A 115,343-nucleotide genomic window follows, 5' to 3' on the forward strand; every position below is an offset into this window, starting at 1 on the left:
TAGCAGCAGACGTTTCATTTTCCAGGCTCCTTCCTCGCAAGGATCATTTTCTATATTTTACCATGCGGGCGAGTTGGGTCGATACTCTGCTCCCCGAACAAAAAAGCGTGCAAGCCTTCGAAGGGCTCTTGCACGCTTTTTTGAAGCTTGTTTTACACCGTCTGATTACGCCCGGCACCGATTCCGCTCAGGATTACGAACAGGCTGACGAAGCAGAGGATGCTGAGGGGCAGTGTCCACGATTGCTGCCAGTCGTAGACGAGTCCGACGACAATCGGTCCTACCGCGGCCAACAAGTAGCCGATGGACTGGGCCATGCCGGACAAGCGGGCTGCCTGGCGTACGTCTTGTGCACGAATGACGATAAACGTGAGGGCGAGACTGATTGCTGCGCCTTGCGAGACGCCGAGCAAGAGCAGGCAGGCATACAGCAAGACCGTGCTGTTTCCGATCAAAAGCCCGGCGAATCCGAAGAGAGAGCAAAGCCCGATGACGGCAGCCAGCAGACGCTGATTGGACAATCGGGAAGCGATCACCGGGGTGAAAAAGCTCGCGGGCAAGCTGATGGCCTGAACAAGCGAGAGCATCCACCCGGAGCTGGCTTGGCTAATGCCGTGCTGCTGCAAAATAGCGGGCAGCCAGGCGATCGTGCAATAAAACAAAAAGGATTGCAGCCCCATGAACAGCGTAATTTGCCAAGCGAGCAGGGAACGCCACAGCCCTGGCTGCTTTTTTTGCCCGGCGTGTTTGACAGAAGCACTTCCGGCAGAGCGCAGCTGCGGAAGCCAGACAGCGATGGCGAACAGGACGGGAAGCGCCCAGGAAAAGAGCGAGCCTTGCCAGCCCCAATTCCCTGTACTGGCGAGCGGAATGCTGATGCCGGAAGCAAGCGCGGCGCACATGGACATCGTAGTCGTGTACACACTGGTCATCAAGCCGGCTTTTTGCGGGAAACGCTGTTTGACTAGCCCCGGCAGCAGCACGTTGCAAATCGCGATGCCAGCTCCCACCAGCGCGGTTCCGGCAAACAAGGTGAAGACGAAGCCGGACGAGCGCAAAATCAGACCGATGAGAACGACAAGCAGTCCAGCAAAAAGTGTTCGCTCTGCGCCGAGCCGATGCCCGATCCCCGGAGCCAGAGGGGAGAGCAGCGCAAAGGCGAGCAAAGGAACCGTCGTCAACAACCCGGACATGCTGTTGGACAGTCCGAGATCGCCTTGAATGGAGCCGACCAACGGCCCGACGGCAGTCAACGGTGAGCGCATGGCGAACGTAATCAGAATGATTCCGGCGATGATCAGAAACGGTTTGGGGGTGGCTGGCTGCGCGTTGCTTTTCGCAGTTGCCAATGCTGTCGGACTCATAGGTCAAGACTTCCTTTCTGTATCTGTTCCAAAAGAGCGGTTTTGCTTGCTTGAATCAGGCTCCTTGCCGCTTCCTCGGCTGCGTCTGCATTTTGCTCCGCAATCGCTTGAACCAGCGCTCCATGTGTCTGCGCCTGTTCGTCCATCAACTCTTTTACATCGACCGTACCGCCTACGGACATGTGCAGCGACTCGGTCATTTGCTCGTACAGATCGATCATCACGCTGTTGTGGGTCGCGCGGGCAACCGCGATGTGGAACGCGACATCCGCCGAGATATAGCCCTGGGGGTCGTGTCTGAGCGAGAGGGACGTGTCCAGCTTTTGCCGGATCGTCTGCAAATCGGCTTCTGTCCTGCGGCTTGCCGCCAGTCTGGCGATCTCGCGCTCCAGTCCGTAGCGCACCTCCAAAATTTCCAGTAAAGTCGAGCGCTTGAGCCGACGCTGCATCGCCGCGCCAAACTCGCTCGCTGCGCGGACGTACGTGCCGTCCCCTTGCCGCGCTTCGAGCATGCCAGTGTGAATCAGCGCCTGTACCGCTTCGCGAAGCGTATTGCGGCTGATGCCTAGCTGTTCGACCAATTCAGGCTCAGGCGGGATGCGTTCCCCGACCTTCCAGCTGCCAGACTCGATTCGTTCGACGAGCTGCTCCGCGATTTGCTTGACGAGCGAGGAACGAACGGGTTTTTGCAATGTCATGAACGAAACCTCCAAACATCCGATGATTGGGAATGTCGTCATTGTAGCACGGAGAAAGCAGGTGCACAAGATTCATAAGCTAGGAAACTGTTTAAAGCGAAAAAAAGACAGGCGCTTCTCCCGGAGCGGAAGAGGCAGCCTGTCGCTGCTGTTGCGAAAGTCATGTTTTTGGATCATCAAGCTTTTTGCTTTTGTTTTTGCCAGACGAGCAAGACGGCAGCGATCACGAGCGGGTACAGCGCAGACCAGCCGAGAAACGGGTACAGGCCGACGGTGAAAACAAGCGACGTCCAGGCAGCCAGCCGCCCGAAGCGATGATCGCGCAAAAGCCGCACACCAGCGAGACAGCCGCCGATGTAAGTGGCGAAAAAAGTCGCGTTGGGCAGTTCGATCAGTCGTGCCAAATCAATCAGTCCGAGGTACAAAACCGTCAGCACGACAACAAAGCAGAGGGAGAGAAACAAAAGCCCGCCGAGCGGTGTCCGGTATTTGGCGTGCAGCAGCCCGAACCAGCGCGGAGCGATCTTTTCCTGCGCCAGAGAATAGGCGATGCGCGACGCTGCGCCGATGTAGGCGTTGGTCGTGGCAATACAGATGAACAAAGCCGTCACCGCAACAATCCAACCGCCTAAAGGGCCGAGTGTGAGCTGAACCATGACAGAGAGCGCAGCAGCCGAGATGCCTGCCCCGTAACTGTGGGTGGCTACGGTCATGAACGCTACGGAAAAGTACAGCAAGGCGACGATTCCGGCGCTCCACAGCACACCGCGAATGGCATTTTTCGCCGGATCGACAAATTCCTCCGACAAATGCGTAACCGCCTCCCAGCCGATAAAGCACCAGAATAACAGACCTGCCGCCTGGATGACGCTCAGCCAGCCGTTGGGAACGAAAGGGGTGAAGTTACTGACGGAAGCGTGGGGCAGGGCAGCGACTACGGCCAAAATCAGGATGGCGATAATCAGGGAGACGACGATGGTCTGGACGCGTGCCGCTACGTGCATTCCGAGAATATTCATGATCACGACCGCGGTCAAAATCAGTGCCGCAGCGGTGTAAATTTGCGTGTCGCCCCAGCCGAGTAACAGGGCAAGGTAGTTCGCTCCGGTCACGCCGAGGATCGGGGCGCCGATAGGCACAGATAATAGAAAGAACCAGCCGACGATATTGCCGAAGCGATCGCCGTAAGCCGTGCGGACAAAAGTGGAGACGCCGCCGGAGCTTGGATAGCGGGCAGATAGCAGTCCCATCGTAATCGCCATCGGCAAAACGAGAATCGACATGACCAGCCAGGCGAGAATCGAGGCTGGGCCTGCTTTTTCCGCTGCCAATCCGGGAATCAGCAAGACCCCGGACCCGATGACAGCGCCGATGTACAGGGCGACGATTTGCGGCAGCCGCAACGTTTTGGCCAAGCCCGCAGTTTGCACAGTTGCTTTTTCCATGAATGTTCCCTCTCTTTATGTTCGGTTGTTTGTAGAGGTAGTGTAGCATAGACATTATCATCGGAGTTATCTATAATATTAGATAATTGAAATCGGATTTTTCGATGAAAAAGGAGGGAGCCGTTCATGGATACGCGCTACTTGCTGACGTTCCGCGAGGTGGCAAAATGCCAAAGTTTTACCCGTGCCGCAGAGGTGCTGGGCTACGCGCAATCAAGCGTCACGACGCAGATTCAGAACCTGGAGGCGGATTTTGGAGTGACGCTGTTTGAGCGGTGGGGGCGGAAAATCAGGCTGACCCACGCCGGAGAAGCGCTGCTTGCGTACAGTGAACAGCTGTTGGCCGTTCTCGATGAAGCGAGGGCCAACTTGTCCGAGCAGGCTCAGTTGGCTGGCACGCTGCGCATCGGAACGGTTGAATCGCTTGCGGCGTTTTTCCTGCCTCCTTTCCTGCAAAAATTTCGCCAAGAACACCCGCGCATGCGGATTTTGCTGAAGCCGGGAATTTGTCACGACTTGCGGCAAGGCGTCAAGGAAGGGCATCACGACTTTGCCTTTGTGCTGGATTGGCTGCAAGACCATCCCGAACTGGTCAACGTGAATCTGGGGGAAGAAAAGCTGGTCGTCATCGCCGCGCCCAACCATCCGCTGGCACAGGTAGAAAAGATCGAAGCGCGCGATTTTATCGGAGCCAACTGGATTTTTACCGAAGCAGGTTGCAGCTATCGCTCGATCATGGAATCGGTTTTGCGCGATGCCGGGGCTGCGATCGAGTCTTCCTCCGAGTTCGGGAGTCTGGAAGCGATCAAGCAATGCGTCGCATATGATTTAGGGATTGCGCTCATCCCTGCTATCGCGGTTGGCGAAGAGGTGAAAAACGGAACGCTTGTCATCCTGCCTTTTTCCCACCCGGATGTCCGCGTTTACCGACAGTTGGTCTACCATAAGAAAAAATGGATGCCGCAAGCTTTGCTGCGCTTCCTCGAACTGTTGACGGCGAGTGCTCCGCCGCAGCCGCTGCCAGGAAAAAGCGACTTGCCCGCTGCGCGCTAGGGAAGCGGCGAGACGATACGCTTACAAGCGATGTGCGACAAAATTGGCGGGAATAGGAAAAACAGATGATGGTTGTACTTGCGTATGATATGATAGACAAGGTTGTGTTATGAGATAAAGGAGGTTACCCATACATGAACACGGTTTCGGAAAGCATTGTAAAAGACATGTCGCTTGCCCATAGCGGCCATTTGAAAATTGACTGGGTAAAAGAGCATATGCCAGTTCTTAACCGCATTCGCGAGCGCTTCGAAAAAGAGCAGCCGTTTGCGGGACTGAAAGTGGCAATCTCCTTGCACCTGGAAGCAAAAACAGCTTACCTGGCAAAAGTGGTGCAAGCTGGTGGCGCAGAAGTGACCATCACTGGCTCCAACCCATTGTCTACCCAAGACGACATTTGCGCGGCTCTGGTTGAAGACGGCATTCGCGTTTTTGCGAAGTACAATCCAGACCCTGCTGAATACAAAGAGCATCTGATCAAAACGCTGGAAACTCGCCCTGACCTGATCATTGACGACGGTGGCGACCTGGTGACCATCCTGCACAGCGAGCGCCGCGATCTGCTGGCTCAAGTGCGCGGTGGGGCAGAAGAAACGACAACAGGTATCCTGCGCCTGAAAGCACTGGAAAAAGAAGGAAAGCTGGAGTTCCCGATGGTAGCGGTGAACGACGCTTTCTGCAAATATTTGTTTGACAACCGCTACGGTACAGGCCAATCCGTATGGGATGGCATCAACCGCACGACAAACCTCGTAGTAGCAGGCAAAACGGTCGTTGTTGCTGGCTACGGCTGGTGCGGCAAAGGGGTAGCTATGCGCGCGAAAGGTCTTGGCGCGAAAGTAATCGTAACCGAGATCGACGCGATCAAAGCGGTAGAAGCGTACATGGATGGCTTCGAAGTGATGCCGATGAGCGAAGCTGCAAAACACGGCGACTACTTCGTGACCGTAACCGGAAACCGCGATGTGATCCGCAAAGAGCATTTTGAAGTGATGAAAGATGGCGCAATCTTGTCCAACGCTGGCCACTTCGATGTCGAAGTGAACAAAGTTGAGCTTGGCGCTTTGTCGACATCGAAACGAATCGTGCGCAAAGACATCGAAGAATTTGTCATGGCAGACGGTCGAAAACTGTACCTTCTGGCAGAAGGCCGCCTCGTAAACCTGGCAGCAGGCGACGGTCACCCAGCGGAAATCATGGACATGACATTCGCGCTGCAAGCTGTTTCCTTGGCGCACGTCAATGAACAGTACGAGCAAATCGGCAAGAAGGTACTGAACGTGCCTTACGAGCTGGATGCCATGGTTGCTCAGTACAAATTGGAAGCATTGAACATCGGTATCGACAAATTGACCGATGAGCAAAAATCGTATCTCGATAGCTGGGTCGAATAAGACGCGAAACCCGTCCTTTCCCGGCAAAAAAATCAGCGAAAAAATCCTGCTTACAAACGCAGGATTTTTTTTTATAATAGCAAGTAGGCGACAAGGTGGGGAAAAGTGGGGGAAAGTGGAGCCACAGGACAAGAAAGTGGGGGACCAGGGCGTGTTCATGGGGGAATACCAGCATAGCATCGACGAAAAAGGCCGCCTGACCATCCCTGCGAAATTCCGTGAAGGACTCGGAGCTTCCTTTGTCATTACCCGCGGACTTGACCAATGCTTGTTCGCTTATCCGCTGGAAGAGTGGAAGCAGCTGGAGGAAAAGCTCAAGACGCTTCCTTTCACCAAAGCAGATGCACGCGCTTTTACACGGTTTTTCTTTTCCGGTGCAACCGAATGCGAGTGGGACAAGCAGGGAAGGGTAAACATACCGCCCAATCTCCGCGAGCATGCGGGCATGCAAAAAGAATGTGTGATCATCGGTGTGTCCAACCGCGTAGAGGTGTGGAGCAAAGAACGTTGGGAAGATTATTTCGCCCAGTCGGAAGGCTCTTTTGGAGAAATTGCTGAGAAACTGGTTGATTTTAATTTGTAGCAGCGAGAAGAACAGGAGTGACGACATTGTCGTTTCATCATGTAACAGTATTGAGGGATGAGGCTGTAGACGGCCTGAACATTCGGCCTGGAGGCATCTATGTGGATTGCACACTTGGCGGAGCTGGTCACAGCAGCCTGATTGCTTCCCGTTTGACCGATGGCGGTCGCTTGATTGCCATTGATCAGGACGACTGGGCGCATGAAAATGCCCGGGAACGCCTGGCTCCCTATATGGATAAGGTAACATTGGTCAAAAGCAATTTTCGCCATCTGAAGGAGATTGTCAAAGATTTGGGGCTTACAGGTGTAGACGGCATCCTGTTCGATTTGGGAGTGTCTTCGCCACAGCTTGACGAGGGGGAGCGCGGTTTCAGCTACAACGCCGATGCGCCGCTCGACATGCGAATGGATCAGCAAGCGCCCTTGTCCGCTTATGACATCATCAACGAATGGGACGAAGAAGAGATTGCCAAGATCATCTGGCTGTACGGAGAAGAGAAATTTTCCCGGCGAATTGCCCGGCAAATCGTGCAGCAGCGCAAAAAGCAGCCGATTCAAACAACAGGCGAACTGGTCGAGCTGATCAAGGAAGGGATTCCGGCAGCGGCGCGACGCACAGGCGGACATCCTGCGAAGCGAACGTTTCAGGCGATCCGCATTGCCGTCAACGACGAGCTGGACTCGTTCAAAGAAGCCGTCATCGATGCGATCGAGCTTTTGAATCCGGCTGGCCGCGTGAGTGTCATCACGTTCCACTCGCTGGAAGATCGCATTTGCAAGCAAGTGTACCAGGATTATGCCAAAGGCTGCACATGCCCGCCAGCGTTCCCGATTTGCACATGCGGAAACGAAGCGATCGTCAAAATCATCACGCGCAAGCCGATCTTGCCGTCAGAAGAAGAACTGCAAGTCAATCCGCGCGCACGCTCCGCGAAGCTGCGGGTAGCGGAAAAGGTCTAGAGTGAGCAAAAGCGACGAGGAAGAAGGGGTGAGAAAACGTTGAGCTATTACTACCAAGGCAATCTGGCAATGGAACTGGAAAAGGAATCCCGCTCCGTCACCAAAACAACAAAACGAACAGTCCGAATCAAGCCTACCATTCCGACAGGCGAAAAGTTGCTCTATCTCTTGTTTATCTCGCTGACAGTAACCGGTCTGGGAATGGTCGGGGTAAGATACTCGCAAATTTCCCAAATGAACTATGAAATCCAGAGCACCAAAAAAGAGAATCGCCTGATAGCCGAAAACAACGCCACTCTGAAACTGCAAATCGAGCAACTCAGCAACCGCGATCGCATCCAGAGAGAAGCCGAGCGACAAGGCATGGTGTACAATGCGAATGCCGTACATACGATTGGTCAGGAGAACGGAAAGGCGAGTTCGCTTCAACAAAAGCCAAACCAGCCTTAAATCAATGTTACTGCGTCTATTGTGCGGTAACATTTTTTTCTTACCCCCGATCAATGACGTGATGGAGTGAGTGGAAATGGATACGAAACGACTGGTGAACTGGCGCATCCTTATTTGTGCGTTGTGCCTGATCTTGATTTTTTCCACCTTGAGTCTGAGGATTTACTGGATTCAGACGGTGGAAGCAAGCAAAATTATGGATAAGGCTACGGAACAATGGGATCGGGCTCGGACGCTGCAACCGATGCGCGGAGCGATCAAGGATCGAAACGGCGAAATTCTCGCTTTCGATGGCAAGGCGTACACGGTGAACGCCAGGTTGAAGGGGCGCGATGACAAGGACAAGGATTTCGTCAAGGACCCTTACTATACAGCGAATGCTCTTGCCCCGATCCTCAACGCTCCGGTTCCTGAACTTGTGAAAATGCTGACCAAGCCGAACACGGTAGTCGAGCTGGGCCGCTATGGCAGAAAAATTAGCGAGGAACAAAAAAACCGGATTTTGGCGCTGCAATTTCCCAAGCTTCCCAGTGGGCAGCAAGTGGAAGAAAACCAGCTTCCGGGGATCTTTTTAAATGAAACGACCAGACGTGTGTACCCGAACAACAGCTTTGCCTCACACGTAATCGGGTACTTGGACCTGTACGACCAGCCGAAAATGGGAATCGAGCTTCAGCTCAACAAGGAACTGGCCGGAGAACAAGGGCAGATGGAGTATAAAAGAGACGGGGCAGGCTATCAGCTTCCGGACAGCCAGGGCCAATACGTCCCGGCAAAAGACGGCTACGACGTCTACCTCACCCTTGACAGGCAAATCCAGGATTACGTCGAGCAAGCGCTGGATGTCGTCGATCGCCAGTACAAGCCAAAAGGCATGACAGTCATCGTCTCCGATCCGCAGACGGGCGAGATTCTCGCGATGGGCAATCGTTCGCAATTTAATCCCAATACATACTATAACGGGATTACCAACTATACAAACCATGCGATCACTTCCATGTTCGAGCCTGGTTCCACGTTCAAGATCATTACGCTTGCAGCCGCGATTGAAGAAGGGCTGTTCAATCCAAATGAGACGTACGACTCTGGTAAGTACACGATCAAGGGACAAGTTCCGATCCGCGACCACAACAACGGGGTGGGCTGGGGAAGAATTACGTTTCTGGAAGGGGTTCAGCGTTCCAGTAACGTAATGTTCGCGAAGCTCGGCTACGAACGCCTCAAGCTGGAAAAGCTCAGGGCGTACTTTAAAAAGTTCGGGATAGGTTCTTTGACCGAAATCGAACTGCCTTACGAGAAAGAAGGAAACCTGATCAACCTGGAGAAGCCGCGCTCTCCGCGTGACTGGGCAGCGTCGACTTTCGGACAAGGGGTGACAGTTACAGCTATTCAGCAGATCGCCGCAGTCGGGGCGATTGCCAATGGCGGCGAGCTGTTGAAGCCGCATATCGTCAAAGAATTGCGCGACCCGCACACCGGAGCGGTTGTGAAGCGCAGTGAACGCGAAGTGCAGAGACGGGTCGTTTCAGAAGCGACCGCGAAGAAAACCCGCGATATTTTGGAAACGGTCGTGACAGGCGAGCACGGAACAGGGAAGCTGTACGCGATCGACGGCTACCACGTCGCAGGGAAGACGGGAACGGCGCAAAAGTACGACCCGAACACAGGCAAAATCATGGACGGCCACTACATCGCTTCCTTTATCGGTTTTGCGCCAAAAGACAACCCGCGTCTGCTCGTGTACGTTGTCATTGATGACCCAGAAACGAGTGATTCGTATATATACTGGGGAAAAACGATGATTGCGCCCACGTTCAAGACGATCATGGAGCGCAGTTTGCAATATTTGCAACAGCAGCCGGATTTCTCGCGGGTGGAATCGGATAAAGGAAACGGGAAAAACGACAAGAAATCACAAGCACAAGTATTGGCGGCTCAGCCTGTAGCGAGTCAGACTTTGCCCAAGTTTGAAGGGATGTCGACGACGGCGGCGCAACTGCGCGCGAAGCAGGACAATCTGACGGTGACGGTGCTCGGAACAGGCACGAAAATCGTGGAGCAATATCCTGCCGCTTACGAGCAAACAGTGCCTGGCAAGCAAATCATTTTGGTGACGGATCGTCTGGATGGGGCGAAGATGCCTGATTTCAAAGGGAAGTCGCTGCGCGAAGTCATGGAATTTACTTCGCTTTTGAATATCGACGTGCAAGCCGCAGGAACAGGCTTTGTCGTACAGCAGAGCATCGCTCCGGGCACGGCGCTCACAGGCAAAGAGAAACTGCTGATTACGCTGCAATCAGAGTCGCAGCCGCCGCCCGCGCCACAACCGCAGGAAGGCACAGCGCCAGCAGGCACAGCGTCACCTGATGGCGCTACTCCGCCGCCAGCGTCTGGAACTGGAACGACTGCGCCGACGAATCCGACTGGAGAGCAGCCTGCGGGTCAGCAGGGCGGACAGCAGGGAAGCACCGGGTCCAACCAGCAAGCTCCTCCAACTGGCACACAAGCAGGTCAGACAAGTCCAACTCCATAGTTCTATCCTGTCCCCCCGACGAATAAGGTAAGGAAGAGACAACCTATTCGAGGGGGGACTCGCTTTGCGGGTATCCAATGCTACTGTACGCCGTCGCATTTTTATATCGCTTGTCATCGGCATTGTCCTGTATACGGCGCTCATCACCCGACTCGGGTATGTGCAACTGGTAGAAGGGCCGAAGCTGGCGCAAATGGCTGACCAGCTGTTGAATCGGGAAATCGACTTCAAGCCGAATCGCGGCCGGATTCTCGATCGGAACGGCAATGAGCTGGTCTCCAACATGACAGTGCCAACCGTTGTCGCCGTTCCCGCACAAATCAAGGATGCGAAGGAGACAGCCCGGCAGCTCGCGATCATTTTGGAGCAAAAAGAAGAAGATGTGTACCAGGCGATCACGAAGAAACAAATGAGCAATGACAAGATTCCGGGCGGGAAAAAGCTGCCGATCGAAAAAGCGCGAAAAATCCAGGAGCTGAACCTGCCGGGGATTTACTTGGCCGGGGATTCCAAGCGCTTTTATCCGAATGGCTCCATGGCCGCGCATATTTTGGGCTTTACCGGGATCGACAATCAAGGGTTGACCGGACTGGAAAAGATTTACGATCCATTTTTAAAAGGAACGGACGGACACATTTCGTTTCCCTCTGACGCCAAAGGACGCGTGATGCCCGGCGGCTCCGAAGATTACGTAGCTCCGGTAAGCGGAATGGACATGTATCTGACCATCGACAGTGCGATCCAGTCGTTCATCGAACGGGAGCTGGATCAGGCTGTGGTCGCCTATCAGCCGGATGATGTTCTGGCGATCGCGATGAATCCAAAGACGGGGGAAATTTTGGGGATGGGCAGCCGCCCGACGTTCCAGCCGGACGAATATCAGAACTACCCGACGGAAGTGTACAACCGGAATTTGCCCATCTGGAAAACGTATGAGCCAGGTTCGACATTCAAGATTGTCACGCTCGCTGCGGCGTTGAACGAGGGCGTCGTATCGCTCGATGAAGGCTTCTACGACCCCGGCTTCATTACGGTCGCGGGAAAGCGGCTGCGCTGCTGGAAACGGCAAGGACACGGCCAGGAGACGATGCTGGAAGTCGTGGAGAACTCGTGCAACCCGGGTTTCGTGACGATGGGCCAGCGGCTGCAAAAAGAACGCCTGTTTGAATACATCAAAAAATTTGGCTTCGGACAAAAAACAGGAATCGATTTGATCGGAGAAGAGAACGGACTGTTGTTCAATCTGAACCGCGTCGGTCCGGTTGAGCTGGGCACGACCTCGTTCGGGCAAGGCGTTTCCGTTACGCCCATCCAGCAAATGGCGGCTGTTTCGGCAGCGATCAACGGCGGGAAGCTGATGAAGCCGTTCGTCGCCAAGGAATGGCGCGATAGTGTCACACACGATATCGTAGCGCGGACGCTGCCGACGGAAGTGCGGCAGGTCATCTCGGCAGAGACTTCCGCAAAAGTCCGGTACGCCCTGGAGAGTGTCGTCGCCCAAGGGACAGGGAACAAGGCGTACATCGAAGGCTACCGTGTCGGCGGGAAGACAGGAACCGCGCAAAAGGTCAAGAACGGACGATACATGGACGGGGAGTACATCGTATCCTTCATCGGCTTTGCTCCGGCAGACGATCCGCAAATTGTCGTTTATTTTGCAGTCGACAATCCGAAAGCACTGGCTTTTGGCGGACTGATTGCCGCGCCTAGCGTCAAGAGTATCATTGAATCTTCCTTGCAGCACCTGAATGTGCCCAAGCGCAAAGACGGGATTGCCAAGGAAATCAACAAAGCTTTGGGCGAGCGGGAACCGATCGAAGTACCGAATATGGTCGGGCAGACGATGAAAGATGTCGTCCAGACGTACGAGACGCTTCCGCTGGTCGTTTCGGGCAAAGGCACCTATGTGATTGCGCAGTCGCCAGCACCGGGAGTAAAAATTGAAGAGGGCGGAAAAATTCGCATACATCTTGGTGACAAATTGAGCAATTAGCTATAAAATGAGATTTCGAAGGCGGAGGGAAGTAGGCTTGTCTACAATCGCTCTGCCTTTGTTCGTCACCAAAACGGATTCGTGTCATTTCGGTAAAAAAGGGCAAATTTCTGTCTATACTAAGTTGGAGAATGGGGTGCCTGTTTCATGTTTCTACGGGATCTGCTCATGCCTTTGTTGCCAGTGAAGGTTTCGGGGGATGACAGTATGGAGATTACGGGTTTGACAGCAGACTCGCGCCAGGTTAAACCGGGCTACTTGTTTGTATGTCTGACAGGGTATACCGTGGATGGTCATACGTTCGCGGCCCAGGCGGTGAAAAATGGCGCCGTTGCCGTGTTATCCGAACAAGATCTGGACGTGCCAGCGACTATTGTCAGGGTGCCGGATACCCGGCGGGCAATGGCTATGCTGGCTGATCGTATTTTCGGATCTCCCACAAGAGAGTTAAAGGTGATTGGGGTTACGGGTACAAACGGGAAGACGACCACCACTCATCTGATCGACAAGATCCTGCGCGATCGGCGCAAGCAAACAGGCTTGATTGGCACGATCCACATGCGAATCGGGGATGTTATCGAAGAAGTGAAAAATACGACTCCCGATGCCGTGGATCTGCAAAGAAGCTTCCGTCGCATGTGCGATGTGAACACAGACTATGCGATCATCGAGGTGTCCTCTCATGCGCTTGAGTTGGGACGGGTGCGCGGCTGCGACATCCATACCGCGGTCTTTACCAATTTGACGCAAGATCATCTCGACTATCATAAAACGATGGAAAACTATCGCTACGCCAAGTCTTTGCTGTTTTCCCAGCTCGGGAACCACTACGATCCGAATTGCCTGAAGACAGCCGTGCTGAACGCAGATGACGAGGCATCGAAGCTGTATGCAACCGTGACACCTGCGCGCGTCGTGACGTACGGCATCGACCAGCCCGCAGACGTCCAGGCCAAAAACATCGAGATTACGAGCAAAGGAACCTCGTTTACAGCGGAAACCTTTGCGGGTACGATTGACCTCAACCTGAAGCTGATGGGGAAATTCAATGTGTATAACGCATTGGCAGCCATGGCGGTTACACTTGCAGAAGGCGTGAGCCTCGAAGACATCAAGGCGAGCCTGGAAGCAGTAGCTGGTGTCAACGGACGTTTTGAAGCCGTAGATGCGGGTCAGCCGTTCGCTGTTCTCGTCGATTACTCGCATACGCCGGACAGTCTGGAAAACGCCTTGATGACCGTCAAGGAATTTGCCAAAGGCAACGTGTTCTGCATCGTGGGCTGCGGGGGAGACCGCGACCGCACGAAGCGCCCGATTATGGCGCAAATCGCAACGAAATATGCGGATATGACCGTCTTAACATCAGATAATCCTCGTTCCGAGGAGCCGCAGGCGATCCTTGCCGACATGCTCGCAGGCGTGCGCGATGTGTCTGCTGCGCGTTACACGGCAGTGACTGACCGCCGTGAAGCGATTCATTATGCCGTTTCCTTGGCGAAGCCGAACGATGTCATTTTGATCGCCGGAAAAGGTCATGAGACGTATCAAATCATCAAAGATCAAGTACTGCCCTTCGACGACCGTGAAGTTGCGCGGGAAGCGATTGCCCGGTACAACCAAGAATAGAGACAGATGCGACACATTGGCATCGAAAGAAAGGAGGCTCGGGCATGTTCGCTGACAACGTCCTAATCGTCACGATCGTCGCCGCGTTTCTCATTGCCGTACTGATTGGCCCACTGTTTATTCCCTTCCTTCGCCGCCTGAAATTTGGGCAGGCAATTCGGGAGGAAGGACCGCAATCCCACTTCAAGAAGGCTGGTACCCCTACGATGGGGGGCACCATCATTCTGCTGGCACTTATATTTACCGTGTTGAAGTTTGCCAATGCTACAATGGAAATTTACTTCCTGTTACTGGTGACACTCGGCTACGGTTTGATCGGATTTTTGGATGACTTTATCAAGATCAGGAAGAAGCGCAACCTCGGCTTGACCGCCAGACAAAAGTTTGCCGGTCAGATTGTGCTGGCTATCGGCGCGTATATTTTGCTGCTGATGATGGGGCATGACACGTCGCTGCATTTGCCAGGCACGCCATGGAAGCTGGAGCTGGGCTATTTCTACTTCCCGTTCCTCTTGTTCTTGCTCGTCGGCACGACCAACGCCGTAAACATTACGGACGGTCTGGACGGCCTTTTGGCTGGTACGGGAGCGATCGCTTTCGGGGCGTACGCCATCATTGCCTGGTTCGGGCAAGATTACGACACGGCGATTTTCAGTGCAGCCGTCGTCGGTGCGGTTCTCGGCTTCCTCGTGTTCAATGCCCATCCGGCCCGCGTGTTCATGGGGGACACAGGCTCGCTCGGTTTGGGGGGAGCACTCGCCGGAATTGCGATCATGACGAAGACAGAGTTGCTTTTGGCGATTGTCGGTGGGGTGTTTGTCGTGGAGACACTGTCTGTCATCTTGCAGGTCGTTTCTTTCAAGACACGGGGCAAACGAATTTTTCGCATGAGCCCGCTTCACCATCATTTTGAATTGACAGGCTGGTCCGAGTGGCGTGTCGTCGTCACCTTCTGGCTGGTCGGCATGTTCTTTGCCGGATTGGGTGTATACCTTGAGGTGGTGACAATCAGATGATGCGTTATCATAATCAGCACGTAGTCGTTTTAGGAATGGCGAAAAGCGGTGTAGCAGTGGCAAAACTGCTGCACCGCTTTGGCGCTCATGTCGTGGTTAACGATAAAAAGCCGCGGGAAGAAGCGAGCGGGATCGAGGAGCTGGAAGCGCTCGGAATTACCGTCATTTGCGGGCACCATCCGGAAGATTTGATTCATCCGGGGGTGTCTCTCGTTGTGAAAAATCCGGGAATCCCTTATGAAGCGCCGCCAGTGAAGCAGGCGCTTGCTCTCGGTATTCCTGTCGTGACGGAGGTAGAGCTTGCCTCCCAGATTGCCAAGGCACCGATCATCGGCATCACGGGCTCCAACGGAAAGACAACCACGACGACGCTCGTTGGACAAATTCTCAAGGAAGCGGGTCTTGATGTGCTCGTTGGCGGCAACATCGGAACCGTCCTTTGCGGTCTTGCGGAGGAAGCTGGGCCAGACCAGTGGCTGGTCGCAGAGCTGAGCAGCTTTCAGCTCATGGGAACGCGAGAATTTCGCCCGCACATCGGTGTTTTGCTCAATCTGTACCCTGCTCATCTCGACTACCACCATACGCTCGAAGAGTATCTCGACGCCAAGCTGAAAATGTTCGCCAATCAGACCGCAGACGATATGGCGATTTTGCCGTTTGACCAGCCGGACATTCTCGCGAAATGCGGCGAGCTTCCCGCACAGACGTACTATTTCAGCAAAACGCAGCAAGTTCCGCGCGGGGCATTCGTCCAGGATGGCGTCATTTTGTTCGCCGATGGACAGGGCGGGACAGAGGCGATTATCGCTGTCGATGAGATCACGGTCCCGCATTTGGACAATGCGCTCGCCGCGATTCTGGTAGCGAAGCTGACTGGCGCTGATACGCGTGCGATCGTGCAGGTGCTCTCGACTTTTGCCGGGGTAGAACATCGCATGGAATACGTGGATTCCATCGCCGGAGTGAAGTATTTCAACGATTCCAAAGCGACCAATCCGGAGGCGGCTTCCCGTGCCTTGCAGGCGTGCCAGGAGCCTGTCGTCTGGATTTGCGGCGGGTTGGATCGCGGTGTTGATTTCAAGGAGCTTTTGCCTGTCATCAAGGGCAGGGTAAAAGCGGTCATCGCATTGGGCCAGACCGCACCGATTTTGCTTGCGCGGGCGGAAGAAGCAGGGATTAACGAGCGAATCCATGTCGATACTGTGGAGAAAGCCGTTCTTGCTGCTTCCCGGTTGGCGCAATCAGGTGACGTGGTGCTGCTCAGCCCGGCGTGTGCGAGTTGGGATATGTTCCCTTCGTTTGAAGCACGGGGGAGCATGTTTAAGGACGGCGTGCATAGACTTAAAACAAGCCTAGCATAACGTCCCACAAAAGCTTCATGAATACAGCGTGAAACGGGACGGCATGAGAAAGGATGACCTGGCACTATGAGCAAGGTACGCTCTGCCCCCGACTTCGTAATTATTTTTGCAACACTTTTTTTATTGGGAATTGGCATCGTGATGGTGTACAGCGCCAGTGCGATCGTCGCCCAGAAGCCACCCTTTTCCGATCCATACTTTTTTGCCAAGCGGCAGCTGATTTTTGCCTTGCTCGGCATCACATCGATGTACATCACGATGAACATTGACTATTGGGTATGGAAACAATGGGCCAAGCCGGGCTTTTACGCCAGTATCGGGCTGTTGATTCTGGTGCTTATCGTCGGGATTGAAGTGAACGGCTCGAAAAGCTGGCTTGGCTTCGGGGCTTTCGGAATCCAGCCTGGCGAGTTTGCCAAGCTCGGCGTCGTCGCGTTTTTGGCGCGGTGGCTGTCCGACAACCAGAAGCAAATTGTGCAGTTCCGCAAAGGATTGATGCCCGCTCTGGCGATTCCGATGGTTTGTTTCGGCCTGATCATGCTTCAGCCCGACCTGGGTACAGGCACGGTATTGACAGGCACGGCGATTGTGATGATTTTCGCGGCAGGAGCGCGAATCAGCCACTTTGTCGGCTTGGGCATGATCGGGGTGGTTGGCTTCATCGGACTGGTACTGTCAGCTCCTTACCGCATCAAGCGGATTACTTCTTTTCTCGATCCTTGGTCTGACCCGCTCAATACAGGCTACCAAATCATTCAATCGCTGTATGCGATCGGTCCGGGCGGTTTGCTCGGCCTCGGTTTGGGACAAAGCAGGCAAAAGCATCTGTACTTGCCGGAACCGTACAATGACTTCATTTTCTCCATTGTGGCGGAAGAACTCGGCTTCATCGGCGGTACGCTCATCTTGCTGTTGTTCCTGCTGCTTTTGTGGAGAGGGATGCGCACAGCGATCACGGCCCCCGATCTGTTCGGCAGCCTTTTGGCGCTCGGGATCATCGGAATGATTGCGATCCAGGTCGTCATCAACATCGGGGTCGTGACAGGCATGTTTCCGGTGACGGGGATCACGCTGCCGTTTTTAAGCTATGGAGGATCATCCCTGACACTGATGCTCACAGGTGTCGGCGTTCTCCTGAACATATCTCGGTTTTCTCGATCATGAATGAACAGCAGGAAAAAGGTGCGATGCTTCGCACGTGGGCAATCTGTTTTCTCTGCATAAAAAGGGTGTGAGAGTATGCGCGTCGTCCTTACAGGCGGTGGCACAGGTGGACATATTTATCCGGCGCTTGCGGTGGCGAGGGAAATTTCTCGCCAAACTCCGCAGGCTGCCTTTTTGTATATCGGCAGTAAAAAAGGGTTGGAAGCCCAGCTCGTACCGCGAACAGAAATTCCTTTTCAGTCCGTCGAGATCAGCGGGTTGAAGCGGAAGCTGTCGCTGGACAACCTGAAGACCTTGTGGAAATTCGTCCGGGCCGTGTCGGATGCGAAAAAAATGCTGCGCGATTTTCAACCGGATGTCGTCGTGGGCACGGGGGGATACGTCTGCGGGCCAGTCGTCTACGCAGCCTCGCGCTTGGGCATCCCGACCTTGATCCACGAACAAAACGTCGTTCCTGGTCTGACCAACAAATTTTTGTCGCGCTCGGCTACTCGGGTGGCCGTATCTTTTGCAGAGTCTCTCGCGTACTTTCCAGAGGGGAAAACCGTGTTTACCGGCAATCCGCGGGCGACAGAAGTGATGCATGGCAACGCGGAGGCGGGCCGTGGCTTTCTGGGGGTAGACGCAGGCAAAAAAATCGTCCTGATCTTTGGCGGCAGCCGGGGAGCGAGGGCGATCAATGAAGCGGTGCTTTCTGTTGTTACCGAGTTGGGCAAATATGCCGATACTCATTTTGTATACGTAACCGGAGATGTTCACTTTGATAAAATCTCCAGCGAGCTTGCCGCAAAAGGGAAGCTTCCCGAGAACATTTCCGTGCTTCCATTCGTCCATAACATGCCGGACGTTTTGGCGGCGACACATATACTGGTCGGACGTGCAGGTGCATCTACCTTGGCAGAAGTGACGGCTCTCGGCGTTCCGTCGATTTTGATTCCGTCTCCGTATGTGACGAACAACCATCAGGAGAAAAATGCGCGCGGCCTTGAACGTGCAGGTGCAGCGCGAGTCATTGTGGAGAAGGAGCTGAGAGGAGAGCGCCTGCTTCAGGAAGTGGAAAGCTTGCTGCACAGCGATGAGCTGTGGAAGCAAATGAAAGAGAGCGCCCTGTCGCTGGGAATGCCGAAAGCAGCCACGGAAATCGTGCGCACCTTGCAGGAAGTCTCCGCAAAAAAATGATCAGATGGGCGATTGTCACGCCGATCTGGGCGATCGCATAGTATGGAGCAAACACGTGAGAAGACTTACAGGTCCGACCTAGCAAACGTATCAGGAGGTTCACAAATGATAAATATTGCAGATGAGCTGAAGCAAGCAGGGATCGGAAAAGTGTGGACCAATGAGCCTCTCGCCAATCATACGACATGGCGGGTTGGCGGTCCTGCTGATTTGTTAATCCAGCCCAAGGACAAAGAATCCTTGCTAAAAGCCTTGCAGATCATCCATCGTCATGAAATTCCTTGGAGTGTTATCGGGCGCGGCTCCAACCTTCTGGTGAGGGACGGAGGGATTCGCGGAGCCGTGTTCAAAGTGGCTGAGGGCTTGAGCCACTGCGAGTTCAGGGGTGAAGAGGTGTGTGTGGGTGCCGGATATTCCATGATCCGCCTGGCGGTGGAGACAGGCAAGATGGGATTAACAGGGATGGAATTCGCAGGAGGGATTCCTGGTACGGTAGGCGGAGCCGTCTATATGAATGCAGGGGCACACGGATCTGATCTTTCACGTATTCTTATTGAAGCCGAGATTCTTTTCGCAAACGGCGAATGTAAGGTGTTGAGTAACGACGAACTGAGCTTTAGCTATCGGACTTCTCTTTTGCAAAAAGAAAAAGGGATTGTGCTGGAAGCCCGTTTTCAACTGCGTCCAGGCGATCGCAAGCAGATTGCCGCGACACTTGCGACCAACAAGGATCGGCGACGCCAGACACAGCCGTTGCAAATGCCGTGTGCGGGCAGTGTGTTCCGCAACCCGCCGAACGATCACGCAGGGCGTCTGATAGAAGCAGCGGGGCTGAAAGGCTATCAAATCGGTGGAGCTCAGGTTTCAGAAAAACACTCGAATTTCATCGTGAATTGCGGGGGAGCCACGGCTACCGACGTCCTCACCTTGATTGAGCATGTTCGGAGCACAATTCTTGCGAAATACGGAATTGATCTGCATCCGGAAGTTCTGGTGGTGGGCGAGGGGTAACACGGAGGTGAAAGTTTGGAGACTTTTGCGATCGAAGGCGGAAGACCTCTGTCCGGTTCGCTTCGGATCCAAGGAGCTAAGAACGCTGCTCTTCCCATCCTTGCCGCTGCTGTTCTTGCGGAAGGGCAATTCTATATCTACGATGTCCCCCATTTGAAAGATATCAAAGTCATGCTGGAGATAATGACGGCACTGGGGGCCAACACGAAGCACGTGGACGGTTGCGTCGATCTGGATACAACGTCTGTCTCCGTCCCGCATGTGCCAGATGATTTAATGAGCCAGATGCGATCTTCTATTTTTCTCGCCGGGCCGCTTCTGGCCAGGTTGGGTGAAGTCACCATATCGCGTCCCGGTGGCTGCGACATTGGTGAACGCCGAATTGACCTGCATTTGTCTGGTCTTACGGCACTCGGGGCTAAAATAGAAGAATCCGAAGGCTACATTACTTTTCGGGCAAAGCAATTGCGCGGGACCAACATCTTTCTTTCCTTCCCCAGCGTGGGCGCGACGGAAAATATCATGATGGCGGCAGTCTTGGCAAAAGGGACGACACGCATCTGTAATGCGGCTCGGGAGCCGGAGATTATCGACCTGCAAAACTTCCTGAACGCCATGGGTGCGCGAATAAGAGGGGCAGGAACCGATACGATTGAAATCAGCGGCGTACCGCGGCTTCGCTCCGTCAGCTACCGGATCATTCCCGACAGAATTGTGACGGGGACGTATGTGCTGGCGGTCGGCATTGCCCAAGGGCATGTGGAGCTGACCAATACATTGCCTGAGCAACTCACGGCATTGATTGAGGTTGCCCGTAGCTGTGGTGTTGAAATCAAGACCCGCCATGATATAATGGAAATCAAAAGCAACTCCCGTCCTCGTGCTTACGACCGGATCATCACCTCGCCGTATCCAGGGTTTCCGACTGACCTGCAGGCGCAGCTGATGGTGTTTCTGTCACAGGCGAGGGGAACCAGCGTCATCAAGGAAACGATTTTTGAAGGAAGATTCAAACATGTGAATGAATTGGCGCGAATGGGCGCCTCTATATACGTAGATCTCGGCTCTGCTATCATTCGCGGCGTCGGGAAGCTGACCGCCACGAATGTGGAAGCGACAGATCTGCGAGCAGGCGCTGCTCTCGTATTGGCAGGGCTTGCGGCAGAAGGCATTACGACGGTGAATCAGATTCATCATATCGATCGCGGATACGATCGCCTGGAAGAGCAATTGCGCAGGCTGGGAGCCGACATCACGAGGGTTTCGATATGATCGAGGGAAGTCAAGCGGCATAGTGCTATGCCGCTTTCCCTGTTTTGTATAGTTACATTTATTTGGAAGAAATCCATTTATTCCCTTTTGAATGAATTATCTTGCGGGCGATGAGCCTAGAATGCATGAGGAAGGATTCGGCCATGGCGGTAATTGAGGAACGCATTCCGCAAGTCAAGCAGCAACGTCCCAGACGAAAAGGAAACCGTAAACTGGTATTTTGGCTCGTGCTGTTTTTTCTTACTGTACTTATCATTGTTTTTATTCGCTCACCGTACAGCAAGGTGCAGGAAATCCAGGTTATCGGAAACGACATTTACACCACAGAGCAAATCGTCCAGCAATCGGGTCTGCAACGCGACATGCAATTTCTCAATGTGTGGGAGAGCAGCGTGCAAAGCAATCTGGCGCCGCTTGAGGGCGTCAAGAACGTGACGGTCAGTCGTTCTTTTCCGGGAGTGATCCGGCTGCACGTAACGGAGCAAAAGCGCGTCGCCTTCTGGAATGGACAAGACGGCAGCCGCTATCCGCTGCTCGAAAACGGCAAGGTGCTGAAGCAGGTGAATTTTGCCGATCGCGTGGTGGACAGGCCCTTGATCAGCTCCTGGGCAGCCCCTGAGCTGCTCCCCAATCTCGCCAAAGCGTTGTCCCGCCTCACACCGAATGTGCTCGCCGAAATTTCGGACATAACTCTGACGCCAACGGTGTACGATAAGCAGCGGGTAACCTTGTACATGCGCGACGGAAACGAAGTGCGCAGCGTGGTCTACAAGCTGGATAAAATGCTGAACTGGTATCCGGCGATCGTGGCAGAGCTGCCGGCAGGAACAAAAGGGGTGCTCTCCATGTTCGAGCAGCCGTGGTTTGTTCCGTACGGTGCGGGAAGTGATGCCATTCCGATAGCAGGCAGCCAGGAGCAGACAGAAAAGCCGCAGTAAAGAAAAAAGGGGTAGCAGACAATGAGTCGTCGCCGCAAATTTCATCTTTATTTAACCGTCGTGACGCTTTGTACAGGCTTTCTGGTAGCAACCTCGTTTGAGACTACCAAGCTCACGCGCAAAGAGCGGTTGAATGATCAGCTGTTCCAGCAGGAAACGCAATTGAATGACCGGATTTTATCCGAAAAAGAACAAAACAGGCATTTGGAAAACCAGCTGATTGATTTGCAGCGCCAGGTAGGCAAAGTCGAGGAAGCGATGGCTCAGCAAAAATCTGAGGCAGCCGACACACTCGCCCAGCTGGAGGCTGCGCGTATGCTCTCCGGCGTGGTCGCTGTAGAAGGCCCTGGTCTTGTCATCACGATGCAGGACAGCCAATCGGCAGCAAGCAGCTCGGACATCGCCAATTACATCGTGCATGAGCAAGATGTGCGTCTGGTCGTCAATGAACTGCGCGCAGCGGGAGCCGAGGCGATCAGCATCAACGGCCAGAGACTGGTAAGCAACTCTTCCATCCGCTGTGTCGGTCCGACGATCATCGTCAACGGAATCAAGTCTGCCGCTCCTTTTGTCATCTCGGCAATCGGCAATCCGGAGACGATGGAGAGTGCCCTCCATTTGCCAGGAGGAGTATTGCAATCTCTGCAAGACTTTGTTCAAATCGACTTGGCGAAAAAAGAGAAGGTGCAGCTCCCGGCCTTCGTTGGTGACGCCAAAACGAAACACTCCTAAAAGGTAAAAGGATGCGTTTGCCCTATGTTACAAAAAAGCCGTAAAATCACGTTTATTCTTGCCATTATTAGTGCTATCATAGGTGTGATGTTGGCTGTGCAATTGCGCAGCAGCCTCCATCCGGTACATAAGGAGTCTCGCAGCATTGCGGAACTCCGGACCACGCTGCAAAAAGAGCTGGAGAAACACAAAAACCTGCTTGCAGATATTTCCAAGTACAATCAGCTGTACTACCAATACGAAACCGCATTAAGTGAAGACGAGAGCATTTCGGTCATGAAGGAAGAGCTGGAGCGAAACCGTCGAATGGCTGGAATGGTAGAGGTCGAGGGGGAAGGCATCGTGCTGGAAGTTGTCGATGCCCACACGCCTACAGAGCCGATTCTGGACGAACACATGCAGGTGCCTGTTGTAGGTGAATACACGATTGACGATGAAGATTTGCGTTGGCTGGTCAATATCCTGTTTGCGAACGGAGCGCAAGCGGTGTCCATTAACGATCATCGGTTGATTGCCACTTCCGCGATCCGCAATGTAGGGGCTGTCATCCAGATTGATACGAGGACGATACAGCCTCCATATGAAATAAAAGCATTGGGAGAGCCTGACGTGCTTTTGTCCGCGATGAAGCTGGAGGGTGTCGAAGAGAACTTTCAGCTGGCGAACAAAAAAGTGTTGGCCGAAAAACGGGACAAGCTGTTGATTTCCGCAAACAAAGAAACACGTGTCATCCAATTTATGAAACCTGTTAAAGAAAAAGGAGATTCGTAACCATGTGGCTCCCGCTTATCGGACTGATTGTCGGTCTCGCTGTCGGCTTCCTTCTGGATTGGCGCGTGCCCCAGGAGTATAGCAGCTATCTTTCCATAGCTCTGTTGGCTGGATTGGATACGATCTTTGGGGGGATTCGCTCCTTCTTGGAACGCACCTTCAACGTTCGGATCTTCATGTCCGGATTCTTTTTCAATACGCTCTTTGCAGCTGGGCTGGCCTTCATCGGAGGTTTCCTCGGGATTGATCTGTACCTGGCAGCCATCGTGGCTTTCGGGGTGCGTCTCTTCAATAACCTGGCTGTGATTAGGAGAATAGTTCTATCCCGTTGGATCAATCAGCAGGAATAGCCCGAACAAATGGGAAGATGGTCATTTTTTTACAAAAATTCTAGATGAAAAAAAGGGAATGGTTGTCCTGTGTGGAATAATTTATGCAGGTGTTCTCATTTTAGCAAGACAAAAGACGTAGCAGGGGAGGTGTCACAGGTTTGGTAAGTAATGAACTCATCGTCAGCCTAGACATTGGAACATCCAAAGTACGCGTCATGATCGGCGAGATCAACAACGGTTCCATCAACATCATCGGCGTCGGACAATCACACTCAGAAGGCATCAAGAAGGGCGTGATTGTTGACATCGACCAAACCGTGCATGCCATCCGGGAAGCAGTCGATCATGCTGAACGCATGGTTGGCGTTTCTATCGAAGAAGTGTATGTGGGGATCACTGGAAACCATATCGAGTTGCATGAAACCCAAGGGGTTGTCGCTGTATCCAGCGAAGACCGTGAGATACGAGAAGAAGATATCCAACGCGTCATTCAGGCAGCGAAGGTTGTAGCGATTCCGCCGGACCGTGAAATCATCGAGGTAGTTCCAAAGGAGTATATCGTAGATGGGCAGGGTAGTATCAAAGACCCTCGCGGGATGATTGGTGTCCGACTGGAAATGGAAGGGACCATTGTAACCGGATTGAAAACGGTTGTACATAACATCGTTCGCTGTGCTCAACGAACCAATCTGCGTGTAGCTGGAATTTTCTTGCAACCGCTTGCGGCTAGCACGGTTGCCCTATCCAAAGATGACAAAAATATGGGTGTCGTTCTTGTCGACATCGGTGCGGGTTCTACCACGATCGGTGTATTCGAGCAAGGTAAGCTGGCCGCTACCACCGTGATCGGCATCGGTGGCGACCATATCACAAGCGACATTTCACTAGGATTGCGTACCCATACGGATGTGGCAGACCGCGTGAAAATAAAAAACGGTTGTGCGTTGATCGATGAAGCTTCTGAAGATGTGAAATTCAAGGTGAACCGGATTGGCAGTGAAGTAGAAAAGCAGTTTACCCAAGTAGACTTGGCCAATATCATTGAGCCGCGCGCTGCAGAAATATTCCAATTAGTCGAGGATGCTGTCTACAAGATGGGCTTCCGCGACGAGATTGCAGGCGGCTACGTCCTGACTGGCGGTACAGTAGCAATGCCTGGCATGCTGGAATTGGCAAAAGAAGAATTGGACGCACCTGTTCGCATCGCAATTCCTGATTACATCGGAGTGCGGGATCCTGCCTACACCACAGGGGTAGGTTTGATTCAATATGCCTTGCAGTTGATGGAGCGCCGCAGCGTACGCGTCACCCCCTCATTCAAGGGCACTCAGAAGCAAACCGTTGCCAAGCAGCCAAAAGAGGGCGGCGGTTTGATGGAAAAAGTGAAAAACTGGTTTAGCGAATTTATTTAGTCGCTTTGCCGTAGTTAGCACAATGGCGAAAATTGGAACGTTTCGTTCTTTTGAAATCATGGAAGAGAATAACGGGATGTCCCATTCGTTTGTCAATCGGCTTCTTGGGCCACAAGTTTTTATGTTGAATTGGGGAGGACTAGCAATATGCTGGAATTTGATATGGACATGGAATCCTTTGCACGAATTAAAGTAATTGGGTGCGGCGGCGGCGGCAGCAATGCTGTAAACCGCATGATTGCAGGCGGCGTGAAAGGGGTAGAATTTATCACCCTGAACACCGATGCACAGGCGCTCCAATTGTCCAGTGCCGAGATTAAACTGCAAATCGGGGAAAAGCTGACACGCGGTCTCGGAGCAGGTGCGAATCCGGAAATCGGCAAAAAGGCGGCGGAAGAGAGCCGCGATTTGATTGAAAATGCTCTGCGCGGTGCAGATATGGTATTCGTTACGGCGGGAATGGGCGGAGGAACCGGTACTGGTGCAGCCCCTGTTGTCGCTGAGATCGCCAAGGAGATGGGCGCTCTTACGGTGGGTGTCGTGACTCGTCCTTTCTCTTTCGAGGGCCGCAAGCGTTCCCAGCACGGTGAGGCTGGTATCGCGGCACTCAAGGAAAAAGTGGATACGCTGATCGTCATTCCTAACGATCGTTTGCTGGAAATCGTAGATAAAAACACACCTATGCTCGAAGCGTTCCGTGAAGCGGACAACATTTTGCGCCAAGGGGTTCAAGGGATTTCCGACCTGATCGCTGTACCGGGTCTGATCAACTTGGACTTTGCAGACGTGAAGACGATCATGACCGAGCGCGGCTCCGCTTTGATGGGGATCGGCGTAGGCAGCGGGGAAAACCGTGCGGCTGAAGCAGCTCGCCGTGCCATTTCCAGCCCGCTCTTGGAAACATCGATTGACGGTGCTCGCGGCGTTCTGATGAACATCACAGGCGGCACCAACTTGAGCTTGTACGAAGTAAACGAAGCAGCAGATATCGTTTCTTCGGCAGCAGACCCAGATGTAAACATGATCTTCGGTGCGGTCATCAACGAAGATTTGAAAAATGAACTGGTAGTTACGGTCATTGCAACGGGATTCGAGCATTCCCAGCGCGTACCGGAAGCACCGCGCCGCCAGCAACAACCGATCAATACCGCTGGCAACCGTCCGACACCGATTTCCAACACGAATACGGGCCGTGCCAAAGAAGAAGAGGATGACAAGTCCTTCTTCTCCATGAGCAATCTCGACAACCTCGATATTCCAGCATTCCTGCGAAATCGTCGTCGCAACAAAAAATAGGCCACAAAAGTGGAAAAGCCTTGTTCTCTTTTCGGAGACAAGGCTTTTTTCTGTGAAAAACGTCTCGACGCTGTGCATTTGCTTGAAATAGAACCAAAAACGTTAGACAAAAAATCCAAAAAAACACCGTCAAGAATTGACAGACTTTACATACACATTGATATATACTGCTTTTACTGATAGAGCCAGCGCTATAAAAGCGGCGTTCTGGCGCTACGACATACGGCAACTCTTGCAGCTCTCGGATTTTCGCCCAGGCGAAAACAGATCGGAGGTGAGGGCAAGTGGTTGTGTATCTTGATATCATTCTACTCCTCAACCTGGCTATTGATACCTTGTTGCTCTGGTTTACCGCGTATTTTCGCAAAGAGCGCGTGGTGTGGTGGAGAATGATCGCGGCCTCATTGTTCGGTTGTTCGTATTTGGTCTTTTTCTTTTTCCCTGCGTTTTCGCCTATGTATCAATGGTCAGTCAAGCTGTTGTTTTCCATTCTCATGCTGTGGATCGCATTCGGGAACAGGAGGTTGTTGTCCTTTGCGCAAAACTTGATCATTTTTTATTTTGTCGCTTTTGTTTTTGGCGGAGGAGTATTCGGGCTTCAATACTTTTTGGCGCCGCGAAACGAAATTGTCAACGGATTGATTGTGACGCACAACGACGGTTTTGGAGTGGGCTTCAAGCCTACCCTCGCGATTGTGGTCATCGGGTTTCTGCTCGTCTTTTTCCTCGGGAAAAAGAGCTACAAAGCGATTCAGGAGCCGCGAAGAATGGAGACGTTCCTCGTCGATGTCGTGGTGACTGTCGCAAAAGAAAAAGTCATTTGCCGCGGTCTCGTGGATACAGGCAATCAGCTGCACGAGCCGATCACGCGTCTGCCGGTGATGATTATCGAAAGCCGCATGCTGGCTCATCTGCTTCCGCCGTCGCTTCTCCGACAAACCGATGAAAACGGTGGAGTGTGGGAGAAGCTGGACGGATCCTGGGATGACCTGCCGCTGGAATGGCAAGCTCGGGTACGGCTCATCCCGTACCGGAGCGTGTCGCGGGGAATGGATTTTTTGCTTGCGATCAAGCCGGATCATGTGATGGTTGTACAGGAAGGACTTCGCTATGAAACGGAAAAAGTGCTGATCGGGCTTAACCCGATTCCGCTTTCGGCAGACGGCAAGTACCAGGCGATCGTACATCCTGCCATGATGGAAGCATATACGCAAGAACCTACCTTTATTCTCAAACAGGAGGGCTAATCATGTATGTAAAACTTCGCCTACAACTCCAGTTGACCTGGTACCGTTTCCTGCTGTGGATTGGTGCACGCGCTGAAGAAGTCTATTACATTGGCGGGAGTGAAGCATTGCCTCCACCGTTGACGAGAGAAGAAGAGGAACTGCTTCTGGGCCGCCTGCCTTCGGGCGATCCCGCCGTGCGCGGCATGCTGATCGAGCGCAACTTGCGGCTGGTTGTCTACATCGCCCGCAAATTCGAAAATACCGGGATCAACATCGAGGATTTGGTCAGCATCGGGACGATCGGCTTGATTAAAGCGGTCAACACGTTTGACCCGGAGAAAAACATCAAACTGGCGACATACGCCTCCCGCTGTATCGAAAACGAGATTTTGATGTATTTGCGCCGCAACAACAAGATTCGCTCCGAGGTGTCTTTTGACGAACCGCTCAATATCGACTGGGATGGCAACGAACTGCTTTTGTCCGATGTGCTCGGTACAGAAAATGACACGATCTATAAAAATATCGAAGACCAGGTAGACCGCAAGCTGCTGAAAAAAGCGCTGGATAAGCTGTCCGAGCGGGAGCGAATCATCATGGAGCTGCGCTTCGGCCTCGCTGGGGAAGAGGAGAAGACGCAAAAAGACGTCGCGGACTTGCTCGGGATCTCCCAGTCGTATATTTCCCGTTTGGAAAAGCGAATTATAAAACGGTTGCGAAAAGAGTTCAACAAAATGGTCTAACGCATATTTTCCCAGCCTCAGGGGATACTGTTCCTAAACCGTAACAGATGGTGGTTTTTGCCACCTTCTTGGCGGCTACGCGTCAGTACGCGGCCTTTCAAGACAACCGGGTTAGGGACTTTTTTCTTGCTTCGAGGAGGGAAAGACGTGACGCGCAATAAGGTAGAGATATGCGGGGTAGATACCTCCAAACTGCCGGTGCTGACAAACAAGGAAATGCGGGATTTGTTTGAGCGCCTGCAAAGTGGAGAGCTGGCTGCCCGCGAGAAACTGGTCAACGGCAACCTGCGTCTGGTGCTGAGTGTCATCCAAAGATTCAATAACCGCGGAGAGTTCGTCGACGACCTGTTTCAGGTAGGCTGCATCGGATTGATGAAAGCGATCGACAACTTTGATCTCGGGCAAAACGTTAAATTTTCCACGTACGCGGTACCGATGATCATCGGGGAGATCAGGCGCTATTTGCGCGACAACAACCCGATTCGCGTTTCCCGTTCGTTGCGGGACATCGCCTACAAAGCCCTTCAGGTGCGAGACAATCTGACCAACAAGCATTCGCGAGAGCCCACCATTACCGAGATTTCTCAAGAATTGAACGTTGCCAAGGAAGACGTCGTGTTCGCGCTGGATGCCATTCAGGACCCGGTATCGCTTTTCGAGCCGATCTATCAGGATGGCGGAGATCCGATCTACGTCATGGATCAAATCAGCGACGAGAAGAACAAGGATGTCACATGGGTAGAAGAAATCGCGCTCCGCGAAGGAATGCAACGTCTGGGTGATCGGGAAAAAATGATTTTATCCATGCGCTTTTACGAGGGAAAAACCCAGATGGAAGTAGCAGAAGAAATCGGAATTTCGCAGGCACAGGTCTCCCGGTTGGAAAAAGCGGCGATCGCTCATATGCAAAAGCACGTGCAATCGTAATGAGAAGCTACATAGGTCCCGACGGTCTTCGTGCCGTTGGGTTTTTTTATGGCTGGCGATTCGTGGCTGCCTTTTGTTTTTTCCGGCGAAGAAGGACATATTCTCCGGCGGGTTCATATACTGAGAGTAACGGAGAAAAGTGGGTGAGGAGAATGGTGAAAATCTCTGACTTCCAGACAAAAGAAGTGGTCAATATCCTGGATGGGAAGCGGCTGGGAACGATATCCGATTTGGAGATCGATCTGCGTCACGGACGTGTGGAAGCCATTGTCGTGCCGGGGCCGGGCAAATTCCTCGGATTTTTTTCCTCCGGGAATGATTATGTTATCCCGTGGCGCAATATTGTGAAGATCGGAAAAGATGTGGTGCTGGTCCGGATGGAGGAAGCACTGAAGGTAGAAGCCAGAACTTCTGGCGCAGATGAATACAGGGAGTAGAGGGGGAAAGGCGTCAGTTAGCCTTTCTTTTCTTTTCGGCTATGGTATGATAAGCCATATGAGGAAGGTGACAGGATGAGAGAACCGTTTGGCTTGGAAGAGGATAAATCTGTGTTGACGCTGACGGATTGGGAAAAGCATTTTCCGGGCCTGGTGGCGGGGTTTACCGTTCGCCTTGGCGGGGAAAGTGAACAACCGTACGGCTCGTTTAATATGGGCTTGCATGTGGGAGACGAGGCAAGCCGCGTTGTCGCAAATCGGAAAAAGCTGGCCGAGCAGGTCGGGATGCCTTTTGATGCTTGGACGTGCGCGGATCAGGTTCACGGCAACCGCGTTTGCCAGGTGAGTGCTGGCGGAGCGGGCAAGGAGAGTCTGGACGATGTCATTGCCGCCACAGACGGCTTGTTTACCCGGGAAAAGGGCGTTTTGCTCACCTCGTTTTACGCTGATTGCGTACCGCTCTTTTTTCTGGACCCGGCAACAGGGGCGATTGGTCTGGCTCACGCAGGCTGGAAGGGCACAGTGGGACGTATTGCCGAGGAAATGGTCAAGTCGCTGCAAACGCATTGCGGGGCGCAGCCAGCGGACATTCGCGTAGCCATCGGGCCGTCCATCGGGGGCTGCTGCTACGAAGTGGATGAACGGATCATGACGCAAGTGCGGACGAGCGCGCAAAACTGGGAGACAGCGGTAACGGCTTCTGCCGCAGCAGAGAAGTACATGCTGGATCTTCGCCAGCTGAACACGGAGATATTGCTGGAAGCGGGGATTGCCAAGCAGCATTTGCTCGTAACAGACTGGTGTACAAGCTGCCGTACAGACTTGTTCTTCTCGCATCGAAAAGAAGCCGGAACGGCCGGGACGACAGGGCGAATGGCTTCTTACATCGGATGGAAAGAGACAGAAGGGAGATAAAAAGTCGTGGGAATCAAGGAACAGGAATTGTTGAAAGCAAGAATGGAAGCGATCGAAGCGCGGATTCAGGCGGCGTGCGACAGAGCAAACCGCAAGCGCGAGGACGTCAAAATCATTGCCGTAACGAAATACGTCGATGAGCAGGCAATCGGTGATTTGCTGGATGTCGGAATCGAGCATATCGGGGAAAATCGCGTGCAGGACGCCCTGCCCAAATACGAGTTGTACAAGGAGCGCGGCACGTGGCATTTTATCGGACATTTGCAAACCAATAAGGCCAAAGAGGTCGTCGGGCGTTTCCCGTACATCCATTCGCTGGATCGCCTTTCGCTCGCGCAAGAGCTGAATCGACGCGCCGAGGCGATTGATCAGGTCGTAAATTGCTTTTTGCAAGTCAATATATCCGGTGAAGAGACAAAATTTGGGCTTAGTCCCAACGATGTATTGGCTTTTTTGCGTGAAACCAGTAATATGAAACATATAAAGATCGTCGGATTGATGACGATGGCGCCTGTTGTCGATGACCAGGAGGAAGCGAGACAAGTATTTCGCGGCCTCTACGAGTGGAAGGCACGAATTAATGAGTGCGCATTCCCCCATGCTCATATCGAAGAATTGTCGATGGGCATGTCCAGTGATTTTGAAGTGGCGATTGAAGAGGGAGCTACATATATTCGTCTGGGCTCTGTTTTGGTCAAGCCGGAATAGGGAAAAGAACCGTCAGACACGACAACGAGCAGGAGAGGAGGCAGTATATGGGTGTAATGAACAAGCTGATGGGGTTTCTGGGTTTGGAAAACGAGGAATACATCGAAGAAACCACAGTCGAAGAGGAACGGGATGAATACGATTCCAGCAATAAAAAGCATCAGCCTGTCAGCAGGGCGAATAACGTGGTGCCGTTCCAGGCGCGGGAAAAGGAGGGAATCCGTTTGATTCTCTGCGAACCCCGTCATTATAGCGATGCGCAAGACATTGCCGATAATCTCCGTCATCGCAGACCCGTTGTAGTCAATCTGCATCGTGTGGAAAAAGATCAGGCGAAGCGAATTATCGACTTTTTGAGCGGAACCGTCTACGCGCTGAATGGCGACATTCAAAAGGTTGGCGATACGATTTTTGTATGCACGCCTGACCATGTAGACATTCAAGGGACGATCTCCAGCGTACTGGAAGAGTAACGGACTAACACGATAAAAAGGGTGAGCGAATGGACTACGTATTTACCATTTTAGATTATGCTTTCGGTGTGTATCAATTTATGATTATCGCCTACATCTTGATGTCGTGGGTTCCACAAATGAGAGAGACAGGTATCGGGCAATTATTGGAAAGGCTTGTAGAGCCTTATTTGGCTCCGTTTCGCCGGTTTATCCCGACACTTGGTTTTATTGATATTTCTCCGATCGTCGCTTTGCTCGCCTTGCGTTTTGCTTATTTCGGTTTGATCAGCATTTTGGATAAGCTGGCGTAAGGTGTGTGGATAACGGATGAGCGTATTTGATCATTTTGCAAAAGAAGAACGTCCCTTTGCGGAACGGGCGCTGGAAATGCTGACGCTGGTAGAGCGGAAGCAGGCCATGCGCCTTACTGATTTTGTGGACCCCAGACAATTGCTGATTTTAAAAAGCTTGTGCTCGCAAGTTCGCGATGTGAAAATATCCGCCAGCGGAGGCTATGAAGGCGCGGAACGCGTGCGTGTGATCATCCACCCGGAGTACATGGAGATCGAGCAGGACGACTACCGCCTCGCCCTTTTGGCGATTCAGGCAGATCAACGCTTTCACACGCTGGAGCATCGCGATGTGATGGGAGCTGTCCTGAGTGCCGGGATGAAGCGGGAAAAATTCGGCGACATGCTGACGGACGCCGGGACTTGCTATGTCATTGCGGCGGAGGAAGTGGTTGACTTCGTTTGCCTGCAAGTCACGCAGATTCACCGTACTTCCGTGCAGGTTGAACGCGTGGCGTGGGAGTCGTTCACGCCGCCTGCTGCCCGCCTGGTCGAAAAGACAATTACCGTTCCTTCGCCGCGAATGGATGCGGTGATCGGAGAAGTGCACAACATGTCCCGGGCAAAAGCACTGGTCCCGATTCGCGCAGGCAAAGTCAAGGTCAACTGGAAAGTGACCGAAGATCCGTCGACTCAGCTTGCAGAAGGCGACATGGTGTCACTTGCCGGCTTCGGACGGTTCAAAATCATCGAGGTAACGGGAACAACCCGCAGTGGAAGACTTCGCATGATTGTCGGACTGGTTACATAAAATGAAGCAGGCCGCAAAAAAATGTAAAATAAGGCAGGAAACAAAGCCGATTCTGTCGAAACCATAAGTACGAATTATCGGGAAAAGTGGGGGGTTCATGTGCCATTAACGCCATTGGATATACACAATAAAGAATTTAGCACAGGCTTTCGCGGGTACAACGTCGACGAAGTAAACGAATTTCTCGATCAGGTGATCAAGGACTTCGAACTTCTCATTAAAGAGAAAAAGGAACTGGAAGAACGAATCGCTATTCTCAATGAGCGTGTGGACCATTATAAGAGCTTGGAAGAAAACTTGAGCAAATCGATTCTGGTCGCCCAGGAGACAGCGGAGGACGTCAAGTCCAATGCCCGCAAGGAAGCACAGCTGATTTTGAAGGAAGCAGAGAAAAACGCGGATCGGATTGTCAACGAAGCGTTGGCCAAATCCCGGAAGATTGCCATCGAAATCGAAGAATTGAAAAAACGCGCGTCCGTGTACCGCATGCGCTTCCGCACTCTTTTGGAAGCACAGCTGGAAATGCTGGAGCAGGGCGCCTGGGATGATATCGAGCAGGCTGATTCTGCGGTCGCTGTTGAATAAAACATTGACGATGTGCCGATATTGGTACTATAATGTAAAACAACTTTGTCGAAAAAATCAGCCCATATAAACATGAGACGATGAACGGGAAGAGTACGCGGAACAGCACTGCCAAAGAGAGTCGGGACCAGGTGAAAACCCGACCAGTTGCCCCGCCGAAAATCACCCGGGAGTTCAATATCCGAAAGCTTATGCCGCGAGTTTGCGACGGCATCGGCGAGTAAGTGAGCGAGTCATTCCCGTTACGAATGAACGAGTGGAACCAATCACGCCTGCTTTGTATGAGCAGCGATTTGGTTCAATCAGGGTGGTAACACGGGAGCTTTCTCTCGTCCCTTTTTGGGGATGGGAGAAGGCTTTTATTTATTTTCTAGGAGTGAATCAGGCTATGGACTACAGCAAAACCTTATCGCTACCAAAAACCGATTTCCCGATGCGCGGAAACTTGCCAAGCCGCGAGCCGCAAATGCAGGAGAAATGGGAAGAGCAAAACATTTACCAACAAGTGCTTGCGCGTACCGAAGGCCGTCCTTCGTTCGTTCTGCATGACGGACCTCCGTACGCCAACGGAGATATTCATATCGGGCACGCACTGAACAAAATTCTCAAAGACTTCATCGTTCGCTACAAGTCCATGGCCGGCTTCTACGCGCCGTATATTCCGGGCTGGGATACGCATGGATTGCCGATCGAACAGGCGATTGTCAACGCACAAGGTCTGGATCGCCGCAGCATCGAGGTAAACGACTTCCGCAAGCGTTGCGAAGAGTATGCCTGGTCTTACATTGACAAGCAGCGCGACCAGTTCAAGCGTCTGGGTGTTCGCGGCGATTGGGAAAATCCGTATGTGACGCTTCTCCCTGAGTATGAAGCCAACCAAATTCGCGTTTTTGGCGAGATGGCGAAAAAAGGCTACATCTACAAAGGGCTGCGTTGTGTATACTGGTCCCCGTCTTCTGAGACCGCACTGGCGGATGCTGAAATCGAGTACAAGGACAAGCGTTCTCCGTCCATTTACGTCAGCTTCCAGGTAGCAGATGGCAAAGGCAAGCTGGACACAGAGACAGGCGTTGTCATCTGGACGACGACACCTTGGACGATCCCGGCCAACTTGGCGATCTCGCTCCATCCTGAGCTGGAGTACAACGTCGTAAAAGCAGACGGCCGCAAATTCCTCGTTGCCAACGGACTGATCGAGGCGGCAAGCAAGGAAATCGGCTGGGAAGGCGTGGAAATTGTCGCCAGCTTCAAAGGTCAAGAGCTGGAAGGCGTATTGACCAAGCACCCGATCTACGACCGCACATCCCCATTGATCCTCGGAGAACACGTGACGCTCGATGCAGGTACGGGTTGCGTGCATACCGCTCCTGGACACGGGGAAGACGACTTTGCCGTCGGACAAAAATACAATCTGGGTGTACTCTGCCCGGTCGACCACGAAGGAAAAATGACCAGTGAAGCACCGGGTTTCGAAGGTCTTTTCTACGAGGATGCGAACAAGGTCATCACCGAAAAGCTGAAAGAAAATGGAGCGCTCTTAAAGCTGAGCTTCTTCACGCACTCCTACCCGCATGACTGGCGCACGAAAAAGCCGGTTATCTACCGTGCGACAGAACAATGGTTTGCTTCCATCGACGGCTTCCGCGCACAAATGCTGGAAGCGATCAAAAACGTGAAGTGGATTCCGCATTGGGGAGAAACCCGCCTGGCGAACATGATTGCAGATCGTGGCGACTGGTGCATTTCCCGTCAACGCGTATGGGGTGTTCCGATCCCGATTTTCTACTGCAAATCTTGCAATGAGCCAATCATCAACGACGCGACGATCAACCATATCGCCGAGTTGTTCCGCAAAGAAGGTTCTTCTGCCTGGTTTGCCCGCGAAGCAAACGAGCTGGTTCCGGAAGGTCTTGCTTGCAGCAAATGCGACTGCAAAGATTTCCGCAAAGAGACAGACATCATGGACGTATGGTTCGACTCCGGCTCTTCCCACCAGGCTGTTCTGCGCGAGCGCGGCATCGCTTGGCCGGCTGACATGTACCTGGAAGGTTCCGACCAGTACCGCGGCTGGTTCAACTCCTCTCTGTCTACGGGAGTTGCGGTTTATGGCACGGCTCCGTACAAGGCTGTCCTGAGCCACGGTTTTGCTCTCGACGGGGAAGGCCGCAAAATGTCCAAGTCGCTTGGCAACACAGTAGTGCCGCAACAAGTAATCGACAAGCTGGGCGCCGATATTTTGCGCCTGTGGGTAGCCTCTGTTGATTATCAGGCAGACGTGCGCATTTCTGACGCGATCCTGAATCAGATTGCCGAAGTGTACCGCAAAATCCGCAACACGTTCCGCTTCCTGCTCGGCAACCTGGACGGATTCGACCCGGCAAAAGACCGCGTAGCTTATGAGCAGCTAGGCGAGCTGGACCGTTATGTGCTGGCAAAAGCGGCGAAAGTCGTGAAGCGTTCCCGCAAGGCATACGACGAATACCAGTTCCACACCGTTTTCCATGCGGTGCACAACTTCTGCGTCATCGACTTGTCTGCTTTCTACCTGGACATCTGCAAAGACCGTCTGTATGTAGAAGCACCTGACAGTGTAAAACGCCGCGCAGCACAAACCGTCATGTACGATTGCCTGCTCAGCCTGGTGAAGCTGGTAGCGCCGCTCTTGCCGCATACCGCTGACGAAGTGTGGGCGTTCATTCCGGGAGTGTCCGAACAAAGCGTGCAGCTGACAGACATGCCAGAAGGCGACGAGCAGCACCTGAGCTTCTCCGCAGAGGCAGAAAGCAAGTGGGACGCTTTCCTCGCTGTACGCGATGAAGTGCTCAAAGCCATGGAAGAAGCGCGCCGCAACAAAGTATTCGGAAATTCCGTGGATGCCAAGCTGGCGCTGTATCCGCAAACGGAAGAAGCAGCGAAAGCATTGGCTGCCATGGACGATCTGGCTGACCTGTTCATCGTCGCTCACGTCGATCTGCACGCCCAGGGAGAAGCAGCTCCGGCAGAGGCAGCACAACTCGAAGGCATCGCAGTTGTCGTCTCGGCGGCTGACGGTGAAAAATGCGAGCGTTGCCGCGTCGTGAAGCAAGACGTGGGTACACGCGAAGCGCATCCATCGCTCTGCGTGCGCTGCGCAGACATCGTGGAACAACACTACGCACATGTAAGCGAATCGTAATGATTTCAAACCTGCCATTCCAATCGGGGTGGCAGGTTTTTTGTGCTTGCATGCGATGGTTATTTCCCCACTGCTGAGCCATACTACCTGTTGAGGAAACCAAACAAAGGTGGTGCCCGATTTGGATCACAGAATGCTGGCCAGCTTCAGGGAAAAACTGCTGGAGCAGAAAAAAGAACTCGAAGATCGCGTGCAAGATCACTACGGCATGCGAGAACCGATGACTACCTCCTTGCAGGAATTTTCCATGTACGATAACCATCCGGCAGATATAGGCAGTGAAATGTTTGAACGCGAAAAAGATTTGGCTCTCGACAGCCTTGACCGGGAGACGCTGAAAGAAATCGATCAGGCGCTGACCCGGATGGAAGAAGGGACATACGGCCTCTGCACGGTCTGTGGCGAGCCCATTCCGCACGAGAGGCTGGAAGCATTGCCCCAGGCGCAAACGTGCAAGGAACACGCTCCTGCCCCGCATGTGAACGAGTCCCGACCGATCGAGGAAGAGTTTTTGCAGCCGCCTTTTGGTCGCACATCGCTCGATGAAAAAGAGGGGCAGAACGGCTTTGATGGAGAAGACGCCTGGCAAATCGTCGAGTCGTGGGGCACGTCCAGCACCCCGTTCTCCTTCCAGGAAGGCGACAAAGCCGATTATGGCGAGATGTACATCGAAAGCGACGAGCCGGACGGGTATGTCGAAGCGGTAGAAGAAATCGGCTACACCGACATGGACGGCTACCACGGGCCGGACAGTGTTCACTTCATGCGCAGCGAAACATACGAGGATTACATGCGAAAAGGCGAAGGAAAAGGGAATTTCCTTTCCTACGACGAGTACGAAGAGCAAATCGAGCAGCGCGAGGGACGCGATGACCTCGTTTGATCGGCGTTTCCTGATCGAGCGCGTCGAAACTTATCCACTCCTGTATCGCTTGCCGCAAGCATACGGTGACGCCAATGGGTACAAGCGCTATCGCAGCACGTTTCTCGTCCGCATCATCACACGAGCTGGCATCGATGGGTGGGGGGAAATCGTCGACTGGTTGCCGACATTGGACAGAGGGTTTCGGGAACGGATCATCCCGTTTTTGCTAGGCAAGGACGCTTCTGGCCGACTGATGATCGCGGAGGTGATCAGCAAATGGCATCAGCGATCGGCTTCAGGCGTCAGCATGGCTTTGAGCGAGATTGTCGCCAAAGCGGCGAACATGTCTGTCTGTCAGCTATGGGGCGGGGCGATTCATCGCACCATCCCTGTTTACGCCTCTTTTCAGTCTTACTCCGAGCGTGACGACTGGATCGAGCATTCGCTCAGCCAAGTGGCAGCGGCGACAGAAGCGGGCTTTTCCAAAGTCAAAGTAAAAATCGGCGGTCGCTCGGTTCAGGAAGATCAGCAGCACATTGCCCGGATGATGGATATGCTGCCAGAGGAGATTCAGGTAGCGCTTGACGCCAATCAAAGCTACGACCTGGCAACGACGAGACAGTGGACGCGGCTTTTGGATCGCTATGCCAACTGGATGTGGCTGGAAGAGCCGATGCCGATGGAGCATGTCGACGAATACGCCAAGCTGCGGGCCGCTCTGCCGATTCCGCTTGCGGGGGGCGAAAATTTGATTCGCTGCACGCACTATTTGGCTTTGTTCAGGCAGGGAGCGATTGACATCGCGCAGCCGGACGTATTGCATACGGAAGGAATCGAGAGCTACCGGATCATGCTGCAAGCAGCGCGGCAGTTTGGCTACCGGGTATCGCCCCATACTTTTGACGGCGGCTTGGCGCGATTGTATACGCTGTTTGCGCAAGCTTGTCTGCCGGCCTGGAGCAAAATGGACAGCGAGCCGATTGAGCCGATCGAGTGGGATGTGATGGAAAATCCGTTCACAGCTCTCTTTCCCCTTTATCCAGTCAACGGCGAAGTGACCATCCCGGATGGACCGGGAATCGGACTTGCACCGAACTGGGAAATTATCAACGCGATGCGCTGGGATGGCAGCGTCTATGCGTGAGATGAGGAGTTTCGTATGGCACAAAATGCGAAAAACCTGATAGGGCTGACGGGAATCCCGCTGGTGATGGTGTTGGGCAACTCGATGCTCATTCCCGTCTTGCCCACGATGAAAAACAAAATGCACCTAACCTCCCTGCAAACCAGTCTGCTCATTACAGCCTTTTCGATTGCCGCGGGGATTGTGATTCCGCTGGCAGGATACTTGTCTGACCGTTTTGGCCGGAAGATCGTCATCTTGTTTTCGCTGGCTCTGTACGGGGTAGGGGGGCTTTTGGCAGGACTTGGGGCGATGTGGCTGGATCAGCCGTACATGCTGATCATGGGAGGACGGGTTTTGCAGGGGATTGGGGCAGCAGGGACGGCGCCGATTGCCATGGCACTGGTGGGCGATCTGTTTGAGGGAGCTTCGGAGAGCAAAGCGCTCGGCTTGATGGAGACTTCGAACGGATTGGGCAAAGTGTTGAGTCCGATTTTTGGCTCCTTGCTCGCCTTGATTTCCTGGTACATGGTCTTCCTCGCGTTTCCGATTATTTGCGGGGCGGTTCTTGTACTGTTTCTGTTTTTGACAAAAGAAAAGAAGCAAGAACGCAAGCCGCTTGTCATCAAGCAATATTTGCACAGGATCGGAGAAGTGTTCAAGCAGCACGGAAAATGGCTGATCCCCGCGTTTTTTATCGGCAGCATTTGTTTGTTCACGCTGTTCGGCGTGCTGTTCTACCTGTCCGATCTGCTGGAAGAAAAGTACAAGATCGACGGTGTCATCAAAGGCGGATTTTTGGCGATCCCGCTTTTGGTCATGAGTATTGCTGCCTACTTGACGGGAGTCATTATTCGCAAAAAGCTCGGCCTCATGCGCCTGTTTGTGATCATCGGGATGTTTTTGCTGTCGGCATCGTATATACTGGCCAGCTTCGTCAAAGGCGCCTATGTGCTGATCGGGATTCTCATCATTGGGAGCATCGGGACGGGAATGATCTTGCCGTGCCTCAATTCGATGATTGTCGGAGCGGTGCAGAAAGCCGAGCGGGGGATGATTACATCCCTGTACAGCGGCGTGCGTTTTATGGGGGTAGCGGTCGGGCCGCCCGTGTTTACGTGGCTGCTCGGGATTTCGCGAAACGTCATGTTCTTTTCCATCGCCGGTCTGTCGCTCGTGTTCGGGGTAGTGGCGATTTTCCTGTTGAAGCCCAAGCAAGCTGAGCAGACCGGGCAGAGCACGGAGCAGGATGCTGCCAAAGAGCAAGAGACGAAAGCATGGCGGCAAATCTCCGAGGTGCTCGGAATCGAACCGGAGACCGAGCAGGAAAAGCGGCGTGCGAATGCGCTCAAAAAGTACGGCCTTGATGTGAACGATCTGTTTGCACGCCTGTTGTCCGGGAAAAAGGAAAAAGAAAAAAATTAAAAACAGGCAGTCCTGCCGCAGTCTCTCACCAGAAAGGGAGGGCTTGCAGTTCGGACATGCCTGTTTTTTGCTCGCCTGACGCTTGAAGGAAAAGCTTGCTCACTGGCCGGAGTGGGCCGCAAACGGATGCCGCAGGGCGCGCTCCAATGTCAACGGATACACGTCGTCGCGCAAAATCCGGCTAAACTGCTCGTCGTTCTTGATGTCCCGGGGAATATCCGCGAACATGACCGTCTCCTGGACGTCAGCACCGGGAGGGTTCTTTTCGTATGTAAGCACTTTTGCGATGTAAATATCTTTTCGTTGCCCGCCGCTCAGCGTGTACTGCCCGATGCGCTCAATGCCTTCGAGGACAGCACCTGTCTCTTCATACACTTCCCGTACGGCGGCCGCCAGACTGCTTTCGCCAGGCTCGATTTTTCCGCCGGGCAGCTCCACACCGCGGCTGCGATGACGGGTAAACAGCAGCTTGCCTTGATAAAAGGGAACGATGAGCACGTGTCCAGCCGAGTGAGAGCGATACTCGTCCGGATCGAAGGTAAGCTGCACAGGCAAACCGAAATCATCTGAAAAAACGTACAAGAACAGCGCTCCTTTCTAAGCTCAAAACGGAGTAGACGAGCGGCCGTGCATGGAAATATGCTTAACGGCTTTCATAGCCTGCCCGACAGCCAGTGACAGGCTGGCATAGGCAGCGCCGTTGGTGACGTCACCCAAGCCGTATATCCACGCATCGTCGGATCGTTGAAAATCGTCTGTCTTCAAATAGCCGTCTCCAAACATGGTCAATCCATCCAACCCGGCGCAATTGCCATGGACTCCGATGCGCGGCAAAATCAAGTCGACCAGCAAGTGTTGCGGATTTTCCGGCCGCCGCGAAGCCAATGTCAACCATAGCCGGTCTTCGCGGTGCAAAAAGCCGCTCACTTCCGTCTCCCACAGAACGGTCAAATTGGGGAGTGCGGCCATTTTGCGCAGCCAATCGGGTCGGGCACGCAGATGGTTGCTGCGGATCAGCAAGGTGACGTGGCGAGCATGCTTGGTGAGGTTCACGGCACTCTCGACAGCGCGATCTCCGCCGCCAATCACAGCCAAGTCCAGTCCAGCTACCGACGTAGCCTCCGCCGTCGTGGAGAAGGAGGGTGGCAAGACGCGGGGGCAGCCGTCCAGAGCCGGAATTTGGTTAGGGGCAACACCAGTGGCAACGAGCAAATAGTCTACGCGATAGAGCGCTTTGGAAGTCGTCACGGTTTTGGCGACCCGATCGATGGCTACCAGCTCTTCTTCAAAGCGGACAGCCAGTTTTTGCACGGAAGGATGCCGGGACAAATCTTCCAGCAAAGAAGCCCCTTGCGCATACACACGCGGAGGAAAATCCCAAATTTCATTGTGGATTTGATGCAACTGGCCGCCGAGCCGATCTGTTTTTTCTACCAGCAAACAAGACAACCCCAATCGTTGGCACCAAATAGCGGCAGACAACCCCGCGATGCCGCCGCCTGCGATCAGCACCTGTACGTGTTCCACTCTCCAGTCCCCCGATCTTTTCTTTTTCCGGTTTTCCCAATAGTTTTAGACTACCTGTTTCGTTTAAGGAGTGCAAGGACTCGCCGCTAAAACGACAAAACAGGTGCGATCCCTCGGGCATCAGCTACAATCTGACAGCAGAATGTGGTAAAATAGGACATGCTTTTCCAGAATAATAAAAAAATGAATAGAATTGTGACACCATGCATGTGAAAAGGAGTGAACCTGCGTGCAGGCCAAGAACGAAAAACAAAGGGCCCCTGTGAAACAGCCGCGTACACGCAAAAAACGCGGACAGCGAAGCAAGCGGATGTATCTGCTCTTGGCTGCGTGCCTGTTTCTCTGCTTGCTGGCGGTCGGGGCGGGATACGCGCTCAACAAGGTCGACCAGACACTGGAAGTCGTGACGGAAGATCCGTACAAGCTTCCCGATCAGCCCGTCGTCGAGCAGCCGTATGAGGATAAGAAATCGATTGCGTTCGTCATTGTCGGGGTGGACACGCGGAAAAACATCGGGATGCTGAACACAGACGTGCTGGTTGTCGCGGTCGCGAATCCTGTGACGAAAAAAGTGACGATGGTATCCTTGCCGCGCGACACGCGGGTCGAGATTCCCGGATACCCAGGTTATCACAAGATCAATGAAGTTTTTGCACTTGGCGAAGGTCAGAAAAAGCTGGCAGAAAGCAAAGGCAAACCTGTGACGGAAAACGGCATGACGATGCTCAAGAAAACGCTGGAGCATATGTTTGGAATCTCTGTCGGCCATTACGTCCAGCTCGACTTCGAGGGCTTTACGGCAGCGGTTGACAAGCTTGGCGGCGTCAAGGTAGATGTGGATCGCGATCTCGTCTATGAGCTTCCCAAGCAAGGCGTCTACCGAAATTTGAAAAAGGGAACCCAGGTGCTGAATGGCGAACAGGCTTTGGGCTTTGTCAGACACCGGATCGACAGGCGCGGCAGTGCTTACAATTCGAGCGACTTTGACCGCAACCGCCGTCAACAGCAAGTGATTCGCGCAGTAGCGGACAAAATGATCTCGATGGACGGAGTTACCCGTCTGACATCGGTGATGGAAACGGTTGGACAGCATATTAAAACAGATTTGTCGAAGGATCAAATCAAAGGAATGGCCATGGATTTCGGCACGATTTCTTCGGATAATATCGTCTCGCTGGAAAACGGGGCGATCTGGAGCTCGCCGTATTCCTTGTGGCCGCGGGAGAACATGCAGGCGGTCCGCAGTACGCTGCAAAAGGAACTGGGTGTAGCCGAATCAACGAACCAACTGAGCAACGCGTCGGTTGCGGAAGTCGCCAAGATCGAGATGAAAACGGAGACGAGGCCGACGACGCCAAAGCCGTCCACTTCATCCCCGACCAAAGAAGCGAAGCCAAAATCGGAGAAACCGACAACCCCGGCAGCTAAACCGGAAACGACGCCAGAGCCAACTCCCGTACCGGATGGAGGAAACGGGCAGTCCGGCGAGACGTACCCGAGCGACATGCCGCCTCCTGACATTATCGCGCCGCCAGCACCCGCGCCAGATGTCAGTGACAATGGGCAGACATAATGATTTTTGTGCACCCTTCCCAAAGCGAGCCACATATACTGCCAAAAACGGGCGTATGTCAGCTTGAGGGAAGGAGGCCACGTCCTTGAAAAATTGGCAAGAGACGTTGAAGCAGTTGCAAAAGGCTTCGCAAAGCCTGGGAAAATTAAATCTGGACAAAGAGCATCCGTGGGGTGCTTTGCGCCAGATGAATCAAATCATGGACGCGAGTTTTTGGGAAAATGTAGCGGCACTCAGCAAACAAACGCCGAATCAGACAACGACCTCTACCACGAAGACGACGAAGGTCGTGCAGACCAGCCAAAAGAGCGCGAAACAGCCCAAAGGCAAGCCAGTGCGGGTCGTGCAGGAGGAAGAAACGACTGATTATCCTGTCACGGATGTGTTCTTGTCGGAGCAAGCGGTAATCGTCTGCTGCGAATTGCCGGGCTTCGCGCGCGACAGCCTGGAGTTGGCACTGGTCGAGCAAAAGCTGCTCGAAATCAAAGGGGAAGTCAAAGAGCCGAATTACAACGGCGCGTGCGTGAAAACAGAGAGGAGCTACGGCTCTTTTCAACGGAATATCGAGCTACCAGCTCCGGTGGTCGCAAAAGGAATGAAAGCACAGTACCAGGATGGCTTGCTGGAAATCATTTTGCACCGTGATGCGGACTATCGGGAGCGAAAAACGACATTCAAGGCGAAGCTGTAGGGGAGGACTTCACGTACCTCCTCTTTTTTGCGGTTTCCCGAGGCGAAAAGGAGGCATGTCCGCCTGCGGGCAAAAACAGTGCTAATGAAAGCCATTAACACTGTTCGTTCATATATTCCCTACCAGCGGCTGATCGACAATGCTCGGATCAAGCGTATTGGTTGCATTGGCGCCGTTGATCGTATTGACGACATTGCCCGTATTGCCGCCCCCAGAGCCGGAAAAGGTTTTCGTTGCGCTTTTCGGGGAGATGTTCAAGGTATCCCCGAAGTTGACAGTTCCCGAGTTGCTGTTGATATTGACAGCTCCCACCACGGAAGGCACTGGTTAATCCCCTCTCTTCGGCTTTGGTTCGTCGCGAAGCAAATGCCGGATATTTTTCACGCGTGTTTCCAGGGTCAGGCATTCGGTGGAACCGATATGGATCACGGAAGATGCCGCAGCGAACGGCACGTCGACTTTTCGCACGCGCAGATGTGTGCAGTCGTGAAACGTATCGATGCATATCGGCTCCTCGGGGCAAGGAGCTGCTAACGGAACGCTGAACACATCGTAATCGGCAAAAGGCAGTTCATTTTTGAAAAAAATCGCTTTTTCCCGTTGAATCGCCAAAATATTGGCTTGGGTATGCACTTGCCTGGAATCGCCAAGTTGCAAAACAGAGGAAGAATCGATGGAGATGCTGCTCAACTTTTTGACGTGGCTTGTTCTTCGGTACAACAGCTGTCGCCTCCTTATGGCGGAGTGAGCGCGGTATCAACCGGGACCGCTCCAATGATCATCGATTCTGGCGGAGTTTCATAAATGGACAGCAGTTTGACCGTTGTTGTATCTCCAATGAACAAGGATGCAGAGGATGACAAGGCATCAATCGAAAGCTTGCCGACGCAGACGGCACCATTTATCACCTGGTAGATCATATCAGGGTTCGTTCACCTCGCGAGGCAGATTTTTGACGAAGCTCTCACACGTTTTTTCGATATCCCGCTTGACCTTCTGGACTATTTTTGGCACCAAGGCGTCGATTTGTTCCGGCTCCAGGTCATCGGCGGGAAGCTGATTGACGTAATAGCGGATGCGCTGATCAATTTGCTTTTTGATATCGTCCAATATAAAAGCCCGGTAGTCGTCATTGAGCGGGTATCCGCACTCTTCTTCGATTCGTTCCAGCACGTGATAGGCGTCCGACTCCAGGTAGCGGTATATTTCTTTTTGCACGCGGTCAAACAGCGGCGAGTTTTTTTGCTCGCCAGACGGCACATTCATCGTCTGATTGATGGAAAGCTCGCCGATTCCCGAATCGTTGCCTTTCGGGTTGAGACCGATATTGAGCGTTCCTTCTAGCCGTTCCACCTTCAACAGATCAAACTTGTACTCGTTTTTGATTACAGAAGGAACCTGTTTCTCTTTCAAGTCTTTGATATCTTGCTGCAATTCTTCTATCATTTGCTTCATTTTCTCGATTTTTTTGTTCTGTGTTTGTATATAGTCATGTAACTGTTGCAAATACTGCATCACTTCGGAACCGATGTACATGACGATCATCCTTCTTCATCAAACATAAAGCTGGTCAGCGTGAAGGCTCAACCAATGGGACAAGCGGAATAAATTCTGCCGAAGAAGTCTCGGGCATCGGTCCGGCTGCGGGGGCCGGCTCCGTGAATCCGCCTGTGTTGTAAAGCTGGGATAGCGGCTTGATGATGCCGGCACTGCCGATTTGACAAACCGATGAGTTGGTTATGCCATCAATCTTCAAATTGTGGATGACGATGTTTTGATGAATAAAAAAATTCATGGAAAATCCCGTCCCTCTGCCGCAGAATCGCTCGTATCCTCCACGAAGATGGGAAGTTCGTTGCTGGTCGTTTCGTTCACGTAGACTACGCTGCGCGGAATCTTGAACGAAAGATTGGTGCCAGAGTTGAACGAGCCTCCTCCTGCAAAGGTTTTGGAGTAGCTGACAGGGGAAATTCTCCGGACGTCTCCGACATTGAAGACGCCGCTTATGCTGTTTACATTGATGACCCCAACAATGGCTGGCATCTTCGACACATCCTTTTTACGAAAGAGCCTTTCTGTATTGTATGTGGGAGGGCACTGGGTGTTCATACCTGTTTTTGGGTTCGCGGTCCGCGCTGGGCAGTGCAGGCATACAAATACAAAATCCCGCATAGAGCAAAAGTGCGATGAAGGAAAAAGGAGAACGAGCAGAATGAACATGAAAGTCCACAATAAAAAGATTGCGCTTGGAGACATCAAAGTAGGGGGCGTGCAGCAGTCATCGCTTGTTTTGATCGGAGATGCGGACGTGATCAGTTGCACATCGGTTTTTGACACGCCAAAAGACTCGCTCATCTACAGCAAAGAGGTGCCGATTCGACCGACGACACCACCAGCACCAACAAGACGAGGCCAATGACAGCCTCGCCTAACGGGATGAACCATATTTGTGCTCGAAGTGGCCAAGAGCGAGCAACGGCCAGATGAAGCGATAGCTGTGATAGGCAAAATACGTGCCGCCAGGCCGTCCGCCTCCTGTCGGATACGTGACAGACCAGCTCGTCGCCTGACTTTGCCGGGATAAAAAGTCGATCCCTCGCAAAATCGGGGGCGTAGGCTCAGGGGAGACGGCGATGAGAGCATCGAGCGCCCAGGCTGTTTGGGAAGGCGTGCTTGCGCCGAGAGCGACGTATGTTTTTTTCTCGTCGCTGTGGCATGATTCGCCCCAGCCCCCGTCAGCGTTTTGCGTGCCGAGCAGCCAGGCGACAGCCTTTTGGACCGCGGGGTGAGTGGACGTTACACCGACTGCGGCAAGTCCGGTAATCGCCGCCCATGTTCCGTACACATAGGCAATCCCCCAGCGACCGTACCACGACCCGTCCGCTTCCTGATGGGTGAGCAGCCAGCGAACGGCTTTTTGCACAGGGGCGTCGCTTTCCTTGTACCCGGCGTATCGACCGAGAAACTCCAATGTTCTTCCGGTCAAATCAGCAGAGGAAGGATCGGTGCTGACCGTATCTGACCCCTCAATCGGCAAGTTGCGGATCAGGGCGGAGTCTGTATTTTTCTCAAAGGCAGGCCAGCCGCCATCGTCGTTTTGCATGGACAAAATCCAGTCGAGTCCGCGCTTCCAGGCGGCGGCTGTCGTTTTGTCCAGCCGCGATTGGGCGCGTAATGCCCGCAAAGCGGCTGTCGTATCGTCGATGTCGGGGTTCAGCGTGTTGAAGTCGGAAAAACCCCAGCCTCCCGGGTGTCCTGCCGGATTGCGAATTTTCCAGTCGCCGTACGTATGCTGCTGTTTCGCAAGCAAGTAGCGGTTGGCTGACGCGATAGCAGGGTGATTGGCGGACAGGCCGCTTTGCTGGAGAGCGTGTGCCAGGAGGGAAGTATCCCAGACGGCGGAAGTCGCCAGTTGCAGGTGAGAGCCTTCCGGCGTTTGGCATACGCTGTCGCGCAGCCCGACGACCGCTTTCGCGATGTGCGGATCGCGGGGAGAATAGCCGCGGGCAAGCAGGGCAAAGACCATGAAAAAGGTGGAGGTGGAGTAGTTGTACAGCGTTCCGTCGGCTTCCACGCGAGCCAACATAAACTGCTCCAGTCTGCGCAGCGATAGCTCGTGCAGCAAGCCGGGCAGCAAAGGCAGGCGCATGACATGCTCGTGGATCGAAGCAAGGAAAGGCTGGCCGCCACGGGCAAAACGATCCAGCAAGCGGTGCGGATAAAGGCCGGGAGAGATCGGAGACGTCACGTACAAATCAGACAAATCGGGCGTGTCCGCCGTTCCTTTGGCAAACTTGCGGTCGGCAACAATCATCATCGGGGCGAGATGCACGCGGGCATATCCGACAAAATCGTAAAAGCTGACAGGCGAGGAAGGGGGCAGCAAGGCAATTTCTACAGGCACGAGAAAATGAGCGGGCCACTTGTACTGTCCGGTCAGGGCAGCGGCAAATTTGGTCAGCAAATTGGCTTCGGTCAGTCCGCCTTTGGCGCGAATGAACTCGCGAGCGGGAACCAAGCGAGGATCATTTTTTTGGTAGCGGCGCGAGAACAGCAGGGCGTAGTAACAGTCCAGCGTCGTCGACAAATTCCCTTCCGCCTCGTCCGGATACAGCTTCCAGGCGCCATTTTCCTGCTGGAGAGCGGCAATGCGGGTCGCAAGTCCATCGATCAATCGCTCATCATCAATTCCGAGCGTGCGCAATAGGATGATCATGTGAGCGTCAGTCGTCGGGGAGCTTTCCAGACAAAAGCGCCAGGAGCCATCCTGTTTTTGCTGGCTGAGGAGCAGAGATTGAATGCGGTTGATTTCTTGCCGTACTTGCAGCAATGACAAACACCTCCATCACACATGCTTTTGCCAGAGGGGAGGGACGAATGATGGGCCGGACATGGCAAACGTACGCGACTCTGTGGCCGCTTGCACGCGAGCTTGGAAAAGGAAAGCGAGCGAGTCAGGCTGCCGATCCCCTCATAAAAAAAGACCAGGACACGGTCACGGACATTCGCAACAAAACAAAGGAAAGCAACGGCGACAATCTGGACAGGACGAGCGCTTATTTGGCTTTTTTTCGCCGGCATCCCGAAGTTCATTGGGCACTTTTGGCGCATCTCGTTTCGCGCAATGCCGGATGGAGCATGACAGATTTGCGCGGCGAACTGCTGCCCAGGCTGCTTTCCAGCAAAGAACAGCACGATTACTTTTCTTTTTTGGAGCGGGGCAACTGGCTTATTTTTCAAGATGCCTACCCTCAATTATTACTGTATGAAGAGAGCGTCAAGCGCCAGACCAATCTTTTTCACCTCCTGCCCCAATTCGGCGTCTCCCGCTTCATGCAAGCGCTCTGGAACCACTTTTGGGAGAAAGGCGACAGCAAGCTGCTCACCATTGGGCTGATTGTGAACGAGCAAAACTATTTGGAGACGCAGATGATGGGAGATGCGACGTACCGCCATAGCGTGGTCAAAACGTTGCCTTTTGCCTTGCAGGAAGTGCTTCGGCTCAACTTGATCTTGTTTCCGTACGAAGCGGAGGGACGGTCAAACGCTCCGTTGCGGCTGCTCGGTGATCAAGTGCTTCAGTTTGCCTCGCTGGTTGAACGGATCGAGTTGGGCAAACGACTGTACAGCCTTTTGTATCGCGACACGAAAACCAGGGAGGGAGTAGAGAAGTGGGCAGAGCAGAAGCCACATTCCGGCTCCCGCAAAGATTTTTGGCCGCACCTGTTCCACGATTTGCGCGAGACAATGCCAGGGAAGCCGTATCAAAAAACGGTGCGCGGGTGCGCGCTTTTGCCTGGCGCCAAGCGACTCTACTCTCCTGCGCTGCGCCAAGCATGGCAACGGGTACAGCACGAAGCGCCAAAGGACATAGACTGGTACGAAGGCAGCAAAGGCGTCATGCGGCAACTGGCATTCGCCGCAGCAGATACACCGCCTGTTTTGGCCGATGCAGAAGGCGTCTATTGCCAGGCGATTGAAAAAATCGAGCTGGCTGTGCTGGCAAAAGGGAAAATCTTTGGCCCGATGTAGTAGAATAGAGACAGATTGAACACAGGGAGAAGAGCATGCATGAAAGTCGTCATAGCAGAAAAACCGGACCAGGCCATGAAGCTTGCCAGTCCTTTTGCCCATAGAAAACAACAAGGCTTCGTTGAAGTGCACCCGAATCGGATGTTTCCGAAAGGAGCCTTTTTTACTTGGGCGGTCGGGCATATTTGTGAACTGGTGCCGCCGGAAGCCTACAACCCGGCGTGGAAAAAGTGGTCGCTTGCCACACTGCCTTTAGTGCCGCAATCGTTTCAGCACCAGGTGATGAAGTCAAAAGCGAAGCAGTTTGGCATCATCAAACAGCTGTTGAAGCGTTCAGACGTGACCGAAATCATTCATGCGGGCGACGCCGGGCGCGAAGGAGAGCTGATTGTCCGCACGATTGTCGAGATGTGCAAAGTGCGCAAACCGATGAAGCGGCTGTGGATTTCCTCCCTGACGGAGAAAGCCGTAACCGCTGGCTTCGCGGCCTTGCTTGAGGAGACAGAGACACGCAATCTGTACCATGAGGCGTACAGCCGCTCTTGTGCGGATTGGCTGGTAGGCATGAATGCATCGCGCGTCTATACGTTGTTGTTGCAGCAAAGAGGGATCAAGGACGTGTTTTCGGCGGGACGGGTTCAGACGCCAACGCTCGCACTGGTGGTCAAGCGGGAAAAAGAAATCGCGGCGTTCAAGCCGGAGCCTTTCTGGGAAGTCAAGGCGACGTTTGCCATCGGCAAGAAGCGCTACGAAGGCGTCTGGCACAAAGAAGACGGGGAGTCGCGCATCCTCGATCCGCAGTTGGCAGAGCGGATTGCCGCTTTTTGCCGGGACAAGCCAAGCGAGGTTAGCGAGGTGGAAACCGAGCGCAAAGAATTTTTGCCGCCTTATTTGTTCAATCTGTCCTCGTTACAGGCGACGGCGAATAAAATGTTCAAGTATTCGCCGCAAAAAACGTTGGAGATTGCGCAAAAGCTGTACGTGAAGGGGCTTTTATCCTATCCGCGCTCCGACTCGTCTTTTGTCACCCAGGAGGAGGCGAAGACGTTTCCCGACATTTTGAACAAACTGTCGAAGCAGCCGGAGTACCAGCCACACTTTCCTTTGGCGAAAGCGTCTATTGCCTCGGACAAACGGTACGTCAACCAAAAAAAGGTGACCGATCACTATGCGATCATCCCAACCGAGCAAGTGCCGACTGTGTCCAGGCTGAGCGACGAGGAGCGAAAAATTTACGACCTGGTGGCAAGACGCCTCATTGCCGCGCATCAGGAAAGCGCCTTGTTTGACTATACGACGGTGAACACGCTGGTCGACGGCCGCGCCGTTTTCATCAGCAAAGGCAAGGTGCAAATCAGGGCTGGCTGGCGCGAAGTGTTGTTTGATGAGGAAAAGGATGACAAGGAAGCTGTGCTGCCTCCGCTTGCCAAAGGCGAGACGGGGAAAGTGCACAAAGTAGAAGCCAAAGAAAGCAAGACCCAGCCGCCCAAACGCTACACGGAAGGCCAACTGATCACGCTGATGAAGACAGCCGGGAAGCACCTCGACAATCAGGAGCTGGAAAAGGTGCTGATGAAGACAGAAGGCTTGGGGACAGAGGCGACCAGAGCTGGGATCATCAACATGCTCAAGGAACGCAAGTATATTGAAGTCCGCAAAAACCAGGTGTTCGCAACGCAAAAAGGGACGCTGCTCATCGACGTCATCGGCGACAAGATTCTCGCTTCCCCGGAAATGACAGCCAGATGGGAGCAGCGCCTTCAGGAAATCGGGCAGGGCGATGCTTCCGCGCAAGTTTTCATGGAACAGGTGCGCAAGCTCTCGCACAAGATCGTCGAGGATGCCGTCGAGCAGTCCCGCGAATGGAAGCTGGAAGCGTACGACGTCGAAGCATTGCCCACATCCAAGCAGGCGTCCAAGTTTTCCATCGGCTCGAAAGTGGCTGCTTGCCGGGCGTGTGGCGGCGATCTCGTAGACAAGGGAGAGTTTTACGGGTGCGCCAACTATAAAAAGTCCCAGTGTACCGTCACCATTTCCAAGACGATCATGGGGAAAAAAATTACTCCGGCTGCGGCCAAAAAGCTGATGGAAACAGGCAAGACCAATCTGATCAAAGGCTTTGTCAAAGGGAAAGAGCGCTTCGACGCATACTTGCAGTGGGATGAAGCGGACAAAAAGGCGAAAGTCAGCATGCCAGCCTTGGCGGAAAAAAATGCATAGAAGAAAAAGACATCATTTTGAAACTTGCTTGCGTAAGTAACGTAGATACATGTATAGAGGGTTCGGCAAATGTGGGCCGAATTACCCAGCACGTATTGAGGGAGGAAATCACATGTCCATTTTTAAAAGACTTCGCGATCTGACTATGTCCAATCTTTATGCCTTGATTGAAAAAGCGGAAGATCCAATTAAAATGACCGATCAATATTTGCGCGATATGCAAGAGGATTTGAGTGAAGCGGAAAAAGCGGTTGCTGCCCAAATCGCTCTGGAGAAAAAGTTCAAGGTGCTGTACGAAGAGCAGGAAGCGCTGGTGAAAAAGCGCGAAGAGCAAGCGCACGTGGCCGCTCAGGCGAAAAACATCGATCTGGCCCGCCGCGCTCTCGAAGAAAAGAAAGCCGCCGAGCAAAAAATGGCTGAGTACAAAGAGGCTTACGAGAAAAACAAGCTGGCTGCGGACGGGCTGCGCGACAAGCTGGCTGAAATGAAGAAACAGATTACCGATCTGAAAAACAAGCGCGAAACACTCGTGGCTCGCGTCAATGCTGCCAAAGCGCAAAAAACGATCAACCAGACGATGGCTGGATTCGACAGCAACTCTGCGATGGCAGGGCTGAAACGGATGGAAGAAAAAGCGTTGCAGATGGAGGCGGAAGCGGAAGCAAGCGGCGAGCTGTACAAAAAACAAAGCTCGCTCGACGACGAAATCGCGAAACTCTCCAAAGACCAGCAGGTGGAAGACGAACTGGCAGCGCTCATGAAAAAATACGAGGGGTAAACCGCTTCGGCGGAGCCCCTTTTTCCTTGAAAGGTTGAATGAGAAAGCACAGGCTTCGCCACGAAAAAAGCTGGCGAAGCCGCACTTTCTACTATCTTAGTTGCTGCGGGGGGATAGACGTGTCGTGGACACAATTGCTCGGAATGCTCGTGTGGACCGGAGCAGGCGGTATTTTGCTGTTTGTATTGATGTGGATTGACACGCTTTTTACGAAGTACAAGGATATGGCTGAAATCAAAAACGGGAACGTGGCCGTGACGACCCGGTTTGTCATGAAGCTGTTTGCGCAAGGTTATATTTTATCGCAATCGATCATGAACTCGAATGAATTGTGGAACGCCCTGTTGGCATCTGTGGTCTCATTTATTATTTTGCTCTTGTTGCAAAAAATCGCGGAAATTTTGTTGAAAAGCTTTGCCGGACTTGATCTGGAGCGTGGAACCCAGCAAGGAAAAGTCGCACACGCCATGGTGGCGGGATCATTCCACCTGGTCGGCGCCTTGATTCTGGGCGCACTGGTCTAAACCGGGCAAGGAAGGAGTAGGACCAGATGAGTTTGTTCAAGCGCATTCAAAATATATTTGCCAAGCATGAACCGCCTGCCCCGGAAAAGAGCATTTTGACGGTAGGGCCTGGCGACGTGGTGGAAGTCTCGCTCGTCACCTACCAGGTAACGGGAAAGTCGACCAATGCGAGCCGCAATGCGACGATGCTGACTTTGCAGGATGGAACGACCATCCGCTATTTATACATCGAAGAACGCGAAAAAACGGTTTACCAGCTGTACACGGTCATCGACGGCAGACTGGACTCCGTAGATGAGGTGCCTACGACAATCGAAATGGACGATGTGACCTATCATCTGGAAGAACAGTACAACGGCAGAGTGCTCGTCGTCGGAAAAGCTCCGTTCCATACTTCCGGTGATCAGTACATCTGGCAGTTCCAATCCGATGGCCGCGAGCTTTTGCGGATCGAATGGCAGGACGGCAGATTCATGCTGTACGAGGGAGAGTCGGTTTTACCTGCGGATGTCCAGGTACTTCGCGGAACGTAAGGAGGAGTGAGCATGCCGAACCGTTGGATGAAATCGATCAAGCTCCTGCTGATTCCGGCGGTGCTCCTGCTTTTGCTGGCTGGCTGCGGAAGCCCCGGAATTGGCGAGAGCTACCCGCTTGAATCCGTCTCCACGAAGGACAAAGGGCAGACATCGCGCATTTATCGCGCCGAAAACAAGACGGTGCCGGAGGTAGCGCAGGAGCTTGCTGACCAAAAGCAGCCGGACGAGATTTCCAAAGAAGACGACCAACACATGTTTCTCGTCTATCCGGATGAGCTGTATCATGTGCAGCAAGATCAGGCGAAGCCGTCCGATACGCTGATTGAGGTCGACACGAAGGAGTACGTTCGGGAAAACTACGATTCATCCTTTTTGCAAGGATACATTTTGGCGAGTGTTCTCGACGATTTGTTCGATGGACACAAGAAAAGCTACAAAGGCAGCTACCGGGGCTACTCAAGCAAAGAGATTTACAAGCCCTCCGGCAGCTATCACGTCCCGAGCGAGGCAGAGAAAAAGGTTGCCCCGCCGATTACCAAAGAAGGAACGGGCAGCATCTTCAAGCGCAGCGACAGCAAAAAGAAAAGTGACAGCTCAGTCGGTCAGGATGGCAACCTGTTTAAAAAGCAGGACTCATCCTCTAGCGGAAGCAAAGGCAAAATTACCCGCTCCTCCGACGGCTCGTCTGTTTCCTCGAAGAGCTCCTCGATTTTTTCCAAGCCGAAAAGCAAATCACCGCCGCGAACAAAAGCAGGAAGCTCGGGGCGCATTACCAAACGCAGATAATCGTCACCCAAAACCCGCTGAGATGGCGGGTTTTTTTATGTTTGGCTCAGCGGACAGCGAAGTTTGCGGGAGATGCGCTGCTTGCGATCGACAAAACGGTCACGCCCGGTTCCGTTTTGTAATGAATTTTTCATAAAGCAAAGTATGGAAGCCCTTTGTCATTTGTAAGATGTAAAGTACGCGAAAAACAGCGGGAGAAAAGCGGAGCAACATTCGACTGATGAAAGCGATTACCAAAGCGGCTTTCTCGACTTTTGTTTGGCAATGACGAAAATATGATTGTTTATCGACAAAAGAAGAAGGGATGTGCATGCATCATTCGACAGTCTTTGTTAGCGGCATTCGCTATGATGACATTGTACATATACAAAGACGACAGACAAGTGGATAGCGGAAGGGAAACTTGGCGGAAAGGAGCGCATCACGATGCTGGAAAAAATTCTTGAATTGCGTGCACAATCCAAATCCATCGCACAAATTGCCCAAGAATGCGGCTTAACCATAGGCCAGGTGAAATATCGTTTGCAAAAAGACAGAGCGAAGGTGGAGAGTGTATCGGCAGAGAATCGACAGATGTCATCGCTGGCATCCCGACGAGAAGAAAATTGGCAACTGCCAGCTTTTTACGGACGCGATATCGTCAAGGTGATGGCGCAAAGTCCGACCGTGCTGTTTGTGTACTGGGAAATTACATGGCCGAGGATGAGGATGGTGGCATCGTATCTACAGGCAGACTTCCGGCAGATTCAAAAAGGGCTGCGCTTGTACGACGTGACAGAGCGGCTGTTTGATGGTCAAAATGCCCATTCTGTCCGGGATATTTACGTCTGCGAGGACGCGCATTCCTGGTATGTGAACGATGTGCTGCCAGGGCGCACGTACTTAATCGACTTCGGTCTATTTGAGCATGGCCGCTTTTGTCCGATACTGCGCTCGGATGTGGTCGTGACTCCTCGAAATACAAAAGCTGCCTGGGGCGAACCATTGGTGGAGCCAGCGTCTGATCGCTCTGCGCCTGCGTGGTTCGAAAACTTTTCCTCGTATTCACTCTACTCCAAAACATCCAAATAAGTGAGGTGTCAACTGTGCACAACGGTTATCTCTCCCTTGTGTTGCACGCTCATATGCCTTATGTACGACACGGGGACCGGGACGATCGCCTGGAAGAGCGCTGGATGTACGAAGCGATGCTGGAATGCTACATCCCGTTGCTCATGGTCTTCGACAAGCTCCTCTCGGACAAAATCGACTTTCGCATGACAATGGTGCTGTCCCCGACTTTGCTGTCCATGCTGGATGACGAGCTGATCGCGACACGGTTTCGCGCCTATCTCGCCAAAACAGTAGAGCTTGCAGGCAAAGAAGTAAAACATACGGCAAACAACCCGGCTGAACAGCGTATCGCCAAGATGTACCTGGAAAAGTTTCGTACTATCGCTTTATTTTGCAGCAAGCTCGATTATCGGCTGATAGAAGGCTTTAAACGTCTGGCAGACAGCGGCTGCCTGGAGCTGATCACATGCGCGGCGACACACGCTTTTCTGCCATATGTGGAGACAGAGGAAGCGATTTTGGCACAGCTGCGTACGGGCATGGACACGCACGAACGCATTTTGGGCAGGCGACCGCGAGGAATTTGGCTGCCGGAATGCGGCTATACGCCAGGGGTAGATCGGTTGCTCCGAGAGGTGGGGCTGCAATACTTTTTTGTCGATTCCCATACGATCGAACACGCGACACCACAGCCGCGCAGAGGCTTGCTTGCTCCGCTCGGCACGATGCACGGGGTGGTGGCTTTCGCCAGAGACGATGTCGCATCCCAGCAGGTGTGGAGCACTTTTGACGGCTATCCGGGCGATTATGATTACCGGGAATATTATCGGGATATCGGGTTTGACCGGGACATGGACTATATCGAGCCGTACATTCATCCCGCCGGAATCCGTATACATACCGGGTTGAAATACCACCGGATTACCGGACGAGACGTGGAAAAGCAGCTGTACGAACCTGACTGGGCACGGGAAAAGGCAGCCTCTCACGCGGGGCATTTCCTCTATCACCGCGAACGGCAAATCGAAGAGGCAGTTGCCTGGATGGACCGCAAGCCGCTCGTTGTCGCGACGTATGATGCTGAACTGTTTGGACACTGGTGGTACGAGGGTCCGCAATTTCTCGACTACTTGCTGCGCAAGACGGCATGCGATTCCCAGATTGTGAAGCTGATCACCCCGTCCGAATACTTGGACGAATATCAGGAACAAGACCTGGGGCATTTGCCGATGTCGACCTGGGGACGCAACGGCTACGGAGAAGTCTGGCTGAATGAAAAAAACGGCTGGCTGTATCGGCATCTGCATCAGGCGGAGCGCGACTTGATCGAGGTCGTGACGGCTTTTTACGAGCATAAGGGCCAGGAGCAAGAGCGTGACCAGCTTGCGAGCCGCGCCTTGAAACAGGCGGGCCGAGAGCTGATGCTTGCGCAAAGCAGCGACTGGGCGTTTATCATGGATGGTCAAACCGTTGTCGAATACGCTGTGCGTCGCACCCATGATCACCTCGCCAATATGCGGGAGCTGCTTGCGATGGTGCGCGAAGACCGAATGGATACAGAGAGATTGACACAGATGGAGACTGCCTTCCCGATCTTTCCCCACATAGATGAGACGTACTATTTGCCAAAAGAGGCGCATAGAGTGAACGTATCGCATCAGCTGGTAGCGGCCAGCAAAGGCGCGGAACCTGCGGGAGTTGTCCTGATGCTCGCCTGGGAATTTCCGCCGAACGTGGTAGGCGGACTGGGTCGTGCCGTCTACGATCTCGCCCGTCATCTGGTTCGCCAAGGTGTTGCCGTGCACGTCCTGACCCGGGCATCGGATTGGAGCGTGGCGGAGGAAGTCATGGATGGTGTCCATGTACACCGTTTGCCTACGTACATTCCGGCAGAGCAGGAAGATTTCCTGTCATGGGTGTTCCAACTCAATCTGGCGATGTCAGACGCGACGGAACAGCTGTGGAAAAACGGCGTCAGACCGGACGTGATTCACGCTCATGACTGGCTGGTCGGCTGGGCCGCCATGGAAATCAAGGAACGCTATTCGCTGCCGCTGGTCAGTACGATCCATGCTTTGGAGTACGGGCGGCATCAAGGGATTCATACGCCTTTGCAAGAGCGGATTCACAATAGCGAGCGCACTCTTGCGCACGCTTCGGATCGAGTCATTGTTTGCAGCCACTACATGGCGAATGAAGTGCAGCGTTTGTTCGACATTCCGCGAGCCAAACTGCGGGTGATTCACAACGGCGTCGATTTGGCGCAGCCGCCAGCATTCGATCAAAATCGATTGCGCGAAGAGCTGTCGATTGGCGACGGGCCGATCCTGTTTTTTGTCGGGCGTCTGGTCCAGGAAAAAGGGGTTCACCTTTTGCTGGAAGCGATGGCCAGGTTGCGCTACGACTTTGGTCATGTGACGCTGCTCATCGCGGGCAAAGGACCGATGCAGGGGCAGTGGCAACAGCGGGCGGAAGAGATGGGGATTGCTGAGCGCGTGAAGTTCCTGGGCTTTGTCGATGACACACGTCGAGATCAGTTGTTTTTGCTTGCTGATATCGCGGTCTTTCCCAGTTTGTATGAGCCATTTGGCATTGTGGCCCTGGAAGCGATGGCTTTGGGCGTGCCGATTTTGGCAGCGGACACGGGCGGACTGCGTGAAATCGTCAGACATGGGGAGAACGGAGCGACGATGTACGCCGGAAATCCGGAATCGCTCACCGATCAGCTGCGCTGGCTGCTGCAAGATCCGAAAAAGCGGCGGCAGATGGCGCAGACGGCGCAACATGACGTTTTGCAACATTACAACTGGACGTCTTTGGCGATCCAGACGATGGAGGAATACCGATTGCTCGGCGTTGCTTGCCTGGCCTTATCGGAGAAATAGACACTGACAGCGCATGATCGCAACGATGATGAAGGAGGAAGGAAAAAAGATGAAGGCAGTAATTATGGCTGGTGGTAAAGGTACGCGTCTACGTCCGTTAACGTCCCAAACTCCAAAACCAATGGTGCCACTCTTGAACCGGCCTTGCATGGAGTACACGATCGATCTGTTGAAGAAGCACGGAATTACAGAGATTGCCGTCACGCTCCAATACTTGCCTGATGTCATCCGCGATACGTTTGGTGATGGTTCGCGCTACGGTGTTTCTCTCGTGTACTTTGAAGAAACGACGCCGCTCGGAACAGCGGGCAGTGTGAAAAACTGCGCCGATTTTCTCGACGAACGGTTCATCGTCATCAGCGGAGATACGTTGACCGATATGGATCTGTCAGCAGCGATCCGTTTTCATGAGCAAAAAGAAGCGTTGGCTACGCTCATCTTGACCCGGGTGGAGACGCCGCTGGAATTTGGCGTGGTCATGACGGATGAACAGGGCCGGATCAATCGTTTTCTGGAAAAACCAAGCTGGGCAGAAGTGTTCAGCGATACCGTCAACACAGGGATGTACGTCTGCGAACCGGAAGTGCTTTCTTATATAGAAGAAGACAAAGAAGTCGACTTCAGCAAAGAAATTTTCCCCTTTTTCCTCCAGGAACAAAAACCGCTGTACGGCTATGAGGCGAGCGGCTACTGGTCGGATATTGGCTCGCTTGAAGTATACCGCCAGGCACAGTTTGATCTGCTGGATGGCCGTGTGAATCTGGAAATCAAAGCCCAGGAAATCGCCCCGCGCATCTACCTGGAAAATCACGTTCGCGTCGACTCTTCGGTACGTCTGGAAGGGCCGGTTTATATAAGTGAAAATGTACACTTGCAAGCGGGAGTAGCTGTGGGGCCTTATACGGTCCTGGGCAGCAACACGGTCGTTTCTTCCGGCAGCAAGCTTTCCCGCGCGATCTTCTGGGAAAATAGCGTGATCGGGAAAAAGACGGAAATTACCGGAACGACCCTTTGCAAAAATGTCCGACTCGCCGATTGCGTGCAAGCAGGCGAGGGAGCCGTCATCGGAGACAATTGCCAGATCGGAGCGAAATCAGTCGTGAAGGCAGGCGTCAAAATTTGGCCGGACAGAGAGGTGGGGGAAAGCGCAACGGTCACGACCTCGCTCATTTACGGCATGAAACAGACGAAAAACTTGTTCGGAAACAACGGGATCAAAGGGCTCGCCAACGTGGACATCACGCCGGAGTTTGTCACCCGGCTGGCTGCGGCGTACGCCTATTTGCAAAAGTCCGGCAGCAAAATTGCCCTTTCCGCGTGCTCGCATCCTTTTGCGCAGCTGCTCAAGCACAGCATCATGACGAGCTTGTGCTCCTCCGGCATTGATACGGTGGATTTTGGCGTCGGCAACTCCCCGCTCATCCGCTATGGTGTGCGCTCCCTCGGTTGCGTCGGCGGCATCCACTTGTTCATGAACGAAGCCTTAGACGAAAAAGAGATCGTCATCCAGTTCATCGACCAGACAGGATTGCCGATCACCCGTGATATGGAGCGGAAAATTGAAAATGCCTACTGGCAGGAGACGTACGTGCGCAACTTGCATCATTTGGGCGAGCTGCATGTCGAGCATCAAGTCCAGGAGGCGTACTTGCTGACTATGGCCCAGCAGCTGGATATGACGGCGATCCAGCGCCAGCGTTTTCACTTGCTGATCGACAGCGAAACCCGCTTTTTCCCCACGTTCCTCGCCCCGCTGTTCCACGAGCTGGGAGTGACGGTGACGTATGGCGCGATTCAGGATGGCATCAGCAAAAAGAAAGCCGATCTGGGGATTCGGCTGGATAAGAACGGCGAAGCGCTGGCTCTGTTCACAGAGGAAGGCGCGAAGCTCTCCGCTGAACAGCTTCTGGCGTTGCAGCTTTTGGCATGCAGCGGCCGACATCAACGCATCGGTCTTCCTGTCAGTGCCCCGATGGAGCTGGAACATCTGGCGCAGCTTTTGCAGATCGAGGTCATCCGAACGAAGGTGACGCCGCGCTCCATGATGGAAGTGGCGGCGGAGGATCACTTCCATCCTTTGTTCGATGCCGTGTACAGTCTCATGAGCATCCTGTCCTATCTCGCCCAGGAGGAAAAGCCGCTTAGCCTGCTGCTTGAGCTGTTGCCTGCGTGCCACATGGAGCGGAAAACGGTGTTTTGCCCGTGGGGTGCGAAAGGCAAAGTGATGCGAAAAGTGCTGGAAGAGAACAAAGGCAAGCTGCTGGAGCTTGTGGACGGAATCAAAGTGTATGACACGAATGGCTGGGTACTGATTTTGCCCGACTCCGAGGATTCGCATGTCAAAGTCATTTCGCAGGGAGCGACAGCAGAGACAGCGGCAACACTCGCCTCGTCCTATGCGAGACGAATTGCGGAGTATCAATGAGGATAAAGGGAATCGACAGCCTGAGTACGGGAAGGATGTGAAGGCATGCCGAGACCGCTCGTCGTCGGGAACGGAAGACTTTTGATCAATTTTGACGACAAGCTGCACATGCGCGATCTGTACTATCCGTATGTGGGCCAATTAAATCACGTCGGCGGACACTTCAGCAAGCTGGGAATATGGGTGCAGGGGCGCTTTTCCTGGCTCGATGAAGACGGCTGGACACGAAAGCTGGGCTACGACCGGGAATCGCTCGTCACAGATGTTCACGCTCATCATGAGCATCTGGCGGTTTCCTTGCAGATCGCAGACGGGGTGCACCAGCGCGATCCGATTTATTTGAAAAAAGTGTGCGTTCGCAATCATGCCAATGAAGTGCGCGAGTTCCGGCTGTTTTTCAATCACGATTTCAGCCTGAACGAGACGGAGGTAGGGGACACCGCGGTGTATGATCCCCGCCTCGGCACTGTGTATCACTACAAACGCAATGTGTACATGATGGCAAACGGGGTCACCCCGGAAGGCGGAATCAACCAGTACAGCGTCGGGATCAAGCGGTTCAACTACGCAGAAGGAACATGGCGAGACGCAGAAGACGGCCTGCTCGCGGGAAATCCGATTGCGCAAGGCTCTGTGGACAGCACGATCTCGTTTCGGATGGTGTTGCAGCCGCACGAGGAAAAAACGATGTACTACTGGCTGTGCGTCGGCGAATCGTACGACGCGGTGCGGACGCTGAATCAGTACGTGCTGGACAATGACCCGGACCGGCTGCTTGGTCGCGTCGCCGTCTACTGGAGACGTTGGGTCAACAAGGAGGAGCGCGACTTCGCCGACCTGCCCCAGGAGATCGTCCATCTGTACAAGACCAGCTTGCTTCTGGTGCGGACGCAGATCGACCAGAACGGAGCGATTTTGGCGGCAAATGATTCCGACATCCTCCAGTTCAATCGCGACCACTACAGCTACATGTGGCCGCGAGACGGTGCCCTGATTGCCAGCGCGATGGCGAAAGCGGGGTACACGGGAGCAGTCGCTCCGTTTTTCCGCTTTTGCGCCGAGGCACTCAATGAGGAAGGGTACTTGCAGCACAAGTACAACCCGGATGGCTCTGTCGGCTCCAGCTGGCATCCATACGTGGTCGACGGGGAAATCCAGTTGCCGATTCAGGAGGATGAAACAGCCCTCGTTCTGTACGCGCTCTGGGAGCAGTACAAGAGCGGCAAGCAGATTGAAGACTGCCAGGCGCTGTATCCGACGCTGGTTCGTCCCGCTGCCCGCTTTTTGCTGGAGTACGTCCATCCTGCGTTGCAGTTGCCCAAGCCAAGCTATGATTTGTGGGAGGAGCGCCGCGGCATCTTCACGTTCACCAGTGCCACGGTGTACGCCGGGCTGATGGCGGCGGCGCGGTTTGCCCAACTGTTCGGAGATGACCGCCGACACAAGCGTTACGAGGACGGGGCGAAAAGCATCCGCGCTGCGATGGAAAAGCATTTGTACGATCCGGGAATCGGACGGTTTTTGCGGGGAATTTACGTGCGGCCCGACGGTGGCGTGGAAAAAGATTTCACCGTGGAGAGCAGCTTGCACGCCCTGTTTGCCCTCGATGTATTCCCTGTAGACGATCCGCGCGTGCAGCGCACGATGGAGGCTGTGAAAAAGAGTCTGCGGGTCGATACAGAGGTAGGCGGCTTCGCCCGCTATCAGGGAGACTACTATTTCAAAAAGTCGCACGATGTTGCCAAAGTGCCGGGCAATCCGTGGATCATCTGCACGCTATGGGTAGCTGACTGGGAGATCGCCAAGGCAAAATCGCTCGACGAATTGCAGGAACCGAAAAACAGGCTCGCCTGGGTCGTGCGTCACGCGCTGCAAAGCGGCGTGCTGTCCGAGCAGCTTGACCCGTATTCGGGTGCCCCCGTATCGGTTGCGCCTTTGACCTGGTCGCACGCTACGTTCGTAGCTACTGTTCTGCGCTATTTGGAAAAAATGAATGAGTTGCGCTAACGAGGGGAGAGATGGAGATGACGGCAATCCGTTTCGGTACAGACGGCTGGCGCGACATCGTGGCGGACGGCTTTACGATGGCCAATGTCCGCATCGTCGCACAAGCAATCGCCAGCTACACAAAAGAAGTCGGCCAGCAGGAGCAGCCGATTTTGATCGGATATGACACGCGCTTTCTCGGGAGACGGTTTGCGGAGGAGATCGCCAGTGTGCTCGCAGCGAACCGGATTCGTTCTTATTTGGTGAACGAGGCGGCTCCTACGCCAGCGGTCGCCTTCGGAGTCAAGCATTTTGCGGCCAGCGGGGCGATCATGGTCACCGCCAGCCACAACCCGCCTGAGTACAACGGGATCAAATACATTCCCGAATACGCCGGTCCAGCCACACCGGAGATCACGGCGAGGCTGGAAGCGTGGATCAGCGAGATCGCGTCTTCCGGTCAACCAGTGCAGACAGTCGCTTTGTCGGATGCCGCACGCGACAGGTTGCTGCAAGTAATTGTGCTGCGTCCTCACTACGAGGCTCATCTGCGGCGCATGGTCAACATGGATGTGTTGCGCAACTCCGCCCTGCATGTCGTCGTGGACGCGATGCACGGCGCAGGAATGGGCTACGTCAGCTCGCTGCTTGCGGAAGCCGGAGTCAAAACGGTGGGAATCCGGGAAACGCCGGACGCCGCTTTTGGCGGAGATTTGCCGGAGCCAAACGACAAGCACCTTGGCCTGTTGAAAAAAGAAGTGCTGGAGCGCAAAGCGTCACTCGGGCTGGCGAATGACGGTGACGCTGACCGCTTCGGAGTCGTCGACCGTTTTGGCACCTACATACCGCCTAACGATGTGCTTGTTCTTTTGACCCATCATCTGGTGAAGAACAGGAAGCTGACCGGGCGGATCGTGCGAACAGTTGCGACCACGCACCTGTTGGATCACATGGCCGAGCACTACGGGCTGGAGCTGGTAGAGACTCCTGTCGGCTTTAAATACATCGGAGAGCAAATGCGCCAAGGCGACGTCCTGATCGGGGGAGAAGAAAGCGGGGGAGCCAGCATCCTCGGCCATATCCCGGAAAAAGATGGCGTCCTGATCAATCTGTTGCTCACCGAGATGGTCGCTTTTGAAAACAAGGAAATCGACCAGATTTTGCGCGATGTGTACGATGAGTTCGGGGAGCTGTTCCATACGCGCCTCGACATGCGCCTGGCGGAAAAAGAAAAGTGGATTCAGCAGATGGTCACCACGCCACCGCAGCGGATCGGGCCATACGCGGTGCAAGGCATCAACCGGATGGACGGAATCAAGCTGCTGCTTGAGGAAGGGCACTGGGTACTGATTCGTCCTTCGGGCACGGAGCCGCTGGTGCGGATATACTGCGAGGCGACGAATGCGACAGCGCTTGCCAAGCTTCAGGAAGCGATCCGCGACTGGTTTTCGGAAATTAATGTATAAAAAAGAGCAAGAAAAGAGCGGAAGAACGGACGCCCAACAGCGCCGTTCTTTCTTTTGTATTTTCACTCTGTTTCGAGTTTTTTTTCGTACGGGGTTTTTTAAAAAAATTCATTTTGCTAGAATCATCTTATAGAAGTCGGTATTAGATGAAAGATGGGGACCTATGCGCATTGACCAAGAAGTGTTGGAAGCTTTTTTGCATGAAGTAAAAGTAGAAAGCCAGTCGCCGGATGATCCTGTCGTCGTTGTCCACACGCCCTATCCGTGGGAGCTGGTTGGGACAGGAAATTATGCCGCGGTTTTTGCCCATCCCGATTACCCGCGTGTGGTGATCAAGCTGTATGCCCCTGGCAGGCCAGGCTGGGAGAATGAAATCGCAGTGTACAAGAAGCTGGGCGAGACTCGTTCGTTCCCGGTCTTGTACGATTATGGCAAAGGCTATCTGGTGATCAAACGAATCAACGGCATTTCCTTGTTCGACTGCGTCCGTTTTGGGATTCCCATTCTGCCACAGGTGATCGAGGATGTGGAGGATGCGCTGGACGAAGCGCGCGAAAAAGGGCTGTTCCCACACGATGTCCACGGCAAAAATGTGCTGATGGATCAAGGGCGGGGGTACCTCATTGACGTCTCGGACTACTACAAGAACGTTCCGGACAGCAAGTGGCGGGACTTGCGCAAGGCGTACTACAAGATTTACCTTCCTTTTATGAAAGACCGCGGCTGGAAAGTCCCCCTGTGGGTGCTGAACGGAATCCGCAAAGGGTATCGGCTGTACAAAAAGGCAAGGCGCTTGTTCAGGTGAGCGCACTCTGGTAAAATGATCATTTGACATTGTGTTTGCATGGCTGCTTGAAGCAGGTGAAGGAGGACATTCCATTGTTGTATTTTCTGATTGCAGCAGGTATTATCGCGCTTGATCAATGGACCAAGCACCTTGTAGTAAATAATATGGAGAGGGGAGATTCCATCCCGTTGATCGCGGATGTGTTTCATCTCACCTCGCATCGCAACATGGGGGCGGCTTTTGGCATCCTGCAAAATCAGCGCTGGCTCTTTATTGTCATTACGATTGCTGTAGTAGTTGGCATTGTGTATTCCCTGATTCGCCTCGGGAAAAAACAGCCGCGAGCTTCTTTGGCGCTGTCGATGGTATTGGGCGGAGCGATCGGGAATTTCATCGATCGGGCCACAACCGGACAAGTCGTCGATTTTCTCGATTTCACCCTGATCAACTTCCCGATTTTCAATGTCGCTGATATGGCGATTACGATCGGTGTCGGTATTTTGCTGCTGGATGTCTTTCTCGAAGGCAGAAAAAGCGGACGGTAACCACCTGGATCGAAGTAACTTTGTGAGGAGACAAACATGAACGACACGCAATTGTTTGAACGGTATGATTGGAACGTTGAACCCGAGGATGCGACCGAGCGGATTGATAAATACATCACGCTGCAAAATGAAGATTGGTCCCGCTCGCAGGTGCAGGCATGGATCAAGGAAGGCCGCGTCACCGTGAACGGCGAGCCGATCAAGAGCAACTACAAGCTTCAGGCGGAGGACGAGGTCACACTGCGCGTGCCGCCGCCAAAAGAAATGGCGATCCAGCCGGAGCCGATGCCGCTGGAAATCGTGTATGAAGACAGCGATGTCGTGGTAGTCAACAAGCCGCGCGGACTGGTGGTTCACCCTGCTCCCGGCCATTACAGCGGGACGCTCGTGAATGGACTTTTGGCCCACTGCAAGGACTTGTCAGGCATTAACGGCGTGCTTCGCCCCGGTATTGTGCACCGGATCGACAAGGACACGTCAGGACTGTTGATGGTCGCCAAAAACGACAAGGCGCATATGGGATTGGCGGAGCAATTGAAGGAGCACACGGTGAATCGCACGTACGTCGCGATTGTCCACGGTGTCATTCCGCACGAGATGGGCACGATTGACGCACCGATCGGACGCGATCCGAAAAACCGCCAACAGATGGCGGTCGTCTTCGAGAACAGCAAGCCGGCCATTACGCATTTTATCGTGCTGGAGCGCTTCAAGGAGTACACATTGGTGGAGTTGAAGCTGGAAACAGGCCGAACGCATCAAATTCGCGTTCATATGAAATACATCGGATACCCGCTGGCGGGCGATCCGAAATACGGTCCGAAAAACACGCTGGAGATCGACGGACAGGCACTGCATGCCAAGACGCTCGGCTTCACACACCCGCGTACGCAGGAACGGCTGGAGTTTGAGGCGGACATGCCTGCGGACTTGACCGATATCGTGAATTTTCTCAGACAAGCGTAAAAGGCAGGGGAAGGCAAGTGCTGAAAAGATTGGCGCATGTGACACTGTACGTTCGCGATTGCGAGGAAGCTCTCGTCTTTTATACGGAAAAGCTCGGTTTTGAAAAAAGGATGGATTCGCGCATGGACGATGGCTCGCGCTGGCTTACGGTCGGATTGCCGGGCCAGGAAGTGGAAATCGTCCTGCATGATCCGACGCACTGGCACCGCGAGGAAATTGCCCGCGAGATGCTCGCTGCGGTCGGCAAAAATCCGATGTGGGTCTGGGAGACAGACGATTTTTCCACTACCTACGAAACATTGCGCGGGCGCGGCGTGAAGTTCGTCAGCGAGCCTGTCGAAGTGATTTATGGCATGGAGGCGATTTTCGAGGATTTGTACGGCAATCGCTTCTTGCTGCTTTCACCCGCCAGCTTGTGATTGTACATAAACGCTGTATGATTCGAAAACGCTAGTAGAGAGCAACGAAACGGCTTTCTTCTGGCGTTTTTTTGACGCAAACGATGTCGAGGAGGGGATAAGATGAGAGGGAAGTGGCGTAAGGCGGCTGCTGTTTTGACGATGCTTGGCATGCTGTCGGCAGCAGGCGGGCAGGCGATGGCGCAAGAACAGGTGAAGCTTCCGGAACGAGTGAACAAGGAAGTGAGCGTCCCGGCGCACGTAGCTTTTACGAGCAATCAGCATCTGTTTTTGCTGGACGGGCAGGACAAAAGCAAAGCGCCGAAGCAAATCACCGAAGACGGGCTTGCCGAAATCGCAGGCTGGTCCGCTGACGGCAAATGGCTGTTGTTTGTGAAATACAAAGGAAACGACAACTATACGGAACCGGGCTATTTGTGGGCGGTTCGCGCGGATGGCAGCAAAGTGGTGCAAATCGATGACAGAGCGATTACCGGAAAGCCGAAATGGTCGCCGCTGAAAAATCAGGTGGCCTACACAGTCAATGTCGGTACAGCCGAACAGCCGCGCACTTTGTTCAGCATCAAGGAAGTGCGGGAAACCGGAGAGGTGCTCGCAACGAGCGAGACATCTGCTGCGTTTTTCGACTTCACCTGGATGCCGGACGGCGAAACGATCCTGACCTCGTGGGAAGCAGGAAAAGATCGCCCGATGAAGCTGGTGCTGCAAAATCTGGCGGGCAAACCTGTCGCTGCGTATCCGATCGCAGAGGCGCCGAATGTCGAGGATGGGATTTACGCCCTGGCTGCGACGAACATGAAAGTATCGCCTGACGGTCAGCTCGTCGCCTATTACGTGCGCTACAACGCCGCTTCCTTGTCTGCGGACGGCGTGCCGATCCAATTGTTCAATCTGAAGCAGCCTGCGAAAAAGCCGCTCGAACTAGGCTCAGGCTTGGCCTACTCCCAGTGGCTCGAGTGGACGGCGAACAGCCAGCAACTCGCTTTTATTGACGGAAACGACCGGATGGCGACGGAAAACAAACACTTGAAGCTGTCCAGCCGCGATGGAAAAGTCGTTTCGGCGAGTCCGGCAGACAGTGTCGACACGTATCCCGTCTGGATGCAAAAGCCGCCGTACACACTGTTTTTCTCCAGAGGAAAAGCGACGCCGTACGCTTTTGACCCGAAAAAGGTGATGGTGCCCGGCCAGCGTATCTGGACGCGAGAAGCGAACGGGGCAGAGCAGCCGTTGACGAAAGGCTCGCTGCAGACGGCTGATTACTATCCATCCCCATCTCCTGACGGCAAGCAGCTCCTGTTCTTGCGCCTCGCTTCCGCCGAGGATGGCTCCTTGTTCCTGCAAGCAGACGGAAAAGAAACCGAGCTAGTCAGAGGAATCACGGGCGACATCGGCTATTACGCCAATTACTTGCCGGAATGGATCGCCGTCTATTGGAATAGTTAGATTTCTTGCCATTCCATTGACACCCGGCTTGTTTCGTGACATAATCCTATTTGACGAATGGAACCTTTAAATCCAGTCCCGTGAGGCTGGCAAGGGCACGGAATGACAAGCGAGGTCTAGCGCAAGCTGGCTTCCTTGTCCGAGGGCTTCTTGTCTCCTGACAAGGAGCCTTTTTTCGTAAAGCCACTGTTCCCGTCGAGGAGGGGATATCGAGATGATCAACAAAAGTGTCATCATGGATGAAGCGGCAATCCGCCGCGCGCTTACTCGCATTGCCCACGAAATTATCGAGCGAAACAAGGGTGTCGAGGACTGCATCATCGTAGGCATCAAGACCAGAGGAATTTACCTCGCAAAGCGTCTGGTCGAAAGAATCGAGATGATCGAGAACGTAAAAGTGCCAGTCGGCGAGCTGGACATTACCTTTTATCGCGACGATCTGCAACACAAATCGGAGGATGCGGTTTTGCAAGGCTCGCAGCTCCCCGATCAAATTACAGGAAAAACAGTCATTCTGGTGGATGACGTGCTTTATACCGGAAGAACGGTACGCGCCGCGCTGGATGCTCTGATTGACAGTGGCCGCCCGCGGATGATCCAACTGGCTGTGCTCGTTGACCGCGGTCATCGCGAGCTGCCGATTCGCCCTGACTTTGTCGGGAAAAACTTGCCGACTGCGCGGACGGAAATCGTCGACGTGCAACTGGCTGAAGTAGACGTGATGGACATCGTGTCCATCCGACAGCTGATCTAACTGAATGAATCCTCTTTAACAGCGATCCCGTGAGGTCGACAAGAGGCAAGAAACTTCCCATGTGTATGGTGAAGTTAGCCTCTTTGTGTCCGCACAAAGAGGCTTTTTGTATGAACGAGGGAAGAAAATGAAACACAGGGGGAAAATAAGGCCATGAGCCAAAAACACTATGTTGATGTAGACGAAACACCACAGATTTCCAAGCTGCTGCCGCTATCCATTCAACACTTGTTCGCGATGTTCGGCTCTACGGTACTGGTGCCGATCCTGACCGGGCTCGATGTAGCGACGGCGCTGTTCACCAGCGGAATCGGCACGCTTTTGTTCCTCTGGATCACAAAAGGAAAAATTCCGAACTATCTCGGATCATCATTCGCCTTCATCGGCCCGATCATCGCCGTAACGGCTTCGCACGGAGTAGGCACTGCACTGCTCGGCTGCTTCTTGTCCGGGATCGTGTACATCATCGTCGCGGGCATTGTGAAAAAGGCAGGCGTCAAGTGGCTTGACAAAGTGCTGCCTCCGGTTGTGATCGCCTCGGTCATCGTCGTCATCGGACTGAGCTTGGCTGGTGTAGCGGTAGACATGGCAACGAAGGTAACGGTAGATGGACAGTCGCAAATGTCTCTGACCTCCATCGAAATTTCTCTGGTGACGATGCTGATCACCATTTTGGCAGCGGTTATGCTGCGCGGCTTCCTCGGACTCATCCCGATCCTGATCGGAATTATCACAGGGTATGTCTACACGCTGATTCGTCACCCGGAACTGATTGACTTTCAAAAGGTTGTTACAGCCGACTGGTTTGTTGCGCCACCGTTCAAGTTCGGTGAAGTGATGGGGGTGATCGGCAACGGATCTGCCTGGATCGCCGCACTGGTTATCGCGCCAGTCGCATTCGTCACACTGGCAGAGCATCTGGGCCACTTGTTGGTAACAAGCAAAGTCATGGATCGTGACCTGATGAAAAATCCAGGTCTGCACCGCAGCTTGCTCGGTGACGGGATTGCCACTTCGCTGGCCGCGTTCATCGGTGGGCCGCCAGCGACAACGTACGGCGAAAACATCGGGGTATTGGCCATCACTCGTGTGTACAGCAAAGTAGTCATCGGTCTGGCAGCCGTCTTCGCCATCCTGTTCGCCTTCATCGGCAAAATCAGTGCGCTGTTGATGACGATTCCGACTCCGGTGCTTGGCGGTGTGTCGATTATCCTGTTCGGGATTATCGCGGCACAAGGCTTGCGGATGTACGTAGAACACAAAGTAGACTTTGCCAATAAACGCAACATGATTGTCGCCGCTGCGATTCTCGTCACCGGGATCGGCGGATACAAGATCAGCTTTGCAGGTGGAGGTCTTTTCAGCGACCTGACCATTGACAATATCGCATTCTCTACCTTCCTGGGAATCTTCCTGCACCTCATCCTGCCTGGCAAAGAGTCGGCGATGGGGGAAGCATCCCGCGAAGACGAAAAACAAATCGCGTAAACGTTCCCCATTCCTTTAAATCCAGTCCCGAGAGGCTGGCAAGGCATAGAACGCTGTTTTGGCTGCCCAAAATCGGCATCCGTCCGGCTTCTTGTCTCTGCTACCTCTCCATAGGTAACGTGAGTCAAGAAGCTTTTTCTTTCGATAAATCAGATTAACCGGAGGGATTTTCGATGAACAACCTAGCGCACCTGATTGGCTTGAAAGACTTGTCCAAACAACAGTTGGTCCAGCTTTTGGACCGCGCGCAATACTGGGCAGCTAGACCCAGTGAGCAAGCAGACATCTTGCGCGGCCGCTTCGTGGCGAATCTGTTCTTTGAAGCCAGCACCAGAACCCGCTTCTCTTTCGAAGTAGCTCAAAAGAGACTCGGCGCACATGTGTTGAACTTCATCCCGGAAACCTCCTCTACAGTAAAAGGCGAGACGGTGTATGACACGATCCGCACGCTGGAAGCGATGGGCGTGGAGGCTGCGGTGATCCGCACGAAAAAGGAAGGGCTGTTGCAGGAGCTGGCGCAGACGGTAGACATGAAGCTGGTCAACGCCGGAGACGGGACAAACGAGCATCCGACCCAATGCCTGCTCGACCTGCTGACGATGAAACAGCAGTTCGGCATGCTGGAGGGCTTGACGGTGGCGATCATCGGCGACTTGCGCCATAGCCGCGTGCTCGGTTCGCACCTGCACGCCATGCCTAAGCTGGGAATCAATCTGCTGCTGGCTGGTCCGCCTGCGATGATGCCAGCGGACATCCCGCAAGGCGTCAAAGTAGTGAGCATGGAAGAAGCGATCCAAACTTCAGATGTAGTCATGATGCTCCGCGTCCAGCTGGAGCGCCACACTGAATCGCTCTACACTTCCAAGGAAGAGTACCACAAAGCATTCGGGCTGACGCTGGAGCGGGCGACCATGATGAAGCAAGGCGCGGTCATCATGCATCCGGCCCCTGTCAATCGCGGAGTCGAGATTCACACCGACCTGGTAGAATGCGAAACATCTTTAATCCAAAAACAAGTAACCAATGGAGTCGCAGCGAGAATGGCTGTACTGGAAACTCTGCTGAAAGGGAGCGATACAAAATGGGAACCATCCTTGGCAACGGCAACGTACTAAATCAGGCGGGAGAACTGATCCCGGTAGAAATATTGGTGGAAGAGGGACGAATCGCCGCGATGGGAGAAAGCCTGCCGCGCGAAGGCCATGACTGGGTAGATTGCAAAGGCGGAATGATCAGTGCGGGATTGATTGATGTCCACGTCCACCTGCGCGAGCCGGGTTTTGAACATAAAGAAACAATCGAGACAGGAGCGACAGCAGCCGTGCGTGGCGGCTTCACCACGATCTGCTGCATGCCGAATACCCGTCCTTCCATTGACAGTGTGGAAACCGTGACCTCGATCCTGGACAAAGCGCGTGCAGCCGGAAAGGCCCGCGTGATTCCTTACGGCGCGATCACTGTACGCCAATTGGGAAAAGAACTGACAGATTTCGCAGGCTTGAAGGAAGCGGGAATTTTTGCCCTGACAGATGACGGTGTCGGCGTGCAGTCCACGGCGATGATGAAAAAAGCGATGACAGCAGCAGCCGAGCTGGGAATTTCGATTGTCGCCCACTGCGAGGACGAAGACCTGCTGATTCCGGGAGCAGCCTTGCACGACGGCGTGGTCGCAGCGCGCCACGGACTGCCTGGCATTCCGTCCGAATCCGAGTCCATCCACGTCGGACGCGACATTTTGCTTGCGGAACAGACAGGTGTGCACTACCACGTATGCCACATCAGCGCAAAAGAATCTGTAAGACTCGTGCGCGACGGGAAGCGTGCAGGTGTGAACGTCACTTGCGAAGTAACGCCACACCACTTGCTGCTGTGTGACGAGGACATCCCGGACAATCTGGATACGAACTGGAAAATGAATCCGCCGCTGCGTTCCCGCGAGGATCGCGCAGCGCTGATCGCCGGGCTGAAAGACGGCACGATCGACATGATCGCGACAGACCACGCTCCACATACGCAGGAAGAAAAAGCAAACGGCATGGCTCGCGCGCCATTCGGCATCGTCGGTCTGGAAACAGCTTTCCCGCTGCTTTACACCAACCTGGTGCAAACAGGCGAGCTGACGCTGCAAAGACTGGTTGAGCTGTTGACTGTACAGCCAGCGAAAGCTTTCGGACTGTCGGCCGGACGTTTGGAAGTAGGCGCGGTGGCAGACTTGACTGTCATCGACCTGGAGACAGAAAAGAAAATTGATCCGACAACCTTTGCCAGCAAAGGAATCAATACACCGTTTACGGGATGGGCGTGCAAAGGCTGGCCGATCCTAACACTGGTAGACGGCAAGATCGTACATCAAGGCGTGTAAAACGACTCAGCCTGTCAACTAGCAAGCGAGCGGGCACCTATGGGAGAGACGGCAGCTTTTACACGAAAATGAAGGAGGAGCATAGATGCGTGCAAGATTGATTTTGGAAGACGGAACAGAATTTATCGGAACAGCGTTCGGAGCGACGAAGGAATCCTACGGGGAAGTGGTTTTCAATACAGGACTGACAGGATACCAGGAAGTTCTGTCTGACCCGTCCTACTGCGGGCAGATCGTAACCATGACATACCCGCTGATCGGGAACTACGGGATCAACCGCGACGACTTTGAAGCTGTTCGTCCGTACATTCACGGCTTCGTCGTCCGCGAGCATTGCGATATGCCGAGCAACTGGCGCAACACCAACACGCTGGATGAGCTGCTGAAAACATACGACATCCCGGGGATCGCCGGAGTAGACACGCGGATGCTGACGAGAAAAATCCGCTACCACGGCACGATGAAAGGCATGATTACGACCAGTGAAGCCCCGCTTGACGAGCTGGTGGCAGCGCTCAACAGCACGACCTTGATGACGGATCAAGTTTCCCGCGTCTCTACAAAAAGCGTGTTCAGCTGCCCGGGGACGGGACATCGCGTCGCACTCGTTGACTTTGGCTCCAAGCACGGCATCTTGCGCGAACTGACCAAGCGCAACTGCGATGTGGTCGTCGTGCCGTATGACGTGACGGCAGAAGAAATTCGCCGCATCCAGCCAGACGGCATCCTCTTGTCCAATGGCCCTGGCGACCCGAAAGATGTACCGCAAGCAAGCGAGATGATCCGCAGCATTTTGGGAGAATACCCGCTGTTCGGCATCTGTCTCGGACACCAGCTGTTCGCCCTCGCTTCTGGCGCAGACACGATGAAAATGAAATTCGGCCACCGCGGCGGCAACCATCCGGTGAAAGAGCTGCCGACGGGACGCACATACATCACTTCCCAAAACCACAGCTACGCTGTAAAAGAAGATTCGCTCGCGGGAACCGAGCTGGAAGTTACCCATATCGCTCTGAATGACGGGACGATTGAAGGACTGCGCAACCAAGCGAAGAACGCCTTCTCCGTTCAGTATCACCCGGAAGCGGCTCCAGGGCCGTACGACTCCGGCTACTTGTTCGACCAGTTTCTTGCGATGATGGAAACCGCTAAGGAGGAAAAAACTCATGCCAAAACACGCTAATTTGAAAAAAATCCTCGTGATCGGATCGGGTCCCATCGTCATCGGGCAAGCTGCGGAATTTGACTACGCTGGTACGCAAGCTTGCGAAGCATTGAAAGAAGAGGGCATGGAAGTTGTCCTGATCAACTCCAACCCGGCGACTATCATGACTGATACCAACATGGCTGACAAAGTGTACATCGAGCCAATCACGCCTGAATTTGTGGCGCGCGTGATCCGCCAGGAGAAGCCGGACGGACTTTTGCCTACCCTTGGCGGTCAAACCGGCCTGAACATGGCGGTTGCCCTTGCAGAAGCAGGCATTTTGGAGCAAGAAAACGTGAAGCTGCTCGGCACCAAGCTGGAATCGATCAAGCAGGCGGAAGACCGTGAGCTGTTCCGCGCACTCATGAACGAGCTGGGCGAGCCGGTTCCTGAATCGGTGATCGTCAGCACAGTCGAAGAAGCGGTCAATTTTGCCAACGAAATCGGTTATCCGATCATCGTGCGCCCAGCCTACACCCTGGGTGGAACAGGCGGCGGAATTTGCGACGACGAAGAAAGCCTCCGCGAGATCGTCGCAAGCGGTCTGAAATACTCGCCGATTACCCAGTGCCTGATCGAGAAAAGCATTGCCGGAATGAAGGAAATCGAGTACGAAGTCATGCGCGATGCCAACGACAACTGCATCGTGGTCTGCAACATGGAAAACATCGACCCGGTAGGGGTTCACACAGGTGACTCGATCGTCGTAGCGCCAAGCCAGACGCTCGCTGACCGCGAGTACCAGATGCTGCGCTCTTCCGCGCTGAACATCATTCGCGCACTCGGCATCGAAGGCGGCTGCAACGTGCAGTACGCGCTTGATCCGCACAGCTTCCAATATTACGTCATCGAGGTAAACCCGCGCGTAAGCCGTTCCTCTGCGCTGGCTTCCAAAGCGACTGGCTACCCGATTGCGAAAATGGCAGCGAAAATCGCCATCGGCTATACGCTGGATGAACTGAAAAACCCGGTGACAGGACAGACGTACGCTTGCTTTGAGCCGACACTGGATTACATCGTGAGCAAAATCCCGCGCTGGCCGTTTGACAAGTTCCAGTCTGCCAACCGCAAGCTCGGCACGCAAATGAAAGCGACAGGCGAAGTCATGGCGATCGGACGCACTTTTGAAGAATCGATCATGAAGGCGATCCGCTCCCTGGAAATCGGTTCCTACCACATCGAGATCAAAGGGGCGGGAGAGATTTCCGAAGAGGAACTGACAGCCCGTCTGATTCAGGCCGACGATGAGCGCCTGTTCCTGCTGGCGGAAGCACTGCGCCGCGGCTGGACCATCGACCAACTGCACAGCTTGACGAAGATCGACCTGTTCTTCCTGCACAAGTTCCACAAAATGATCGCTTTTGAACAAGAGCTGGCAAACGGACTGACTGCCGACAAACTGTTTGAAGCAAAACGGATGGGCTTCACCGACCGGAAAATCGCCGAGCTGTGCGGCGAAACCGAAGAAGCAGTACGTGCGCTTCGCATGGAAAAAGGCTTCGTTCCGGTATACAAAATGGTAGATACGTGCGCAGCCGAATTTGAAGCGCAAACGCCTTACTACTACTCCAGCTACGAGGTAGAAGATGAGCGCATCGAAACAGGCAAAAAGCGCGTGGTCGTACTTGGCTCCGGCCCGATCCGGATCGGTCAAGGGATCGAGTTTGACTACGCAACCGTGCATGCTGTCTGGGCTTTGCGCGAAGCGGGCTATGAAGCGGTCATCATCAACAACAACCCGGAGACGGTTTCGACAGACTTCAATACATCCGACCGCCTGTACTTCGAGCCGCTGTACATCGAAGACGTCATGAACATTCTCGATGTCGAGAAACCGGAAGGCGTGATCGTGCAGTTCGGCGGACAAACAGCGATCAACCTGGCTGACAAGCTGGCCGAGCGCGGCATCAAAATTTTGGGCACGAGCCTGGAAAACATCGATGCGGCAGAAAACCGCGAGAAGTTCGAAGCGCTCCTGCGCAGCCTGGATATCGCGCAGCCGCCTGGCAAGACGGTAACATCTGTCGAGCAAGCGGTAGTCGCAGCGGAATCCCTCGGCTTCCCGGTACTGGTTCGTCCATCCTACGTCTTGGGCGGACGGGCAATGGAGATCGTCTACAACGAAGCCGAGCTTCGCGAGTATATGGAAAAAGCAGTGAAGGTCAACCCGGATCACCCGGTATTGGTCGACCGTTACATGGTCGGGGTAGAGGCAGAAGTCGATGCGATCTGCGATGGCGAAAACGTGCTGATCCCAGGCATCATGGAGCACATCGAGCGCGCAGGGGTTCACTCCGGCGACTCTATCGCGGTTTACCCGCCGCAATCGCTGTCCCAGGCGATCAAGGATGAACTGATCGACATGACGACGAAGCTGGCGCGTGCGCTGCAAGTCAAAGGCTTGCTCAACATCCAGTTCGTCATCTACAAAGATCGCCCATACGTCATCGAGGTGAATCCGCGCTCTTCCCGTACGGTGCCATTCCTTTCCAAAGTGACAGGCATTCCGATGGCGAACATCGCAACGAAAGCGATTCTCGGCCACTCGATCGTCGAGCAAGGCTTCACACCGGGCTATCATCCGGAAGAATCGGTTGTATCGGTCAAAGTTCCGGTCTTCTCCTTCGCCAAGCTGCGTCGCGTAGACATTACGCTCGGCCCGGAAATGAAGTCGACCGGGGAAGTCATGGGCCGGGAGAGCACGCTGGCAAAAGCGCTGTACAAAGGCTTGGTCGCTGCTGGCATGAACATCCCGACACAAGGAACCTTGCTCGTAACAGTAGCAGACAAAGACAAGGAAGAAGCGCTCGACATCGTAAAACGTTTCCGCCACCTCGGCTTCAAGCTGATGGCGACGGCAGGAACGGCTGATTATCTGGAGCAAGCAGGCTTGTCCGTTACACGCGTGAACAAACTGTCCGAAGGCACACCAAATCTGCTCGACGTGATCCATACAGGCGAAGCGAACATCGTGCTCAACACGCTGACAAAAGGCAAAACGCCACAGCGCGACGGCTTCCGCATCCGCCGCGAAGCAGTAGAGAACGGCGCGGTATGCTTGACTTCGCTGGACACAGCTTCTGCCCTCCTGCATGTGCTGGAAACGATCACGTTCTCGACAGAAGCAATGCCTGCCCAACGCGCAGGTGCGAAAGTGGCAGCAACCGTATCCTAGACGAGGTTCGAGAGTAGCAGACCGGACGAGAAAAGGGGAGAGCAGTGTGCAACAGCAATTGACAGATGTTCGGGAGCGCATGATTGTTGCGCTCGACTTTTCCACCATGGATGAAGTGAAGAAGTGCCTGGAGCCGCTCTCCGGGCACATCCGCTACGTAAAAGTGGGGATGGAGCTGGCGTACGCCGAAGGCCCAGCCATCGTGTCCTATTTGAAAGAGCAGGGGCTCAAAGTGTTTGTGGACTTGAAAGTGCACGACATCCCGAATACAGCCAAAGGGGCGATGAAAAGCCTCGCGCGTCTTGGCGCTGACATGGTGAACGTGCATGCGGCCGGGGGCGTGGCAATGATGGCAGCGGCGAGGGAAGGATTGGAGCTGGGGACAGCGGCAGGTGCTGCTCGTCCTCTCCTGATCGGCGTAACGATGCTTACTTCGACAGGAATGCAGACGATGAACCAGGAGCTTGCGATCCCAGGCTCCGTCGAAGATGTCGTCGTGCATTACGCCATGATGACGAAGCAAGCCGGATTGGACGGAGTTGTCGCTTCTCCACTGGAAGTGCCGATGATCAAACAGGCAGCGGGCGAGTCTTTCGTAACCGTGACGCCAGGCATCCGTCCTTTGGGAACCGATCAGGGGGATCAGACGCGGATTACGACACCGGAACAGGCTTTCCGCCTGGGCAGCGACTATCTCGTGATCGGACGTGCCATCACAGGGGCAAAAGATCCCGCAGGCGTCTGGCAAAGCATCGTGGCAGCGGTAGAAGCAGATCGCGCGTAAGCATTCACGCCGGAAGGGATGAAGAGAAATGACGACAAACACAACAGCCAAACAAATTGCAGCGAACCTCCTGGAGATCGGAGCGGTTCACCTGCGCCCGGAACAGCCTTTTACCTGGACATCGGGAATCAAGTCGCCGATTTACTGCGACAACCGCATCACCATGTCTTACCCGCACGTACGCCGGGCGATTGCCCAGGCATTTGCCGAGCTGATCAAAGAAAAGTATCCAGACGCCGAAGTTGTGGCGGGAACGGCTACGGCTGGCATTCCGCACGCGGCATGGGTGGCAGAAGTTCTTGATTTGCCAATGATTTACGTGCGCGACAAGGCAAAAGGACACGGCCGCCAAAACCAGATCGAAGGCGCACTTTCCGCCGGACAAAAAGTAGTGGTCATCGAAGACCTGATTTCTACAGGCGGCAGCTCCCTGAAAGCAGCGCAAGCCGTTCAGGCAGAGGGCGGCGAGGTGCTGGGTGTCGTAGCGATCTTCAGCTACCAGTTCCCGGATGCGGAAAGCTTGTTTGCCGAAGCAGGCGTTCCTTGCACGACGATTTCCCACTACACGGCACTGCTTGAGGCGGCAAAAGAACAAGGCGTAATCACAGCGGAACAGGAGAGCGTGCTGGGCGAATGGCGCAAATCTCCACGGACGTTTTTTGCATAAAAACTGATTTGGCTTCGGAAAAGAGTGGACACCGTTGAAGTAACGGCTCCACTCTTTTTGTTTTTTGGAAACGACCAACAAGGAGTGTCTCGGCACGTACAAAGTGGCGGACTGGGCGAGAGTTTACGCTTCGGGGAAAAAAGTCGCCAGATGGAAAAGCAAGACATCCGAATGGTTCGTTGCAAACGCAACTGGAGAGCGCAGAAGAGTGCCCGATCCAGGGGCCATCCTTTTTGCCTGCCTGTTCTGCGTAGCAGTGGAAACGCCCGTCAGACTTGATTTCGGACGCGAATCTGAACACCTTCTGCTTCGAAAAAGCGGGTGATCCACGTCTGCTCTTCACGCAGATCAGCCAGTTGTTCAGGGAAAAAGATGCCGCCAGCAGTAGCCAGATTGTTGTCTTCCATCAAGATTCTTTGCGCCTGGATGGCAGCTCCTGTAGCCGTCAGGTGAGTTTGTCCCTGCGGGTCGGTGATCTCCACCTGTCTGCGCGTGAGCACACCGTGCTGGTCGCGTCCTTCAATCTGGACGGTGACATGGTGCGCAGCGCCTGTGCCCGGGTTGTACAAAATGCTTTGCCGCGCTTTTTGCCCGAGCAGCTTCCACACTCCGCTCCGCACGAGGAAAACGAGTGCGGACGTGGACCATGTTTGATCGAAAGCGATGCGGAAGTTTGCTGAACGGACGGACGAATCTTGTACCAATGTCACATGATCGGGCGTATCCAGCCGATAGCATTTGGCCCGAAAGCCGTTCGGAAAAGTAACCGGACGCGGCTCTGTCATAGGCAGAACGGTTCGCGTTTGGCTTCCTTCGAAAACGTGAAAAGGAATCGTCATCCTGTTCATGTAAGCGGTAGAATCCGGCCCTGCTTTATCATGCAAAGAGTAAAGGGCGTATATATCGACAGACGCTTCCTGCAAGCCGTCTGCGTACATTTTGCCGAAAAGGGCGGGAGTTCCTCCCATCCACCCAGAGGCGAGGACGATTGGCGCACGAAGATCAACGCTTCGCAGTCGGTCGATGGCTCCCGAGAATCGCTCTGTCCAGCGGGTGACGTCCACGAGCGGAATTTGCCGCCGAGCGCTTGCGAGCAGCAGCCTGTCATCAGGATCGTTGACGGCATTAATAATGAGGGACAGGTCTTTTGGCGCATTAATAAGCGGGTCTGCTGCCGTATTGTCCACGAAAAGCGAATGAACTCGGGGAGAGGCGAAAGGAAGCGGCTTCCCCGGATTTCTGCCCCCGAGCAGCAATTGCAAGTCGTGATTTTGCTCGTGTAAAATGCGGGCAATTTGGCTGCCGACAGTCCCATACCCGCCGACGATTAATCCTTTTTTCTCAGCCAAAGAAAACTCCTCCGTTTGTATGTTTATTTGTTTAAGTTTATCAACATAAAGTGGAGAAGAAAAGGGACGCGCTGTCCCTTGCCAGTTGCTCGTTATGAACATTCTTCTTCGACAAATGTGACGAGTTGTTTAAACAGAAGCATCGCCTCTGTAATTTCCAAGCGGTAGTAAATTTCTGTTCCTTTTTTCTCGGAGTGGAGCAATCCGGCTTGCCGCAATATTTTCAAATGATGGGAAACGGTCGGCCTGGACATCGGGATATGCTCGGCAATTTGCGTGACGTTCAAGCTTTCTTTGTCAATCAACAGGGCGACGATTTGCTGGCGCACGGGATCACCTAGCCCTTGGAAATAAGGACTCAGCTGCATAAAAAGGTGGATCGCTTTTTCGTTACAGGTTGGATGATTCATAGCTACACTCCGTTAATAAACTTAATCATTTGAACGTATTATAATCCTCCTTCCTTTTTTTTGCAACCTTCAAAACGGCTGATTTGCAAAGGTTTTTCCGCAACGGCTCTCGCTGTGATTCATGTAATGGAAAAGCAAATCAGGGAATAGTAAGAGGGGTTACAAATAAGTTGAAGGAAGGTGCTTATGTCATGAAGGAATGGACGGGGAGCGCAGTCTCCCGCGAAGCAGTAGGGAAAATCAGAAAGGTATTCGGCTCTTGCTTTCTGGCGCTGGCGTTGCTCTTTTTCATCCCGGGCACAGGTCTCGCGGTAGGCAAAGGCGCGCAGGGACCAGACGTATACGTGATTCAAGGGATGTTGAAATCATTAGGTAGCTATTCTGGACAAATCAACGGATACTACGACGATGTCACGGTGCGCGGCGTCAAGCATTTCCAGAAAAAACACGGCTTGCCCGCGACAGGCTCTGTGGACAAGCGCACGCTTAATCGCATGGTTTACTCTTATGATCGAGTCGTTTCCAATCCACACCGCGGCGGCGGCAAAGGCATCGGTGGCGGAGCAGGCCAAGGCGGCGGCAAAGGCATCGGTGGCGGAGCAGGTCAAGGTAGCGGCAAAGGCATCGGTGGCGGAGCAGGTCAAGGTGGCGGCAAAGGCTTTGGCGGCGGAGCAGGTCAAGGCGGCGGTAAAGGCATCGGCGGCGGAGCAGGCCAAGGTGGCGGTAAAGGCATCGGCGGCGGAGCAGGCCAAGGTGGCGGAGCAGGCCAAGGTGGCGGCAAAGGCATCGGTGGTGGAGCAGGCCAAGGTGGCGGTGAAGGCATCGGTGGCGGAGCAGGCCAAGGCGGCGGAGCAGGCCAAGGCGGCGGAGCAGGCCAAGGCGGCGGAGCAGGCCAAGGCGGCGGAGCAGGCCAAGGTGGCGGTAAAGGCATCGGTGGTGGAACAGGCCAAGGTGGCGGCAAAGGCATCGGTGGTGGAACAGGCCAAGGCGGCGGAACTGGTGAAGAAGGCGGCAAAGGAACTGGCAACGGCGGCGGAACCGGAGAAGGCGGCGGCAAAGGAAACGGCAACGGCGGCGGAACCGGAGAAGGCGGCGGCAAAGGAAACGGCAACGGCGGCGGAACCGGAGAAGGCGGCAAAGGAACTGGTAACGGCGGCGGAACCGGAGAAGGCGGCGGCAAAGGAAACGGCAGCGGCGGCGGAACCGGAGAAGGCGGCGGCAAAGGAAACGGCAACGGCGGCGGTACAGGCAACGGTTCCGGCAATGGCAATGGATCTGGCAAAGACAATGGTCAAAATGCCGAGGACAACGAAGGAAACGGCAAAGACTAAAAAACCGTTACCTGGCAAAAACGCTTCGTTTCTCCCAAAGAGACGAAGCGTTTTCGTTTAGACAGGCGAAGCAACGGTTTGCAACGTCATTTTGTCCTTCGTCCGCCAATGTTCGCAATCCCGACTTTCCATATTCTGCTTGCAGGACGTTTGCATTATAATAAAGACGTCCGCGCTCCTTTTTCGGATGGGGTGGAAGACTTTTTCCCTAGCATGGAAGTCATGCAAAACAAAAGCTGACATACATAACGACACAGGATATTGATGGCAGAGGATGAATCACATGGCGAAAATAGAGATCATAAAAAGCATGCTGAGCAATGATCGGGGAAATGCCCATGCATGGTTTCTTTTGGGAATGGAGCATGCGGAACTGGGGGATCGCACGGAAGCATTGCAGGCTTTTACGCAAGCTCTCTCACTGGGAGATGGGGAAATAAAAGATAAAGTTGCAGTGGAATTGAACAAGCTGCAAAGGGAAATGCCGTTTTCCAAAAGCAAAAAAGGAAGCGCTTCTTGGGAGGCTTCTCTTTTTGGCTGGAGGCCCTCGCGACGAATCCAGGTGATAGAGGGGGGCAAAGGAAAAGCAGTTGAGCATGGTTGCGCGTTGCCCGACTTTACGACCGGCTATCATTCGGTTGGCGGGTTGCAAGCTGAAAAAGAAGTGATCGTAAACACATTCGCTGCCCTGACACAGCAAGGCGTGGTACATGAAAGGGGAGAGCGAGGAGGGATTTTGCTTTACGGCCCATCCGGTTGTGGCAAATCATTGCTCGCTAAAGCGACGGCAGAGGAGTGCCGCGTTCCGTTTTTTCCGATAGCGCAATCGGCAGGAAGCGACGTTATGCCCTATCTCGCTGAGTCTTCCTTTTCTGCTGTCGCGGAGGCAGACAGCTATCAAAATAAGCCGCTGCTTGTCTTTTGGGACGAGCTGGACGGGCGACAAGGGCCACAGTTCGCCTATCATAAGCAGGTGGATACGGAATTTGCATGGCTTGCGAAACTGGGCGAGTGGCAGCAGGCTGAGCGAGGGCTGTTCCTTATGGGAGCGACTACCGTTCCCTGGGAGCTGGACATCGCATGCTTGCGGGAAATCGGCTTTGCGCAAATGCTGTTTGTCAGTCCGCCGGATCGGGCTGCGCGGGCAGAAATTTTCCGGTTGAAGCTGAGAGGCAGGCCCGCCGAACCGATTGATTACGCGCAACTGGCAGGCTGGACGGAATTTTATTCAGGAGCGGATATTGAGTACGTAGTTGAGCTTGCTACCGAGCAAGTCTTGCACGATTTTTTGACCAAAGGGGTGGAAAGGCCCATTCAGATGAGCGATTTGCGCGAATCGATCGCAGCCACTCGGCCGACGACGATCGAGTGGCTGCGGACGGCCAAAGAACATTTGCAAGAAATCAACCGAGACGGACATTATGCGGCTGTCGCACAATATTTGGACATGCATCGGCGCATTTGACTGGCAGGACCGGACTCACTTGAAAAACGTGAGGGGGTCCTGCCGTTTTTCCTGAAATAGAAAGAATATTGACGCAACGACTGTCTTTCTATAATCTGAGGGTAATCGAGCTGATTCAGCAAGGAATGGGAGGAATCGACATGAAGCTGTATGACATATCTCGACCACTCACAAAAGCTACGCCGACGTGGCCGGGGGACACAGCTTTTCAGTACACCGTGAACTGGCCCAAATCAGAAAGCGGCTCCGTCAATGTCGGGAAGCTCGTGATGAGCATTCACACGGGAACGCATGTGGACGCGCCGTTTCATTTTGATGATCACGGGAAAACGACGCTGGAATTGCCGCTTGATCTGTACGTAGGCGCAGCCAGAGTAGTCGATGTGTCGGGGCGTGCAAGCATCGGAGCGGATGATCTGGCGGGAATCGACTTGTCAGGGGTAACCCGATTGTTGCTCAAAACCATGTCGTGGTCCGAACCCGAGACGTTTCCTGCTGAGATTTGCTACCTTCGTCCTGATCTGCCGCCGTTTCTGGCGGAAAAAGGAATCAGGCTGCTTGGCCTGGACGTGCCTTCCGTCGATCCGCTAGAGAGCAAGGAGCTGCCTGCCCACCACGGGCTGCACCAGCATGGCATTTATATTTTGGAAGGGTTGCTGCTAGATGCCATCGAGCCTGGCGACTATGAATTGATCGCACTGCCGCTCGCCTTGTCTGGTGCTGATGGAAGTCCTGTGCGGGCTGTTCTGCGCCGATAGGCTGTAGCGATGAAAAACCGCTCATACCTTAAAGCGGCATGAACGGTTTTCTTCCTAACTTTATTTCAACTTACGCTCTACGTGATTTGCAAGAGGGGGGAAGTTTTCTCAATGACGTCCCAATTCATGCCGCGCGCTTTCAGTCTGGCGAGAAACGGGATCGGATCGATCAGCTCTGGAGGTATGCAGCCTGTCATCGAAAGCAGTCCCTCTGCCATCATGTCAACGGCAACGACAGGCGGGATGCCGGTTTGCCAAATCGTTGCCTGAAATTCGGTTTTTTGGAAAACCTCGTCATGATTGGCGATCGTGTAGACGTAAACTTCTTTTCGCTTGTTATCTTTTCTGCCCTTGACGAGCGCGCCGACGCTGGAGTAGCCGTGGATTTTGCCTGCCAGGTCTACTGGTTTGGGCATCGTCGTTACGACCACGTCGCGCGGGGCAACGCGCACTCCTTTTACTTCAATCTCTTCATCGCTGTCCAGCCCAAGATAGCGCAACACTTTCAAGGTGTTGACGAAATCGGGGTGCAGGGCGTATTTGAAGTCGACGTATTTGCAGCCTTTTGCCCGTCCAATCGTCTCGCCGAGCGTAGTGGCTTCTTCATGCTCCACGTTGTAGCAGTCCAGCCAGCCGATCGGCTCCGGAAATTCAAATTCTTCTTTGTTGGCAAAAGGTGTCGGGAAATACTGTTCGCCTTTTGCCGCCGTCCAGAAGTTGGGTTTTGCCAGACATTCCTGTATGGCCGTCTGCGGGCTGAAATAGGAGCAGAAGCCGTCGTAATCCACTACCGAATTATCTCCATCCCGGATGAGAATGGCGTCTACTTCATCGAGCGAATCTACAGCGTATCGTGCGGCGATGTTCGAAAAACCGGGGTCGCACCCGAGTCCCATGATTCCCAAAATACCTGCTTTCCGAAAACGGTCGTTCCAGGACAGTTGCTGCTGCAGCCATTGCGGACCGCAAGAAGCCGTATCAATATAATGAGTTCGTGTGTGAAGGCAAGCCTGCATCACCGCCAGGTTGTTTTCTGGCAAGCCGATGTGCAGCAAAAGGTCGATGTCGCCCAAAATGGATTGGACGCTGGACACGTCGCGGGCATCCACGCATTTTACCTGGATTTCCACATTCGTCTCCCGGCGCAGCTCCTGGGCCAGTTCTTCTGCTGGGCCGATGGCTATATCGGCCAGGACAAGCTTGGTGACAAAACGGGATTTGATCAACTCGCACGCGCTTACTTGTCCGACTCCACCTACTCCTAAGATTGCGACTCGCATAGAGTCCTCCTCCCTGGTGACAAATCTGCTATCTTCGCATTCGAAACAGCCATTTTTGCAAAAATAACGAAATGGACGATGAACGGCGGACTCCCGCCAGGGCATCATCGATCGGCTCGCGGGGACGCAAGGAAAGCACCATGAGAAACCTCCTTTTTCGTTTTGATTGTTCACCAAACGATTGAAAAAGCAAGGTGAATAGTACATGTATATGAAGCATTCCTCACGTCCCATGCGCGACAGTGAATATCGAAGCGCAATTCTTTTTCGGGGATGGGACTGGTCTTTCCAGCAAACAGCTACGACTCGGTTTTTCCTCTCTGCGTGTTGCGAAAAGTGTTGACCGCAAGCGGTTGTATCCACTTTCATGAAAAAATCGAGGTGCACTCGTCAAGCAGAGTTGTCTTGATAATAAAGCGAATTTCTCTAATAATAACGGTGTAAACCAACGAAGCATTCCGCATCGTGAGTGTACGGAAGGATGGAAACACACATGGAACCGATGAGCTTTGTTCTTTTTGGCGCGACAGGAGACTTGGCAAAACGCAAAATTTATCCGGCCTTGTTTAATTTATACGTAGATGACAAGCTTCCCGGCAGCTTTTCTATTGTCGGTGTGGGCAGGCGAGCTTGGTCTGGTCAGGAGTTTGTTTGCAGCGTGGAGCAGTCGATCCGGGAGTTTTCCCGGCGAGATGCGATTGATCAGGCACAGCTTGAACGATTTTTGGCAGCCTTTTCTTATGCAGCTGTCGATGTGACGAAAGCAGAAGCTTACACGCCACTGCTGGAACGGGTCAAGCAGCGCGAGGACGAATGCAAGCTTCCGCAAAATCGGATGTTTTATTTGTCGGTTGCCCCTGAGTATTTCGAGGTGATTGCTGCCAATATCCAGACGAGCGGACTCGGCTCTGTTGCCGGCTGGAAGCGCCTGATCATCGAAAAGCCGTTCGGACGCGATCTGCAATCGGCGGAAGACTTGAATGAGAAGCTGGCCAAAGCGTTTTCCGAAGAAGAAATTTACCGGATCGACCATTACTTGGGCAAAGCGATGGTGCAAAATTTGGAGGCGTTGGAGTTTGCCAATCCCGTTTTCGCCGCTCTCTGGAACAATCGTCACATTGCAAACGTACAGATCACAGCGAGCGAAACGGTCGGGGTAGAAGAGCGGGCTGGTTTTTACGAACAGGCCGGGGCGCTGCGTGACATGTTGCAAAATCATATGCTGCAAATGCTGATGATGGTTGCCATGCACATCCCCAAGCGGATTACGGCGCAAGACATTCGCGCGCAGAAACGTAAAGTAATGGAAGCAGTGCGGCCGCTGGCGCTTGAAGAAGTGGCGAAAAACATCGTGCGGGCGCAGTATCGCGCAGGAAGCATGGGGGAAGTTCCGGTGGCAGGCTACCGGGAAGAGCCGGGAGTATCGCCGACCTCGATGACGGAGACGTATATCGCAGCAAGAGTCTGGATTGACGACCCGTTTTGGAGCGGAGTGCCCTTTTACATTCGCACAGGGAAACGGATGAAGGAAAAGTCGACGCGAATCGTCATTGAGTTCAAAAACCCGCTGGAGCAACTGTATCGGGAGCAACAGGAAAAGACAGCGCCGAATTTGTTGATCATTCATGTGAATCCACAGGAAGGAATCGCCTTGCAGCTGAATAGTAAGAATCCGGCCAATAGCGGAAAGATTGAGCCTGTGACCGTTGATTTCAGTTCCGGGCAGAAGGACGTCCCAGAGGCTTATGAACGCCTCTTGTTCGATGCGCTGCGTGGAGACTCGACCTATTTTGCCCATTGGAACGAAGTGCGCCTGTCGTGGAAATGGGTAGAGCCAATCTTGACGGCTTTTGAGCGCAATATCGTACCGCTTGTCTCGTATGAAGCGGGAACATACGGGCCGGATGCAGCGAAACAATTGCTGCAAGCGGAAGGATTTTCCTGGTGGTTGGATGAAGTAGAAGAGAGGGAGCCGGTGCATCGGTAATGGCTGACTGTACACCTCGGCTTATGCGAGTATCTTGCCCATTTCGGGGTGAGCTGGGTCAAGCCAGGGTGAGTCAAGTGAAAAAGAAGGGGGAAGCGATTCATGCGTTTTGGCGTAATCGGCACCAACTGGATTACAGATGAGTTCATCCAGGCAGGTTTGACCGTCGAAGGCTTTTCTCTTCAGGCGGTCTATTCGCGGACGAGCGAACGCGCCCAGGAATTTGCTGAAAAATACCAAGCCCCTTTTGTATACACGGATATAAAAGAGATGGCATCGAGCGGAACCATCGATGCTATCTACATCGCAAGCCCCAATTGCTTTCATGCGGAACAGGCGATCCTGTGCATGGACATGGGGCTGCATGTGTTGTGCGAAAAGCCGTTTGCCTCTAACGCGGCAGAAGTCGAAGCCATGCTTGCGGCAGCGAAAAGAAATGATGTGCTGCTCATGGAAGCCGTCAAATCGACCCTCGTACCCAATTTTTCTACAGTCCAGGATCATTTGCCCAAGCTCGGCACCATTCGCCGATATATCGCAAGCAACTGCCAGTATTCCTCCCGCTACGATGCCTACCGACAGGGCCAGGTTATGCGAGCTTTTGATCCTGCCTATTCCAACGGAGCGTTGCTGGACATCGGGATTTACTGTCTCTATCCTGCGATTGTGCTGTTTGGCAAGCCAGAACAGGTCAAGGCGGAAGGCGTTCTACTGCAATCAGGGGTAGATGGCGAGGGCAGCATGCTGTTGAAGTACGAAAATATGGATGCCGTCATCAGCTTTTCCAAGATCACGACTTCGTACCAGCCTGCGGAGATTCAGGGGGAGGACGCGACGATGGTGATCGATAAAATCAACCATCTCACGCGTATCGAGATTCGCTACCGCGACGGGAGGGTCGAGGATGTGACCAGGCCCCAGACGCCCAAAACGATGCACTATGAGATCAGAGAGTTCATTCGCTTGGCTGAGGCAGGCTTGAGAGAGTCAGAGACAAATTCACATACAGCTTCCCGCTGGACCATGGAGGTCATGGACGAAGCGCGAAGACAAATCGGTGTTGTGTACCCTGCTGATTTGCCGCGTTGAAGGAAGGGAACAGCTAAATCATAAAAAAGCAGGAAGACAAGGGGGGCGAAAACGCGATGAGAATGTTCGATGTGACGGCACCAATCTTTGAAGGCATGACGGTGTACAAGAACAAGCCGGAAAAGCAACCGAAAATACAGACGGTTACGAATGGGTACGTAACCGAGTCCAGAATCGATATGGATGTGCACTCTGGCACCCACGTAGATGCGCCGCTGCACATGGTGAACGATGGAGAGACATTTGAGAGCATCTCGCTGGAAAAACTGGTCGGGAACTGCCGTGTGCTTGACTTGACGCACGTTGAGGACCAGATTGGCCGGGCTGAGCTGGAAAAGTTTGATATCGCCCCGGGAGAGTTTCTCCTGTTTCAAACGAAAAATTCGCAAGACGACGCCTTTTCGTTTGAATTTGTTTATTTGGCGCACGATGGCGCTGCTTATTTGGCTGAAAAAGGCGTACGGGGAATTGGCACGGATGCTTTGGGGATTGAACGGAGCCAAGAGGGGCATCCGACGCATAAAACGCTGTTTGCCGCAGGTATCGTCGTGATCGAAGGGCTGCGTCTGCGCGATGTGCCACCGGGCCTCTACTTTATGGTGGCTGCTCCGCTGAAGCTTGTAGGAACAGATGCAGCTCCTGCGCGGGTGCTGCTGTTTGAAGGCTGGCAAGAAGGATAAATAGAGAGAAGCCGAGGAGGACATGAGCATGCTGATTCGCCCAAACCGGGAGGAGTACCAAGATTATTTTGCTACCTACGTCAGTCAAGTGCCAGAAGGTGATCTGCTGACGATTCTCGAACAACAGGCAGCACAGACAGGGGAGATGTTCGCCGGATTGACAGGGGAACAAATCGATTATCGCTACGCTCCGGGCAAATGGACGGTAAAAGAAGTGCTGGGCCATATCATCGATACCGAGCGAATCATGAGCTATCGCTTGCTGAGAATCGCCAGAGGGGATCAGACTGAGCTGGCGGGGTTCGATGAAAATACGTATGTAGCAGAAGGCTTCTATCAGGAGCGCAGTCTGACGGATTTGCTCGCAGAATACAACGCTGTGCGACAGTTGACGCTGGCCCAACTGCGGGGGATTGCTGCCGAGGCGTGGACGAGAACGGGCACAGCAAATGGCAATAAGCTGTCGGCACGCACATTGGCCTATATTATCGCCGGACACGAGGCGCACCACTGTAGAATTTTGCGGGAACGGTATTCGCTGTAAGCCGGGAGAAGCCCGCTGTTTCGCTTTCTGTGTGTCGCTTTTCGTTACTCGTTTTTCGCTTTCCAGCTGTCGCTGCGTGTTCCTCGCTATCTTTTCGCTGCCGCTCGCAACTCGCCCTCCCTATCTCGGCAATGGTAGGGTACAATAACAGTAGTGATTTTTCCAATTTCATATGTGGGAACAGGTTCCTTGAGGCATATCGCCGCAAGGATAATAGGGAAGCTCGGTGCAAATCCGACACGGTCCCGCCACTGTAAGAGGGGAGTTTTGCGCATACAGGCCACTTGTCCAGACTTGGATGGGGAAGGCAGCGCCAGACGATGATCCCAAAGTCAGGAGACCTGCCTGTTTCGACGACACTGATGGACCTACGGGAGATAGGGAGGTGTTAGAGGACTCGCCATGACAGCAGGGGGACGAATACGTTTCTCTTTGCTTGCGCATTTTCTAACGATCGTATCGGTCGTCGGAAAATGCTTTTTTTGTTTGGGGGATTGGTGTGGTCTGTCGAAGGGGGCAACTTGTCTCGAAATTGATGCGATTAATCGAGGCGCTGGAGTAGCTTCGCGATAGAAGCGGCTAAAATCGAAAGAGCTGAGCTGAAGCTGCCTCTCGCTTGCAGCGGTTCGTCGAATGGACCAGGGCGTCTCGCGGTTGATCTACCTGTCAAAGAGGCTACGATGACTCGCGATTAAATTCAACTTGACTAGATCTTGTACGAATGTGAGGGATCGCAAGCTTGCGAACCGGAGCCTTTTTAAGGATATCGTTGCCAGATTGTCGCCGTGAAAAAGGAGGGAGTGGCGTGGTTCAGCTTTTCATATGTCCATGGTGCGGCTATGTTGAAGAAAAAGAAGTGCCAGAGGAAAGCGAAGCAGGAATCGTTACGTGCGCTTGCTGCAACATGGCAGAAGTGGAAAGTGTGTTTGCGCGTGGAAACGGCTGCTTTGCTGAGGGGGTTGCCGTTCTGTCTTCCTGCTTGCGAGTCTTGTCAGCAAACAAAAAGAATTGTGTTGACGAATGCATTGGAATTTCTTAGAATAGGCTCAATAGCAAATCATAGTTCTTATCCAGAGAGGTGGAGGGTCTGGCCCGATGAAGCCCGGCAACCGTTGCTTTTGCGACAAGGTGCCAATTCCTGCGGGACGTTTCGTCTCGATAGATAAGAAGCGGGTGCCTCGTAGCAGTCAAGACGAACCTTCTTCTTAGCGGAGAAGGTTTTTTGATGTATGAAAAAGTGGGAACGAGGCAAACATTTGCCCAATTTCAAAGACAAGAGAGAACTGACATCTAGCAAAGAACAAAAATTCATAGTTTTCTTTATCTAGAGAGGTGGAGGGACTGGCCCGATGAAGCCCGGCAACCGTTACGCAGTTTGTGACAAGGTGCCAATTCCTGCAGGACGAAAATCGTTCTGGGAGATAAGGAGAAGGACCTTGATGCCAAACCTTCTTCTTAGCAAGAAGGTTTTTCTTATTTTTCCAAAACATGACATGAGGTGGTAATAATGAGCGCAGGTGTAATCAAAGTAGGATTGCTGGGATTGGGAACAGTAGGGGGCGGGGTCATCAAAACGATTCGCTCGCAACAGGAGAAGCTGGCGCAGCGGTTGGGCAAACGGATCGAGATTGTCAAAGCATTGGTTCGCGATTCGGAAAAAGAACGGGCGGTTCAGGTTGATCCTGCGCTTTTGACTACCGATTTTGAGGATGTGCTAAAAAGCGATGTGGACATTGTCGTGGAGGTAATGGGCGGTGTCGAGCCTACGTATGATTACGTGCGTGCCCTGATTGAAAAAGGCTGCCATGTGGTAACGGCGAACAAAGAGCTGCTCGCCAAACGCGGCCCTGAGCTTGTCGATCTGGCTAACCAGCATCAGGTGCATCTGGCTTATGAAGCGAGCGTAGCTGGCGGGATTCCGATTTTGAGTGTGCTGCGGCAGTTTTTGCGCACAAATGACATCCAAGGAGTTCGCGGTATTCTCAACGGGACGACGAACTTCATCTTGACGAAAATGGAGGCGGAACAGCTCTCTTATCAGGAAGTGCTGAAGCAGGCGCAGGAGCTGGGCTATGCGGAAGCTGATCCGCGTTCGGATGTGGAAGGTTTCGATGCCATGTACAAATTGTACATTCTTGCGCAGCTTGTGTACGGGGAGTCGTTGCCGCTTGCGGATGTCGTGCGTAAAGGAATCGCCGATTTGTCTGCCGGACACATCCGGATCGCAAGTGAGCTGGGTTACCGGATCAAGCTGATTGCCCAGGCACAAAAAGCCGAGCAAGGCATCCGCCTCTCGGTTCAGCCGACTGTGCTGCCCATTGCCCATCCGTTGGCGCAAATCCAGGATGCGTTCAATGCGGTGCAGCTCTCCGGGAACATCGTGGGAGACCTGTTGTTTACTGGCCGGGGTGCAGGCGAACTGCCGACCGCAAGCGCTGTCGTTGAAGATTTGGCTTACTTGTTGACCCAGCCATTTACGCCGCATCCTGTTTGGACAGAAAAAAATGCCGCGGCTCAGTTGGAGCAAGGGCAAGACGAGCGGGTGCTGTGTTATTTGGAAGGCTCGTGTATCGCCGCCACACCTGATCGCGTGCTGCATTTCTTGCGGGAGGCTGGCGTGAACGTGACGAAATTGAAGGTGCAATTCGATCTGGGCGGTGTGCTGCGCGCGGGCTTGATCGTTACAGGTATTCGCGAAGAGCATGAGCAAGTGCTGAAAAGTGACTTCGGACTTTCCGTGCGCTGCTTCCCGCTGATCGAATCGGCATAGCTCGCAGCTTGACAGACCAGTCATGCTCCTCATTACTTGGTTTTTTTATCGGTGAGCTGTTGATCGGTATCTGAAGGCCCGTTTTTCTGATTACCGGGGAAGACGACTTTTTCCCATTTGGTCATGAAATAACTGCAGAGTATAATAAGGCCGATCGCCGATACGGTGATAATCAATCCGGTCATATGTGCCGCCTCCTTTTCGTTGGAAAAAGTGGTTCTACTGTGGTTTACGAAAGCAATATGGAAAAGTTTCGCCAAAAAAGGCAACGGGCACGCCTCATTTATCATGAGCGTGCCCGTACGAGACCATCGGCTTCAATCTGAACGTTTTCCGACAGTGATTCGATTCGTTGCAGAAGCGCTGCCCCATCCGTGTCATTCATCGGTACCGCTCGTCCCAGCTCGGCATGGAACGGGAGCATCGTCAGTTCACAGGAAGCGTCTTTTGTGCAGCTTGCTTGCAGTACCATCGTCTGCCACGTTTTTGGCTCCGTCGAGCGGGTGAAAATGAAATTGCCCAAACTGTAGGCAATCCACTTGCCGTTGTAGCGTTCAAAGCCTTGCAGGACGTGAGGATGACCACCGACGATCAAGTCTGCTCCTGCGTCAATGTAAGCTTTGGCCAGTTCTTTTTGGTGATCGACGGGAAAGTCTTCCCGCTCCTTGCCCCAATGGGCGATCACGACGACGAGATCAGCGTGTGCCTTTGCTTGTTGAATCGCTTGGACGGCTTTGGCGGAATCATAGGAGCCAGCCAGTCCAGGCTGTTTCTCCGTGGCGAACCAGCTGACTTCGGGAATGACGCGGCTGAATCCGAGCAAGGCGAGCTTGATGCCGTTTCGCTCCACCACGATGGGAGTGAAGGCTTCCACAGAGTCTTTGCCGCCGCCGACGTAAGCGATCCCGTTTTTGGCAAGCGCGTCAAACGTGTCGAGCAATCCGGCCACGCCCTGATCCATCGAATGGTTGTTTGCCAGGTTGACCGCATCGATCCCTGCTGCTTTCATCGCAGGCGCAGCCAAAGGAGAGGACTTGTAAACGTATTGTTTGTTGTCGGCAGGCGTGCCTTTTGTGGTAAGTGGCGTCTCCAGATTGGCTATGGTAAAGTCATCCTGCAAAAACAGGGAACGGACGTGCGTGAACGGGTAGTCGTAGCCTTTTTCGAGCAACGTTTTTTCCACATTTCCGGACATCATCACATCTCCGACGAAGGTCAGCCGGACAGTCGGCTCGTGGGCAACAGCCGGAGGTGGTGCGGAATCGTGTTCAGGGGAGGCGGAATGGCTTCCCAGCTTGTCGAAAGCGAAGTAAATCCCTGAGCAAAGGATGACGAGCAGACTGAACAAGAACGTTTGCTTCGCCATCCTTTGCCACTTCTTTTGTCGTTGTTTTCGCCGGATGTGCTTTAGGCTTTGCTGCGTCTGATTCATTATGCTCCTTTCAACGGTAACGAAAAATGGGTGAATTTGTTATTATAGAGCTAATACGAAAAGGGGCGAAAAAAGATGCAGCTTTCCTTCGATCATCTGGTTCATTTCGTGCACCGTCCCCCTGGAGAGGCTGCCCGGCTTTTTCAGGAAGCAGGCTTTCACGCTGTCGCGGGCGGACGTCATACCCATTGGGGAACATGGAACAGTCTCAGCTACTTGGGACTATCTTATGTGGAGTTTTTGGCGGTGGAGGAGGCAGCTGTCGCCAAGCAATCCGACAATCCGCTCATCCGGCAACTGGTCTGGGAGGCGAATCGCGGTGAGGGACTTGGGCAAATTGCCCTGCGCACTCGGCAAATGGACGCGTGGGTAGAGCGATTTCAGTCACTTGGTCTCAAAGTGACAGGGCCGGTAGCGGGCAGCCGCACGCGAGACGACGGGAAGATTTTGCAGTGGCGCATGCTGTTTGCCGAAGACCCGCACAGTGCGAGACAAATGCCGTTTCTGATTGAATGGAGCGAGACAGACGAGGAGCGCAAAGCCGATTTGACACAGCGCGGCATCATCGCTCCGCATCCAAATGGCGCGACGGAGCTGCAAGCGGTTGGTTATGCTGTTTCCGATCTGGAAGCGGCAGCAGCGGATTGGACGCGGTGGTTCGGCTTGCCGAGCCAAGCAGTGTTCGACGATGAGCAAATGGGCGCTCGTTGCCTGACGCTTGCTTTACCTGGCGGAAATATCGTGCTGTGTGAACCGCAGCAGGATGGATCGGCCAAGCGGATGCTGCAATCGCGCGGAGAGCGTCCTTTTTTTGCAAGAGTAGGCGCGGCAAAAGCGCTTCACGAATCGCACTCCATTTGTGGCGGGACGTACCTGATTTGAATTTGCTAGAAAGTAACGAGGGGCAAAGCAAGAAAATGGCGCAAAGGAGGCGAGCTTGTGACATCACCCAAGCATTCTTTGTCCGCTGCGGCGATTATCGTCAATGATCGCAACGAAGTGCTGCTGATCAAAGGGCCGAGACGGGGCTGGGAAATGCCCGGCGGAAAGGTGGAGCAAGGGGAGTCCATCCGCGAAGCAGCGATCAGGGAAACGAAGGAAGAATGCGGCTTGGACATTGAAGTGACGAAATTTTGCGGCGTGTTTCAAAATGTCAGCAAGTCGATCTGCAACGCCCTGTTTCTCGCCAGACCGATCGGCGGAAAACTAATCACAACGCCTGAGTGTCTGGAGTCGGGCTTCTTTCCGATCGAGGAAGCTTTGCAAAAGGTGACCTGGAGCAATTTCAGACAGCGCATCTCTTTATGTTTGCAGGAGGAAAAGCATCCGTTTTACGTGGAGTTTTAGGGCAAACGGGCAAGTGTAGGTCGTAGTGAAAAGAGCGGGCGAAATCAATCAGCAGGCAAAAAGCTGTCCGAACAGGGACGGCTTTTTTGTTTTGAGAAAAAAGTGAGTGTGTTTGCTCATTCACGGCGGGCCTTAGAGCTTTTTGCAACTGATTAGCCACATCGTTGAGTTTTTCCAAACGCACTTGACTGAATAACTGAATCATAGAAAAAAGAGCAACCCGTTCCCTTTGCGAAAAAAGGAATCAGGTTGCTCTTTCTTTTCTGCGACATCAACATCGCCGGCGATCAATGCGTTCCGAACGTCTTTTTCGTCAATTGGCGGTACATGTACAGCATGGCAATGCGCCACGGAACCAGCATGCCGAACGCCAGCAGGAAGAACAAGCCGCCTGTCTGGATCGGGGTGAAGCTGTCGTTGATCACCAGCTTGATAATCAGCCGGATGATCAGGAGTCCTGCCAAAATAAAGAAGAACGCACGGGAACGTTTGAGGTAAACGTCTTGACCGATGATCTCAAAGCGCGAAGTCATAATCAAGGGAATGGAGAAAATCAATCCGGTTACAAACGCCGCCAGATCGTACATCGGTGGCAGCGCCGCTTCCGGAAAGAAAAACATGGCAAAGCCAGTAGCCATGAAGAACGGCGGCAGGATAATGCTTTTTGCAGACACAGGCTTTTTTTGCCGGCGCATGCGCAAAAAGATGACCGCGGTTGCCATCACCAGCGGCACCAAAATGCCAAAGGATGAAGAAGTGAGTATCTGCATGGAAAAAACGCCTCCATAGACTTTCAACAATTTTTCAATGTTGTCTTGTCTAGTTTACACCAAATTGAGACGTATGGGGAAGCCGCAGACAGCGAAGCGGCATTTTTGCTAAGCCGCCGCTTCGTCGCTGGCCCGGACATCGAGCTTGTGTTTTTTGCTGTAGAGGAGCGTCAAGAGGCCGGACAAGAGCGTCAGCGAGCCGATAAACAGCAGGTAGCCGGTGATGCCGAGCAGGTCGAGACCGACCCCGGTAATCCCCAGCGCGAGCAGAAAACAGCCGCGGTCGAGCATGCTTTTGAAGGAAAAAAACCGTCCTTGCTGGTGGGCTGGCAAGCGCTTCTGAAAGATCGTCGCAATGACCGGAAAAAAGAAGGCGACGACCAAGCCAAACACGGAAAAGGAAGACAGCACCATCGCTTTGTTGTCTGCCATGGACATTCCGAATTGGGAAAGCGCGAAGAAAAACAGCATGAGCGTAGAGGCAGCGACCAGATTTTTGCCGCCGATCCACCGTTTGGCGAGCAGTCCGCCGATCAAAATGCTCGTGCCCTCGACCGCGTAAATCCAGCCCATGAGCTGCGGCTCGTTTTGCATCTCGCTCAAGTTGAGGATCATCAGATTGAGTCCGCCCAAAAACAACGTAATCAAACCGTTGTTGATCAATCCGACAAACAAGGCAGGGTCTTTGCGGGCAATCATCAGCACTTCGCGGAACTCCACTTTTTCCTTCATATTCCGCGAGGTAACGGGCGGAATCCGCAAAAACAAGGTGACGACCGCCAAAATCGCGTAGGCAATGATCGAGCAAATGTACAGCATGGGCAATTCCATGGAGACGACGAGCACACCCCCGAGAGCCGTTCCGCCAATGCGCGACAAGGTGGAAATATTCAAGTACGCACTGTTCGCTTTCAAAAGCTCATCTTTGCTCAAGATGGCAGGCAAGGAGGCTTGCACGGTCGGGAAGTAAAACGCCGCAGACACTTGCATGACGATCAGGGAGACGATCATCCAGAGAATGGAATCGTACGCGAGAGCGGGAAACATGAACACAGGGCTTAAAGTCCGGGCCATGCTGGCAAAGAGCATCACTTTTCCCTTGTCGTACATATCGATGACGACGCCCGCTTTCGGAGCCAACAGGATGCTTGCGATCAGACCGCTCATCAAAATCAGACCCTTCACGGTTTCGGAAGGGATCAGGCTCTGCATGAACGCCAGATTGGCAATGATGGAAATCCACATGCCTGCACCTGCGACAATCTCCCCTGTCATCAGCAAAAGAAAGGTTCGGTTGCGCCACAACATGAGAGCCACTCCATATCTTTTTGGTTTTTGACAAAAAAATGAACCGATCGAGTTTTTCAAAACGGTAAAACCCAGTATAGCATCTGCCCAAATATTTGTATATTTATTGACGCTGTATGTATGCTTCCTAGCAATAACGGGCAAATTACTGGAACAATGAGCGGCGATTACGCAAAAAAGGAGCTAATCGGCATGGCGCGAAAACGTACGCTGCTTCTGTTGATCGGGTATGGATTTGCTGCCACGCTTGCCATCTTTTACGGACTGGTAGAGCGGCACAGCTTGTTTGTTACGTTTGTTGCCTTCCATCTGGTCGTATGCGTGGGAATCCCCCTGCTGCACGGCTGGTGGGAGAAAAGTTTGCAGGAAAATTGGCAGTTGGCGTGGGGCCGGTTCGAAAAGCGGGGAGCGCTGTTTGGAATTGCGCTGGGCGTGCTGTTTTTTACGGGGATTCAGGCTGGATTGTGGTTGCTTTTGCAAGCGGAGGGCTTGCCTGCTGCTGTGCGGGCGGGTTTGGAATCGTGGGGGTTGAGCCGCAAATGGATCGGCTGGTTTGCCCTATACCTCGTGTTCGTGAACTCGTTGCTGGAAGAATTGTTTTGGCGAGGCTTTGTCCTGCAGCGGATGCTGCGTTCGCTTTCCCGTGCCGTCTCCGTGCTTTTGACCAGCTTTTTTTATACGCTCTATCATCTGATTGTCACGACAGCCTTGTTTGGCTTGTGGCGGGGCTTGCTGCTGACTAGCGCAGTATACGCGGCCGGGGTTATTTGGGGCTGGCTGAAAGGGCTGTTCCCATCGATATATCCTACCTGGTTCAGTCATTTGCTCGCAGATTTGGGGCTGGCTTTGGCGGTTGTTTTGTGGATTTACTAGCGGGAAGATAAGGGAAAGGAGAGAAAGCCATGCTGGCGCCACACGAAGAAGTCCAACTGCGCAAGCATCTGCTGGGCATCCTGCGGCAAAAGAATGAGCACGTCCAGCTTTACTTCGATACATATGGATTCACGCCAACAGGACCATTGCTCGCTTATTTGCGCTCGATCAAAGGGTGGGAAAATATTCGCCGCTCCGATCTGTGGCAAGTCGTGGAAAATGACCCGCAGCGGCAAATTGACTGGGATGGCGGCGTTTTGATTCGCGCCACCTACGGCTTTGCTTCAAGCCCAGTCCAGGCAGCAGGCCGACTCGCAGAGGTGGAGCCTCCAGCGCTTCTGTACTACGGCACGCACGAAAAGCTTGTTCGGCAAGTGCTCACGGGCGGACTTTTGCCCATCGCGAGTGACTTTGTGCAGCTTGCGCTCACGATCGAAGAGATCGGGATGCCGGAAGACACGCTCTCTGTGCTGACCGTGCAGGCGGCAGAGGCGAGGGCAACCGGCATCCGATTTTTCAAAGGGAGCGGAGCATTTTTGTACAGCGATGCGATTCCAGCCGCTTTTGTAACAGAAGAAGCGTATTAGTCCGCCGGATTGATCTGCTTTCCTTGGCGCAGTTGCAGTTGCCGCTCTCGTTCTGCGAGCACGTCGCTGCGGTCGCGCAACGTATGCTTGTTCAGCAAAAACGGATCGCTCATGTCGCTGTCGCGGTGCTCAGGCTGATTTTGCCGGGCACAAGCCGCTTTGTACGCGGATATCAGGTCTGCGGCCTGCATCGGCAAGGTAAGGCTGCGGTATGGCATGCCTTTTTGAATCTCATCCAGGCGCTCTGCCAGCAATCGCTGCAGGGCCATGCTGTCCAAGCCAAGGCGCTCGATCTCTTCATGGTGTTCTTTGACCAACGCGTGGGCGCTTGTAAGCATCTTGCTAGCGCCATTCAGGTTGCCGCGTCTGTGATGATACAGGCCCACGGCAACTTGGATCAGGCCGACCCACACAGGCTGGCGCTTTTCTGCTGGAGCACTCTTCCAATATTCTTCGAGAATCTCGTGACACTCGAAGTAGTCGCGTTCGACATGAAACTGAACCAGGTAGTCCAGATACGGCTCAGGATACATGGTGGACTTCACCTCGCTCTTTTTTGGGAAAAACGTCTCGATGTTTTTTCGCGAAAGCGGGTGCGCCGCTTGCGGTCAGTCAAACGATCAAGAGCGTTTTGTTTTCAACCGTTTCGTTATGTACTATTATAATGCATAGAGAAGAGAAATCGAGGTGTGAAACATTTTATGACAAGAGATGAACTCATGGCCGTCCTGGAAAAAAAGCGGATGACGGAAATTATCGAATTGATTGAGGATGCCGAGCAAGGCGATCTGGAAGAGCTGGAATTGGTGGAAAGCCTGGGACTGTTGATGGATCAGGAGCTGAACAAAGAAGTGATCAGTCTTCTGGAAAGCCTCGGGGTCACCATCATCTATTTGAGTGGCGATGAAGAAGATGAGGACGAAGCGGACGAAGACGACGAGAACTAAAAAGGAACCAACCTGGCTGTTTCAGCAAGGTTGGTTTTTTGATCGTGAGCGTGGGACTAGCGCCTACTTTTGGGTCCATACCCGGTTTTTGTTGCGTGTAGCGGGAAACTTTTGCCCTCTGTCCAGCTCGATGATCATCGGGTCTTGCACGCTGGCGCCAGTCTCCCCGATTTCCATGTACACGCCATTTTTCGGCGATTTGTCGCCTTCACGAAAACGGCTTTGTTCTCCCATCAGGGCACCTTCTTTCTCGTGATGTGTGATCAGCCTTAGTATTGCCGCGAAGGAACGGATCATGCCGACGGCTTCTATTGACGTTCGATTCGCAATTCATATACGATGTTTTCAATGATGGATGAAGAGGTGAATTCATGCTACGCCTGACCCTGCAAAAGGATTCGAATGTTTCGTACCACGAACAGATCTACCAACAAATTGCCTCCTCGATTCGCAGCGGAGAACTTCCGCCGAATGAACAGTTGCCGACAGTAAGGGAGCTTGCTGCGCAGCTGAAGGTCAATTACAACACGGTCCGCAGCGTTTATCTCCGCTTGCAGCAGGAAGGTATGGTGGACTCGCGACAGGGGCGAGGGACCATCGTCAGCAACATCGTCAACGATCCACTATTGACCCGCAATCCGGCGCATCTCGCCTTGCTGGCCAAAGAGACATTGCACAAAGTAAAGGCGATGGGGTACTCGATGGATGAGTTTACCCGCGTCCTCTCTTGTGTGATGCAGGAAATCAACCAGTTTCCCGTTTTGTTTCTGCGCTTCACCGAGCTGGAGCTTGCCGAATATTTGCGTCTGGTGCAATACCATCTTCCGAGTGTCATGCTGGAAGGGCGAACCTTCGAGGATTTTTCCCAGCGAGTCGAGCAGGACCCGAGCTTTTTGCAACAATACAAAGCGATTGTGACGCATCCTTCCGTGAATTTGCGCGCGAAGCATCGGCTGCCGCGCGAAGCCCCGCCAGTCGTCAGTCTCGACTTTATACCCGACCCGACAACGGTAATTCCCGCCATGGAAGCGTACCCCCGGCATACAAAAGTGGGGCTGGTCTGTGCTACCATTCGCGGGGCGGCAGGAATGATCAATGATTTGTACAATGCGGGCATTACCCATCTGGACATTCGCACGATCGAAGCGAATCATCCCGATGTGTTCGAGCTGATTACAAACTGCGATGTCGTGTATATTTCGAAGCCTGGCTATATGGTCAGGCCGCATTTGCTGACTTTGCCAAAAGTGAAGGAATACCAGGAAATTCCCGATCATCACGGAATCAACGAGCTGCGAAAAATTGTCACGCAATGATCGATTCATCCCCGCACTTATTCACTGGCCGCCTGCCAGAGCTTTTTTCTTCATACACATAGACAAAACCCCGCCGGCAGATGCTCTGTCGGCTTTGTTGTGCCAGGCAGGACACCCGCTGATTTTGGCTCAACAATAGACAAGTGTACCATGCCAATGCACCTTCACCTACATACCTTGTAGATGTAACGATCAGGAGGGGGTGAGGTTCATGGGTTGCGGATGCAGAAAGTCTCATTGCAAGTGCTACTACAAGAAGTGCTGCAAGAAGAAATACTACAAAAAACATTGCTACTACAAGCCTTACTACAAAATGGAATGTAAAACAGGTCGCGGTGGCTGCGGTCACCATCACCACCACGGTGAAAGCTGTGGACATGGCGGCGATTTTGGGTCCTCTTGGGGTGGACACAGTCACGGTGGCAAATATTAATAGCGAGGGAAGCGCCTTTTGGGCGCTTTTTTCGTTTTTTCGCAAGTTTCAAGCGAAGATATCGTACACTTACAGTAACGGGAATGGAATGGGGGAGAAAACGATGAATCATTTGAGCGGAAAAGACGAGCGAATGTGGGCCATGATTGTGCATCTGTCTGCTCTGGCAGGCTTTTTGATCCCTTTTGGCAATGTGCTGGGGCCGCTGGTTATTTGGCTGGTCAAGCGGGAAGAGGGCGAGTTTTTTCAAGAGCATGGGAAGGAAGCGCTCAATTTTGGCATCTCGATTACGATTTATGCCGCGATTTCCGGCTTGTTGCTGATTGTCTTTATCGGCGCGATCTTATTGACCGCCTTGTTCATTTTCTGGATCGTCTTCGTTGTCATCGCCGCCGTCCGGGCAAACGAGGGCAAATCGTACCGCTATCCGCTGACGCTGCGCTTTGTGAAATGAAGAGCAAAACGAGGGAACCGTTCCGTTGAGGGGCGGTTTTTTCGTAATTTTCTCGCAAAAAAGGCAGGGTGAATGACCATTCATCGCGAAAATAGGGGAGAAAGCAAGCGGAGCGTTTTCCTTGCGTTCGCACCACAACCACAAGAGCATTTCGCTCAATTTGCGGACAGAGGAAGGATTGCGCAAGCTACAGCGTCAAGGCGTTATTCCGGAAGCGTCCCAATAGAAAGGAGAAGTGAGAAGAATGGAACACACAGGACAGGCAGAAAGCCTTTTGGTGAAAAAAGAAGCGGGAGTCTGCACGATTACGCTCAATCGCCCGCATGTGCTGAATGCGCTGACAGTGGAGATGTTTTCCTTGCTGCAACAGGCGATTGCGGAGGCGGCGGATGATTCGGAGGTGGAAGTGCTCATTCTGCGGGGAGCGGGCGGTCATTTTTGCTCGGGAGCCGATTTGACCGTATTGACATCGCTGAGCGAGAAAAGCGAGGCAGATGACGCGCTTTCGGTGATCAACGATTTCATCACCCGGTTGAATCAGATGCCCAAGCCAGTCATTGCGGTCGTGGAAGGGGTAGCAGTCGGAGCGGGGCTGAACTTGGCGCTGCACGCGGATTTTGTCATCGCGGCGACAGATGCGGTCTTGCAAGAACCGTTTGTACAGATCGGACTGACGACGGACTTCGGCGGCACCTATTTGTTGCCACGGCTCGTCGGAACAGCTTGGGCGAAACGTCTTGCGTTGCTTGGCGAAAAAATTTCCGGGCAAACAGCCGAACAAATCGGTCTGATTTATCGAGCTGTGGAGCCTGCGCGGATCGAGCAGGAAGTGGAAGCACTGGTGTCCATGGTGCGCCGCTTGCCAAGCCAGGCTTACGCAGTTACGAAGGAAGGGCTGGGACGGTGCCAGTTTAACGGCCTGGAGTACGCGCTTGCCTGGGAAAAACAGCAGCAGCCGTCCTTGATTGCCCATCCCGAGTTCCAGTCGCTCGTTCGTGCCAAAAGGAAGCGGACGTAAGCTTTATTTTGGCAACGGGATTTTCAATTCGTGAATGCGCTGCCCTGATTCGGCGCTTTCTTCAAACAGGACGAGGACAGGCTCCTTCAGCTTGGAGGCGTCGAGGTTCAGGTTGATGCTGAACGTACCCCATGCTGGCCCACCCTGACTGGCGGTAACAAAACTGTCGGCCAATGTGGCGTCTCCATCTGTCACGACAAAGCGGACGGTCGCCTCGAATACGCGTGCTTCGCCTTTTACTGTGTATTGGCCCGCTCCCGTTTTCGTCACCGATATGTTGCGAAAGGACTCGTTCTCGTATTTGCCGCCTGATTCGCCAGCAGGTTGCTCCAGGGCAGTCGCAGACGCAAACAGCGGGGAGGCGGTCATACCGACGGACGCGGCAGCCAGCAAGGACAAGACGAGAAGCTTTTGGGGAAAACGCATGATATCCCCTTCCTTTTCCAGAAGTATGTGTCGTTTTTAAGATGGCGACCTGCCAGGTGTTTTATTCTGGAAAAGCAACGGTCCCAAAGGAAAAAGCTTTGGCTGTCAAAGGCCAAAGCTTTTTTCGCTTGCTAGGAGCCTGTCCGAAAAATCGGCAAAGTTTCGTATGTTTGTCCCAGGACGTTTTTATGAGCGCCGCCCAGATAGCCGTCGATCACGCTTGCATAAATGCTGCGAAAATGGCGATAAATCCGGGCGAAGTATTCGATTTCGTCGGCACTTGGCGCAGGCTTGTAAAAGGCGCGCAATACTTTTTCCGTCACAAAAACGGCCGTACGGGGATGAGCAAGCAGCAACTCGACAAGGGAGGCGAGCGATTCGAAGCTGCGGGGAGCCGGATCAGCAGTCACGAGCTGTTTGATCTCCGCTTGCAGGCCGGCTCCGCCCGTGTAGCTGCCAAATCCGGCTTTGTCGTACAGCCGCTTCACATTCTCATCCATACACAATCCTCACTCCTTTTCGCCTGATGGGTCCAAGCTTACAAAAAGGTGTGGGAAAAGAATGGGAAACGAAAGGAAAGAAAATCCGTTGAGCGTGGAATGATTCTGTGGTAAAGTAGTTGTATCAAGATCCTGCGATGTACGTAAGGCCGTAAATGTTTCTAACCTTATACGTGTTTTTCGGGAGACGAAAATTTGTGATGGATGTCAGGCCCACCTCCCTTTTGGGGATGCATGGGAAGGCTGAAGGGCAGACCAGTCACCCACCTGTGTGAGCGCAGGTTATAGAAACATGAGGTCAACGGCAAAGCGGGGACTTGAAAGCATGTAAAAGCAAAGATTTGCCGATAGCATGAAAAAACCACTTGGAGATTTCCAGGTGGTTTTTCTATGTCTTCTGTTGTCGACGAAACGATTTTCGCAGCATGGCGATCAATGAGTCGTTCTGTTTTGTTTGCCGGAACCGTGTCCCTGGCCTTGGTTTTGTCTGCGGCTCGACGAATCTTGTCCGTCTTGCTGATCGTTGTTGTTGACAATCGTCAAGCTTTGCTCCAGGGATTGAGAATCTTGAGCGTCCTGAAGGATTTGGTACATTTGCAGGAAGTTTGCTTTCTGGCCTTCGGGTATGCCTTTAATGCGCACGGTCAGTTCCTGTGGCCCGCCTTGCTGCCCTTGACCTTGCCCCTGCCCCTGGCTTTGCCCGCCCTGGCCGCTAGTGGAGCTTCCTTCCCCGGAGCTGGGCTGTTCGTCCAGAAAGCTGAGGAACATGGAGTCGCTATCTTGAAAATCCTGTCCACCGCCGCTTTGCGAATGCTGGTCGCCGCCACCGTTTTGTCCGCCACCACCGCCGCTGCCGCCTTGTCCACCGTTTTGCTGCTCAAACAATACGCTGAATTCGTTTAGATCAGTCTGGATGATGCCAATGACGTTCATCCTGATCCTCCTTCCAAAGTTGAAACCACGAAGATATGCTTCTTTGCTCTTAGTATGAGCTTAGCGGGTTTCGCTATGCGTGGAGGAAGCGTTCGCTTTCAACTGGCGGACGAGGGCTTCGTCCGGTGTGACGTACAAGGTGCGCTGTTGCTCGTAAATGACAAAGCCCGGCTTGGCGCCGCTCGGTTTTTTGACGTGCTTGATCAAGGTGTAGTCGACAGGAATTTGGCTGCCTTCTTTGGCGCGACTGAAATAGGCGGCCAGATTTGCCGCTTCCAGCAACGTTTGCTCGGAGTATTCCCGGGAGCGGATGACGACGTGAGAGCCGGGAATGTCCTTCGTATGCAGCCATGTCTCATGCGAAGCGGCCAGCTTGTTCGTCAAAAATTCGTTTTGCTTGTTGTTTTTTCCGACCAAAATTTCCGTTCCGTCTGTGGACACGTACGTTTCCAGCTCAGGGCGCGTATCTTTTTTCTTGCGCGGCCCGCGCTTTTTCCGATCGCGCATGTAGCCTTGCTCGACAAGCTCGTCGCGAATTTCTTCGGCTTCCTTTAGGCTGGCGTGCCCAAGCTGAACCAAAAGGCCGTCCAGGTAAAGAATTTCCGCTTTGGCCTGCTCGATTTGTTCACTGACGATTTGCAGGCTGTTTTTTGCCTTGTTGTAGCGCTTGTAGTACGCTTGCAGATTTTCGGACGGCGTCTTCAGCGGATCGAGCGGAATCGTGATGGTTCCGCCCGCTTCGTCGTACCAGTTGACCGTGACCAGCTCGGTGTCGCCGCGCTTCATTTGATGCATGTTGGCGGTAATCAGCTCGCCGAACAGGCGGAATTGGTCGGCGTCGTGCGCCTCCTGCAACGTTTGCTCCAGCTTTTCGATTTTCTTTTCATTTTTGTTGCGTTCACCAGTCACGAAGCGAATCAAGTCGTGGGCGCGCTGCTTGACCGTATCGCGCAGAGCTTTGCCTTCGTAGTACGCCTGCAAGCATGTCTGCACGGATGGGTACGGCGTTGTCGCGCCCGAGGCGAGGTGCGTCAGCTCGATTACGTGGAAGTAGGCTTTGCCAGCGTGTTCCACGATGGAAGGAGCGTATGCGTGCGCCTTGACTGCTTCCATGACCGCAGAAAAAGCTTCCCACAGCGTTTCCCGATTTGCCAGCTTCGCTCTGTGCACGATCTCTTTTGCCAAAAGCGGGCTGATTCCCGTATAGCCGTCGACGATCTGCTTGTCCAGGCGTCCGCTGTTCCAATCGATGGAGGAAATGAACTCTTGCTCGGTCGCAGCCAACGGGTCGCGCTTGTCTTGGCTCGGCGGGGAGACGTACGTCCTGCCGGGTGTGACCTGCCTGTACTGGCTGATCGCCAAGGTGACGTGCATCGCGCTGTCCAGAATCGTCCCGGTAGCCGGATCGATGAGAATGATGTTGCTGTGCTTGCCCATGATTTCCATGATAATGCGGCGGGTCGCCGTATCTCCCAGCTCGTCGCGGGTGCGGACGTCGATGTGGATGATCCGTTCCATGCCGATCTGCTCGATGGACTCGATTACGCCGCCTTCGCAATGCTTCCGCAGCAGCATGCAAAACATCGGGGCTTCCAGCGGATTTGTAAATTCTTCTGTCGTAATGTGAATCCGCGGGTACGTCGGGTTTGCCGAGAGCAGGAGCTTGACCGTTTCCCCCGGTGTCCGCACCTGCATGACAATATCGCTATGATGCGGTTGATGAATTTTGGAAATGCGTCCGCCGATACATTTATGTAATTCCCGTGTCAAGGCACGGGTCACTACGCCGTCAAATGCCACTATAGCTCACCTCTATCCTAAAAAATGCCGAGAAGGAAAAACGAATGGAAAAATGTTTGCCAGTCACAGTGTAGCATAAAGCGGGAGAGGGAGGAATCTTGTTGTCGCCTTGCGCCTTCGGTTGACACTGCCAAGAGTTGTCTCCTATAATAAATTAACGATTTTGCGTCTGTGGAAGTGAAAATGATGGTTAGAAGCATGACAGGTTATGGACGGCAAGAGGATAGCAGGGGAACTGCGCGTTTGACTGTGGAGATTCGCGCCGTCAATCATCGGTATTCCGAGATACAGGTACGACTGCCAAAAGCTTGGAGCATGCTGGAGGATCAGGTGCGCAAGCTGGTGAGCCAGTACGTCCGAAGAGGCCGTGTCGATGTGACCATCGCGATCGACGGAAAAAGCCAGGCGGCTTCTGCTATCGATATTGACTGGCAGATGGCCGAACAGCTTGTTTCGTTGTCGCGCACGATGGCTGAGCGCTTTTCACTGGAAAGTCCGCTTGGCGTCAAGGAGCTTTTGCTCTTCCCTGGCGTGATACATACAAAAGAAACGGCAGACGACCATGACGAAGTAGCCGAATGGCTGCTGGATCAGGTACGAACTGCGGCGATCGACTTGCTTTCCATGAAAGAGGCGGAAGGCAAGCAACTGTACGCTGATTTATCCAGTCGGCTCGCACAGATTCAAGCGTGGGTAGCGGAGCTTCAACAGTTGGCTCCTATGGGGATCGAGGAACATCGAACCCGCCTGCAGCAGCGTCTGGGGGAGTGGGCCAGCCAGGTTCCGTTTGAACTGGACCTTGCGCGTGTGGCTCAAGAGGTTGCCTTTTTCGCTGACAAGAGCGATATCAGCGAGGAGATTACCCGCCTGGAAAGTCATTGTCTCCAGTTTGCAAAGCAATTGACGGCAAGCGAAGCGATCGGGCGAAAGCTTGATTTTTTGCTCCAGGAAATGAACCGGGAAGCGAATACGATTGCTTCCAAGGCGAATTACTTGCCAATCGCGCACCTCGCTGTCGAGATCAAGACCGAGCTGGAGAAAATGAGAGAGCAAGTACAGAATGTCGAGTAGCATGAAAGGATGGGCTGGGCCGTTATGGCAATCAAGCTAATCAATATCGGGTTTGGCAATATTGTGAATGCCAACCGTATCATTTCCATTGTAAGTCCGGAATCTGCCCCAATCAAACGGATCATCCAGGAAGCGCGTGATCGCAATATGCTGGTGGATGCAACGTATGGGCGCCGGACGCGCGCTGTGATTATTACGGATAGCGATCACGTCATTTTGTCGGCGGTGCAGCCGGAAACGGTGGCGCAGCGACTGACGACGAAGGATGACGAATCGGACGAATAAAGTAGGAGTGTACACAATGAGCATGGTTGATCGCGGTCTCCTTTTGATTCTCTCCGGACCTGCGGGAGTGGGCAAAGGCACGGTATGCAAGGCGCTTCGGGAAAGAATGCCCGAGCTGGTGTATTCCGTCTCGGCTACCACACGTTCTCCGCGCCCGGGCGAGGTGGAAGGAGTCAATTACTTTTTCAAGACACAGGAAGAGTTCAAGCAAATGATTGAGCAAGACGCTCTTCTGGAGTGGGCAGAATACGTAGGGAACTTCTACGGCACGCCCCGCCAATTCGTGGATGAGATGCTGGACGAAGGACGCGATGTCATTCTGGAGATCGAAGTCCAGGGCGCGCTGCAAGTGAAGGAAAGCTTTCCGCAAGGGACGTTCCTGTTCCTCGCTCCGCCTGATTTGCACGAGCTGGAAAACCGGATCGTAGGACGGGGCACGGAGACAGAGGATGTTATCCGCAAGCGGATGGAAGTAGCCCGCGCGGAAATCGAGCTGATGGATCATTACGATTACGTCGTGGTCAATGATGTTATCGAGTCTGCCTGCGATCGCATTCAGGCTATTATTACAGCCGAGCATCTGAAAAAAGATCGCCAGGTTCACAAATATCGCAAATGGTTAAAGGAGGTTGAATAGATCATGTTGTATCCATCTATTGACGAATTGACTGCGAAAGCAGAAAGCAAGTACATTTTGGTGACTGTCGCTTCCAAACGCGCGCGCCAATTGCGCGAAAACAGCGAAATGCAGGTAGTCAGACCAAAATCCAAAAAGTTTGTAGGCGTGGCTCTCGAAGAGTTTATCTCCGACGAACTGGTGCACGAGTTTTTGGACGGACGTAAATAAGAGCTTACCTTTAAAAACAACCTCCAAGCAGGTTGTTTTTTTCGGATAGGGAAGAAGAGGGGGAGTTGCAGATGATGAATACGCTCTCGGGAAAACGAATCGTGCTCGGAGTCTGTGGCGGCATTGCGGCTTACAAGGCGGCGGCGCTGACAAGCAAGCTGACACAGGCAGGGGCACAAGTGCATGTCATTTTGACGGAAAACGCCTTGAAATTCGTTCAGCCGCTGACATTTCAAGCTTTGTCGCATCTGCCGGTCTACACCGATACGTTTACGGAGCCAGACCCGCACGTCATCAGCCACATTGAGCTGGCGGACAAGGCTGACCTCGTGCTGATCGCTCCTGCCACGGCCAATGTGATCGGCAAAATCGCGAACGGAATCGCAGATGACATGCTGACGACGACCTTGCTTGCAACCAAGGCCCCGGTGATGGTCGCACCCGCGATGAATGTCAATATGTATCACCATCCGGCGGTCGCGGCGAATATGGAAAAGCTCGCGTCTTTCGGCTATCGGTTCGTGGAGCCGGGGGTAGGCTTGCTGGCGTGCGGCTGGATCGGCAAAGGGCGTCTCGCTGAACCGGAGGAAATCGTCGAAGCGGTTCAACGCTTTTTTGCCCAAGCGGACGATCAAGCAGGAGCGGCGATCAAGCAGGACTTGCTGGACAAGCACGTACTGGTGACAGCAGGGCCAACCCGGGAAAAAATCGATCCGGTTCGCTACATTACCAACCACGCCTCCGGGAAAATGGGCTATGCCATTGCCGAAGCTGCGCGCGACCGGGGAGCGAAAGTGACGCTGATCAGCGGGCCGACTTCGCTTGCCCGTCCCGCTGGTGTCGAGTTCGTAGCGGTAGAATCGGTACAGGAGATGTTCGACGCGGTCATGGAGCATCTGCCGCAAAGCGATATCGTCGTGAAGTCGGCGGCTGTATCCGATTACCGTCCGAAAACGGTGCAGGAGCATAAAATGAAAAAGGGCGACGGTCCGTTTGTCTTGGAGCTGGACAAAGCGCCGGATATTTTGAAGACGATCGGCGAACGCAAAACGAAGCAGTTCGTGGTCGGGTTTGCTGCCGAGACGCAAGATGTCCTGCTGCATGCGCAGTCCAAACTCGAACGCAAAAATCTCGACATGATCGTGGCCAACAATGTCCTGCTGGAAGGGGCAGGAATGGGAAGCGACACGAATATCGTCACCCTTTTGACGCGGGAAGGCGAGCAAGTGGCGCTGGATAAACTGAGCAAGCGGGCGGTAGCTGACAAACTGTTTGATGCCGTGCTGTTGAAGCTGCAGCATAAGCCGCTGTCGGAGCTGTCATGATCGCTCAAGTGATTGTAGACGTGCCTGTCAATCGAACGAATCGGCCTTTTGACTACAAGGTACCGTCTTGGCTTAGTCCGCTCATCCGTGTGGGCAGCAGGGTAATCGTCCCGTTTGGCCCGCGCAAGCTGCAAGGGTATGTGACCGGAATTGTGGAACTAGCGGACGGAGAAATCGCGTCGTCCCGTTTGAAAGATGTGGAGCAAGTGCTCGACGATACGCCTCCGCTTAGCCCGGAACTGCTGGAGCTGGGCGAATGGATGTCCAAACAGTATTTGTGCCCGTGGGTGACTGCTGTTCAGGCGATGATTCCGGCTGTCCTGAAAGGAAAGTCGGAGAAATGGCTGGTCGCGACAGAGGCGTTGGATGCTGACGCATGCGGACAGTCGGGGCTTTTATGGGAACTGTCGCGAAAACGGCAACTTCCGCTGGCAGAGGTGGAAAAACAGTTTCCGGAGGAGTATTTGCTCGTTCCGGGCTGGATTTCCAGCGGACTTTTGGCGACGGAATACCAGGTGACGGATCGGATTACCCGCAAGCAGCAATCTTTTGTGCGCAGTTTGCTGGATGCATCCGGCCTGGAAGAAGCGATCCGCTCCTTGCCAGCGCGTGCCGAGCAGATGCGCCGAGCGCTCGAACTGTTTCGCATGCATGAGGGGCAAGCGTTTTCGACCCAGATGCTGCAAGCGGAGTACGGCATTAGCCGCGCGTCCTTGAAGAGTTTGGAGGCAAAAGGCATTCTCGTCATTGAGCAGGTGGAAGTGTACCGCGATCCATACGCCAATCGGCGCTTTTCCGAGAAGCCGAAGCCGGAATTTACCCCGCTCCAGCAGCAGGTTTTGGCACCGATTTTGCAATCTATAAAAATGGGGATTTACTCCTCGTACTTGCTGCACGGGGTTACGGGCAGCGGCAAGACAGAAGTGTACTTGGAGGCGATTGAACAGACGCTGGCAAAAGGGCGCGAGGCGATTTTTCTCGTTCCGGAAATTTCTTTGACGCCGCAGATGGTGGAGCGGTTCAAAGCGCGCTTCGGGGCCGATGTTGCCGTCCTGCACAGTGCCTTGTCCCAAGGGGAGCGGTACGACGAGTGGCGCAAAATCATTCGCAATCAAGTAAAAGTCGTGGTGGGCGCACGCTCGGCCATTTTTGCTCCTTTTCGCAATGTCGGCCTGATCGTGATCGACGAAGAACATGAAAGCTCCTACAAGCAAGAGGAGACACCTCGTTACCACGCGCGGGAGGTTGCGCTCTGGCGGGCGAAAAGAAACGATGCTGTCCTGATTATGGGAAGCGCGACTCCGGCTTTGGAGACGTATGCGCTGGCTACGCGTGGCCGCTACGGCCTGTTGCAAATGCCAGACCGCGTCGGAAATCGCCCGATGCCGCAGGTGCACGTCGTCGATATGCGCGAAGAGCTGCAAGTCGAGAATCGCTCGATGTTCAGCCGGAAGCTGCATGCGATGATTGCGGATCGTCTGCAAAAAGAGGAGCAGATGGTCATTTTCCTCAATCGCCGCGGCTTTTCCACGTTCGTCATGTGCCGTTCGTGCGGCTATACGATGCGCTGCATTCATTGCGACATCTCGCTTACCTACCATAAAACGAACCATACGGCGCGCTGCCACTACTGCGGCTACACGATCGCCCAGCCCACCCATTGCCCGGAATGCCAGAGCGAGCATATCCGCTTTTTCGGGACGGGAACGCAAAAAGTCGAAGCCGAGCTTGCCAAGCTGTTTCCAGGCATTCGCGTCATTCGCATGGATGTGGACACGACCTCGCGAAAAGGCGCACATGAGGAGCTGTTGAACAAATTCCGCAACGGACAGGGCGATGTGCTGCTGGGAACGCAAATGATCGCCAAAGGACTCGATTTTCCGCGGGTGACGCTGGCAGGCATTATCGCGGCGGACAGCTCGCTGCATTTGCCTGATTTTCGCGCGGCGGAAAAGACGTTCCAACTGCTGACCCAGGTAGGCGGACGCGCCGGTCGGCACGAACTGGAAGGCGATGTCGTCATCCAGACGTACACGCCGGAGCATTACAGCATCGTCCACGCCACCCGGCACGACTATCCGGCTTTTTATCACGATGAAATGTTGCAGCGCAGACGCACGGGATACCCTCCGTATTTCCGGCTGGTGCTGATCACGTTCAGCCATGAGGAAGTGCCTGTCGTAATACGCGGCGCCCACACCTTGGCAGACTTTTTGCGCCCGCGGCTTGCCCAAACGACGATCTTGCTTGGGCCTGTCGCTTCGCCCATCGCGCGCGTGAAGGATAGATTTCGCTTTCAGATCATGCTAAAATATCGGGATGAACCGCAACTGTCTGACTTGCTTGCTCAGGCGACAGCGGCATTTGAAGAATGGAACAAACAGCAGAAAGTATTGATGACGATTGACGTCGATCCATACGTATTGCTTTAGGGAGGATATGATTCACATGGCGATTCGCACAATTGTAAAACATCCAGATCCGATTTTGCGTGAAAAAGCGATCAAAGTGACCAAGTTCAATTCGAACCTGCACAAGCTTTTGGACGATATGGCTGACACGATGTACGATGCAGACGGCGTAGGTCTGGCTGCACCGCAAGTAGGGATTTCCAAGCGCGTGATTGTGATGGACTGCGGAGACGGACTGATCGAAATCGTCAACCCGGAAATCGTCGAGCACAAAGGCGAGCAGTTTGACTATCCGGAAGGCTGCCTGAGCATCCCGGGACTGCGCGGAGACGTTCGCCGCCACAAATGGATCAAGCTGCACGGGCAAGACCGCTTCGGAAACGAGATCGAGCTGGAGGCAGACGATCTTTTGTCCCGTTGCGCCCAGCATGAGATCGACCACTTGAACGGCGTCCTGTTCATCGATGTAGCCGACAAGGTGTATCAGGTGAACCCGGAAGAGGAAGGGGAATAATCGATTTGAAAGATGCTCGCATCCTGTTTATGGGTACGCCTGACTTCGCGGTGTCGAGCCTGAATGCGCTCATCGAAGCAGGCTATAACGTGATTGGAGTCGTTACGCAACCGGATCGTCCCGTAGGACGCAAGCAAGTGCTGACGCCGCCCCCCGTCAAGGAGGCGGCTTTGCGTCATGGACTTGCTGTGTTGCAGCCGGAAAAAATCAAGGCGGAAGAAGCTTTGGAAGAAGTGCTCGCGCTGTCTTTTGATCTGATTGTCACGGCGGCATACGGGCAAATTTTGCCGAAGCGCTTGCTGGATGCTCCGCGCTTTGGCTGCATCAACGTGCACGCTTCGCTTTTGCCGAAATATCGCGGTGGCGCGCCGATTCACAAATCAATCGTCGACGGCGAAGCCGAGTCCGGCGTGACGATCATGTACATGGTAGAAGCGCTCGATGCGGGAGATATGCTGTCCAAGGTCGTAGTGCCGATCGAGGAGCGCGATACGGTCGGGCTGTTGCATGACAAGCTGGCGGTAGCGGGTGCCCAGCTTTTGCTGGAGACGGTGCCTCGTTTGCTGGCCGGAGAGATTCAGCCGGAAGCGCAAGACCATTCGGCAGCGACATTTGCCCCGAACATCAAGCGGACGGATGAAAAAATCGACTGGACGAAAACCGCTACGCAAATCTACAACCAGGTGCGCGGCTTGAACCCGTGGCCTGTCGCCTTCACGACTTGCGAAGGCAAAGTGTGGAAGCTGTGGTGGGTGGAAAAAAGGCTGGAGGCTGGCGGCGGATACGAGCCGGGCACGATTATCGCCCGCGAAGAGGACGGATTGGTCATCGCCTGCGGAAGCGGCGCGGTAAAAGTAACCGAGTTGCAGCCAGAAGGCAAAAAACGGATGAGTGCTCTCGACTTTTTGCGCGGAGCGGGCAGCAGCATTGAAATCGGCACAAAGGTAGGAGAATAGTCCGTGGCAAAAAAGGGAGCAAGAGATATTGCGCTAGACGTTTTGAATCGGGTAGAGGAGCATAAGTCGTACAGCAATCTGGAGCTGAGAGGCGTTCTGGATCGCGCGCAGCTCAGTGCGGCGGATACGGGATTGGTGACCGAGCTGGTATACGGGACGATCCAGCGCAAGCTGACACTCGATCATGTTTTGTCCCATTTTGTCGGGAACAAAAAGCTGCAGATGTGGGTGCGCAACTTGCTTCGTCTGAGTTTGTACCAAATTCGTTTCCTCGACCGCATTCCAGAGCGCGCCGCTGTTCACGAGGCTGTAGAAATGGCCAAGCGTCGCGGACATCAAGGGATTGCCTCGATGGTGAACGGGGTTTTGCGCAATGTACTGCGCCAGCCGGATGTGTGGGAGCGTTTGCCAAAAGGCGACCGCGCCGCACAAATTTCCGTTGCGCATTCCCATCCGGAATGGCTCGTCCGCGAGTGGCTGAAAGTGTACGGCGAAGAAGCGACGATCGCGATTTGCGAAGCCAACAACCGCACGCCGCACAGCTCGATCCGCAGCAACTCGCTGAAAACAACGGTCAGTGAACTGCTGGACAAGCTTGCGCAAGAGGAAGCGGTAGCGCAGCCGTCTGCCCTGAGCCCGCAAGCGATCGTGGTGGCTGGCGGACACGTGGCCGGATCGCGTTTGTTCCGGGAAGGGTTTTTTACGATCCAAGATGAAAGCTCGATGCTGGTTGCCCCTGCACTCGCTGCCAAGCCAGGCATGCGCGTGCTCGATGCATGTGCGGCTCCGGGCGGCAAGACGACGCATATAGCGGAGCTGATGGAAAATCGCGGACAAATTATCGCCAGCGATTTGCATCCGCACAAGCGCGAGCTGATTGCCCAAACCGCCAAGCGGCTGGGGATCACGATTATCGAGCCGATTACAAGCGACGCGCTCGATTTGCCAGACAGAGGACTCGGGACATTTGACCGGATTTTGCTGGATGCACCGTGCTCCGGTTTTGGCGTCATCCGGCGCAAGCCCGACTTGAAGTGGAACAAAACACCCGAGGACGTGCGGGCGATTGCCCAGCTCCAGTACGAGCTGCTCAAGGCATTGGCTCCGATGCTTGCGCCAGAAGGTGTGCTCGTCTACAGTACGTGCACGATTGAGCCAAAGGAAAACCAGGAAATTGTCCAGCGCTTCGTCAAAGAGCACCCGGAGTTTGTTTTGGATGATACGCTTGGGCAAGACTTGCCTGACGCCGTTCGCAATCAAGTGGACGAGTCT

The 115,343-nt window shown here is 53.6% G+C and carries 112 protein-coding genes, 1 other RNA gene, 3 riboswitches and 1 other annotated feature (2 of these 117 running past the window's edge); of the genes, 87 read left to right on the forward strand and 26 right to left on the reverse strand.

From position 1 onward, the window contains the following. The 4 genes from EDM60_RS16690 to EDM60_RS16705 all read right to left on the reverse strand — a co-directional run. On the reverse strand, positions 1–18 hold the 5' portion of the coding sequence (locus tag EDM60_RS16690; RefSeq protein WP_122964993.1) for a hypothetical protein. Its footprint begins 564 nt before the window's first position; 18 of the gene's 582 nt are visible here — the first part of the coding sequence; the start codon lies at positions 16–18; its stop codon lies beyond the left edge, outside the window. 134 nt (positions 19–152) lie between these two features. Next, entirely contained in the window at positions 153–1,364 is a 1,212-nt protein-coding gene (locus tag EDM60_RS16695) for a CynX/NimT family MFS transporter (protein WP_122964994.1), read from the reverse strand. Continuing rightward, positions 1,361–2,062 carry a FadR/GntR family transcriptional regulator gene (locus EDM60_RS16700; RefSeq protein ID WP_122964995.1) on the reverse strand — a complete coding sequence of 234 codons (702 nt, stop codon included), beginning with the start codon at positions 2,060–2,062 and terminating at the stop codon, positions 1,361–1,363. The genes EDM60_RS16695 and EDM60_RS16700 overlap by 4 nt, the downstream gene beginning before the upstream one ends. 176 nt (positions 2,063–2,238) lie before the next feature. Then, positions 2,239–3,507, reverse strand: a complete 1,269-nt coding sequence (locus tag EDM60_RS16705; RefSeq protein ID WP_122964996.1) for an APC family permease — start codon at positions 3,505–3,507, stop codon at positions 2,239–2,241. Between the two features lie 126 nt (positions 3,508–3,633). Between EDM60_RS16705 and EDM60_RS16710 the strand changes: the two genes are divergently transcribed. The 34 genes from EDM60_RS16710 (at position 3,634) to EDM60_RS16875 (ending at position 40,273) form a co-directional block, all read left to right on the forward strand. Next, positions 3,634–4,560 carry a LysR family transcriptional regulator gene (locus tag EDM60_RS16710; protein WP_122964997.1) on the forward strand — a complete coding sequence of 309 codons (927 nt, stop codon included), beginning with the start codon at positions 3,634–3,636 and terminating at the stop codon, positions 4,558–4,560. A 134-nt stretch (positions 4,561–4,694) separates the two neighbouring features. Continuing rightward, positions 4,695–5,954: an adenosylhomocysteinase gene (locus EDM60_RS16715; protein ID WP_122964998.1), complete on the forward strand. Its 1,260-nt coding sequence runs from the start codon at positions 4,695–4,697 to the stop codon at positions 5,952–5,954. A 151-nt stretch (positions 5,955–6,105) separates the two neighbouring features. Beyond that, positions 6,106–6,537, forward strand: coding sequence for a division/cell wall cluster transcriptional repressor MraZ (gene mraZ / locus EDM60_RS16720; protein WP_063230384.1), 432 nt, complete (start codon positions 6,106–6,108; stop codon positions 6,535–6,537). A 17-nt stretch (positions 6,538–6,554) separates the two neighbouring features. Beyond that, positions 6,555–7,499 carry a 16S rRNA (cytosine(1402)-N(4))-methyltransferase RsmH gene (rsmH, locus tag EDM60_RS16725; RefSeq protein WP_122964999.1) on the forward strand — a complete coding sequence of 315 codons (945 nt, stop codon included), beginning with the start codon at positions 6,555–6,557 and terminating at the stop codon, positions 7,497–7,499. 39 nt (positions 7,500–7,538) lie between these two features. After that, entirely contained in the window at positions 7,539–7,949 is a 411-nt protein-coding gene (ftsL, locus tag EDM60_RS16730; RefSeq protein WP_122965000.1) for a cell division protein FtsL, read from the forward strand. A gap of 76 nt (positions 7,950–8,025) precedes the next feature. Next, positions 8,026–10,482, forward strand: a complete 2,457-nt coding sequence (locus EDM60_RS16735; RefSeq protein ID WP_122965001.1) for a penicillin-binding protein — start codon at positions 8,026–8,028, stop codon at positions 10,480–10,482. Positions 10,483–10,546: 64 nt separating this feature from the next. Continuing rightward, positions 10,547–12,475: a stage V sporulation protein D gene (locus tag EDM60_RS16740; protein ID WP_122965002.1), complete on the forward strand. Its 1,929-nt coding sequence runs from the start codon at positions 10,547–10,549 to the stop codon at positions 12,473–12,475. A 147-nt stretch (positions 12,476–12,622) separates the two neighbouring features. After that, positions 12,623–14,101 (forward strand): UDP-N-acetylmuramoyl-L-alanyl-D-glutamate--2,6-diaminopimelate ligase, encoded by a 1,479-nt coding sequence (locus EDM60_RS16745; protein ID WP_122965003.1) that lies wholly within the window; start codon positions 12,623–12,625, stop codon positions 14,099–14,101. Positions 14,102–14,145: 44 nt separating this feature from the next. After that, positions 14,146–15,117 carry a phospho-N-acetylmuramoyl-pentapeptide-transferase gene (mraY, locus tag EDM60_RS16750; protein WP_122965004.1) on the forward strand — a complete coding sequence of 324 codons (972 nt, stop codon included), beginning with the start codon at positions 14,146–14,148 and terminating at the stop codon, positions 15,115–15,117. Continuing rightward, positions 15,114–16,478: a UDP-N-acetylmuramoyl-L-alanine--D-glutamate ligase gene (gene murD / locus EDM60_RS16755; RefSeq protein WP_122965005.1), complete on the forward strand. Its 1,365-nt coding sequence runs from the start codon at positions 15,114–15,116 to the stop codon at positions 16,476–16,478. Before mraY ends, murD begins: the two co-directional genes overlap by 4 nt. A gap of 66 nt (positions 16,479–16,544) precedes the next feature. Beyond that, entirely contained in the window at positions 16,545–17,642 is a 1,098-nt protein-coding gene (gene spoVE, locus EDM60_RS16760) for a stage V sporulation protein E (protein WP_122965006.1), read from the forward strand. Positions 17,643–17,717: 75 nt separating this feature from the next. Further along, on the forward strand, positions 17,718–18,821 hold the full coding sequence (murG, locus tag EDM60_RS16765) for an undecaprenyldiphospho-muramoylpentapeptide beta-N-acetylglucosaminyltransferase (protein ID WP_122965007.1): 1,104 nt from the start codon (positions 17,718–17,720) through the stop codon (positions 18,819–18,821). Positions 18,822–18,926: 105 nt separating this feature from the next. Continuing rightward, complete coding sequence (gene murB / locus EDM60_RS16770) at positions 18,927–19,832, forward strand: UDP-N-acetylmuramate dehydrogenase (RefSeq protein WP_122965008.1); 906 nt, start codon at positions 18,927–18,929, stop codon at positions 19,830–19,832. 15 nt (positions 19,833–19,847) lie between these two features. Then, a complete protein-coding gene (gene murA, locus EDM60_RS16775; RefSeq protein WP_122965009.1) occupies positions 19,848–21,104 on the forward strand; it encodes a UDP-N-acetylglucosamine 1-carboxyvinyltransferase in 1,257 nt (418 codons plus the stop codon). Positions 21,105–21,247: 143 nt separating this feature from the next. Then, the gene (locus EDM60_RS16780) at positions 21,248–22,042 is read left to right on the forward strand and encodes a cell division protein FtsQ/DivIB (protein ID WP_122965010.1); all 795 of its coding nucleotides are present in this window, start codon (positions 21,248–21,250) and stop codon (positions 22,040–22,042) included. Between the two features lie 21 nt (positions 22,043–22,063). Next, positions 22,064–22,774 (forward strand): DUF881 domain-containing protein, encoded by a 711-nt coding sequence (locus tag EDM60_RS16785; RefSeq protein ID WP_063230397.1) that lies wholly within the window; start codon positions 22,064–22,066, stop codon positions 22,772–22,774. Positions 22,775–22,798: 24 nt separating this feature from the next. Beyond that, the gene (locus tag EDM60_RS16790) at positions 22,799–23,545 is read left to right on the forward strand and encodes a DUF881 domain-containing protein (protein WP_122965011.1); all 747 of its coding nucleotides are present in this window, start codon (positions 22,799–22,801) and stop codon (positions 23,543–23,545) included. 2 nt (positions 23,546–23,547) lie between these two features. Next, on the forward strand, positions 23,548–23,895 hold the full coding sequence (locus tag EDM60_RS16795; protein ID WP_005832967.1) for a small basic family protein: 348 nt from the start codon (positions 23,548–23,550) through the stop codon (positions 23,893–23,895). Between the two features lie 140 nt (positions 23,896–24,035). Next, on the forward strand, positions 24,036–25,289 hold the full coding sequence (ftsA, locus tag EDM60_RS16800; protein ID WP_122965012.1) for a cell division protein FtsA: 1,254 nt from the start codon (positions 24,036–24,038) through the stop codon (positions 25,287–25,289). A gap of 147 nt (positions 25,290–25,436) precedes the next feature. Continuing rightward, on the forward strand, positions 25,437–26,585 hold the full coding sequence (ftsZ, locus tag EDM60_RS16805) for a cell division protein FtsZ (RefSeq protein ID WP_122965013.1): 1,149 nt from the start codon (positions 25,437–25,439) through the stop codon (positions 26,583–26,585). Between the two features lie 284 nt (positions 26,586–26,869). Beyond that, complete coding sequence (gene spoIIGA / locus EDM60_RS16810) at positions 26,870–27,832, forward strand: sigma-E processing peptidase SpoIIGA (protein WP_122965014.1); 963 nt, start codon at positions 26,870–26,872, stop codon at positions 27,830–27,832. 2 nt (positions 27,833–27,834) lie between these two features. Then, complete coding sequence (sigE, locus tag EDM60_RS16815) at positions 27,835–28,557, forward strand: RNA polymerase sporulation sigma factor SigE (RefSeq protein WP_063230402.1); 723 nt, start codon at positions 27,835–27,837, stop codon at positions 28,555–28,557. A 147-nt stretch (positions 28,558–28,704) separates the two neighbouring features. Beyond that, positions 28,705–29,484, forward strand: a complete 780-nt coding sequence (gene sigG, locus EDM60_RS16820; protein WP_005832957.1) for an RNA polymerase sporulation sigma factor SigG — start codon at positions 28,705–28,707, stop codon at positions 29,482–29,484. A gap of 152 nt (positions 29,485–29,636) precedes the next feature. After that, positions 29,637–29,921 carry a YlmC/YmxH family sporulation protein gene (locus EDM60_RS16825; RefSeq protein WP_063230403.1) on the forward strand — a complete coding sequence of 95 codons (285 nt, stop codon included), beginning with the start codon at positions 29,637–29,639 and terminating at the stop codon, positions 29,919–29,921. Positions 29,922–29,996: 75 nt separating this feature from the next. After that, positions 29,997–30,836: a peptidoglycan editing factor PgeF gene (pgeF, locus tag EDM60_RS16830; protein ID WP_122965015.1), complete on the forward strand. Its 840-nt coding sequence runs from the start codon at positions 29,997–29,999 to the stop codon at positions 30,834–30,836. A gap of 42 nt (positions 30,837–30,878) precedes the next feature. Then, positions 30,879–31,544, forward strand: a complete 666-nt coding sequence (locus EDM60_RS16835; protein WP_167470344.1) for a YggS family pyridoxal phosphate-dependent enzyme — start codon at positions 30,879–30,881, stop codon at positions 31,542–31,544. 47 nt (positions 31,545–31,591) lie between these two features. Then, a complete protein-coding gene (locus tag EDM60_RS16840) occupies positions 31,592–32,017 on the forward strand; it encodes a cell division protein SepF (RefSeq protein ID WP_063230405.1) in 426 nt (141 codons plus the stop codon). 29 nt (positions 32,018–32,046) lie between these two features. After that, the gene (locus EDM60_RS16845; protein WP_122965017.1) at positions 32,047–32,310 is read left to right on the forward strand and encodes a YggT family protein; all 264 of its coding nucleotides are present in this window, start codon (positions 32,047–32,049) and stop codon (positions 32,308–32,310) included. 16 nt (positions 32,311–32,326) lie between these two features. Next, on the forward strand, positions 32,327–33,100 hold the full coding sequence (locus EDM60_RS16850; protein ID WP_122965018.1) for a YlmH family RNA-binding protein: 774 nt from the start codon (positions 32,327–32,329) through the stop codon (positions 33,098–33,100). Positions 33,101–33,199: 99 nt separating this feature from the next. Next, a complete protein-coding gene (locus tag EDM60_RS16855; protein WP_122965019.1) occupies positions 33,200–33,685 on the forward strand; it encodes a DivIVA domain-containing protein in 486 nt (161 codons plus the stop codon). Between the two features lie 71 nt (positions 33,686–33,756). Further along, positions 33,757–34,025, forward strand: a binding site (T-box leader). Between the two features lie 48 nt (positions 34,026–34,073). Beyond that, positions 34,074–36,860, forward strand: a complete 2,787-nt coding sequence (ileS, locus tag EDM60_RS16860) for an isoleucine--tRNA ligase (protein ID WP_122965020.1) — start codon at positions 34,074–34,076, stop codon at positions 36,858–36,860. 121 nt (positions 36,861–36,981) lie between these two features. After that, positions 36,982–37,743: a TraR/DksA C4-type zinc finger protein gene (locus EDM60_RS16865; RefSeq protein ID WP_174769208.1), complete on the forward strand. Its 762-nt coding sequence runs from the start codon at positions 36,982–36,984 to the stop codon at positions 37,741–37,743. After that, complete coding sequence (locus EDM60_RS16870) at positions 37,730–38,869, forward strand: mandelate racemase/muconate lactonizing enzyme family protein (RefSeq protein ID WP_122965022.1); 1,140 nt, start codon at positions 37,730–37,732, stop codon at positions 38,867–38,869. The genes EDM60_RS16865 and EDM60_RS16870 overlap by 14 nt, the downstream gene beginning before the upstream one ends. Positions 38,870–38,884: 15 nt before the next feature. Then, complete coding sequence (locus tag EDM60_RS16875; RefSeq protein WP_122965023.1) at positions 38,885–40,273, forward strand: MFS transporter; 1,389 nt, start codon at positions 38,885–38,887, stop codon at positions 40,271–40,273. A 99-nt stretch (positions 40,274–40,372) separates the two neighbouring features. On the opposite strand, the gene EDM60_RS16880 is transcribed toward EDM60_RS16875, so the two are convergent. Both EDM60_RS16880 and EDM60_RS16885 read right to left on the reverse strand, forming a co-directional pair. After that, positions 40,373–40,855, reverse strand: coding sequence for an NUDIX domain-containing protein (locus EDM60_RS16880; protein WP_122965024.1), 483 nt, complete (start codon positions 40,853–40,855; stop codon positions 40,373–40,375). A gap of 21 nt (positions 40,856–40,876) precedes the next feature. Beyond that, positions 40,877–41,800: an NAD(P)/FAD-dependent oxidoreductase gene (locus tag EDM60_RS16885; protein ID WP_122965025.1), complete on the reverse strand. Its 924-nt coding sequence runs from the start codon at positions 41,798–41,800 to the stop codon at positions 40,877–40,879. A gap of 229 nt (positions 41,801–42,029) precedes the next feature. On the opposite strand from EDM60_RS16885, the gene EDM60_RS16890 reads away from it, so the two are divergent. Together EDM60_RS16890 and EDM60_RS16895 are read left to right on the forward strand one after the other, a co-directional pair. Further along, positions 42,030–43,373, forward strand: coding sequence for an LCP family protein (locus EDM60_RS16890; RefSeq protein ID WP_122965026.1), 1,344 nt, complete (start codon positions 42,030–42,032; stop codon positions 43,371–43,373). Between the two features lie 85 nt (positions 43,374–43,458). Then, positions 43,459–44,064 (forward strand): Hsp20/alpha crystallin family protein, encoded by a 606-nt coding sequence (locus tag EDM60_RS16895; protein ID WP_122965027.1) that lies wholly within the window; start codon positions 43,459–43,461, stop codon positions 44,062–44,064. A 108-nt stretch (positions 44,065–44,172) separates the two neighbouring features. On the opposite strand, the gene EDM60_RS16900 is transcribed toward EDM60_RS16895, so the two are convergent. Genes EDM60_RS16900 through EDM60_RS16925 form a run of 6 tightly spaced genes read right to left on the reverse strand, consistent with a single transcriptional unit; the run spans position 44,173 to position 46,107 of the window. After that, a complete protein-coding gene (locus tag EDM60_RS16900; RefSeq protein WP_063230417.1) occupies positions 44,173–44,388 on the reverse strand; it encodes a spore germination protein in 216 nt (71 codons plus the stop codon). A 3-nt stretch (positions 44,389–44,391) separates the two neighbouring features. Continuing rightward, positions 44,392–44,784 carry a spore germination protein GerPE gene (locus EDM60_RS16905; protein WP_122965028.1) on the reverse strand — a complete coding sequence of 131 codons (393 nt, stop codon included), beginning with the start codon at positions 44,782–44,784 and terminating at the stop codon, positions 44,392–44,394. A gap of 14 nt (positions 44,785–44,798) precedes the next feature. Beyond that, positions 44,799–44,984, reverse strand: coding sequence for a spore gernimation protein (locus EDM60_RS16910; protein WP_122965029.1), 186 nt, complete (start codon positions 44,982–44,984; stop codon positions 44,799–44,801). A 1-nt stretch (position 44,985) separates the two neighbouring features. Further along, a complete protein-coding gene (gene gerPC / locus EDM60_RS16915; RefSeq protein ID WP_122965030.1) occupies positions 44,986–45,600 on the reverse strand; it encodes a spore germination protein GerPC in 615 nt (204 codons plus the stop codon). 34 nt (positions 45,601–45,634) lie between these two features. Beyond that, positions 45,635–45,859 carry a spore germination protein GerPB gene (locus EDM60_RS16920; RefSeq protein WP_063230421.1) on the reverse strand — a complete coding sequence of 75 codons (225 nt, stop codon included), beginning with the start codon at positions 45,857–45,859 and terminating at the stop codon, positions 45,635–45,637. Continuing rightward, positions 45,856–46,107, reverse strand: coding sequence for a spore germination protein (locus tag EDM60_RS16925; protein ID WP_063230422.1), 252 nt, complete (start codon positions 46,105–46,107; stop codon positions 45,856–45,858). Before EDM60_RS16925 ends, EDM60_RS16920 begins: the two co-directional genes overlap by 4 nt. 169 nt (positions 46,108–46,276) lie before the next feature. Between EDM60_RS16925 and EDM60_RS16930 the strand changes: the two genes are divergently transcribed. Beyond that, positions 46,277–46,483 (forward strand): hypothetical protein, encoded by a 207-nt coding sequence (locus EDM60_RS16930; RefSeq protein ID WP_122965031.1) that lies wholly within the window; start codon positions 46,277–46,279, stop codon positions 46,481–46,483. Between the two features lie 9 nt (positions 46,484–46,492). On the opposite strand, the gene shc is transcribed toward EDM60_RS16930, so the two are convergent. Then, positions 46,493–48,394 (reverse strand): squalene--hopene cyclase, encoded by a 1,902-nt coding sequence (gene shc, locus EDM60_RS16935; protein WP_167470320.1) that lies wholly within the window; start codon positions 48,392–48,394, stop codon positions 46,493–46,495. Positions 48,395–48,444: 50 nt separating this feature from the next. On the opposite strand from shc, the gene EDM60_RS16940 reads away from it, so the two are divergent. The 24 genes from EDM60_RS16940 to pyrE all read left to right on the forward strand — a co-directional run bounded on the left by EDM60_RS16940 (position 48,445) and on the right by pyrE (position 78,855). Further along, entirely contained in the window at positions 48,445–49,596 is a 1,152-nt protein-coding gene (locus EDM60_RS16940; protein WP_122965032.1) for a DUF2515 domain-containing protein, read from the forward strand. Positions 49,597–49,635: 39 nt separating this feature from the next. Next, complete coding sequence (locus EDM60_RS16945; protein WP_122965033.1) at positions 49,636–51,816, forward strand: DNA topoisomerase III; 2,181 nt, start codon at positions 49,636–49,638, stop codon at positions 51,814–51,816. Between the two features lie 112 nt (positions 51,817–51,928). Then, entirely contained in the window at positions 51,929–52,594 is a 666-nt protein-coding gene (locus EDM60_RS16950) for a PspA/IM30 family protein (protein ID WP_122965034.1), read from the forward strand. Between the two features lie 119 nt (positions 52,595–52,713). Beyond that, complete coding sequence (locus EDM60_RS16955) at positions 52,714–53,118, forward strand: DUF350 domain-containing protein (RefSeq protein WP_063230428.1); 405 nt, start codon at positions 52,714–52,716, stop codon at positions 53,116–53,118. Between the two features lie 26 nt (positions 53,119–53,144). Next, complete coding sequence (locus EDM60_RS16960) at positions 53,145–53,651, forward strand: DUF4178 domain-containing protein (protein ID WP_063230429.1); 507 nt, start codon at positions 53,145–53,147, stop codon at positions 53,649–53,651. A gap of 12 nt (positions 53,652–53,663) precedes the next feature. Then, positions 53,664–54,440, forward strand: coding sequence for a DUF4247 domain-containing protein (locus tag EDM60_RS16965; protein ID WP_122965035.1), 777 nt, complete (start codon positions 53,664–53,666; stop codon positions 54,438–54,440). A 426-nt stretch (positions 54,441–54,866) separates the two neighbouring features. Then, complete coding sequence (locus EDM60_RS16975) at positions 54,867–55,511, forward strand: DUF4912 domain-containing protein (protein ID WP_122965037.1); 645 nt, start codon at positions 54,867–54,869, stop codon at positions 55,509–55,511. 14 nt (positions 55,512–55,525) lie between these two features. After that, positions 55,526–58,378 carry a 1,4-alpha-glucan branching protein domain-containing protein gene (locus tag EDM60_RS16980; RefSeq protein WP_122965038.1) on the forward strand — a complete coding sequence of 951 codons (2,853 nt, stop codon included), beginning with the start codon at positions 55,526–55,528 and terminating at the stop codon, positions 58,376–58,378. A gap of 49 nt (positions 58,379–58,427) precedes the next feature. Then, the gene (locus tag EDM60_RS16985) at positions 58,428–60,803 is read left to right on the forward strand and encodes a sugar phosphate nucleotidyltransferase (RefSeq protein WP_122965472.1); all 2,376 of its coding nucleotides are present in this window, start codon (positions 58,428–58,430) and stop codon (positions 60,801–60,803) included. 45 nt (positions 60,804–60,848) lie between these two features. After that, on the forward strand, positions 60,849–62,810 hold the full coding sequence (locus tag EDM60_RS16990) for a glycoside hydrolase family 15 protein (RefSeq protein WP_122965039.1): 1,962 nt from the start codon (positions 60,849–60,851) through the stop codon (positions 62,808–62,810). 11 nt (positions 62,811–62,821) lie between these two features. Continuing rightward, entirely contained in the window at positions 62,822–64,255 is a 1,434-nt protein-coding gene (locus tag EDM60_RS16995) for a phosphoglucomutase/phosphomannomutase family protein (RefSeq protein ID WP_122965040.1), read from the forward strand. 163 nt (positions 64,256–64,418) lie between these two features. Next, positions 64,419–65,060 carry a serine/threonine-protein kinase gene (locus EDM60_RS17000; protein ID WP_122965041.1) on the forward strand — a complete coding sequence of 214 codons (642 nt, stop codon included), beginning with the start codon at positions 64,419–64,421 and terminating at the stop codon, positions 65,058–65,060. A 74-nt stretch (positions 65,061–65,134) separates the two neighbouring features. Beyond that, positions 65,135–65,587: a signal peptidase II gene (lspA, locus tag EDM60_RS17005; RefSeq protein WP_063229926.1), complete on the forward strand. Its 453-nt coding sequence runs from the start codon at positions 65,135–65,137 to the stop codon at positions 65,585–65,587. Between the two features lie 36 nt (positions 65,588–65,623). Continuing rightward, entirely contained in the window at positions 65,624–66,553 is a 930-nt protein-coding gene (locus EDM60_RS17010; RefSeq protein WP_122965042.1) for an RluA family pseudouridine synthase, read from the forward strand. Between the two features lie 17 nt (positions 66,554–66,570). Further along, positions 66,571–66,972 (forward strand): VOC family protein, encoded by a 402-nt coding sequence (locus tag EDM60_RS17015; RefSeq protein ID WP_122965043.1) that lies wholly within the window; start codon positions 66,571–66,573, stop codon positions 66,970–66,972. A 102-nt stretch (positions 66,973–67,074) separates the two neighbouring features. Continuing rightward, on the forward strand, positions 67,075–68,418 hold the full coding sequence (locus tag EDM60_RS17020) for a TolB-like translocation protein (RefSeq protein WP_122965044.1): 1,344 nt from the start codon (positions 67,075–67,077) through the stop codon (positions 68,416–68,418). A 214-nt stretch (positions 68,419–68,632) separates the two neighbouring features. Beyond that, positions 68,633–69,172 (forward strand): bifunctional pyr operon transcriptional regulator/uracil phosphoribosyltransferase PyrR, encoded by a 540-nt coding sequence (gene pyrR, locus EDM60_RS17025; protein WP_063229922.1) that lies wholly within the window; start codon positions 68,633–68,635, stop codon positions 69,170–69,172. 153 nt (positions 69,173–69,325) lie between these two features. Next, entirely contained in the window at positions 69,326–70,660 is a 1,335-nt protein-coding gene (locus EDM60_RS17030; protein ID WP_122965045.1) for a solute carrier family 23 protein, read from the forward strand. Between the two features lie 173 nt (positions 70,661–70,833). After that, positions 70,834–71,775: an aspartate carbamoyltransferase catalytic subunit gene (locus tag EDM60_RS17035; protein ID WP_122965046.1), complete on the forward strand. Its 942-nt coding sequence runs from the start codon at positions 70,834–70,836 to the stop codon at positions 71,773–71,775. Continuing rightward, a complete protein-coding gene (locus tag EDM60_RS17040; protein ID WP_122965047.1) occupies positions 71,742–73,022 on the forward strand; it encodes a dihydroorotase in 1,281 nt (426 codons plus the stop codon). Before EDM60_RS17035 ends, EDM60_RS17040 begins: the two co-directional genes overlap by 34 nt. Positions 73,023–73,107: 85 nt before the next feature. Continuing rightward, positions 73,108–74,205: a carbamoyl phosphate synthase small subunit gene (locus EDM60_RS17045; RefSeq protein ID WP_122965048.1), complete on the forward strand. Its 1,098-nt coding sequence runs from the start codon at positions 73,108–73,110 to the stop codon at positions 74,203–74,205. Continuing rightward, positions 74,189–77,404 carry a carbamoyl-phosphate synthase large subunit gene (carB, locus tag EDM60_RS17050; RefSeq protein WP_122965049.1) on the forward strand — a complete coding sequence of 1,072 codons (3,216 nt, stop codon included), beginning with the start codon at positions 74,189–74,191 and terminating at the stop codon, positions 77,402–77,404. The genes EDM60_RS17045 and carB overlap by 17 nt, the downstream gene beginning before the upstream one ends. A 46-nt stretch (positions 77,405–77,450) precedes the next feature. Next, positions 77,451–78,188: an orotidine-5'-phosphate decarboxylase gene (pyrF, locus tag EDM60_RS17055; RefSeq protein ID WP_122965050.1), complete on the forward strand. Its 738-nt coding sequence runs from the start codon at positions 77,451–77,453 to the stop codon at positions 78,186–78,188. Positions 78,189–78,216: 28 nt separating this feature from the next. Then, entirely contained in the window at positions 78,217–78,855 is a 639-nt protein-coding gene (pyrE, locus tag EDM60_RS17060) for an orotate phosphoribosyltransferase (RefSeq protein WP_063229915.1), read from the forward strand. A gap of 269 nt (positions 78,856–79,124) precedes the next feature. On the opposite strand, the gene EDM60_RS17065 is transcribed toward pyrE, so the two are convergent. After that, complete coding sequence (locus EDM60_RS17065; RefSeq protein WP_122965051.1) at positions 79,125–80,204, reverse strand: saccharopine dehydrogenase family protein; 1,080 nt, start codon at positions 80,202–80,204, stop codon at positions 79,125–79,127. 92 nt (positions 80,205–80,296) lie between these two features. After that, the gene (locus EDM60_RS17070) at positions 80,297–80,614 is read right to left on the reverse strand and encodes an ArsR/SmtB family transcription factor (protein WP_063229913.1); all 318 of its coding nucleotides are present in this window, start codon (positions 80,612–80,614) and stop codon (positions 80,297–80,299) included. Positions 80,615–80,805: 191 nt separating this feature from the next. Between EDM60_RS17070 and EDM60_RS29460 the strand changes: the two genes are divergently transcribed. From EDM60_RS29460 to kynB, 3 genes are all read left to right on the forward strand, one after another. Continuing rightward, positions 80,806–81,945, forward strand: a complete 1,140-nt coding sequence (locus tag EDM60_RS29460; RefSeq protein WP_122965052.1) for a peptidoglycan-binding domain-containing protein — start codon at positions 80,806–80,808, stop codon at positions 81,943–81,945. Between the two features lie 283 nt (positions 81,946–82,228). After that, on the forward strand, positions 82,229–83,410 hold the full coding sequence (locus EDM60_RS17080; protein ID WP_122965053.1) for an AAA family ATPase: 1,182 nt from the start codon (positions 82,229–82,231) through the stop codon (positions 83,408–83,410). 140 nt (positions 83,411–83,550) lie between these two features. After that, positions 83,551–84,168 carry an arylformamidase gene (gene kynB / locus EDM60_RS17085; protein ID WP_122965054.1) on the forward strand — a complete coding sequence of 206 codons (618 nt, stop codon included), beginning with the start codon at positions 83,551–83,553 and terminating at the stop codon, positions 84,166–84,168. Positions 84,169–84,245: 77 nt separating this feature from the next. Here kynB and EDM60_RS17090 read toward each other — a convergent pair whose 3' ends face one another. Further along, positions 84,246–85,448, reverse strand: coding sequence for a saccharopine dehydrogenase family protein (locus tag EDM60_RS17090; RefSeq protein WP_122965055.1), 1,203 nt, complete (start codon positions 85,446–85,448; stop codon positions 84,246–84,248). Between the two features lie 493 nt (positions 85,449–85,941). On the opposite strand from EDM60_RS17090, the gene zwf reads away from it, so the two are divergent. The 5 genes from zwf (at position 85,942) to EDM60_RS17120 (ending at position 92,518) form a co-directional block, all read left to right on the forward strand. Then, a complete protein-coding gene (gene zwf / locus EDM60_RS17095) occupies positions 85,942–87,435 on the forward strand; it encodes a glucose-6-phosphate dehydrogenase (RefSeq protein WP_122965056.1) in 1,494 nt (497 codons plus the stop codon). 102 nt (positions 87,436–87,537) lie between these two features. Beyond that, on the forward strand, positions 87,538–88,524 hold the full coding sequence (locus tag EDM60_RS17100; RefSeq protein ID WP_122965057.1) for a Gfo/Idh/MocA family protein: 987 nt from the start codon (positions 87,538–87,540) through the stop codon (positions 88,522–88,524). 56 nt (positions 88,525–88,580) lie between these two features. After that, positions 88,581–89,204: a cyclase family protein gene (locus tag EDM60_RS17105; RefSeq protein WP_122965058.1), complete on the forward strand. Its 624-nt coding sequence runs from the start codon at positions 88,581–88,583 to the stop codon at positions 89,202–89,204. A 28-nt stretch (positions 89,205–89,232) separates the two neighbouring features. After that, positions 89,233–89,748, forward strand: coding sequence for a DinB family protein (locus EDM60_RS17110; RefSeq protein ID WP_122965059.1), 516 nt, complete (start codon positions 89,233–89,235; stop codon positions 89,746–89,748). 165 nt (positions 89,749–89,913) lie between these two features. After that, a riboswitch (cobalamin riboswitch) is annotated at positions 89,914–90,111 on the forward strand. Between the two features lie 700 nt (positions 90,112–90,811). Then, positions 90,812–90,917: riboswitch (SAM riboswitch) on the forward strand. A gap of 148 nt (positions 90,918–91,065) precedes the next feature. Further along, a riboswitch (SAM riboswitch) is annotated at positions 91,066–91,176 on the forward strand. Between the two features lie 79 nt (positions 91,177–91,255). Continuing rightward, positions 91,256–92,518, forward strand: a complete 1,263-nt coding sequence (locus EDM60_RS17120) for a homoserine dehydrogenase (RefSeq protein WP_122965061.1) — start codon at positions 91,256–91,258, stop codon at positions 92,516–92,518. Between the two features lie 32 nt (positions 92,519–92,550). On the opposite strand, the gene EDM60_RS28705 is transcribed toward EDM60_RS17120, so the two are convergent. After that, complete coding sequence (locus tag EDM60_RS28705; RefSeq protein ID WP_167470321.1) at positions 92,551–92,703, reverse strand: hypothetical protein; 153 nt, start codon at positions 92,701–92,703, stop codon at positions 92,551–92,553. 101 nt (positions 92,704–92,804) lie between these two features. Then, positions 92,805–93,950, reverse strand: coding sequence for a CapA family protein (locus EDM60_RS17125; protein ID WP_122965062.1), 1,146 nt, complete (start codon positions 93,948–93,950; stop codon positions 92,805–92,807). Positions 93,951–94,025: 75 nt separating this feature from the next. On the opposite strand from EDM60_RS17125, the gene EDM60_RS17130 reads away from it, so the two are divergent. Together EDM60_RS17130 and EDM60_RS17135 are read left to right on the forward strand one after the other, a co-directional pair. Continuing rightward, positions 94,026–94,832, forward strand: a complete 807-nt coding sequence (locus EDM60_RS17130) for a VOC family protein (RefSeq protein WP_122965063.1) — start codon at positions 94,026–94,028, stop codon at positions 94,830–94,832. Positions 94,833–94,889: 57 nt separating this feature from the next. After that, entirely contained in the window at positions 94,890–95,297 is a 408-nt protein-coding gene (locus EDM60_RS17135; protein WP_122965064.1) for an NUDIX hydrolase, read from the forward strand. 287 nt (positions 95,298–95,584) lie between these two features. Here EDM60_RS17135 and EDM60_RS17140 read toward each other — a convergent pair whose 3' ends face one another. After that, positions 95,585–96,067, reverse strand: a complete 483-nt coding sequence (locus EDM60_RS17140) for a CcdC family protein (RefSeq protein WP_063229897.1) — start codon at positions 96,065–96,067, stop codon at positions 95,585–95,587. Positions 96,068–96,175: 108 nt separating this feature from the next. Continuing rightward, complete coding sequence (locus tag EDM60_RS17145; protein WP_122965065.1) at positions 96,176–97,375, reverse strand: MFS transporter; 1,200 nt, start codon at positions 97,373–97,375, stop codon at positions 96,176–96,178. A gap of 192 nt (positions 97,376–97,567) precedes the next feature. On the opposite strand from EDM60_RS17145, the gene EDM60_RS17150 reads away from it, so the two are divergent. After that, positions 97,568–98,248 (forward strand): CPBP family intramembrane glutamic endopeptidase, encoded by a 681-nt coding sequence (locus tag EDM60_RS17150; protein ID WP_122965066.1) that lies wholly within the window; start codon positions 97,568–97,570, stop codon positions 98,246–98,248. Positions 98,249–98,277: 29 nt separating this feature from the next. Then, a complete protein-coding gene (locus EDM60_RS17155) occupies positions 98,278–98,835 on the forward strand; it encodes an RNA 2'-phosphotransferase (protein WP_122965067.1) in 558 nt (185 codons plus the stop codon). Here EDM60_RS17155 and EDM60_RS17160 read toward each other — a convergent pair. Then, positions 98,832–99,368 (reverse strand): DUF309 domain-containing protein, encoded by a 537-nt coding sequence (locus EDM60_RS17160; RefSeq protein ID WP_122965068.1) that lies wholly within the window; start codon positions 99,366–99,368, stop codon positions 98,832–98,834. The genes EDM60_RS17155 and EDM60_RS17160 overlap by 4 nt on opposite strands. A gap of 168 nt (positions 99,369–99,536) precedes the next feature. Here EDM60_RS17160 and EDM60_RS17165 point away from each other — a divergent pair, with 168 nt between their 5' ends. Beyond that, complete coding sequence (locus EDM60_RS17165; protein ID WP_122965473.1) at positions 99,537–99,782, forward strand: hypothetical protein; 246 nt, start codon at positions 99,537–99,539, stop codon at positions 99,780–99,782. Between the two features lie 63 nt (positions 99,783–99,845). On the opposite strand, the gene EDM60_RS17170 is transcribed toward EDM60_RS17165, so the two are convergent. Beyond that, on the reverse strand, positions 99,846–100,016 hold the full coding sequence (locus EDM60_RS17170; RefSeq protein WP_083955748.1) for a YjzC family protein: 171 nt from the start codon (positions 100,014–100,016) through the stop codon (positions 99,846–99,848). A gap of 137 nt (positions 100,017–100,153) precedes the next feature. On the opposite strand from EDM60_RS17170, the gene EDM60_RS17175 reads away from it, so the two are divergent. From EDM60_RS17175 to EDM60_RS17185, 3 genes are all read left to right on the forward strand, one after another. Then, a complete protein-coding gene (locus EDM60_RS17175; RefSeq protein WP_122965069.1) occupies positions 100,154–101,098 on the forward strand; it encodes a GntR family transcriptional regulator in 945 nt (314 codons plus the stop codon). Positions 101,099–101,634: 536 nt separating this feature from the next. Next, entirely contained in the window at positions 101,635–101,985 is a 351-nt protein-coding gene (locus EDM60_RS17180; protein WP_122965474.1) for a DUF4870 domain-containing protein, read from the forward strand. A 244-nt stretch (positions 101,986–102,229) separates the two neighbouring features. Next, positions 102,230–103,003 carry an enoyl-CoA hydratase/isomerase family protein gene (locus EDM60_RS17185; RefSeq protein ID WP_122965070.1) on the forward strand — a complete coding sequence of 258 codons (774 nt, stop codon included), beginning with the start codon at positions 102,230–102,232 and terminating at the stop codon, positions 103,001–103,003. A gap of 3 nt (positions 103,004–103,006) precedes the next feature. On the opposite strand, the gene EDM60_RS17190 is transcribed toward EDM60_RS17185, so the two are convergent. Both EDM60_RS17190 and EDM60_RS17195 read right to left on the reverse strand, forming a co-directional pair. After that, the gene (locus tag EDM60_RS17190; protein ID WP_122965071.1) at positions 103,007–103,429 is read right to left on the reverse strand and encodes a Gmad2 immunoglobulin-like domain-containing protein; all 423 of its coding nucleotides are present in this window, start codon (positions 103,427–103,429) and stop codon (positions 103,007–103,009) included. 131 nt (positions 103,430–103,560) lie between these two features. Continuing rightward, positions 103,561–103,929, reverse strand: a complete 369-nt coding sequence (locus EDM60_RS17195) for a hypothetical protein (protein ID WP_122965072.1) — start codon at positions 103,927–103,929, stop codon at positions 103,561–103,563. Between the two features lie 126 nt (positions 103,930–104,055). Between EDM60_RS17195 and ssrS the strand changes: the two genes are divergently transcribed. After that, a non-coding RNA gene (gene ssrS, locus EDM60_RS17200) (6S RNA) lies at positions 104,056–104,249 on the forward strand. 112 nt (positions 104,250–104,361) lie between these two features. Here the strand turns inward: ssrS and EDM60_RS17205 are convergent. Beyond that, positions 104,362–104,862, reverse strand: a complete 501-nt coding sequence (locus EDM60_RS17205) for a hypothetical protein (RefSeq protein WP_122965073.1) — start codon at positions 104,860–104,862, stop codon at positions 104,362–104,364. Positions 104,863–104,922: 60 nt separating this feature from the next. Further along, a complete protein-coding gene (locus EDM60_RS17210; RefSeq protein WP_122965074.1) occupies positions 104,923–106,662 on the reverse strand; it encodes an Rqc2 family fibronectin-binding protein in 1,740 nt (579 codons plus the stop codon). A 186-nt stretch (positions 106,663–106,848) separates the two neighbouring features. Between EDM60_RS17210 and EDM60_RS17215 the strand changes: the two genes are divergently transcribed. The 9 genes from EDM60_RS17215 to rsmB form a co-directional block, all read left to right on the forward strand. Then, entirely contained in the window at positions 106,849–107,733 is an 885-nt protein-coding gene (locus tag EDM60_RS17215) for a YicC/YloC family endoribonuclease (protein WP_122965075.1), read from the forward strand. 24 nt (positions 107,734–107,757) lie between these two features. Beyond that, positions 107,758–108,018, forward strand: coding sequence for an extracellular matrix/biofilm regulator RemA (gene remA, locus EDM60_RS17220; RefSeq protein ID WP_015891999.1), 261 nt, complete (start codon positions 107,758–107,760; stop codon positions 108,016–108,018). A gap of 16 nt (positions 108,019–108,034) precedes the next feature. After that, entirely contained in the window at positions 108,035–108,655 is a 621-nt protein-coding gene (gene gmk / locus EDM60_RS17225) for a guanylate kinase (RefSeq protein ID WP_122965076.1), read from the forward strand. A gap of 3 nt (positions 108,656–108,658) precedes the next feature. Further along, positions 108,659–108,865 carry a DNA-directed RNA polymerase subunit omega gene (gene rpoZ, locus EDM60_RS17230; protein WP_063229880.1) on the forward strand — a complete coding sequence of 69 codons (207 nt, stop codon included), beginning with the start codon at positions 108,659–108,661 and terminating at the stop codon, positions 108,863–108,865. 74 nt (positions 108,866–108,939) lie between these two features. Beyond that, positions 108,940–110,190: a bifunctional phosphopantothenoylcysteine decarboxylase/phosphopantothenate--cysteine ligase CoaBC gene (gene coaBC, locus EDM60_RS17235; RefSeq protein ID WP_122965475.1), complete on the forward strand. Its 1,251-nt coding sequence runs from the start codon at positions 108,940–108,942 to the stop codon at positions 110,188–110,190. Further along, the gene (gene priA / locus EDM60_RS17240) at positions 110,187–112,622 is read left to right on the forward strand and encodes a primosomal protein N' (protein WP_122965077.1); all 2,436 of its coding nucleotides are present in this window, start codon (positions 110,187–110,189) and stop codon (positions 112,620–112,622) included. Before coaBC ends, priA begins: the two co-directional genes overlap by 4 nt. Positions 112,623–112,638: 16 nt before the next feature. Next, complete coding sequence (gene def, locus EDM60_RS17245; protein WP_063229878.1) at positions 112,639–113,115, forward strand: peptide deformylase; 477 nt, start codon at positions 112,639–112,641, stop codon at positions 113,113–113,115. Between the two features lie 5 nt (positions 113,116–113,120). Beyond that, a complete protein-coding gene (fmt, locus tag EDM60_RS17250) occupies positions 113,121–114,071 on the forward strand; it encodes a methionyl-tRNA formyltransferase (protein WP_122965078.1) in 951 nt (316 codons plus the stop codon). A 3-nt stretch (positions 114,072–114,074) separates the two neighbouring features. After that, a protein-coding gene (gene rsmB, locus EDM60_RS17255) for a 16S rRNA (cytosine(967)-C(5))-methyltransferase RsmB (protein WP_122965079.1) crosses the window boundary here: on the forward strand, positions 114,075–115,343 show its 5' portion. Its footprint extends 78 nt past the window's final position; only the first 1,269 of its 1,347 coding nucleotides appear in the window; the start codon lies at positions 114,075–114,077; its stop codon lies beyond the right edge, outside the window.

It is taken from the genome of Brevibacillus parabrevis (assembly GCF_003710905.1).
Classification (GTDB): Bacteria; Bacillota; Bacilli; order Brevibacillales; family Brevibacillaceae; genus Brevibacillus; species Brevibacillus parabrevis.

Bases quoted from the DNA above. Each gene is read 5' to 3' on its own strand.
- EDM60_RS16695 (WP_122964994.1), bottom strand. From the start codon at position 1,364: ATGAGTCCGACAGCATTGGCAACTGCGAAAAGCAACGCGCAGCCAGCC.
- EDM60_RS16700 (WP_122964995.1), bottom strand. From the start codon at position 2,062: ATGACATTGCAAAAACCCGTTCGTTCCTCGCTCGTCAAGCAAATCGCG.
- EDM60_RS16705 (WP_122964996.1), bottom strand. From the start codon at position 3,507: ATGGAAAAAGCAACTGTGCAAACTGCGGGCTTGGCCAAAACGTTGCGG.
- EDM60_RS16710 (WP_122964997.1), top strand. From the start codon at position 3,634: ATGGATACGCGCTACTTGCTGACGTTCCGCGAGGTGGCAAAATGCCAA.
- EDM60_RS16715 (WP_122964998.1), top strand. From the start codon at position 4,695: ATGAACACGGTTTCGGAAAGCATTGTAAAAGACATGTCGCTTGCCCAT.
- EDM60_RS16735 (WP_122965001.1), top strand. From the start codon at position 8,026: ATGGATACGAAACGACTGGTGAACTGGCGCATCCTTATTTGTGCGTTG.
- EDM60_RS16745 (WP_122965003.1), top strand. From the start codon at position 12,623: ATGTTTCTACGGGATCTGCTCATGCCTTTGTTGCCAGTGAAGGTTTCG.
- mraY (WP_122965004.1), top strand. From the start codon at position 14,146: ATGTTCGCTGACAACGTCCTAATCGTCACGATCGTCGCCGCGTTTCTC.
- murD (WP_122965005.1), top strand. From the start codon at position 15,114: ATGATGCGTTATCATAATCAGCACGTAGTCGTTTTAGGAATGGCGAAA.
- spoVE (WP_122965006.1), top strand. From the start codon at position 16,545: ATGAGCAAGGTACGCTCTGCCCCCGACTTCGTAATTATTTTTGCAACA.
- murG (WP_122965007.1), top strand. From the start codon at position 17,718: ATGCGCGTCGTCCTTACAGGCGGTGGCACAGGTGGACATATTTATCCG.
- murB (WP_122965008.1), top strand. From the start codon at position 18,927: ATGATAAATATTGCAGATGAGCTGAAGCAAGCAGGGATCGGAAAAGTG.
- EDM60_RS16780 (WP_122965010.1), top strand. From the start codon at position 21,248: ATGGCGGTAATTGAGGAACGCATTCCGCAAGTCAAGCAGCAACGTCCC.
- EDM60_RS16785 (WP_063230397.1), top strand. From the start codon at position 22,064: ATGAGTCGTCGCCGCAAATTTCATCTTTATTTAACCGTCGTGACGCTT.
- EDM60_RS16790 (WP_122965011.1), top strand. From the start codon at position 22,799: ATGTTACAAAAAAGCCGTAAAATCACGTTTATTCTTGCCATTATTAGT.
- EDM60_RS16795 (WP_005832967.1), top strand. From the start codon at position 23,548: ATGTGGCTCCCGCTTATCGGACTGATTGTCGGTCTCGCTGTCGGCTTC.
- ftsZ (WP_122965013.1), top strand. From the start codon at position 25,437: ATGCTGGAATTTGATATGGACATGGAATCCTTTGCACGAATTAAAGTA.
- sigE (WP_063230402.1), top strand. From the start codon at position 27,835: ATGTATGTAAAACTTCGCCTACAACTCCAGTTGACCTGGTACCGTTTC.
- EDM60_RS16825 (WP_063230403.1), top strand. From the start codon at position 29,637: ATGGTGAAAATCTCTGACTTCCAGACAAAAGAAGTGGTCAATATCCTG.
- pgeF (WP_122965015.1), top strand. From the start codon at position 29,997: ATGAGAGAACCGTTTGGCTTGGAAGAGGATAAATCTGTGTTGACGCTG.
- EDM60_RS16835 (WP_167470344.1), top strand. From the start codon at position 30,879: ATGGAAGCGATCGAAGCGCGGATTCAGGCGGCGTGCGACAGAGCAAAC.
- EDM60_RS16840 (WP_063230405.1), top strand. From the start codon at position 31,592: ATGGGTGTAATGAACAAGCTGATGGGGTTTCTGGGTTTGGAAAACGAG.
- EDM60_RS16845 (WP_122965017.1), top strand. From the start codon at position 32,047: ATGGACTACGTATTTACCATTTTAGATTATGCTTTCGGTGTGTATCAA.
- EDM60_RS16850 (WP_122965018.1), top strand. From the start codon at position 32,327: ATGAGCGTATTTGATCATTTTGCAAAAGAAGAACGTCCCTTTGCGGAA.
- ileS (WP_122965020.1), top strand. From the start codon at position 34,074: ATGGACTACAGCAAAACCTTATCGCTACCAAAAACCGATTTCCCGATG.
- EDM60_RS16870 (WP_122965022.1), top strand. From the start codon at position 37,730: ATGACCTCGTTTGATCGGCGTTTCCTGATCGAGCGCGTCGAAACTTAT.
- EDM60_RS16875 (WP_122965023.1), top strand. From the start codon at position 38,885: ATGGCACAAAATGCGAAAAACCTGATAGGGCTGACGGGAATCCCGCTG.
- EDM60_RS16910 (WP_122965029.1), bottom strand. From the start codon at position 44,984: ATGATCTACCAGGTGATAAATGGTGCCGTCTGCGTCGGCAAGCTTTCG.
- gerPC (WP_122965030.1), bottom strand. From the start codon at position 45,600: ATGTACATCGGTTCCGAAGTGATGCAGTATTTGCAACAGTTACATGAC.
- EDM60_RS16920 (WP_063230421.1), bottom strand. From the start codon at position 45,859: ATGAATTTTTTTATTCATCAAAACATCGTCATCCACAATTTGAAGATT.
- EDM60_RS16925 (WP_063230422.1), bottom strand. From the start codon at position 46,107: ATGCCAGCCATTGTTGGGGTCATCAATGTAAACAGCATAAGCGGCGTC.
- EDM60_RS16930 (WP_122965031.1), top strand. From the start codon at position 46,277: ATGAACATGAAAGTCCACAATAAAAAGATTGCGCTTGGAGACATCAAA.
- EDM60_RS16940 (WP_122965032.1), top strand. From the start codon at position 48,445: ATGGGCCGGACATGGCAAACGTACGCGACTCTGTGGCCGCTTGCACGC.
- EDM60_RS16945 (WP_122965033.1), top strand. From the start codon at position 49,636: ATGAAAGTCGTCATAGCAGAAAAACCGGACCAGGCCATGAAGCTTGCC.
- EDM60_RS16950 (WP_122965034.1), top strand. From the start codon at position 51,929: ATGTCCATTTTTAAAAGACTTCGCGATCTGACTATGTCCAATCTTTAT.
- EDM60_RS16960 (WP_063230429.1), top strand. From the start codon at position 53,145: ATGAGTTTGTTCAAGCGCATTCAAAATATATTTGCCAAGCATGAACCG.
- EDM60_RS16965 (WP_122965035.1), top strand. From the start codon at position 53,664: ATGCCGAACCGTTGGATGAAATCGATCAAGCTCCTGCTGATTCCGGCG.
- EDM60_RS16975 (WP_122965037.1), top strand. From the start codon at position 54,867: ATGCTGGAAAAAATTCTTGAATTGCGTGCACAATCCAAATCCATCGCA.
- EDM60_RS16985 (WP_122965472.1), top strand. From the start codon at position 58,428: ATGAAGGCAGTAATTATGGCTGGTGGTAAAGGTACGCGTCTACGTCCG.
- EDM60_RS16990 (WP_122965039.1), top strand. From the start codon at position 60,849: ATGCCGAGACCGCTCGTCGTCGGGAACGGAAGACTTTTGATCAATTTT.
- EDM60_RS16995 (WP_122965040.1), top strand. From the start codon at position 62,822: ATGGAGATGACGGCAATCCGTTTCGGTACAGACGGCTGGCGCGACATC.
- EDM60_RS17000 (WP_122965041.1), top strand. From the start codon at position 64,419: ATGCGCATTGACCAAGAAGTGTTGGAAGCTTTTTTGCATGAAGTAAAA.
- EDM60_RS17010 (WP_122965042.1), top strand. From the start codon at position 65,624: ATGAACGACACGCAATTGTTTGAACGGTATGATTGGAACGTTGAACCC.
- EDM60_RS17020 (WP_122965044.1), top strand. From the start codon at position 67,075: ATGAGAGGGAAGTGGCGTAAGGCGGCTGCTGTTTTGACGATGCTTGGC.
- pyrR (WP_063229922.1), top strand. From the start codon at position 68,633: ATGATCAACAAAAGTGTCATCATGGATGAAGCGGCAATCCGCCGCGCG.
- EDM60_RS17030 (WP_122965045.1), top strand. From the start codon at position 69,326: ATGAGCCAAAAACACTATGTTGATGTAGACGAAACACCACAGATTTCC.
- EDM60_RS17035 (WP_122965046.1), top strand. From the start codon at position 70,834: ATGAACAACCTAGCGCACCTGATTGGCTTGAAAGACTTGTCCAAACAA.
- EDM60_RS17040 (WP_122965047.1), top strand. From the start codon at position 71,742: ATGGGAACCATCCTTGGCAACGGCAACGTACTAAATCAGGCGGGAGAA.
- EDM60_RS17045 (WP_122965048.1), top strand. From the start codon at position 73,108: ATGCGTGCAAGATTGATTTTGGAAGACGGAACAGAATTTATCGGAACA.
- carB (WP_122965049.1), top strand. From the start codon at position 74,189: ATGCCAAAACACGCTAATTTGAAAAAAATCCTCGTGATCGGATCGGGT.
- pyrE (WP_063229915.1), top strand. From the start codon at position 78,217: ATGACGACAAACACAACAGCCAAACAAATTGCAGCGAACCTCCTGGAG.
- EDM60_RS17070 (WP_063229913.1), bottom strand. From the start codon at position 80,614: ATGAATCATCCAACCTGTAACGAAAAAGCGATCCACCTTTTTATGCAG.
- EDM60_RS29460 (WP_122965052.1), top strand. From the start codon at position 80,806: ATGAAGGAATGGACGGGGAGCGCAGTCTCCCGCGAAGCAGTAGGGAAA.
- EDM60_RS17080 (WP_122965053.1), top strand. From the start codon at position 82,229: ATGGCGAAAATAGAGATCATAAAAAGCATGCTGAGCAATGATCGGGGA.
- kynB (WP_122965054.1), top strand. From the start codon at position 83,551: ATGAAGCTGTATGACATATCTCGACCACTCACAAAAGCTACGCCGACG.
- EDM60_RS17090 (WP_122965055.1), bottom strand. From the start codon at position 85,448: ATGCGAGTCGCAATCTTAGGAGTAGGTGGAGTCGGACAAGTAAGCGCG.
- zwf (WP_122965056.1), top strand. From the start codon at position 85,942: ATGGAACCGATGAGCTTTGTTCTTTTTGGCGCGACAGGAGACTTGGCA.
- EDM60_RS17100 (WP_122965057.1), top strand. From the start codon at position 87,538: ATGCGTTTTGGCGTAATCGGCACCAACTGGATTACAGATGAGTTCATC.
- EDM60_RS17105 (WP_122965058.1), top strand. From the start codon at position 88,581: ATGAGAATGTTCGATGTGACGGCACCAATCTTTGAAGGCATGACGGTG.
- EDM60_RS17110 (WP_122965059.1), top strand. From the start codon at position 89,233: ATGCTGATTCGCCCAAACCGGGAGGAGTACCAAGATTATTTTGCTACC.
- EDM60_RS17120 (WP_122965061.1), top strand. From the start codon at position 91,256: ATGAGCGCAGGTGTAATCAAAGTAGGATTGCTGGGATTGGGAACAGTA.
- EDM60_RS28705 (WP_167470321.1), bottom strand. From the start codon at position 92,703: ATGACCGGATTGATTATCACCGTATCGGCGATCGGCCTTATTATACTC.
- EDM60_RS17125 (WP_122965062.1), bottom strand. From the start codon at position 93,950: ATGAATCAGACGCAGCAAAGCCTAAAGCACATCCGGCGAAAACAACGA.
- EDM60_RS17130 (WP_122965063.1), top strand. From the start codon at position 94,026: ATGCAGCTTTCCTTCGATCATCTGGTTCATTTCGTGCACCGTCCCCCT.
- EDM60_RS17140 (WP_063229897.1), bottom strand. From the start codon at position 96,067: ATGCAGATACTCACTTCTTCATCCTTTGGCATTTTGGTGCCGCTGGTG.
- EDM60_RS17145 (WP_122965065.1), bottom strand. From the start codon at position 97,375: ATGTTGTGGCGCAACCGAACCTTTCTTTTGCTGATGACAGGGGAGATT.
- EDM60_RS17150 (WP_122965066.1), top strand. From the start codon at position 97,568: ATGGCGCGAAAACGTACGCTGCTTCTGTTGATCGGGTATGGATTTGCT.
- EDM60_RS17155 (WP_122965067.1), top strand. From the start codon at position 98,278: ATGCTGGCGCCACACGAAGAAGTCCAACTGCGCAAGCATCTGCTGGGC.
- EDM60_RS17160 (WP_122965068.1), bottom strand. From the start codon at position 99,368: ATGTATCCTGAGCCGTATCTGGACTACCTGGTTCAGTTTCATGTCGAA.
- EDM60_RS17165 (WP_122965473.1), top strand. From the start codon at position 99,537: ATGACAAGAGATGAACTCATGGCCGTCCTGGAAAAAAAGCGGATGACG.
- EDM60_RS17170 (WP_083955748.1), bottom strand. From the start codon at position 100,016: ATGGGAGAACAAAGCCGTTTTCGTGAAGGCGACAAATCGCCGAAAAAT.
- EDM60_RS17175 (WP_122965069.1), top strand. From the start codon at position 100,154: ATGCTACGCCTGACCCTGCAAAAGGATTCGAATGTTTCGTACCACGAA.
- EDM60_RS17180 (WP_122965474.1), top strand. From the start codon at position 101,635: ATGAATCATTTGAGCGGAAAAGACGAGCGAATGTGGGCCATGATTGTG.
- EDM60_RS17185 (WP_122965070.1), top strand. From the start codon at position 102,230: ATGGAACACACAGGACAGGCAGAAAGCCTTTTGGTGAAAAAAGAAGCG.
- EDM60_RS17190 (WP_122965071.1), bottom strand. From the start codon at position 103,429: ATGCGTTTTCCCCAAAAGCTTCTCGTCTTGTCCTTGCTGGCTGCCGCG.
- EDM60_RS17195 (WP_122965072.1), bottom strand. From the start codon at position 103,929: ATGGATGAGAATGTGAAGCGGCTGTACGACAAAGCCGGATTTGGCAGC.
- EDM60_RS17205 (WP_122965073.1), bottom strand. From the start codon at position 104,862: ATGAACGTCATTGGCATCATCCAGACTGATCTAAACGAATTCAGCGTA.
- EDM60_RS17215 (WP_122965075.1), top strand. From the start codon at position 106,849: ATGGTTAGAAGCATGACAGGTTATGGACGGCAAGAGGATAGCAGGGGA.
- remA (WP_015891999.1), top strand. From the start codon at position 107,758: ATGGCAATCAAGCTAATCAATATCGGGTTTGGCAATATTGTGAATGCC.
- gmk (WP_122965076.1), top strand. From the start codon at position 108,035: ATGAGCATGGTTGATCGCGGTCTCCTTTTGATTCTCTCCGGACCTGCG.
- rpoZ (WP_063229880.1), top strand. From the start codon at position 108,659: ATGTTGTATCCATCTATTGACGAATTGACTGCGAAAGCAGAAAGCAAG.
- coaBC (WP_122965475.1), top strand. From the start codon at position 108,940: ATGAATACGCTCTCGGGAAAACGAATCGTGCTCGGAGTCTGTGGCGGC.
- priA (WP_122965077.1), top strand. From the start codon at position 110,187: ATGATCGCTCAAGTGATTGTAGACGTGCCTGTCAATCGAACGAATCGG.
- def (WP_063229878.1), top strand. From the start codon at position 112,639: ATGGCGATTCGCACAATTGTAAAACATCCAGATCCGATTTTGCGTGAA.